The organism is Enterococcus sp. DIV0682, assembly GCF_051712685.1.
GTDB classification, from domain to species: domain Bacteria; phylum Bacillota; class Bacilli; order Lactobacillales; family Enterococcaceae; genus Enterococcus; species Enterococcus faecalis.
Genome location: NZ_JBIOPK010000001.1, coordinates 2668358 through 2783700 on the forward strand (window position 1 = coordinate 2668358; position 115343 = coordinate 2783700).

Annotated in this window: 101 protein-coding genes, 8 tRNA genes, 3 rRNA genes, 4 pseudogenes, 1 riboswitch and 1 other annotated feature (2 of these 118 running past the window's edge); of the genes and pseudogenes, 31 read left to right on the top strand and 85 right to left on the bottom strand. The window is 38.2% G+C overall.

The annotated features are described in order from the left end of the window. A protein-coding gene (locus tag IGK96_RS12910; protein ID WP_010823297.1) for an OsmC family protein crosses the window boundary here: on the bottom strand, positions 1-188 show its 5' end (the start). It extends 211 nt beyond the left edge of the window; the window shows 188 of its 399 coding nt (coding positions 1-188); its start codon is at positions 186-188; its stop codon lies beyond the left edge, outside the window. 200 nt (positions 189-388) lie between these two features. Between IGK96_RS12910 and rpsN the strand changes: the two genes are divergently transcribed. The 5 genes from rpsN (at position 389) to IGK96_RS12935 (ending at position 3620) form a co-directional block, all read left to right on the top strand. Next, positions 389-658 (top strand): 30S ribosomal protein S14, encoded by a 270-nt coding sequence (rpsN, locus tag IGK96_RS12915; protein WP_002354822.1) that lies wholly within the window; start codon positions 389-391, stop codon positions 656-658. A 110-nt stretch (positions 659-768) separates the two neighbouring features. Beyond that, on the top strand, positions 769-918 hold the full coding sequence (gene rpmG / locus IGK96_RS12920) for a 50S ribosomal protein L33 (RefSeq protein WP_002354818.1): 150 nt from the start codon (positions 769-771) through the stop codon (positions 916-918). Positions 919-933: 15 nt separating this feature from the next. Continuing rightward, positions 934-1908 carry a CobW family GTP-binding protein gene (locus tag IGK96_RS12925; protein WP_002367488.1) on the top strand — a complete coding sequence of 325 codons (975 nt, stop codon included), beginning with the start codon at positions 934-936 and terminating at the stop codon, positions 1906-1908. A gap of 33 nt (positions 1909-1941) precedes the next feature. Further along, positions 1942-2064 (top strand): putative metal homeostasis protein, encoded by a 123-nt coding sequence (locus tag IGK96_RS12930; RefSeq protein WP_002383181.1) that lies wholly within the window; start codon positions 1942-1944, stop codon positions 2062-2064. Between the two features lie 20 nt (positions 2065-2084). Continuing rightward, positions 2085-3620 (top strand): zinc ABC transporter substrate-binding protein AdcA, encoded by a 1536-nt coding sequence (locus IGK96_RS12935; RefSeq protein ID WP_025186887.1) that lies wholly within the window; start codon positions 2085-2087, stop codon positions 3618-3620. Positions 3621-3677: 57 nt separating this feature from the next. Here the strand turns inward: IGK96_RS12935 and IGK96_RS12940 are convergent, their stop codons facing one another. The 3 genes from IGK96_RS12940 to IGK96_RS12950 form a co-directional block, all read right to left on the bottom strand. Then, a complete protein-coding gene (locus IGK96_RS12940; protein WP_002413934.1) occupies positions 3678-4652 on the bottom strand; it encodes a tRNA dihydrouridine synthase in 975 nt (324 codons plus the stop codon). Between the two features lie 187 nt (positions 4653-4839). After that, positions 4840-5610, bottom strand: a complete 771-nt coding sequence (locus IGK96_RS12945; protein ID WP_002354811.1) for an ABC transporter permease — start codon at positions 5608-5610, stop codon at positions 4840-4842. After that, entirely contained in the window at positions 5603-6538 is a 936-nt protein-coding gene (locus tag IGK96_RS12950; RefSeq protein ID WP_002354809.1) for an ABC transporter ATP-binding protein, read from the bottom strand. Before IGK96_RS12950 ends, IGK96_RS12945 begins: the two co-directional genes overlap by 8 nt. Before the next feature lie 257 nt (positions 6539-6795). On the opposite strand from IGK96_RS12950, the gene IGK96_RS12955 reads away from it, so the two are divergent. The 5 genes from IGK96_RS12955 to IGK96_RS12975 all read left to right on the top strand — a co-directional run bounded on the left by IGK96_RS12955 (position 6796) and on the right by IGK96_RS12975 (position 12042). Then, entirely contained in the window at positions 6796-7215 is a 420-nt protein-coding gene (locus IGK96_RS12955; RefSeq protein ID WP_002372713.1) for a PTS sugar transporter subunit IIA, read from the top strand. A gap of 12 nt (positions 7216-7227) precedes the next feature. Then, the gene (locus IGK96_RS12960) at positions 7228-7719 is read left to right on the top strand and encodes a PTS system mannose/fructose/N-acetylgalactosamine-transporter subunit IIB (RefSeq protein WP_002354800.1); all 492 of its coding nucleotides are present in this window, start codon (positions 7228-7230) and stop codon (positions 7717-7719) included. Between the two features lie 16 nt (positions 7720-7735). Beyond that, the gene (locus IGK96_RS12965; protein ID WP_002365419.1) at positions 7736-8551 is read left to right on the top strand and encodes a PTS mannose/fructose/sorbose/N-acetylgalactosamine transporter subunit IIC; all 816 of its coding nucleotides are present in this window, start codon (positions 7736-7738) and stop codon (positions 8549-8551) included. Continuing rightward, a complete protein-coding gene (locus tag IGK96_RS12970) occupies positions 8548-9375 on the top strand; it encodes a PTS system mannose/fructose/sorbose family transporter subunit IID (RefSeq protein ID WP_002360964.1) in 828 nt (275 codons plus the stop codon). Before IGK96_RS12965 ends, IGK96_RS12970 begins: the two co-directional genes overlap by 4 nt. Before the next feature lie 147 nt (positions 9376-9522). Continuing rightward, positions 9523-12042 carry a sigma 54-interacting transcriptional regulator gene (locus IGK96_RS12975; protein ID WP_033625202.1) on the top strand — a complete coding sequence of 840 codons (2520 nt, stop codon included), beginning with the start codon at positions 9523-9525 and terminating at the stop codon, positions 12040-12042. 42 nt (positions 12043-12084) lie between these two features. Here the strand turns inward: IGK96_RS12975 and IGK96_RS12980 are convergent, their stop codons facing one another. From IGK96_RS12980 to IGK96_RS13025, 10 genes and pseudogenes are all read right to left on the bottom strand, one after another. Then, on the bottom strand, positions 12085-14961 hold the full coding sequence (locus IGK96_RS12980) for a DUF3427 domain-containing protein (protein ID WP_010713690.1): 2877 nt from the start codon (positions 14959-14961) through the stop codon (positions 12085-12087). Beyond that, positions 14954-15370, bottom strand: a complete 417-nt coding sequence (locus IGK96_RS12985) for a (deoxy)nucleoside triphosphate pyrophosphohydrolase (RefSeq protein WP_002381045.1) — start codon at positions 15368-15370, stop codon at positions 14954-14956. Before IGK96_RS12985 ends, IGK96_RS12980 begins: the two co-directional genes overlap by 8 nt. An 870-nt stretch (positions 15371-16240) precedes the next feature. Next, complete coding sequence (locus tag IGK96_RS12990) at positions 16241-17764, bottom strand: hypothetical protein (protein ID WP_002408387.1); 1524 nt, start codon at positions 17762-17764, stop codon at positions 16241-16243. Position 17765: 1 nt separating this feature from the next. Then, positions 17766-18623: a DNA adenine methylase gene (locus IGK96_RS12995; protein ID WP_002408388.1), complete on the bottom strand. Its 858-nt coding sequence runs from the start codon at positions 18621-18623 to the stop codon at positions 17766-17768. Between the two features lie 265 nt (positions 18624-18888). Next, positions 18889-19074: pseudogene (locus IGK96_RS13000) on the bottom strand (IS200/IS605 family transposase); the annotation flags it as partial. A 470-nt stretch (positions 19075-19544) separates the two neighbouring features. Continuing rightward, on the bottom strand, positions 19545-19958 hold the full coding sequence (locus IGK96_RS13005; protein ID WP_010713689.1) for a hypothetical protein: 414 nt from the start codon (positions 19956-19958) through the stop codon (positions 19545-19547). Positions 19959-20080: 122 nt separating this feature from the next. Then, complete coding sequence (locus IGK96_RS13010) at positions 20081-20722, bottom strand: hypothetical protein (RefSeq protein ID WP_010713688.1); 642 nt, start codon at positions 20720-20722, stop codon at positions 20081-20083. A 2-nt stretch (positions 20723-20724) separates the two neighbouring features. Continuing rightward, positions 20725-21144, bottom strand: coding sequence for a hypothetical protein (locus IGK96_RS13015; RefSeq protein ID WP_010713687.1), 420 nt, complete (start codon positions 21142-21144; stop codon positions 20725-20727). After that, the gene (locus IGK96_RS13020) at positions 21137-22042 is read right to left on the bottom strand and encodes a ParA family protein (protein WP_010713686.1); all 906 of its coding nucleotides are present in this window, start codon (positions 22040-22042) and stop codon (positions 21137-21139) included. The genes IGK96_RS13015 and IGK96_RS13020 overlap by 8 nt, the downstream gene beginning before the upstream one ends. 37 nt (positions 22043-22079) lie before the next feature. Beyond that, positions 22080-22289 carry a helix-turn-helix domain-containing protein gene (locus IGK96_RS13025; protein WP_373408812.1) on the bottom strand — a complete coding sequence of 70 codons (210 nt, stop codon included), beginning with the start codon at positions 22287-22289 and terminating at the stop codon, positions 22080-22082. A gap of 172 nt (positions 22290-22461) precedes the next feature. Here IGK96_RS13025 and IGK96_RS13030 point away from each other — a divergent pair, with 172 nt between their 5' ends. After that, positions 22462-22809 (top strand): hypothetical protein, encoded by a 348-nt coding sequence (locus IGK96_RS13030; protein ID WP_025192090.1) that lies wholly within the window; start codon positions 22462-22464, stop codon positions 22807-22809. Positions 22810-22929: 120 nt separating this feature from the next. On the opposite strand, the gene IGK96_RS13035 is transcribed toward IGK96_RS13030, so the two are convergent. Beyond that, positions 22930-23760: a helix-turn-helix domain-containing protein gene (locus IGK96_RS13035; protein ID WP_010713684.1), complete on the bottom strand. Its 831-nt coding sequence runs from the start codon at positions 23758-23760 to the stop codon at positions 22930-22932. A gap of 185 nt (positions 23761-23945) precedes the next feature. Between IGK96_RS13035 and IGK96_RS13040 the strand changes: the two genes are divergently transcribed. The 5 genes from IGK96_RS13040 (at position 23946) to IGK96_RS13060 (ending at position 27346) form a co-directional block, all read left to right on the top strand. Beyond that, positions 23946-24275 (top strand): hypothetical protein, encoded by a 330-nt coding sequence (locus IGK96_RS13040; RefSeq protein WP_010713683.1) that lies wholly within the window; start codon positions 23946-23948, stop codon positions 24273-24275. A 188-nt stretch (positions 24276-24463) separates the two neighbouring features. Then, a complete protein-coding gene (locus tag IGK96_RS13045) occupies positions 24464-24775 on the top strand; it encodes a hypothetical protein (protein ID WP_010713682.1) in 312 nt (103 codons plus the stop codon). A gap of 203 nt (positions 24776-24978) precedes the next feature. Then, positions 24979-25809, top strand: a complete 831-nt coding sequence (locus IGK96_RS13050; RefSeq protein ID WP_010713681.1) for a rolling circle replication-associated protein — start codon at positions 24979-24981, stop codon at positions 25807-25809. Further along, positions 25806-26087, top strand: coding sequence for a helix-turn-helix domain-containing protein (locus IGK96_RS13055; protein WP_010713680.1), 282 nt, complete (start codon positions 25806-25808; stop codon positions 26085-26087). The genes IGK96_RS13050 and IGK96_RS13055 overlap by 4 nt, the downstream gene beginning before the upstream one ends. A 65-nt stretch (positions 26088-26152) precedes the next feature. Next, positions 26153-27346, top strand: a complete 1194-nt coding sequence (locus tag IGK96_RS13060) for a tyrosine-type recombinase/integrase (protein WP_010713679.1) — start codon at positions 26153-26155, stop codon at positions 27344-27346. Between the two features lie 106 nt (positions 27347-27452). Here the strand turns inward: IGK96_RS13060 and rpsI are convergent, their stop codons facing one another. The 5 genes from rpsI to IGK96_RS13085 form a co-directional block, all read right to left on the bottom strand. Beyond that, a complete protein-coding gene (gene rpsI, locus IGK96_RS13065) occupies positions 27453-27845 on the bottom strand; it encodes a 30S ribosomal protein S9 (protein WP_002354786.1) in 393 nt (130 codons plus the stop codon). A 13-nt stretch (positions 27846-27858) separates the two neighbouring features. Further along, positions 27859-28287: a 50S ribosomal protein L13 gene (rplM, locus tag IGK96_RS13070; protein WP_048670019.1), complete on the bottom strand. Its 429-nt coding sequence runs from the start codon at positions 28285-28287 to the stop codon at positions 27859-27861. 236 nt (positions 28288-28523) lie between these two features. After that, positions 28524-28991: a Dps family protein gene (locus tag IGK96_RS13075; RefSeq protein WP_002354782.1), complete on the bottom strand. Its 468-nt coding sequence runs from the start codon at positions 28989-28991 to the stop codon at positions 28524-28526. A gap of 127 nt (positions 28992-29118) precedes the next feature. Further along, positions 29119-29838 carry a DUF5105 domain-containing protein gene (locus tag IGK96_RS13080; RefSeq protein ID WP_010706963.1) on the bottom strand — a complete coding sequence of 240 codons (720 nt, stop codon included), beginning with the start codon at positions 29836-29838 and terminating at the stop codon, positions 29119-29121. 83 nt (positions 29839-29921) lie between these two features. After that, positions 29922-31442: a gluconokinase gene (locus tag IGK96_RS13085; protein ID WP_033625216.1), complete on the bottom strand. Its 1521-nt coding sequence runs from the start codon at positions 31440-31442 to the stop codon at positions 29922-29924. Between the two features lie 108 nt (positions 31443-31550). Here IGK96_RS13085 and IGK96_RS13090 point away from each other — a divergent pair, with 108 nt between their 5' ends. Then, positions 31551-32243, top strand: a complete 693-nt coding sequence (locus IGK96_RS13090; protein WP_025193391.1) for a prepilin peptidase — start codon at positions 31551-31553, stop codon at positions 32241-32243. 48 nt (positions 32244-32291) lie between these two features. Here the strand turns inward: IGK96_RS13090 and rpoC are convergent, their stop codons facing one another. From rpoC to IGK96_RS13115, 5 genes are all read right to left on the bottom strand, one after another. Continuing rightward, positions 32292-35945 (bottom strand): DNA-directed RNA polymerase subunit beta', encoded by a 3654-nt coding sequence (gene rpoC, locus IGK96_RS13095; RefSeq protein ID WP_002354777.1) that lies wholly within the window; start codon positions 35943-35945, stop codon positions 32292-32294. Positions 35946-36111: 166 nt separating this feature from the next. Beyond that, positions 36112-39726 carry a DNA-directed RNA polymerase subunit beta gene (rpoB, locus tag IGK96_RS13100; RefSeq protein WP_002389470.1) on the bottom strand — a complete coding sequence of 1205 codons (3615 nt, stop codon included), beginning with the start codon at positions 39724-39726 and terminating at the stop codon, positions 36112-36114. Positions 39727-40351: 625 nt separating this feature from the next. Next, on the bottom strand, positions 40352-40693 hold the full coding sequence (locus IGK96_RS13105; protein WP_002360937.1) for a type II toxin-antitoxin system PemK/MazF family toxin: 342 nt from the start codon (positions 40691-40693) through the stop codon (positions 40352-40354). Further along, on the bottom strand, positions 40693-40923 hold the full coding sequence (mazE, locus tag IGK96_RS13110; RefSeq protein WP_002367500.1) for a type II toxin-antitoxin system PemI/MazE family antitoxin: 231 nt from the start codon (positions 40921-40923) through the stop codon (positions 40693-40695). The genes IGK96_RS13105 and mazE overlap by 1 nt, the downstream gene beginning before the upstream one ends. A gap of 413 nt (positions 40924-41336) precedes the next feature. Next, positions 41337-41552 (bottom strand): zinc ribbon domain-containing protein, encoded by a 216-nt coding sequence (locus tag IGK96_RS13115; protein ID WP_002354768.1) that lies wholly within the window; start codon positions 41550-41552, stop codon positions 41337-41339. 138 nt (positions 41553-41690) lie between these two features. Here IGK96_RS13115 and IGK96_RS13120 point away from each other — a divergent pair, with 138 nt between their 5' ends. Next, entirely contained in the window at positions 41691-42683 is a 993-nt protein-coding gene (locus IGK96_RS13120) for a biotin--[acetyl-CoA-carboxylase] ligase (protein ID WP_010776203.1), read from the top strand. A 66-nt stretch (positions 42684-42749) separates the two neighbouring features. Here IGK96_RS13120 and IGK96_RS13125 read toward each other — a convergent pair whose 3' ends face one another. Genes IGK96_RS13125 through IGK96_RS13135 form a run of 3 tightly spaced genes read right to left on the bottom strand, consistent with a single transcriptional unit; the run spans position 42750 to position 44670 of the window. Next, positions 42750-43136, bottom strand: coding sequence for an RloB domain-containing protein (locus IGK96_RS13125; RefSeq protein WP_238701993.1), 387 nt, complete (start codon positions 43134-43136; stop codon positions 42750-42752). After that, complete coding sequence (locus IGK96_RS13130) at positions 43088-43366, bottom strand: RloB domain-containing protein (protein WP_373419699.1); 279 nt, start codon at positions 43364-43366, stop codon at positions 43088-43090. Before IGK96_RS13130 ends, IGK96_RS13125 begins: the two co-directional genes overlap by 49 nt. Positions 43367-43374: 8 nt before the next feature. Beyond that, positions 43375-44670 (bottom strand): AAA family ATPase, encoded by a 1296-nt coding sequence (locus IGK96_RS13135; RefSeq protein WP_010824051.1) that lies wholly within the window; start codon positions 44668-44670, stop codon positions 43375-43377. A 203-nt stretch (positions 44671-44873) separates the two neighbouring features. Next, a riboswitch (M-box (ykoK) riboswitch) is annotated at positions 44874-45040 on the top strand. Positions 45041-45131: 91 nt separating this feature from the next. On the opposite strand from IGK96_RS13135, the gene IGK96_RS13140 reads away from it, so the two are divergent. Continuing rightward, positions 45132-46748, top strand: coding sequence for a phosphatase PAP2/LCP family protein (locus IGK96_RS13140; protein WP_002372620.1), 1617 nt, complete (start codon positions 45132-45134; stop codon positions 46746-46748). Positions 46749-47103: 355 nt separating this feature from the next. Further along, positions 47104-47226 carry a putative holin-like toxin gene (locus IGK96_RS13145; protein ID WP_002404776.1) on the top strand — a complete coding sequence of 41 codons (123 nt, stop codon included), beginning with the start codon at positions 47104-47106 and terminating at the stop codon, positions 47224-47226. Between the two features lie 197 nt (positions 47227-47423). On the opposite strand, the gene IGK96_RS13150 is transcribed toward IGK96_RS13145, so the two are convergent. The 5 genes from IGK96_RS13150 to pplA form a co-directional block, all read right to left on the bottom strand. Then, the gene (locus tag IGK96_RS13150) at positions 47424-51326 is read right to left on the bottom strand and encodes a WxL domain-containing protein (protein WP_113821080.1); all 3903 of its coding nucleotides are present in this window, start codon (positions 51324-51326) and stop codon (positions 47424-47426) included. Beyond that, the gene (locus IGK96_RS13155) at positions 51313-51675 is read right to left on the bottom strand and encodes an LPXTG cell wall anchor domain-containing protein (RefSeq protein WP_010776206.1); all 363 of its coding nucleotides are present in this window, start codon (positions 51673-51675) and stop codon (positions 51313-51315) included. The genes IGK96_RS13150 and IGK96_RS13155 overlap by 14 nt, the downstream gene beginning before the upstream one ends. Before the next feature lie 386 nt (positions 51676-52061). Continuing rightward, positions 52062-53009: a 1,4-dihydroxy-2-naphthoate polyprenyltransferase gene (gene menA, locus IGK96_RS13160; RefSeq protein ID WP_002358958.1), complete on the bottom strand. Its 948-nt coding sequence runs from the start codon at positions 53007-53009 to the stop codon at positions 52062-52064. Between the two features lie 13 nt (positions 53010-53022). Next, positions 53023-54090: an FAD:protein FMN transferase gene (locus IGK96_RS13165; protein ID WP_002354751.1), complete on the bottom strand. Its 1068-nt coding sequence runs from the start codon at positions 54088-54090 to the stop codon at positions 53023-53025. A gap of 254 nt (positions 54091-54344) precedes the next feature. Next, entirely contained in the window at positions 54345-55274 is a 930-nt protein-coding gene (gene pplA, locus IGK96_RS13170; RefSeq protein ID WP_002367507.1) for an extracellular electron transfer flavoprotein PplA, read from the bottom strand. Between the two features lie 277 nt (positions 55275-55551). Between pplA and IGK96_RS13175 the strand changes: the two genes are divergently transcribed. From IGK96_RS13175 to IGK96_RS13190, 4 genes are all read left to right on the top strand, one after another. Further along, on the top strand, positions 55552-57498 hold the full coding sequence (locus IGK96_RS13175; RefSeq protein ID WP_002354747.1) for an NAD(P)/FAD-dependent oxidoreductase: 1947 nt from the start codon (positions 55552-55554) through the stop codon (positions 57496-57498). Between the two features lie 217 nt (positions 57499-57715). Beyond that, positions 57716-58138: a NusG domain II-containing protein gene (locus tag IGK96_RS13180; protein WP_438756238.1), complete on the top strand. Its 423-nt coding sequence runs from the start codon at positions 57716-57718 to the stop codon at positions 58136-58138. An 11-nt stretch (positions 58139-58149) separates the two neighbouring features. Then, on the top strand, positions 58150-58707 hold the full coding sequence (locus IGK96_RS13185; RefSeq protein WP_113851326.1) for a Gx transporter family protein: 558 nt from the start codon (positions 58150-58152) through the stop codon (positions 58705-58707). A 37-nt stretch (positions 58708-58744) separates the two neighbouring features. After that, the gene (locus IGK96_RS13190; RefSeq protein WP_010713672.1) at positions 58745-59731 is read left to right on the top strand and encodes a polyprenyl synthetase family protein; all 987 of its coding nucleotides are present in this window, start codon (positions 58745-58747) and stop codon (positions 59729-59731) included. A gap of 910 nt (positions 59732-60641) precedes the next feature. On the opposite strand, the pseudogene IGK96_RS13195 reads toward IGK96_RS13190, so the two are convergent. From IGK96_RS13195 to IGK96_RS13250, 12 genes and pseudogenes are all read right to left on the bottom strand, one after another. Next, positions 60642-60998, bottom strand: a pseudogene (locus IGK96_RS13195) (dihydropteroate synthase); the annotation flags it as partial. A gap of 172 nt (positions 60999-61170) precedes the next feature. Continuing rightward, positions 61171-62100 carry an IS30 family transposase gene (locus IGK96_RS13200; RefSeq protein WP_202570896.1) on the bottom strand — a complete coding sequence of 310 codons (930 nt, stop codon included), beginning with the start codon at positions 62098-62100 and terminating at the stop codon, positions 61171-61173. Between the two features lie 69 nt (positions 62101-62169). Continuing rightward, positions 62170-62586 (bottom strand): hypothetical protein, encoded by a 417-nt coding sequence (locus IGK96_RS13205; RefSeq protein WP_438756241.1) that lies wholly within the window; start codon positions 62584-62586, stop codon positions 62170-62172. Between the two features lie 95 nt (positions 62587-62681). After that, positions 62682-63248: a hypothetical protein gene (locus tag IGK96_RS13210; protein WP_438756243.1), complete on the bottom strand. Its 567-nt coding sequence runs from the start codon at positions 63246-63248 to the stop codon at positions 62682-62684. A 1-nt stretch (position 63249) separates the two neighbouring features. Continuing rightward, entirely contained in the window at positions 63250-64164 is a 915-nt protein-coding gene (locus IGK96_RS13215; protein WP_438756245.1) for a conjugal transfer protein, read from the bottom strand. Between the two features lie 23 nt (positions 64165-64187). Next, a complete protein-coding gene (locus IGK96_RS13220; RefSeq protein ID WP_438756247.1) occupies positions 64188-65222 on the bottom strand; it encodes a lysozyme family protein in 1035 nt (344 codons plus the stop codon). A 3-nt stretch (positions 65223-65225) separates the two neighbouring features. Then, positions 65226-67421 carry a CD3337/EF1877 family mobilome membrane protein gene (locus tag IGK96_RS13225; RefSeq protein WP_438756249.1) on the bottom strand — a complete coding sequence of 732 codons (2196 nt, stop codon included), beginning with the start codon at positions 67419-67421 and terminating at the stop codon, positions 65226-65228. Positions 67422-67424: 3 nt separating this feature from the next. Further along, positions 67425-69902: an ATP-binding protein gene (locus tag IGK96_RS13230; protein ID WP_289867068.1), complete on the bottom strand. Its 2478-nt coding sequence runs from the start codon at positions 69900-69902 to the stop codon at positions 67425-67427. Further along, entirely contained in the window at positions 69889-70284 is a 396-nt protein-coding gene (locus IGK96_RS13235; protein ID WP_033594091.1) for a conjugal transfer protein, read from the bottom strand. Before IGK96_RS13235 ends, IGK96_RS13230 begins: the two co-directional genes overlap by 14 nt. A gap of 1 nt (position 70285) precedes the next feature. Then, positions 70286-70504, bottom strand: a complete 219-nt coding sequence (locus IGK96_RS13240; protein ID WP_033594089.1) for a hypothetical protein — start codon at positions 70502-70504, stop codon at positions 70286-70288. A 42-nt stretch (positions 70505-70546) separates the two neighbouring features. Next, positions 70547-70996, bottom strand: a complete 450-nt coding sequence (locus IGK96_RS13245) for a hypothetical protein (protein ID WP_438756253.1) — start codon at positions 70994-70996, stop codon at positions 70547-70549. Positions 70997-71000: 4 nt separating this feature from the next. Then, positions 71001-71270 carry a hypothetical protein gene (locus IGK96_RS13250; protein ID WP_202570913.1) on the bottom strand — a complete coding sequence of 90 codons (270 nt, stop codon included), beginning with the start codon at positions 71268-71270 and terminating at the stop codon, positions 71001-71003. Between the two features lie 778 nt (positions 71271-72048). On the opposite strand from IGK96_RS13250, the gene IGK96_RS13255 reads away from it, so the two are divergent. Both IGK96_RS13255 and IGK96_RS13260 read left to right on the top strand, forming a co-directional pair. Further along, positions 72049-72312: a hypothetical protein gene (locus tag IGK96_RS13255; RefSeq protein ID WP_170965507.1), complete on the top strand. Its 264-nt coding sequence runs from the start codon at positions 72049-72051 to the stop codon at positions 72310-72312. Between the two features lie 150 nt (positions 72313-72462). Then, complete coding sequence (locus IGK96_RS13260) at positions 72463-72999, top strand: hypothetical protein (RefSeq protein ID WP_137273914.1); 537 nt, start codon at positions 72463-72465, stop codon at positions 72997-72999. A 295-nt stretch (positions 73000-73294) separates the two neighbouring features. On the opposite strand, the gene IGK96_RS13265 is transcribed toward IGK96_RS13260, so the two are convergent. The 3 genes from IGK96_RS13265 to IGK96_RS13275 are packed head-to-tail and all read right to left on the bottom strand — an operon-like array spanning position 73295 to position 76171. After that, positions 73295-74395, bottom strand: coding sequence for a replication initiation factor domain-containing protein (locus tag IGK96_RS13265; protein WP_438756256.1), 1101 nt, complete (start codon positions 74393-74395; stop codon positions 73295-73297). Beyond that, entirely contained in the window at positions 74379-75848 is a 1470-nt protein-coding gene (locus tag IGK96_RS13270) for an FtsK/SpoIIIE domain-containing protein (protein ID WP_438756258.1), read from the bottom strand. Before IGK96_RS13270 ends, IGK96_RS13265 begins: the two co-directional genes overlap by 17 nt. Continuing rightward, positions 75845-76171 carry a hypothetical protein gene (locus IGK96_RS13275; RefSeq protein WP_438756260.1) on the bottom strand — a complete coding sequence of 109 codons (327 nt, stop codon included), beginning with the start codon at positions 76169-76171 and terminating at the stop codon, positions 75845-75847. The genes IGK96_RS13270 and IGK96_RS13275 overlap by 4 nt, the downstream gene beginning before the upstream one ends. 14 nt (positions 76172-76185) lie before the next feature. Between IGK96_RS13275 and IGK96_RS13280 the strand changes: the two genes are divergently transcribed. Further along, positions 76186-76719, top strand: a complete 534-nt coding sequence (locus IGK96_RS13280; protein ID WP_438756262.1) for a hypothetical protein — start codon at positions 76186-76188, stop codon at positions 76717-76719. A gap of 336 nt (positions 76720-77055) precedes the next feature. On the opposite strand, the gene IGK96_RS13285 is transcribed toward IGK96_RS13280, so the two are convergent. From IGK96_RS13285 to IGK96_RS13405, 25 genes and pseudogenes are all read right to left on the bottom strand, one after another. Continuing rightward, positions 77056-77490 (bottom strand): hypothetical protein, encoded by a 435-nt coding sequence (locus IGK96_RS13285; protein WP_438756264.1) that lies wholly within the window; start codon positions 77488-77490, stop codon positions 77056-77058. Between the two features lie 168 nt (positions 77491-77658). Beyond that, on the bottom strand, positions 77659-81495 hold the full coding sequence (locus tag IGK96_RS13290; RefSeq protein WP_438756266.1) for a SpaA isopeptide-forming pilin-related protein: 3837 nt from the start codon (positions 81493-81495) through the stop codon (positions 77659-77661). 160 nt (positions 81496-81655) lie between these two features. Then, positions 81656-82552, bottom strand: a complete 897-nt coding sequence (locus IGK96_RS13295) for a hypothetical protein (RefSeq protein ID WP_438756268.1) — start codon at positions 82550-82552, stop codon at positions 81656-81658. 96 nt (positions 82553-82648) lie between these two features. Continuing rightward, positions 82649-82786 (bottom strand): zinc finger domain-containing protein, encoded by a 138-nt coding sequence (locus tag IGK96_RS13300; RefSeq protein ID WP_137273907.1) that lies wholly within the window; start codon positions 82784-82786, stop codon positions 82649-82651. A 102-nt stretch (positions 82787-82888) separates the two neighbouring features. Beyond that, positions 82889-83359, bottom strand: coding sequence for a hypothetical protein (locus IGK96_RS13305; protein ID WP_289867076.1), 471 nt, complete (start codon positions 83357-83359; stop codon positions 82889-82891). 33 nt (positions 83360-83392) lie between these two features. Then, positions 83393-83653: a hypothetical protein gene (locus IGK96_RS13310; protein ID WP_438756270.1), complete on the bottom strand. Its 261-nt coding sequence runs from the start codon at positions 83651-83653 to the stop codon at positions 83393-83395. A gap of 587 nt (positions 83654-84240) precedes the next feature. Further along, entirely contained in the window at positions 84241-84720 is a 480-nt protein-coding gene (locus IGK96_RS13315) for a hypothetical protein (protein WP_202570933.1), read from the bottom strand. 85 nt (positions 84721-84805) lie between these two features. Then, a pseudogene (folP, locus tag IGK96_RS13320) lies at positions 84806-85243 on the bottom strand (dihydropteroate synthase); the annotation flags it as partial. Further along, on the bottom strand, positions 85236-85829 hold the full coding sequence (locus IGK96_RS13325; RefSeq protein ID WP_002354736.1) for a non-canonical purine NTP pyrophosphatase: 594 nt from the start codon (positions 85827-85829) through the stop codon (positions 85236-85238). The gene IGK96_RS13325 and the pseudogene folP, both read right to left, overlap by 8 nt. 3 nt (positions 85830-85832) lie before the next feature. After that, positions 85833-86402 (bottom strand): GTP cyclohydrolase I FolE, encoded by a 570-nt coding sequence (folE, locus tag IGK96_RS13330; RefSeq protein WP_002381007.1) that lies wholly within the window; start codon positions 86400-86402, stop codon positions 85833-85835. Continuing rightward, positions 86396-86881, bottom strand: a complete 486-nt coding sequence (folK, locus tag IGK96_RS13335) for a 2-amino-4-hydroxy-6-hydroxymethyldihydropteridine diphosphokinase (RefSeq protein ID WP_002365443.1) — start codon at positions 86879-86881, stop codon at positions 86396-86398. Before folK ends, folE begins: the two co-directional genes overlap by 7 nt. Next, positions 86882-87244, bottom strand: a complete 363-nt coding sequence (gene folB / locus IGK96_RS13340; protein WP_002354733.1) for a dihydroneopterin aldolase — start codon at positions 87242-87244, stop codon at positions 86882-86884. 197 nt (positions 87245-87441) lie between these two features. Further along, positions 87442-88791 (bottom strand): glutathione-disulfide reductase, encoded by a 1350-nt coding sequence (gor, locus tag IGK96_RS13345; protein WP_002354732.1) that lies wholly within the window; start codon positions 88789-88791, stop codon positions 87442-87444. Positions 88792-88877: 86 nt separating this feature from the next. After that, positions 88878-89274: pseudogene (locus IGK96_RS13350) on the bottom strand (hypothetical protein). 74 nt (positions 89275-89348) lie between these two features. After that, entirely contained in the window at positions 89349-90902 is a 1554-nt protein-coding gene (locus IGK96_RS13355; protein ID WP_002365445.1) for a hydantoinase/oxoprolinase N-terminal domain-containing protein, read from the bottom strand. Beyond that, positions 90903-91997 carry a DUF917 domain-containing protein gene (locus IGK96_RS13360; protein WP_010820367.1) on the bottom strand — a complete coding sequence of 365 codons (1095 nt, stop codon included), beginning with the start codon at positions 91995-91997 and terminating at the stop codon, positions 90903-90905. It lies immediately after the preceding gene. 19 nt (positions 91998-92016) lie between these two features. Next, entirely contained in the window at positions 92017-93291 is a 1275-nt protein-coding gene (locus IGK96_RS13365) for a cytosine permease (RefSeq protein WP_002358943.1), read from the bottom strand. 137 nt (positions 93292-93428) lie between these two features. Continuing rightward, a complete protein-coding gene (locus tag IGK96_RS13370) occupies positions 93429-94991 on the bottom strand; it encodes a PucR family transcriptional regulator (protein ID WP_016617993.1) in 1563 nt (520 codons plus the stop codon). Between the two features lie 23 nt (positions 94992-95014). Further along, a complete protein-coding gene (locus tag IGK96_RS13375; RefSeq protein ID WP_085443255.1) occupies positions 95015-96262 on the bottom strand; it encodes a peptidase U32 family protein in 1248 nt (415 codons plus the stop codon). A gap of 27 nt (positions 96263-96289) precedes the next feature. Then, positions 96290-97210 (bottom strand): peptidase U32 family protein, encoded by a 921-nt coding sequence (locus IGK96_RS13380; protein ID WP_002354722.1) that lies wholly within the window; start codon positions 97208-97210, stop codon positions 96290-96292. 180 nt (positions 97211-97390) lie between these two features. Continuing rightward, positions 97391-98425: an FUSC family protein gene (locus IGK96_RS13385; protein WP_002354721.1), complete on the bottom strand. Its 1035-nt coding sequence runs from the start codon at positions 98423-98425 to the stop codon at positions 97391-97393. A gap of 133 nt (positions 98426-98558) precedes the next feature. After that, positions 98559-101054, bottom strand: coding sequence for an ATP-dependent Clp protease ATP-binding subunit (locus tag IGK96_RS13390; protein ID WP_002378875.1), 2496 nt, complete (start codon positions 101052-101054; stop codon positions 98559-98561). A 2-nt stretch (positions 101055-101056) separates the two neighbouring features. Continuing rightward, complete coding sequence (locus IGK96_RS13395; RefSeq protein ID WP_002354715.1) at positions 101057-101524, bottom strand: CtsR family transcriptional regulator; 468 nt, start codon at positions 101522-101524, stop codon at positions 101057-101059. Positions 101525-101727: 203 nt separating this feature from the next. After that, a complete protein-coding gene (locus IGK96_RS13400; protein ID WP_025188756.1) occupies positions 101728-102957 on the bottom strand; it encodes an aminotransferase class I/II-fold pyridoxal phosphate-dependent enzyme in 1230 nt (409 codons plus the stop codon). After that, entirely contained in the window at positions 102935-104242 is a 1308-nt protein-coding gene (locus IGK96_RS13405; protein WP_010825591.1) for a PTS sugar transporter subunit IIC, read from the bottom strand. Before IGK96_RS13405 ends, IGK96_RS13400 begins: the two co-directional genes overlap by 23 nt. A 145-nt stretch (positions 104243-104387) precedes the next feature. On the opposite strand from IGK96_RS13405, the gene IGK96_RS13410 reads away from it, so the two are divergent. Continuing rightward, on the top strand, positions 104388-105245 hold the full coding sequence (locus IGK96_RS13410) for a MurR/RpiR family transcriptional regulator (RefSeq protein WP_002354705.1): 858 nt from the start codon (positions 104388-104390) through the stop codon (positions 105243-105245). A 41-nt stretch (positions 105246-105286) separates the two neighbouring features. Here IGK96_RS13410 and IGK96_RS13415 read toward each other — a convergent pair. The 11 genes from IGK96_RS13415 to IGK96_RS13465 all read right to left on the bottom strand — a co-directional run bounded on the left by IGK96_RS13415 (position 105287) and on the right by IGK96_RS13465 (position 110972). After that, positions 105287-105360 (bottom strand) — tRNA-Pro (locus IGK96_RS13415). 89 nt (positions 105361-105449) lie between these two features. Continuing rightward, a tRNA-Arg gene (locus IGK96_RS13420) sits at positions 105450-105523 on the bottom strand. 14 nt (positions 105524-105537) lie between these two features. After that, positions 105538-105623, bottom strand: a tRNA-Leu gene (locus IGK96_RS13425). A gap of 15 nt (positions 105624-105638) precedes the next feature. Next, positions 105639-105710: transfer RNA gene (locus IGK96_RS13430), tRNA-Gly, on the bottom strand. A 4-nt stretch (positions 105711-105714) separates the two neighbouring features. Continuing rightward, positions 105715-105790, bottom strand: a tRNA-Thr gene (locus IGK96_RS13435). Between the two features lie 6 nt (positions 105791-105796). Next, positions 105797-105878 (bottom strand) — tRNA-Leu (locus IGK96_RS13440). A gap of 16 nt (positions 105879-105894) precedes the next feature. Continuing rightward, a tRNA-Lys gene (locus tag IGK96_RS13445) sits at positions 105895-105967 on the bottom strand. Positions 105968-105973: 6 nt separating this feature from the next. Then, positions 105974-106046, bottom strand: a tRNA-Val gene (locus tag IGK96_RS13450). Between the two features lie 14 nt (positions 106047-106060). Beyond that, a 5S ribosomal RNA gene (rrf, locus tag IGK96_RS13455) occupies positions 106061-106176 on the bottom strand. A gap of 96 nt (positions 106177-106272) precedes the next feature. Further along, positions 106273-109185: ribosomal RNA gene (locus IGK96_RS13460) — 23S ribosomal RNA — on the bottom strand. 226 nt (positions 109186-109411) lie between these two features. Further along, positions 109412-110972, bottom strand: a 16S ribosomal RNA gene (locus IGK96_RS13465). The 16S, 23S and 5S rRNA genes sit together here with 8 tRNA genes alongside, the layout of an rRNA operon. A gap of 666 nt (positions 110973-111638) precedes the next feature. Here IGK96_RS13465 and IGK96_RS13470 point away from each other — a divergent pair. The 3 genes from IGK96_RS13470 (at position 111639) to serS (ending at position 115105) form a co-directional block, all read left to right on the top strand. Continuing rightward, a complete protein-coding gene (locus IGK96_RS13470) occupies positions 111639-112328 on the top strand; it encodes a response regulator transcription factor (RefSeq protein ID WP_002355963.1) in 690 nt (229 codons plus the stop codon). After that, positions 112318-113499, top strand: a complete 1182-nt coding sequence (locus IGK96_RS13475; RefSeq protein WP_002363566.1) for a sensor histidine kinase — start codon at positions 112318-112320, stop codon at positions 113497-113499. Before IGK96_RS13470 ends, IGK96_RS13475 begins: the two co-directional genes overlap by 11 nt. A 40-nt stretch (positions 113500-113539) precedes the next feature. Then, positions 113540-113746: a binding site (T-box leader), on the top strand. 87 nt (positions 113747-113833) lie between these two features. Beyond that, positions 113834-115105: a serine--tRNA ligase gene (serS, locus tag IGK96_RS13480; RefSeq protein WP_002355965.1), complete on the top strand. Its 1272-nt coding sequence runs from the start codon at positions 113834-113836 to the stop codon at positions 115103-115105. 211 nt (positions 115106-115316) lie between these two features. Here serS and guaB read toward each other — a convergent pair whose 3' ends face one another. Next, positions 115317-115343, bottom strand: the 3' portion of a protein-coding gene (guaB, locus tag IGK96_RS13485; protein WP_438756276.1) for an IMP dehydrogenase. The gene runs 1455 nt beyond the window's last position; the window shows 27 of its 1482 coding nt (coding positions 1456-1482); its start codon lies off the right edge, out of view — the gene reads right to left on this strand; the stop codon is at positions 115317-115319.

Genomic DNA, 115343 nt, shown 5'->3' on the forward strand with positions numbered 1-115343 from the left:
TCAAAGGGAATGTGCGAATTTTCCAAAACGGATTGATACACGTACCCCCCACAAGCGCCAATTGCCGAAACGAGCATTTGAACTGGCGAATATCCCTCTTCTTTTGCTAACACCCAGCGCGCTGTTTTCGTTTGTAATTCAAATTTTTCCACACCACGAATAATCGTCAAACGTTCTACCATTGCCATCTTCACTCCTTTTTACTCTTTCTTAAAAGATACTACAAAACAGCGCTAAAACAAACATTTCTAACTTCTCAACTTAGCAAGTCCTAAAAAAAACGAAATTCTAACTTGACAAACAACGCAACACCTGATAATATACTTCCGTTCAAATCGTAACCATTACGATTTAGATTTTATAAATCCAAAAAGAAAGGAAGTGCCTTATGGCTAAAAAATCAAAAATTGCTAAAGCAAAAAAACAACAAGCAATGATTGCAAAATATGCGCCTATTCGCCAAGCCTTAAAAGAAGCTGGCGATTATGAAGGTCTTAGCAAATTGCCAAAAGATGCTCATCCAAGTCGCTTAAAACTCCGCGATCAAACAGATGGGCGCCCACGTGGCTACATGCGTAAATTTGGCATGTCTCGGATTCGTTTCCGTGAATTGGCTCACCAAGGCTTGATTCCTGGCGTCAAAAAAGCAAGCTGGTAACTCATTATTTCGATAAAGACAACTAGCGAGGACGGTCGCATTTGGGCTGACCTCGCAGCCCCTTTTATCTTTTATACGCAATTAAAAAAATCAAATTGGAGGACGGTACTATGCGCCAAACCATTACGTTAGCTTGCGCTGAAACTGGCGAGCGCCTTTACTTAACAAGTAAAAACAAACGAAATACACCAGAAAAATTACAGCTGAAAAAATATTCACCAAAATTACGGCGCCGCGCACTTTTCACTGAAGTCAAATAACAGGAGGAAAACTTGATGGGCATTCCAATCACCATTGTTTCTGGCTTTTTAGGCGCAGGAAAAACAACCTTAATTAACCATGCGCTTGCGCAGTCACCGTTTCCTAAAGAAGAAATTATTATTATTGAAAATGAATTTGGTCAAACAGGCGTTGACCACGCATTACTTTTACAAACCACGGAACGAATTATTCAATTAAATAACGGTTGCATGTGCTGCAGCTTACGAGGAGATCTTCTTGCCTCTTTATCAGCAATCTTAGAAGTGTACCAAGAAGAACAACAACCCATTGCCCAAGTCATTTTAGAAACAACGGGCATTGCTGATCCGCAACCAATCATTCAAACAATTTTAACGACCCCGCACATCAAAAATCATTTCTATATAGACAGTCTCTTAACGGTCGTTGATGGGCATCATTGGCAACAACAGCTTCAAGAAGCCGAAGCCATCAAACAACTGGCCTTAGCAGATCGCCTCTTTTTTTCTGTCAAGGAACCAGCAGACAGCACTCAGCTACCAACGTTCCAAGAAACCCTTCGTACCATTAATCCTTTTGCTGATATTTTATCCTTTCAAGCCAACGAGCCTCTTTTGGCTAGTGACTTTTTTCAATTAAATAAGTTTACGGCGACACTTACAGAACACGAAATGACTCATTCCCCGCATGAGCACGCCCACGAGCATCATCACCATACCTTTCACTCCCTTACGTTAACGGCGTCCTCAGCCCTCAACGAACCTCTTTTCACTCGTTGGCTTGATTGGTTAATGTATACACATCAGGAAAAGTTATACCGTTTCAAAGGGATTCTCGCCTTACAGGAGCATGACTTGGCCATTGCCATGCAAGGCGTCAACCAGCAAGTGGCCTTTCAAATGACGAATCAACCCCCTCAAGAAACGACAATTGTTCTGATTGGCAAAGAATTAGAGACAAAAAAAATTCAAGAAACCTTTCAAACCCTCAACAAAATAGCTACTCCGTAAATTATTTTTTACGAAATGGAGGTCCTATATATAATGGAAAAAACTGACTTATCTAGCGCTTATCGTCGACTGAAAAGTCCCAACATCAAAACACGAAAACGCGCACTTAAAATCATTAAAGAACATAAGCGCAATAAACAAAAGAAAATTGCGTAATTCACTAAAGGAGCACACCTATGAAAAAATTTACTCTTCCCCTGTTAGCCGCCTTAGCGCTAATCCTTTTCGGCGCTTGCGGCAAAACAAACACCTCTGATAAAACCGCTGACGGTAAAGAAAAACTATCCATTGTCACGACTTTTTATCCTATGTACGATTTCACTAAAAATATTGTAGGCGATGAAGGAGACGTCAAATTGTTAATCCCTGCTGGTTCTGAACCTCACGATTATGAACCATCCGCCAAAGATATGGCTACCATCCATGATGCGGATGTTTTCGTTTACCACAATGAAAATATGGAATCTTGGGTACCAAAAGCTGCTAAAGGCTGGAAAAAAGGAGCCCCGAACGTCATTAAAGGTACCGAAAACATGGTCTTACTTCCTGGCAGTGACGAAGACGGACACGACCATGACCACGAACATGGCGAAGAAGGCCACCACCATGAATTAGATCCGCATACTTGGGTTTCGCCCCATCGTGCCATCCAAGAAGTTACAAACATCAAAGAACAATTAGTCAAACTTTACCCTAAAAAAGCCAAAACATTTGAAACAAACGCAGAAAAATACTTAACAAAATTAACAGCCTTAGACAAAGAGTTCCAAACAGCTTTGAAAGACGCTAAGCAAAAAAGTTTTGTTACCCAACATGCTGCATTTGGTTATCTTGCCTTAGATTACGGCTTAAAACAAGTGCCAATAGCTGGTTTAACACCTGAACAAGAGCCAACAGCAGGGCGCTTGGCAGAGTTGAAAAAATATGTCACAGACAACCAAATTCGCTATATTTATTTTGAAAAAAATGCCAACGATAAAATTGCTAAAACGTTAGCTGACGAAGCGAATGTTCAATTGGAAGTCCTAAACCCGCTAGAAAGTTTGACACAAAAACAAATGGACAATGGCGAAGATTATCTTTCTGTAATGAAAGAAAACTTAACTGCTTTGAAAAAAACAACAGATACAGCTGGGAAAGAGGTTCAGCCAGAAACCTCTGAAAAAACAGAAAAAACCGTGGCTAACGGCTATTTCAAAGACAGTGAGGTGGCTGAGAGAACACTGACAGATTACGCTGGAAATTGGCAATCCGTCTATCCTTTATTAAAAGATGGCACATTAGACCAAGTCTTCGATTACAAAGCGAAACTGAAAAAAGATAAAACACCAACCGAATACAAAACCTACTATGATGCCGGCTATCAAACCGATGTCGACCACATCAACATCACTGATTCCACCATTGAATTTCTGGTCAATGGCAAACCACAAAAATTCACCTATAAAGCAGCCGGTTATAAAATTTTAAACTATGCAAAAGGCAACCGTGGCGTCCGTTTCCTTTTTGAAACAGACGATGCCAATGCTGGGCGGTTTAAATACGTCCAATTTAGCGACCACAACATCGCACCAACGAAAGCCGCTCATTTCCACATCTTCTTCGGCGGCGATAGCCAAGAAAGTCTGTTCAATGAAATGGACAACTGGCCAACGTATTATCCAAACGACTTAAGCAAACAAGAAATTGCCCAAGAAATGATTGCGCATTAAGCATTCAAAAGAGAGGAGGTAGCATTAGCTAAAATGCTACCTCCTCTCTTTTTTTATTTAGTCAAGCACACCATGTTCTGCTTCAAACGTCGCTAACAACTGGCGCACTTCATCCGTTGATTTTGTATTCATTAATTGTGCTCTTAAATCACTGGCACCTGGAAAGCCTTTGACATAAATTTTGAAGAAGCGATGCAGCCCAACGATGGAGCGAGGCACCAATTCTGCATACTTGTCTTGCAAATCCAATTGTAAACGTAACAAGCCCAGTAATTCTTGTGGCGTATGTGTTTTGGGTTCTTTTTCAAAGGCATAAGGATTTTTAAAAATCCCCCGACCAATCATGATGCCATCTACACCATATTGTTCTGCTAATTCTAGGCCCTTTTGACGATCGGGAATATCCCCATTAATCGTAATTGTCGTTTGCGGTGCGACACGGTCCCGAATAGCCATAATTTGCGGAATGACCTCCCAATGGGCATCCACTTTGCTCATCTCTTTTCGTGTTCGCAAATGAATGGATAGATTCGCAATGTCTTGCTCTAATAAATGCGTGATCCACGCCTCCATTTCCGCCATTTCAGTAAACCCAATGCGTGTTTTGACACTAACAGGTAAGCCACCTGCTTTGGCGGCGTCAATCAATTCAGCCGCAACTTCTGGGCGCAAAATCAGCCCGCTGCCTTTTCCACGCTCAGCCACGTTAGGCACAGGACAGCCCATATTTATATCTAATCCTTGAAAGCCCATCTCCGCTACACCGATACTCATTTCACGGAAAAATTCCGGTTTATCCCCCCAAATATGTGCCACCATTGGCTGTTCATCTTCTGTAAAAACGAGGCGCCCGCGCACACTGTCTTTTCCTTCAGGATGACAATAACTATCTGAATTAGTAAACTCTGTAAAAAACACATCTGGCGCCCCAGCTTCTTTCACGACATGACGAAAGACCACATCAGTGACATCTTCCATTGGTGCTAAAACAAAAAAGGGCTTTGGCAATGTTGCCCAAAAATTCTTGCTCATCTTCATATACTCCGTTTCTGATTTTTTCTTTATTTTCAACGACAACTTGTCGACATATTCTGGTGCGAAACATTGCTATTATACAGGGAAATGCACGAAGAATCAAAAAAGCATACTTAGAAACAAGAAAACTGTCTGAATCTGCTCGCTAGAATGAGTGATTCAGACAGTTTAATCTTTTTACGGCTTAACTACGTAAACCACGCCCTGTTTCTACAAGGTACCAACAAATGCCATATAAAACGACAATAAATAAGATTAAAATGGTCATAGAAATACCAATTGGCACATCTTGAACCCCTAGGAAACCGTAGCGGAACCCAGAAATCATGTAAACAATCGGATTAACTTTTGAGACAGCTTGCCAAAATGGCGGCAACATGGAAATGGCATAGAAAACCCCACCCAAATAGGTTAAAGGCTGTAACACAAAGGTCGGCACAATCGATACATCATCATAGGATTGCGCAAAAATACCATTTAACAAACCAGCTAAAGAAAAAAGAATCGCTGTCATCAATAAAGTCATGATGACCATCAGCCAAGAAACAACGTGCAATGGGACAAAAAATAGAGAAATGATGGTGACTAACGCACCGACCAAAATACTACGACCAACGCCACCAATCACAAATCCCCAAATAATCACATGAGTTGGAACTGGCGCCACGAGAATTTCTTCGATATTTTTCTGGAATTTTTGTGAGAAAAAGGAAGACGAAACATTGGCGTACGAGCTTGTAATGGCTGACATCATAATTAAACCTGGCACGATAAATTCCATATAAGAAAAACCGCCCATGTCGCCAATTCGCCCGCCAATCATTTTCCCAAAAATCACAAAATATAAGGACGTCGTAATCACTGGCGGTACCAGTGTTTGGACCCAAATCCGTAAATAACGGTTGGTTTCCTTCACAGCTAAACTTTTTAAAGCAGTAAAATACAGACTAAACATGTTGATCCTCCCTTTGGTACGTATCCTCGGTAATCTTCAAGAAGAGCTCTTCCAAACGGTTGGACTTATTCCGCATTGACAATACTTTGATTCCTTGTTGACTTAGCTGTTCAAACAAGTGATTGACTCCTTGGTTTCGTTCCACTTCCACCGCTAACGTTAACTCGTCCTCAAATACGCTTTGATAGCCTTCAATAACTGGCGCCTGCGTATAAGGTGCTAAATCAAAAATAAACGTTTCAAATTGTAATTTTGCTAACAAGTGCTTCATGCTGGTGTTTTCAATCAATTCACCAGACTGAATAATCCCAATGTTGCGACACAACATCTCAGCTTCTTCTAAGTAATGGGTCGTCAAAATAATCGTGGTTCCCTGCGCATTTAACTCTTGTAAAAAGGCCCACATTTCACGACGCAATTCAATATCGACACCTGCAGTCGGTTCATCTAAAATCAATAACTTCGGCTCATGCATCAGCGCGCGAGCAATCATCAAGCGACGTTTCATTCCGCCAGAAAGCATCCGAGCCCGTTCGTTCCGTTTTTCCCATAAGTTGGATTGTTTTAAATACTTTTCACTCCGTTTCATGGCTTCTTTACGAGACACCCCATAATAGCCCGCTTGATTGACCACAATCTGCTGGACCGTTTCAAACGGATTGAAGTTAAACTCCTGCGGCACTAACCCAATCTGTTGCTTCGCCCGCACCATCTCCGTATCTAAATCATACCCAAAAATTTTGACTTTCCCCGAAGTCTTATTAACTAACGAGGTCACAATCCCAATCGTCGTTGATTTTCCTGCGCCATTCGGTCCCAAAAGAGCATAAAAATCGCCTTCTTCGACTGTTAAATCAATCCCCCGCAACGCTTCAACACCTGAAGCGTACACTTTGCGTAAATCTTGTATCACAAGAGCATCAGTCATTCGTAACTCTCCTTAATGTATAAATATTCATGAATATTATTGTAACACTTCTCGATAAAAACGGGGGTTATTTTGATTAAATTTCACAGTTTTGCTTAGCTATTTTTCAACAACAAACTAGCCAACGATTAACGTGTTTATTTTGATTCAAAACTGTTTAAACAGTTCCGAGAGCGTTAAAACCCTTTCAAATCAAGGATTTAGAGTTCTCTTTTTTTGGCACAGAACTTGCTTTATATAAAAGTGAGGTGAAAAGAATGAAAAGAAAATTTTTAATTGCTAGTCACGGAAACTTAGCGAAAGGCTTCCAAAGTTCCTTGGATATTCTCGCAGACAAAGGAAAAGAGCTGGCGGTCATCAATGCCTATGTGACTCCTGAGGACTACACGCCAATTATTCAAACGTTTCTTCAGTCCCTTGGCGCAGAAGAACAAGCTATTATTTTAACAGATTTATATGGTGGTAGTGTCAATCAAAAAATTGTTCAAGAAGTCATGACGACAAAACCAGACAATGTTTTTATCATTTCCAATGCCAACTTAGCCATTGCCTTGTCGCTGATTTTCTTAAAAGAAGGCGCAAAGCTAACCAAAGAAGATATTCAAGCAGCAATTGCTGAAGCACAAATTCAATTCGTTGAATTAAACCCATCAAATGAAGAAGAAAACTTTTTTTAGGAGGAAATTAAAATGATTACACAAGTACGAGTAGACGACAGATTAATTCACGGCCAAGTAGCCGTAGTTTGGACCAAAGAATTGAATGCCCCCTTATTAGTTGTAGCGAATGATGAAGCAGCCAAAAACGAAGTAATGCAAATGACGTTAAAAATGGCTGTCCCTAATGGCATGAAACTATTAATTCGCTCAGTCGATGATGCGATTGATGTCTTTAATGATCCTCGTGGTAAAGACAAACGAATTTTTGTAATTGTGAACAGTGTAGCGGATGCTACTAAAATTGCGAAAAACGTGACAGATATTGAAAGTGTGAATGTTGCCAACGCTGGCCGCTTTGATAAATCAGATCCAGCCACCAAAACAATGGTTTTCCCAAGTGTCCAATTAAACCCTGAAGAGTTAGAAGCTGCCAAAGAATTAGCCAGTTTGACTCATGTGGAAAGCTATAACCAAGTCCTACCAACCAACTCAAAATTAAGTCTAAAACAAGCCGTCAATTAAAAGGAGGAAATGAACAATGCTTATGCATGCAACAATGGCAGCCTTAGCTGTATTTATCTGTTTTGCTGGGAATTATTTAACTGGTCAAAGTATGATGGAACGTCCCTTAGTCGTTGGATTAGTCACAGGAATTTTAATGGGCGACATGAAAACAGGGGTTCTAATGGGAGCCTCTCTGGAAGCAATTTTCTTAGGAAATGTTAATATCGGTGGTGTTATCGCAGCGGAACCTGTAACTGCGACTACTTTAGCCACAACGTTTGCAATTATTTCAAATGTCGAACAAAAAGCCGCCATGACGTTAGCCGTACCAATTGGGATGTTAGCCGCTTTCGTGGTGATGTTTTTAAAAAATGTCTTTATGAATATCTTTGCTCCTTCTCTTGACAAAGCAGCACGTGAAGGCAACCAAAAAATGGTTGTAACACTGCATTACGGAACGTGGATCATTTATTATTTAATCATCGCTTCGATTTCATTTATCGGAATTTTAGCAGGAAGCGGGCCAGTAAATCTGTTTGTTGAAAGTATTCCACAAAATTTGATGAACGGCTTAAGCGCAGCTGGCGGACTTTTACCTGCCGTTGGGTTTGCCATGTTAATGAAACTGTTATGGGATAATAAATTAGCCGTCTTTTACATTTTAGGCTTTGTTTTAACCGCGTACCTACAATTACCAGCCGTTGCGGTAGCGGTCATCGGGACAGTAATTTGTGTCGTGAGTGCCCAACGGGATGTAGAATTTCGTGACATTCTAAAAAGAAAACCTGCGGCGTCTTCTGCGGTTGAAGGCAGCGCGAAAGAAATCGAAGAGGAGGACTTTTTCGCATGAAGTTAAAAGAGAATTTATCTAAAGAAGAGAAAAAAATGATGCGCTCTGTTTTCTGGCGTTCTTGGACGATGAACGCTAGCCGGACAGGAGCTACACAATACCACGCAGTGGGTGTCATGTACACTTTACTCCCAGTTATCAATCGTTTTTATAAAACCAAGGAAGAACGGGCCGAGGCATTGGTGCGTCACACCACTTGGTTCAATGCAACCATGCATATCAATAACTTCATCATGGGGCTCGTTGCTTCGATGGAAAAACAAAACAGTGAAGACGAAAATTTTGATGCTAGCTCTATTACAGCGGTTAAAGCCTCACTAATGGGGCCACTTTCAGGCATCGGTGATTCCTTCTTCTGGGGCATCTTGCGTGTCATTGCTGCCGGTATTGGGATTTCATTAGCCAGCACTGGTTCGCCATTAGGGGCGATTGTCTTCTTACTTTTATACAACGTCCCTGCGTTCTTAATTCACTATTATGCGTTGTATAGCGGCTACTCAATCGGTGAAAGTTTTATCCAAAAAATGTACGAATCAGGCGGAATGAAGATACTCACAAAAGTATCGAGTATGCTAGGCTTAATGATGATGGGCAGTATGACTGCTTCAAATGTAAAATTCAAAACGATTCTTGAAGTTTCCGTTAAAGGAAGCGAAGACGTAGTTAAAATCCAAGACTATTTGGATCAACTATTCGTCGGTATCGTACCATTAGCCGTGACATTACTTGCTTTCTGGCTATTACGCAAAAAAGTCAATGTTAACGTAGTGATGTTTGGCATCATGTTCTTAGGCATCTTGCTAGGATTACTAGGCATCTGTTAAAATTGAAACAATAAACATTTAATTATTAAACACTTAGAGCCTGAGACAAAAATCCAAAGTGATTTTTATCTCAGGCTTAAAAGCTGATAAACGGCGGGAACAGAAGCACCCCCTGTCCCGACCTCTCTTTTGGAAGGACGATGAATCATGCGCTTGGAGACCTACCAACACTTAGTTGATATTTTAGAAACCAGCAACACCCCGATGAGCACACAAGAAATTGCCACAAAAATTCAATTAAGCCGCTCGGTAACCAGCTTATACTTAAATAAATTATTGGAAAAAGGTGAAGTCCAACAAACGGGAAAAAAACCCGTTTATTGGCAATTAACCCGTGCAACAACCCCTACGACCGATGTGTTTCGACAATACATCGGTAGCCAAGGCAGCGCCAAAAAAGCCATCGAACAATGCAAAGCCGCTATGTTGTATCCCCCATTGGGTATGCCTTTATTAATCCATGGAGCCAGTGGCGTCGGCAAAAGCTTTTTGGCAAAACTGATTTATGAGTATCTGAAAAATGAACAAATCATTGGCCTGGAAAAATTCTACACCTTTAACTGTGCCGATTACGCCAACAATCCCGAATTGCTATCATCCATTCTCTTCGGCCATACCAAAGGCGCATTCACTGGGGCTGAATCAGAAAAACAAGGACTCTTGGCCCAAGCTAATAATTCCGTACTCTTTTTAGATGAAGTACATCGATTATCCAACGAAAACCAAGAAAAACTCTTTCAGTTTATGGATACAGGAACCTTCCGCCCCATTGGTGAAGAAGGAAAAATGGTGCATTCCAAGGTCCGGCTACTATTTGCGACCACCGAAAACCCGAAAAAAGTCTTATTACCAACCTTTTATCGCCGAATTTCCGTAATCGTCTCACTTCCGAACTTCAAAGAGCGCCCCATTCGAGAACGGATTGCGATTTTGAAAAACTTATTTCACCGAGAAGCGAAACGAATGACCAAAGACATCAACGTGGACGAAGAAATCTTTACGGCATTATTAGCAAATGACGAACCTGGCAACGTGGGAAGTTTATCCAACAAAGTGCAGCTCCTTTGCGCGTCGCAATTACGAAAAACTTTGCCCAATCAACCCGTCGTCATTGGCGATGCGACTCAACCAATGATTACGATTCCTTTAGACAAAGAAGTGTTAGAAGAAAACACACTTTCTTCCGATATTTTCGCAACATTTGAAGCCTTATTTACAAAAGAAAAAACACTGGCCCACTTAAAAACTGAACTGACACAATTCATTAAATATTGTTTAGACGATGAAATAACCTTGGAAAATGATTATTTTTTACAAAACCTAGTCACGGAAGTCCAAACCAAAAACAAACTAATTATTAACCAACCTGAGCAAACTGAAAAACCAATGAAAGATGTTGCTAAATTGCTGAAAATTTTACCGCCAACATTTAACGAAACAGTGCTCCTTCCAGTCCAAACACAGTTAAAAGAACACTATCCGCGAACGGTTTCCCTCGTGAAAAACTTAGTCAGTCCGCTGCCAGAAGAATACCGTTTCTTGACAGAGGTACTCTTATCTGTATTACTCAGCGGAGAAATTTCTGAAACGATTCCTTACCAAGCGCTCCTCGTGGCGCATGGTGAATCGACTGCCACAAGTATTCAAGCCGTTGCCAACAAATTATGTGGTACCTATATTTTCGATGCGATTAACATGCCCTTAACCTCCTCCGTCCGAGATATCGTCGCCGAAGTTAAAGACTGGCTTTCTCAGCGGGACACATCACAAGGCGTCATTATGCTCGTCGATATGGGTTCCCTGACACAACTTTATAAAAGTTTGAAACCGCAAATTCTTGGAGAACTCTTGGTGATCAACAACCTGACCACTGCCTATGCGTTGGAAATTGGTCATCAATTAATGAACGAACAACTTTTCTATGGTATTGCTAAAACCGCTGAAAAAAAATTTAAAACCGATGTACAGTACTTTGAAGGCTTTTCAGTGGAAAAAAATATCATTGTCTCTAGTATTTCAGGTCTGGATATTGCCAAGCAAATCAAACAAATCTGTCAAAAATACCTGTATACTGACATTAAAGTCATTACTCTAAAATACAAAGATTTGGTGAACACGTTAGACATTGCCAACGCCGAAGAAAATTATTTAAAAGAAACCTCGCTCATTTTGACGACGTCCTACTTAGATAATCATACGAATGTTGCTAGCGTGAATCTCTTAGACATGTTAGACGAAGATGCAGGAACCCAGTTGATGGAACCTTTCCAAAACTTGATGCATCCCAATAACATTGATAGCATGATTAACGAGTTTGTTCACTTCTTCTCGAAAGAAGGCTTGTCAGAAAAACTAGAATTTCTAAATCCTGACGTCATTATTAAACAAGTCGAAAACGTTACAAAAAACATTGAAAAACGCTTCGACCTCACACTCAGCGGCAAAATGAAATTTAACTTAATGATGCACAACGCGCTCATGGTAGAGCGGACAATGCTCGGCGTTGAAGACTATGAAATCCCTGCTAACCTCGAGGAACTAACCATTAACCAAAAACCATTTTTCCAAAATGCTAAGAACATTTTCTATACCCTAGAACAGTTTTATCGAATAGAGATTTCCAACTGGGAACTCTATGTGATTTATGAAATTTTGTCTTCTCGGTGAGAGGGGATGGGAAAAGCCACTTTCCAGAGGAAAGTGGCTTTTTTAGTTTGTGTTCTGCGTTAAAAATTCATACATATTAGGTTCTACAGGTGTTTCTAAGGTAAAGTCTAGTTTAACGACGCTTTTTTTCTTACCCTCTTTGTCTTGTTTTTCGACTTGTTGGATAGTTTCTTGAAGAGGGGCTACTTCGCCTAGATAATAGAAATCTGTTTCGTTCTCTTTTTGATTATATTTCCGTTTCACAAATAAATGAAATTTATATTCCCCAGGATTCCGCAAAAGTTGAACTTCTGGCGAGCGTAGATTTCTAGGCGCTTTTGTATACCAATGGAATGTTCGTTCATCAATAAATTCATCCTCATAAGCAATACGTGCAGCTTTAAAATCTTTGCCTTTATCCAAAGTTACAAAAATAGCAAAATGATTATTACTGTTTGTATATCCACCAATACTTTGTTCATTTTGATTAAAGTTCATATTTAATAATCGTAAAACATCTTTACGACGATATTTTTTGTATAAATTTAACGGTTGGGATAAATCATACTCCATAGATTTGTTAATCCCTGTATGGATTACATCTAACATCAAATTGATGAAATAAGAATTCTTTTTAAACTCTCTGAATTTTTCTGTTATTTGTAAACAATTTTCTTTCATCTTAAACATTTGTGATAACAAATAACGTTTTCTAATTGTTGATTCGTAAAAAGATAAATCTAAGACTTTAACAACAGATGCTAGAGTATCTGTCGTATACGTCAGGTTAAACGTATCAAACAGCGCTGTGATTTCCTCTAAAGATAACTGTTCTTTATCTGTCATTAAAAATTCTTCAATAACATAAAGTTCATGCGGGCGAATTCCTGATAGCAATTCTACAGAAACAAATTTTAGTGCACCGTTTTCTTCTTCACTTAATTTAGCTTCTGTTTCCCCAATTCTCTCCAAGAAATTATAGTATGTTTTTTCTTTACCTATAATCAACAATGGATCCACGCCATCTAACACTTGAAAATCATTCAGGTAAGGAACCCTATTCAACCGATTTTTCAACTTAAAATAACTAGCTTTTAGTTCTGACATCGCATCTAATTTAGCTTGATCAATTGATTTAAAGATACGTTCACGAGCAACTTTTTCAAAATTAATTGAAGATAAACCACTGATATACGTCACATCAATTGTATCGCGACGTAAACTATTCTTAGTTTGAGAACTATCTCCAGATAAAGCCATAGGAATCATATAGTTATTTTTATAATTACCAATAAAATCAATTACCGTAACAAATTCTTTTGATGGGTCTTTTCTTAGCCCCCGACCTAATTGCTGAATAAAAATAATACTAGATTGCGTATTTCGCAGCATAATTACTTGATTTACTTTAGGGATATCAATGCCTTCATTAAAAATATCAACCGTGAAGATATAATGAATCTCTCCAGTATCTAAACGCTTAATTTCCTTTTCTCTTTTATCAAAATTATGGTCACCAGATAAATAAACACTCGGAATTCCACGATCGTTAAACATCTCTGCTAACTGCCTTGCTTCGTCTTTACGACTACAAAACACCAAGCCTCGAGGACTATCTCCCGAATAACCATAATAGTTAATTTTTTTTATTAAAAAATCAACTCGTTCTTCCTGTAGCAAACGTTTTAAATCGGTTGTTTCATCAATGATTTCACCATCTTTTTCATAATCAGTTACGCCAAAATAATAAAATGGACAAAGCAGTTCTGCTTCTAAAGCGGCTTGCAAACGTATTTCATACGCTACATTATAATCAAATAGCTCAAAGATATTAAAATTATCTGTTCTTTCAGGTGTAGCCGTCATTCCCAATAAAAACTTGGGATTGAAAAATTCAATGGCTTTAATATAAGATTTCGCTCCAGCTTTATGGACTTCATCAATCAAAATATAGTCAAACGCTTCTTTTCCTAAACGCTCTTGATATTCACTTTTAGATACTGTTTGAATTGTTCCAAATAGATATTTTGCATCAAAATTCTTAGAATTCCCTGATAAAACACCATAATCATCATCTTTTCCACCTAAAATCAATTTGAATGATTCTAATGCTTTCATTAAAATTAGCTCACTATGAACAATAAATAATACACGTTTAGGATTGAATTGCTGCACATCAAATGCTGCTAGATACGTTTTCCCTGTACCAGTCGCCGAAACAATCATTCCCTTGGTTGCGCCCGTTTCTCTAAGCGCTTTTAAACTTCTAAGCGCTTCTTTCTGCATAGAGTTCGGCAAAATATATTGCGTATCTAAACACTCGTTTTCAGAAACATCTTGCACTAACATCTTTCTATTAACAATAGGATGATAATTTTTTTCAAATGCATCGACCCATTCTAGGGTTAGCGACTGTGCCTCATGCCATTCTTGAATGAGATGCTTTTGAATAGAAGAAACCATCTCGCCATTCTCTCTTGAAGTTAATCTAACATTCCACTCATAGTTAAGTTTCAAAGCAGACATTGTTAGGTTCGAACTACCAATAACAAAGCTTTGATAATCCTCCATCTCAAACAAATATCCTTTTGAATGAAAACCTTCTTTTTTAGAAACTCGTACTTCTACATTTGGAATATTCAACAATGCTCGAAATACGTGTGGATCATTAAAATTTAAGTATGTTGATGTTAAAATTTTTCCAGAGATTCCACGCAAAGCCAGATCAGCCAGTTGTGTTTTTATTGCATTTAAGCCACTAGGTGTTATAAATGCAACGGCTATAAAAAAAGTCTTACAGCTTTTCAAATCTTTACTCAATGTATTCAATAAATAATCATGTTTTTTGGGATTGTTAACAATAAATTTAGGTGTAAGTTCGTCACCTAGAGCTTCCTTATTAATAAATGCCTTTTGTAACGCCAATTCTAAATTATCCATTTTGTTCAGTTCCCACACCTTTTTCTACTAATTTTTCCACAGTAGGAATATCAGCAGGCGCCCACTCAAGTTGGTTTAATTCATTTGGTGTTAGCCATTTAATTTGTAGATGTTCTGTCAACTGAGGTTCACCTGATTCTAAATAACAGATAAATGTAGTTAAATTAACGAAACCAAAATCATACTCATATCGACAAAAAGCATACTCTTCCTTGACGATCGTTACTTCTATTTTTAATTCTTCTTGCAATTCACGTTCAAGCGCTTGAACTTTCGTCTCACCATTCTCGATTTTTCCACCAGGAAATTCCCAAAGATTTGCTAATGCACGTTCAGGTCCTCTTTGACAACACAAAACTTTCCCGTTCTCCACTATGATTGCTCCTACTACGTGAATTTCTTTTTTCATATATTTTAACCCTCTAATCTAATTGATTTTGTTAGTTTTATTATATTTAGGATCGCATAAATAAGCTATGGTTGCAATATTAGTGGCGTAAATTTCATTTATTATATTTGTTTTTTGATTTACTATACTTTAATTATTTAATAACTCTTCAGTTTAAACATACTAATCTCTCAAAAAACCGCAACTTACTCCCTCCAAAACGCAAGAGAGAAAAAGTTAATAAAGAAATATCTCCCAAAAACGTATGATGAATTCAAAGAAAAAAGAAATAGCGGCGATCAAAATGAGGAAATCAACTAAAAAGAAATGTATCATCTGCGTAAGTGCGTTATTCGTAATGAGTATACTTGCTGAAATCGGAATCAATTATTCTTTTGGTAAGAAAGATAAACATATTGTCAGTATGTGAATTTTTATATACTGGTTTATGACAGAACACACACTGTCGCTACCATAAAAAAAGACACCTTCCAAAAAATGGAAAGTGTCTTGAAACATTGTAATTGATTCGTAAGCGAACACGTTCGCAACGACTCCAAATAATTAACGTTTTGAGAATTGTGAAGCTTTACGGGCTTTCTTAAGACCTGGTTCGATTGCTCAGATTTTGAATAAAGTTTAGAATCCTTTAATAGCAACGGATACAGAATGATTAATACTTCAAAGTTTCATTGGATTGCAATAAATTTAAAATCAATGGTGTCAACTTTTCAATAAAAAACATGCGAGCCGGAACAGATTACTAATATATGTCTCTCTAACTTGTTCAGATTTTTCAATCACCTCTCGCTAAAATTTGTCTAATAAAATTGGTATAAATATTTTAAATTTTTATTTAATACATGAGACTAAATTTCTAAATAAATACGCCTATTTACTCTGCTTAACTTCATACAATATGAAATCAATTGCTTCGACAATGGATTTAACTTTACACCAAGCTTCTACTAATTCTATACTGTCAGGTATATGGTTTTGAGAATGTATCATAAAATTTAGAATTCGCATTAAAGAGCTATTGTTATTTTTAGATAATGACACTTCAATTAATTCTGCTTGTTCTGCATATATAGGATAATTTTCTTTTATATGTTTACTAATAAAATCTGCATAAATTTGATTCACTGTTTGATTTCTTTTTATACGTTCTTTTGCTATAGACTTCATCTTTCTAGAATCCGTGTAGTCTATGTTTGCAAAATAATCAACATATTCATGTCCGTACACTTCCATAAGAGACCTCAATAAATATTGAGTAGCCAAACGGAAATCTTTATATCTGATCTTATTAATTTCAATTATTAAAGTATTAATTCGAAGGTTATTTTGATAGATATTTGTAAATGGAACCGTATCAATAAGGAGACTTCCACTTCCTATTTTAGAAGGTAACTCTGGTTTTAGAAGAACACTATCTTTTTCTTCATCTGTGCCTTCATTTTCAAGACTCAAGTCGGAATCCTCCTCTACACCTAAAATTGGTATAAGCGGAACACTATCACTTTCTTTTTTCGGACTTTCGGGATATGGAAAAACGATAGGCTGATTTTCTTGTACACTACTGTCAATATATTTTCCCTTTTCTTCTAAACATTTCGTTTTCAAATTTTCTATAATTGGTAATAATATTTGCTCAATTACTTTACGTTTGTTAAATTTACGAGAAATTGAAAACTTCTCAGTTTTAGCCATATAATTCACTTCGTCAATAACGTCACGAATTAGTTTCATTCTTTCTATCGTAAAAGATTCTATTTTGTCTTTTTCTATCCCAATAGCTTCTCTAACTTCTAAGTTATTAAAGAGTCTTTGGATATTAGTATATGCCATCTTTGCTTGAATATCTTCACCAAAAAATTCCTCATATTTATCACTAATAATGTTTGCAATAGAAATACTTACTTTTGGACTAGTCCTAATTAGAAAAGTCTCCTGTTCTCTAGGATTCCATGCTTTTGGCCCCTTACCTTTATCTTCTCCTGAGTGTAAACGTTGCATGATAAAAAAAGCATCTTCTTCATCAGTCACCAAACACTCGACTTGAGACAAATCTATTTTCGAAGGAGCATCTTTTTTCATTTTATTAATACGATCAACTTGATTTTTAGCCAAAAAACTAAATTTTTCAGGATTTAAAATTAACTTTATACAAGCTATACGTCGATTACCTTCATAAACTGTATATTTATCAGTCTTATCTTGTTTCACAACCGTGATAAGACTTGCATTAACCAATCCGTTAGTATAAATATCTTGAGCTAAGTTAATCATGTTCTGATAACCAGCAACATTAAATAATTTTTTTAGAGTATCTAGTTCATTTATACCAATATCATGTCTTGGATTTTCAAAATAATTTTCAATTTTATCAACCTCAATTCTTTCTACTCCCATTTTATACCTCCAGAAAATGTAAATACTCACTATCTTCTATTCTTTCAATCTTTCCTGAAAAGAATAGAAACTCAGCACCTCTTTTTTTCTCTTGCAATGTATAAGATAGAGTAAAACTAATGCTATCAACTTTATTATACATTTTACCAATTTCAGGCGCCAGATCATAAGTGACAATCCATTTTTTATTTTTTAACTCATTTACTATCTTTTGAGATAAAGTATGATGATCTCCAGTACTATAAAAATTAGTATATAACCCCTGCCCCTTTTGATAATACGGAGGATCAAAAAAAGTGAAACTATTTTTTTCATTTTTAATTACATCATCAATAAAATCCAATGCTTCTAAATTATAAATTTCAATTTTATCTCTCATGTCTGCGATTTTCAGTATTTTTTCTTTCAATTTTTCCTTATTAAATCGGCAATCCATAAGATAGTTCCCTGTTTGCTTATATCCACCAATTGGTCCTGCCTTATCAATTATTCCTGATCTATTAGTTCGATTGAGAAACAATGTTGAGAAACCAACTTCAACAATAGAATACTCATAGATATCTTCTCTAATATGTTTTTGTTTATACCATTCCTCTATAGTAATATCCGTCAAATTAATTTTATCAATTAAATCATCGGTGTAGTCAAGTACACTTTTCCAAAAGCAATATATGCTATAATCATAATCATTTATAATTATTCTTTTTACATCCTTATTTAATAGAAGTTCTAGAGCAAGTCCTGAGCCCCCACAAAAAGGCTCAATATAAGTATCAACATTATTAACAGATACTAGTTGTTTTATATATTTATACATTTTATGTTTTCCACCTGGATACCTTAGGGGAGAGGGATTCATTTTATTTTCCTCCAATAAAATATTTTCTCTAAAAAATGATTTTCATGCCAATTATAGCATACACTCTGCCCTACTTTAAACATTTAAAAAAAAATTATTTGATTCTACAATATATTCCAATGTCCAATCAAAACCTCCAGTGTGAACTGGAGGTTTGTTCTGCGGCTGTAAGCCTCTATTACCGGTCAGAGCCTGAAAGGCTCACTGAAGAAAAGGTCTCCCACCTGCACCACATTTACTTACGACTCCTTAAAGGAGCTCTTTTCTACTTCTTCCGATTTTCTTTTCCTGTAAACGGATCAACCTCTTCAAATAAGGTTAGTTGATCTGCTACTAAATCCTCTTGAAGTTGATTACGAATATATTCTTCTATCTGCTTCTTATTTCTTCCTACCGTATCCACATAGTAGGTGCGGCACCAAAACTTTCGATTGTCGTAGCGATACCACAATTACAAAAACTTATGTAAACACACCAAACGTCATAAAAATGCCCGTTGGTGAAATTACTTATCATAAACTAGCTCAAAATAGCACTGTCCTAAATGGCGTCAATAGTGGTGTCAACAATGAAAAAAGACGTTTCACAAATTAAATTGTGAAACGCCTTGAACGTTGATATATAAGTAATATTAACGTTTTGAGAACTATGAAGCTTTACGAGCTTTCTTAAGACCTGGTTGGCTGTTCCTGAATTTTGTAGAGTTGAAAAACACTGCATTATCGGGATTTTCAGCAAACTTTTAAGGAAAATAGTTTCACTAAATTTCATTAAATTTTAGATACTCGTTACCAATATTCGTAACCAAAATAAATTAATTGCACATCAGAGAACACTATTCAAACTTATATTGTATAGTCCATCTTCAAAACACTCTTTAAAGTCTCAAAAATATTCTTATGGATAATGCTCTAAAGCAAATTAATCAGATTTTTTCATAAATAGTTCTAGTTGCTTTGTTAATATTAGAACCTGATTTTCCAAAATAGTAATTCTACTCAGCGCCTTGTCTAACTCAATTTTCAAATTGGAAGGATGCTCTAATTCAAGAATTTCAGATGTTCTTTTTCCCGAATATAGCTTAGGTAAACCTGATTGTTCGTATAGCTTAATTAAAATAGGGATTTTCATGGTATCCATTGTCACCTGAGTATTTACATAGAATTCCCCATTCTCATCTACCCTTTTTGTCTCTAAAATCTCCATTCCTTCCAATGCGTTTGCTCCAACAACATAACCACGATTTGTTTTTTCAATCATATCATTTTCTCTTAGCCAGCCATAAAAAGTATTTTGGTTCAGCTCATATTCTTTTTTTATTTCATGTAGCTTCATTTTATGTCTTCCATATTTAATAATGAAACACAGGAGTTACAACTTTTAGATTCAATATACTTTTAAACACCATTTTTTTCTTACTTGTTCTATTTATATATTTGAAAAATTTAACATTTCGTTCATTCTATTTCTAATATGCCATTGAATCTAGCCAAGGATGAAGTTGATTTATCGAAATTTATTTGTTTCGAAAAACAAGAAATAATTCCTTCATTTAATTTTTTATGAATTTTGATCAATTCTGAAACAAATTTAGAATCCTCTGTATTAATCAACTGATATAAATAAGAATTATCATATGCTATTGAAATATTCCTACCATGTACATCTGTTGAATACTCTCCAAAAAATGATGTTATAGTTTCATAAAAATCTTTATATCTAGCATTGACACCTTTTTTTTGAAGTTCTTCCTTAATTTGTTTCATATTCATTTTTTTAATATCATTCACTTCACTAAAATACGTAAGGGTTATTTTAGCTGTACATTCAGCCAATGTTCTTGTTAAAATCCTATTAACATATATATCCTTCAAAGGCAGATGATACAGTATTCTTAAAATAATGTTCATAAAATCATTATAGAATTGTTTTCGCTCATCAGTTATTTCTAAATCATACTGACTTGCAAAATCAATCAATAACATATCCTGATAGAGAAACTTATGAACTTTTTCAAGCCCTTGTTCGTGCAATATACTAGACTTAGGAAAAGAATCTGAAATGAATTTTTTATACTTTATAAATTCTTGTTCGTACAAATTTATTCACCTCGCTCAAATTGATTAAAAAGTTCATCCGTATAGTTTTTACGCTTCTTTATAGAAGAATGATCCTTTTTAATAGAATCTAGACGACTATTTTCAATTATTTCATTCTCTATCAATTTTTTTATTTCTAAAATCATGTTGTATATTAAAAATTTTTCTGCCTTAATTAGACTTCGTATTATCTTAGAAAGCAATATTGTTCTACTTGCAAAAAGATAATCTTTATATTCTGAAAAAGAATCGTCACATTTAATTAAGAACTCTCTTATGTTGGAGTTTCTCTTGAACAGCTTCGTATCTAAAATCACATAAGGTAATATAGAAAATAGCTCTGAACGCATATATTCTTCGCTCTTATTCTTTTTAATTGCGCCTAATTTTTCAAGTACAATTTGTTCTTGTACATCATTCATTTTCACCAACTCCCTCCAATGTTCTCAAGCTTTCACATTTATCAGTAATTTCATTAACTATCTCTCTCAAATTTTCGTAAGATATACTGCTGTTAGAATCCACAATAAAATAATCTATTTGTTTAGGCATCTGAGTATTCTTAATAAAATAATTATTAAAAAAAGAAACATTTTTAGCAGCTAATTTTTTACTTTGCTTGATGTCTTCCATTTGATTAGCCATACCTGTAGATAAACTTCCTTCTCTAGGTATATTAGTAAATACCACTCCTAGATGATAAATCTCTCTCAATTTAAATCTATCTCTATGAATTTTTTTTAATCTATCAACAACTTGATGCAACAAATCGATTCCCAAGATAGAGTACGAATCAGGATGGATTGGGGATATATAAAAATCGCTTGCCAATAATGCACTTGTAGTATAGAACGAATATGTTGGTGGACAATCCATCAAAATATAGTCGTATTTATCACATAAATTAAAATCTTCGATAAAATTTTTTAGCGCATTTTCACTCTCAGAACCTCCACCACTGCGTTCAAGAAACACTGTATTAAGATCACCAGGAATAATAGAAAGATTTCCCTCTTGATCTAGGTCTAATACTACCTCCTCAATCTTTGTTTCTTCAACTACTGTTTTTTTAGGTTGAAATACATTGCTAATTGTCGCTTCACAAACACTATATTGTTTATTTTCTTCCATGAGACTTTCATATGAATGCCTTATCTTATATTTTTTGAACAACGATTGCGTAAGATTAGCTTGAGGGTCTACGTCAACTAACAGTACCTTTTTTTTATTTACCTTTGACAGAAAATATCCAACCTCTTTGCATAAAGTAGTTTTACCAACCCCACCTTTCATGTTTAAAAAAGAAATAACCTCGCCCATCTCTATTACCTCCTAGCCCAATATTATTTTCTATAACTTATCTAACCTTCGTCCTATCAAGCAAATAATCAACACTAACATCAAAATAATCAGCTATCTTAATCAATGTACTAGCCGTCCACTCAATCTTCCCAGTTTCATATTGAGAATAAGTATTCTGAGAAACATTTAATAGCTCAGCCATTTGCTGTTGTGTTACGTCATTATCTTCTCTTATGGAACGAATATTCCTATATTTCATCTTCATCACCTATACTTATTATAGATATCTGTAATAAAGATATTGCTTTTTATCTTTAATACAGATAAAATTAAAGTGTTCCACAATTAGAAAGGAGAGATGAACATGGAAAAAACCGCACAAAGAAATCCTATTTACCAAAAATAAGCAACCCATTAAGGAAATTACGTACCAAGACATGTATCTGTTAAACGATACCCTCGACCAAATTCAATCATGGGTAGAGATGCTATCTGTATTGAATAATTTTTTCAGCATTAGAAAACTTCCACTAAACAAGAAGAAGATTGTTCGGGAATATCATGCCAGCTCGTATGTGTTCAATGCTTTCTATCAAGATTTTTTAACAAGCACAACCACGTTGGAACAACAAATTGAGGAATTGAAAAACAGACCCAAAGTTACACGTCAAAAACCCGTTGCTATTTTGCTAGATTCAGAGGGGCACGAGCAGTATTTTGTAGCAACCGATTCAATTGCTACAGCAAACGGTGGGCATGTTACGATAAATCTCTCCGAGAACTAGAAAAGATTGCTATTTTGTGAGTTCCTCGGGGCACAGACAAAACCACATGCCCAACAAAAGAAGTCAACAGCGCTTTTTTGCTGTTGACTTCTTTTATAGTGTTTTACGGATAGAACAACACTATTTTTTTAGATTTTGTATTTCCTTCTGCACTTCTTCATTGAATATTTCTAAACTATCTTCTTGTGTCGCTTCAATCTGATAGAGATCATTTGCTTTATTGTATCTGTAAGTTTGAATAACTTCTACTAGCTTCTCTTCATCAATTCCGTAGTAAATAATTGTTGAATTTTCTAACGTTAGCCCGATGGTGCCAAAATTAGCCGTAAATACAGGATGTTCTCCTTTTTTTCCCAAGAACTCCGGAAAAGAGAAATACAATTTTTTATTTTTTTCGTTTGGGGCAAATGGTGTAATGTGCATTGTATTTTTTTCTACATCTGCATACACATAGTACATAATTTCCAATTGACTAAAGTTGTCACTTTGCTCGATAAAGTCATTTTTATAACTTCCTGCATAGAGATTAGGCATCCCTAGCATAGAGGTATAAACAAATTCACCAACTGCTTTCCCATATGTGCCATTTTCTATAAAGTATTTTGCTACGCCCAACCACATAAGATCATCATAGGAACGCTTTTCCTCTGGTATAGATTCAAAAATTTCATACAAAATACTGTCGCTTAGTTTTACACCTAGATTCATCTCAATCAAATCATATAAATATTCATCTGCTCTGCCGTATAATACTTGGTCGGGCATCATATTTCCTAACAGAGCAATTTTTTCTAACTTATCTTTCTTAGGTAAGCTAACCCCTTTTTCCCAATTATTGACAGAACTTCTAGGCGAATCACCTAACAACTTACCAAACTCATCCATACTATATCCTAAATTTGTCCTAATTTCTCGAATACGTTCGCCAACTTTTTTCTTATTTGGTTTCATATTTCTTTATCTCCCCAATGTTTTTCGGCTTATTCTCTTCAAAATCATCATATCAGATAATCAATCTAATGTAAAATAGATTCGTACTATTTTTTGCACTAAAACACTTGACAAGGATTTTTCATTCGGTTATACTACATCTGTACTAAAATACGTACTAAAAAAACAGGAAGCAGGAACTCAACATGGCAGTAAAAATTAACGATTTAACCTTACCAAAAGAAAAGCTAGAAACAGAGTATCAAGTAGTTCAAGTCTCACGGTGGCAAAAAGATGGTGAAGTATTAGGATGGACATATGAATGCGTCCTTCCAAAGCTCCGATTTGAAAAAGTCAGCGTCAAAGTGAAAAGCGAAACTCCTGTAATCACTAAAGAAACACTGGATGAACAAGGAATGGCAATCATTCGATTTGACAACCTCGTGATTACACCATGGGGGCGTGTGAATGGGCAATTTGTTAGCTATGGATTAGCTGCTGTTGCCAACAAAGCTACCCTTGTTCCAAACAAATGACCGAATATTTCACCGCTCATGACGTGCTAGAAAAAGTAGAGGGATTAAATTCCCTCTCTACTTTAAACAAGTAGGCAAACTTTATCCAAAAAGAATGCAACTACCAATTTCACTATGATTACATTCAGCTTTCTAGTCACACAAGAACAAAAAGAACAATTAATCACCGTAAAACTAGAATGTTCACCATGGAAGAAATTCAAAAGTTTCAAGACGTAATTAAGTTAATTCCAACACTTGGTAGAGACACTTCTTTACGGAAACAATTTGATAATCACTATTATTTAGATACCTTGAAACATAGTGAATTAATGACTGAAATCATCAATCAAATTGAAATTAACTTAGCAAATAGAGATGAACTGTTCCAAGCATTAACGAAGAAGTATCAGCATCTACAAAGAAATTACCAAACATTGGAACAACGCTTCACTCAACTTGAAGAAACACTCACCACACAAGAGCGGACTTCCAGCGGGTGGTTTCGACGGAAGCGGTAGAGCCATCAAAGCTCACACCGCTTTCCGCTCGAAAATCAAGCACACGATGGATGATGGCTCTGGAAGAAAGGCGCAGACTTTCTTCCTACTTAACTTGATTTATAGAACACTATCTGGCGAAAAGTCAGAAACTTTTGAATCTGTTCCTTGACAACTGAATAATCAGTAAAAACACTCAATTTCTGTAGTAGGGGTGATGAAGATTGTCCTATGGATACAATCAAAAAATCATTGAAACTCCTACGTACATTGAAATTTGGGAATATGAACAACCAATACTACTAAAAAGAAAATACGATAATGAAAAGAAAGAAAAACCTGATTGGCTAAAAAATACAAAACAGACATTTGATAATTTAACCGCACGAGGGCAATATGACAGCTTAAAACGAAAACAAACACATTATAAAAATCAGCGCTTTGTCGTTGCTCGACTAATTGATACGAATTTTGATAACCAGACGAAATTTTTAACTTTAACCTTTAAAGAAAACATAACAGATATAGCTTATACAAATAGTGAGTTCAAAAAATTTATAAAACGACTAAACTACCATTTATATAATACGAAAAAATCCCAAATTAAATACCTCGCTACGTGGGAGAAACAAAAGTGTGGCGCTATTCATTACCACATTGTCTTATTCGGTTTGCCTTACTTACCCCATTCAGAGCTTACCGAAATTTGGGGTCATGGATTAATCAAAATTAACCGAATTGATGTAGATAGCGCTGAAAACAGAGGTCGCTACGTCAGCAAGTATTTCGATAAGGATTTAGAACTAAAGGAGCATAAGAAAAAAGCTTTCTTTAAATCTCAAAATCTAAAGCAACCAATCGAAATAAAAAGACTGACCAATCAGCCTTATGAGATAAAAGACCAAGAAGTCTTATTTACCAACAATTATGTAAGTAAACAACCTATCTTCTTTCAATCATGGGATGAGCAAGGTATTCCAAACAAGGAAATAGGCTTTGAAGAACAAAATATTCGTTACACAAAAATCAAAAAAAATGGAGGAAATCATAAATGAACGAACTCACTATTTTACTGTCCGACGCTCAAAAACAAGGGTTACAGGAAACCATACACCAGTTATTAAAGACTGAAATTACACACTTTGAAGATGAGTTAGGATTAAACAAGCGTTACATCAAAAAGTGTCAATTGTGCCAATATCTTAATCTGTCCAACAATACCATTGATAAATTAATTACAGAAGGACTACCCAAAATTAACATTAGCGGTGTGGTCCTTTACGATAAATTAGAAATTGATAGCTGGTTAAAAAATTATGTTCAACCAGCTTAAACCATGCTACACTCAAAAAATAGTGTTCTCATATTCTGATGTGCAAAAGAAAGTGAGAAGATAACATGGCTATACAGGAAATGGATAATGGAAAATACAAAGTTAATGTCTACATGGGAGCAGGCTTTTCAAGGTTTGTTTCCTATGCAGATACTAAAAATGAAGCTTTAATTATGGAACAGGAAGCAAAACTTCAAAAACTAAAAGGAGAAGTGAAAAAGAAAAAAGGTGATTACACTTTTGAAGAAGTTTATAAAATTTGGTGGCAGAAAAAATATATCGTAACTAAGCACCATGAACAAAGTACACTCGATCGGACAGAAAGCATTTTCCGTCTTCACATCCTTCCATATCTAGGAACTAAAAAAATAAAAGCTGTTTCTTTCGATATCCTAGAAAGCATTCAAATCCTATGGGCTTTTGGTGATAAAGAGAAAAAAATTAAGCCTTATACTAATTTCAAATTTTGTGTCTCTTACACAAAGCAAGTAATGAAATATGCGTTACTAAAAGGATATATTTCTAGCAATCCTTACGATCTACTTGAAATGCCTGTAAATGAAGCTCTTAAACGGAAAAAGGAAAATAAAAGACAACAAAAATATTATTCTGTTGAAACTGTTCAACAATCACTAGAACTAATGAAAAAGGAACATGGCTTCCAAAATTACGTTCTGTTAGCCTTGACCTACTATCTCGGTGCAACAAAAGGAGAAATTTATCCTCTTGTGTGGGCTGACATCGACTTCAAGAAACAGCTAATCTCTTTATCTCACAAGTTAGTAAAGAATCCAGAAACTAAGCGATATGAGCGTGTGAGAGGCATGAAAAATGGCTATCGTTTTCGTGACGTTCCGATTAATGAAACCATCGTAAATTTATTGAGGGAATGGAAACAAAAACAGGCTGTTGAGTTAAAACAATTGAATATCAAACAAACGCAACAGCAATTTTTATTCACTTATGTAAATCAAAAGGGTGACGTTAATCAACCGCTTCACACAGATTGGTTAAACAACAAATTGAATCAGTTAGAGAAAAAATATAGCCTTCCGCATATCATTCCTCATGGTTTAAGACATACTTTTGTATCAGATTTACTAAATCAAGGAATCGATGGCTTAATTATCAAATCTCTCGTGGGTCATGCAGAAACTTCAAATATGATTCGAGACGTTTACGGACACACGAACGACCAGACAAAAATAGACACGCTTAAACTCTTAGAAGAATACAGAAATGCCAATCAAAATGAATAGCTGGTTACGAGGTACGAAAAAAGTCGTCACCAAACTCGTTACCAAACAAAAAAAGACACTCTCCAAATGAATGGAAAGTGCCCTGAAATCCTTGATATAAAAAGGATTAACGTTTTGAGAACTGTGAAGCTTTACGAGCTTTCTTAAGACCTGGTTTTTTACGTTCAACCATACGTGCGTCACGAGTAAGTAACCCAGCGCGTTTTAAAGCAGAACGGAAGTCAGGATCTACTTGTAACAATGCACGAGCGATTCCGTGACGGATAGCTCCTGATTGTCCAGCATAGCCACCACCGTTTACGTTTACGATTACATCGTAAGCGCCTTTTGTTTCAGTTACGCCAAATGGTTGGTTGATAACTTCACGCAAGTCAGCATGTGGAATATATTCTTCTACGTCTTTTTTGTTTACAGTAATTTTACCAGTACCTGGTACTAAGCGTACGCGGGCAACTGCATTTTTACGACGGCCTGTGCCGCTATATTGTACTTGTGCCAATGAATTTCCCTCCTTAAATTAAGTTCGTGATATCTAATACTTCTGGTTGTTGTGCAGCATGTGGATGCTCAGCTCCACCGTATACGTTCAATTTAGTAAATTGTTTACGTCCTAAAGTGTTTTTAGGTAGCATACCTTTTACAGAAGTTTCGATAAGACGGCGAGAGTTTTTGTCGCGTAATTCACCAGCAGTCACTGATTTTAATCCTCCAGGATACATTGAGTGACGGTAGTAAATTTTGTCTGTAGCTTTTTTACCTGTTAATTTTACTTTATCAGCGTTAATTACGATTACGAAATCTCCAGTATCCACATGTGGTGTGAATGTTGGTTTATTTTTACCACGTAGTACAGAAGCAACAACTGCTGATAGACGTCCTAAAGGAACATCTGTTGCATCTACTACGTACCATTTACGTTCTACTTCGCCAGCTTTGGCCATATATGTTGTACGCACGTTTCTTTCCTCCAATTTTGTTTTCGATGTTTGACATACACTTGAGTTTCCGGGGCTCATTGTGGGGCAAACAATACCATTTAATATTTTACCTTCAATCACTGATAAAGTCAATGTTTTTCTGCGCTTTCAGAAAATAGATTTTCACTTATTTTTTCGTGCCTTTTAAACAGAAAAAAACCGCCAACGTCAACGTCAGCGGCTTTGGGAGTTGTTTTAAATTATGCGTCAATACCAGGCGCTTTGCCAAGTTTGGCTTGTAACATCCAAATATTTTTTTCGATGTCTGTTTTGTTTGCGATGAAAATGTCTTGTGTGCAGTCGTCGCCTTCTTCACCAGAAACTTCGATTCCTTTTGCGTAAAGGTCTGCTAAATAACGGTAGCCTGCTACTAATTTTTCCATACGTTCTGGAATGGTGCGGTCCCAGTTACCAATTTCATCTTCAATTTTTGTATTTTCTGCGAATTCACGCAATGTTGAGAATGGAGAGCCGTCCAATGTGATTAAACGTTCTGAAACAACATCTAATTGCTCATTGATTTGATCCATGTATTCATCCATTTGTGGGTGAAGTGTTAAAAATTCAGGTCCACGCATATACCAATGTGTTTGATGAATTACCACGGAAAATTGGCTTAAATCTGCAACGAGTTGGTTCAAAATTTCTTTTGTTTTTTCAAATTTCATTCTTTGTCATCCTCCTAAATATTATTTCTACACTCTTAGTGTAATATGAATTGTGAAAAAAGTACACTGAAAACCTTTCTTTTTTAAAATTATTATCAAATTATAATAATTACAATTAAGAATCTAATTAATTTCCTGAAATCGCTGTTCTTTCATCCGCAGTGACGACTTTTTGTTCCGCTTGAGTGAGGATTGTGTCGAGTGCCTCTGTCAACTGGTCAGTATCTTCTTTTCCTGTGACGAAAGCTAAAAAAAACTGATTCAGTCTCAGCTGCTCCGCTGCCGGCAAGTACCATTGTCCTTCTACTTGCTTAACCGTTAATGGCAGTTCAACTGGCTCATAGCTGACATTGATTTGTTGGATTTCTTTTTTTAAAACGGCTAACGTGTGCTGCATGTCTAGCGCTTGTGTCGCCTGTTGCGTTTGCTGAAGAAGAGCAGTGGTTGTATCTTCAATCGCCGTCACAAAATCTAAGCCCTTAATCTGAAAAGTGATTGTCGCTTGCCCATTCAATTCTTTTGTGGCTACTAGTTGATATGACGCTTTTTTCTTCACTTGAGCCAGTAATTCTGCGCTAAGCTTCTGGGCTTCAGTTTCGGTGACTTCAGCGTTCATTTCTTTTAAGCTATTGAAAAATTGTTTCTGGAACTGTTGACGGCTCGTCTGCAAATGCTCCACCAAGACTTTCGGTTCACGAAAAGTTTGAGAGAATGTCGCTGGCTTTTCTTGATAAATAAAGTAATCTACCAACTGTTGCGCTGCTTTTTCGCCGGAACGAGACGGTGCACTGCAGCTTGCTAACGCCCCAATGAATAACAGAAATAGTGGTAGTAGCTGTTTCTTCATTCCTCATCCTCATTTCCTCAAGTCTTCGTCTCTCTTCTAGTTAAGCAACTTCTCAGCCATTTGTCAAAGCTATTTACTATCAATTATTTGCGGAATTCTGCTAATTTTTGATAACTTTGTGCTAAAACTTGTTGGGTTTCTTGAAAAACAGGATACAGTTCTTGATAAACTAGCAATTGATCCGCCCGTGGCGTGACCGTTTCATGAATCAGCACCTGTTGCGCCGCTGCTTGTAAATTTGGTAACTGCCCTAAGCCTTGCCAACCTAGCAAAACAGCGCCTAATGCCGAAGCTTCGGTGCTATCAGTGAACGATAACGTTTCTCCCAGCACATCAGCCATGATTTGACGGAACACAGGGGAATCAGCAAAGCCGCCTGTCGCTCGAATCTCCTGAACGGGTCCACCGAGTTGTTTCAAATCTTCTAAAATGGTTTTTAAATTGAAACAGATGCCTTCCACCACCGCTCGAGCTAAATGTCCGGCATGGTGATTTTTGCGCAAGCCAATAAAACTTGCGCTCGCCTCTGCATTCCACAGCGGTGCTCGTTCACCTAGCAAATAAGGATGAAACAGTAAGCCATTTGCCCCGGCTGGCACAGTTGCAATTTTGGCCATAATTGGGTCATAGAGATCGGTCCCGTTTTGGATAGCTTGCTGACGTTCTTCTGCAAAAATCGTTTGGCTCGCCCAATCTAACGCAACTGCACCATTACTACTTGCGCCACCAATCACCCAGTGCTGTTCATCTAGAGCAAAACAAAACGTTTCACCTTGCGGATGCAAAAAAGGTTCCTCGACAATATACCGAAGTGCGCCGCTCGTACCAACGGTCAAAGTCGCTACACCCATTCCTAGCGCTCCCAAACCTAAATTAGACAATGGACCATCCGCGCCACCAAGAACTAAAACCGTTTCCTCCTCAACACCAAGCATCTCTTGCCAAGAAGGCGCTAACGCTGGAAAAATGAACGTTGACGGGGCAACTTTTGGCAACTGTTCCTCCTCAATAGATAAATACGCTAAAATCGACGATTCCCATTGCCGTGTGTGAATATTAAATAAACCCATTCCTGAAGCACTACTATAATCTGTCCAGTATTCGCCAAAGAAACGGTAAAAAATGTAATCCTTAATCCCAATAAACTTGGCCGCGCTCTGCGCAACGGCTGGCTGATTTTCCTGCAGCCAGCGAATCTTGTACAAAGGCGCCATTGGATGAACTGGCATGCCTGTCAATTGATAAAACAATTGGGCCGCTGGCGTTTCTTTTAACGCTTCCGCATAATCAGATGCTCGTGTATCAGCCCAAGTAATCACTTGGGTCAATGGGCGTCCTTGCGCATCCATGGCAATTAAGCCATGCATCGCTGAAGCAAAAGAAATGAGCCCAATTGGTTGATTCTTCACTTGCTGTGTGACGGTTCGAATACAGTTCACCACAGCTTGGAACAGCGTTTCTGGGTCTTGCTCCGCCATTCCTTCAGTCTCTTGAATTAATGGATAACGCACATAGCTAGAAGCTACGACTGTGCCATTTGCTTGAAAAGCCACTGCTTTGGCTTGCGTAGTGCCAACGTCGACACCAATCGCTAATTTTTCCATTTGATTCCCTCATTTCTTGTTTCTTTTATTATTCCTAACAAAAAAAGATTTGTCTAGTCAAACGAAAAAGTTTAAAAAAAGCGTAGTTTATTTTTAAGGAGGTAACCTATGTTTTTCTTGAGTCTCTTTTTGATTGGTGCCTGTTTCGGTTCTTTTTTATGCTTAGTGGCGGAGCGCTTACCAGTAGGGCGTTCTTTGTGGTGGCCCCCTTCCCACTGTCAAGGTTGCCACCAGCCTCTACAACTCTATGAATTAATTCCAGTTGTTTCGATTTTGCTGCAGCGCTTTCGTTGTCGAAAGTGTCAACAGCCAGTAGCTAAGAGTTATCTTTTAGCAGAACTTGTCATGGGCGGGTTAACCGCAAGCTGTTTTTCAGCTGGCCTGACGATTGATGCTTTGATTCTCTGGTGGTGGCTGACGAGTGCTTTCACATTATCCTTGATTGATTACTGGTATTTAGTGGTTGAACCGAAGATTCTTTATCCTAGTTTTTTTGTGCTTTGCTTACTGAAAGTGGCGGGTCAGCATTCGTTTTACTTACTGACTGGTCTTTTTTGTTTTTGTTTTTTCCAAGCCGTCTTACATTATTTTCCGGAAGCCATGGGGCGAGGGGATCTTTTGTTACTGGGTTTGTGGGGCTGTTTTTTACAGGTACCTCAGTTGCTGATGCTACTATTTTTTGCCAGTAGTTATGGCCTAATCTATGGCTACAGCTGTAAATTTTTGGGGTATCCAGTTGAACAGACACTTCCTTTTGTCCCCTTTTTAAGTTTGGGCTTACTCACAATCAGTTGGTTATAGCAAATAAAAAAAGCCGCAAGGAGCATGCTCCTTACGGCTTTTTAGGGTTTATTTATTGATGTTTTTCATCGCATCTTCAGCAGCCATTTGTGCTTCGATGTCTGAAATACTATAAACGTTTTCGCTAGCTACGCCAACTTCTTTTGGTTCCATGTTACGGTAACGAGCCATACCAGTACCAGCTGGGATGATTTTACCAATGATAACATTTTCTTTCAATCCAAGTAATGGATCTTTTTTGCCACGGATAGCAGCATCTGTTAACACGCGTGTTGTTTCTTGGAAGGATGCAGCAGATAAGAAGCTGTTTGTTTCCAATGACGCTTTGGTAATACCAAGTAAAACTGGACGACTAGTAGCAGGGACGCCACCAGCAACTAATGTGTCGTAGTTACGGTCTTTAAATTCTGCGATGTCCATTAATGTTCCTGGAAGGATTTCAGTGTCACCTGGATCCATTACGCGGATTTTACGTAACATTTGACGAACCATTACTTCGATATGTTTATCGCCGATTTCTACCCCTTGCATACGGTAAACACGTTGTACTTCACGTAATAGATAGTTTTCAACAGATAAAACATCACGAACTTGTAATAATTGTTTTGGATCAATTGAACCTTCTGTCAACGGTGCACCACGGTGGATGATGTCGCCTTCAGCAACTTTCATACGTGCAGTGTAAGGGACAGTATAGGTACGTGTATCTGTTTTTCCTTTGATGGTTACTTCTTTTTGACGTGTGGCAGGATCTTCAGAAATATCGATAACTTCACCGGTTACTTCTGTAATCACTGCTTGCCCTTTCGGATTACGTGCTTCAAAGATTTCTTGGATACGAGGTAAACCTTGAGTGATATCGTCACCGGCAACCCCACCGGTATGGAACGTACGCATGGTTAACTGTGTACCAGGTTCCCCGATTGATTGAGCGGCGATTGTACCAACTGCTTCTCCGACTTCAACGTCAGAACCAGTTGCCAAGTTACGTCCGTAACAGTGCTTACATACACCATGTTTTGTGTTACATGTAAAGACAGAACGGATGGTTACTTTTTCAATACCAGCGTCCACGATTTCTCTGGCAAGATCTTCAGTGATTAATTGATCCGCACCAATGATGATTGCACCAGTTTCTGGATGAACAACTGATTTACGTGTATAACGACCTAATAGACGTTCGTCTAATGGTTCGATAATTTCATTACCTTCACGAATTGCTTCGATTTCAAGACCACGGTCAGTGCCACAGTCGTCTTCACGAATGATTACGTCTTGGGCAACGTCAACTAAACGACGTGTTAAGTAACCTGAATCGGCTGTCTTCAAGGCAGTATCGGTCATCCCTTTACGAGCCCCGTGAGTTGAGATAAACATTTCTAAGACAGAAAGTCCTTCACGGAAGTTTGAGATGATTGGTAATTCCATGATTCGTCCATTCGGAGCGGCCATCAAACCACGCATACCAGCTAACTGTGTAAAGTTGGAGATGTTACCACGGGCTCCAGAGTCAGACATCATGAAGATTGGGTTACGAGCTTCCATACTTTCGATCAGTTTTTGTTGGATTTCGTCTTTGGCACCGTTCCAAACGCCGATTACACGTTCATAACGTTCGTCATCAGTAATTAAACCACGACGGAATTGTTTAGTAATTGTTTCAACTTGTTTGTGGGCAGCATCAATGATTGCTTGTTTTTCATGAAGAACCATGATATCGGCAATCCCTACCGTCATCCCAGCATAAGTTGAGTGTTTGTAACCTAAGTCTTTCATGCGGTCAAGCATTTTAGAGGTTTCCGTAATGTGGAATCTCTTGAAGACTTCAGCAATGATATTTCCAAGATTTTTCTTCTTGAATGGTAAAACTAATTCTTGCTCTTTAATGTGTGCAGGAATGTCTGTACCAGCTTCTACGAAGTATTTATCTGGTGTTTGAACAGTTAAGTTATAGTCTGTTGGTTCGTTCAAGTAAGGGAACTCAACAGGCATGATTTCGTTAAAGATGATCTTACCAACTGTGGTGATTAAGATTCGTTCTTTTTGCCAATCAGTAAATGGTTTGTCACCTAAAAGTGTTGTTTGAACCCCAATCCGTGAGTGTAAATGCACGTAACCATTTTGCCATGCTAAAACAGCTTCGTTCATGTCGCGGAAGATCATGCCTTCCCCTTCACGGCCTTCTTCTTCCATTGTTAGGTAGTAGTTACCTAAGACCATATCTTGAGATGGTGTAACAACTGGTTTACCATCTTTCGGGTTCAAGATATTTTGGGCAGCAAGCATTAACATACGAGCTTCTGCTTGTGCTTCTTCGTTTAGAGGCACGTGAACCGCCATTTGGTCTCCATCGAAATCGGCATTGTAGGCTTCACACACTAATGGGTGAAGACGGATCGCACGACCTTCAACAAGAACAGGTTCGAAAGCTTGGATCCCTAATCTATGCAACGTAGGTGCCCGGTTAAGTAAAACTGGGTGTTCTTGGATAACTTCTTCTAAGATATCCCAAACTTCATCTTCGCCACGTTCGATTTTACGTTTCGCATTTTTAATGTTTGTCGCAATTTCACGTTGTACTAATTCACGCATTACGAATGGTTTGAATAATTCAATCGCCATTTCTTTTGGTAAACCACATTGGTACATTTTTAAGAACGGACCAACGACGATTACGGAACGACCAGAATAGTCAACACGTTTACCTAGTAAGTTTTGACGGAAACGACCTTGTTTCCCTTTCAACATGTGAGAAAGAGATTTCAATGGACGGTTACCTGGTCCAGTAACTGGACGGCCACGACGACCATTATCGATTAAAGCATCGACCGCTTCTTGTAACATCCGTTTTTCGTTTTGAACAATGATGCTTGGCGCATTTAAGTCTAATAAACGTTTTAGACGGTTGTTACGGTTGATAACACGGCGGTATAAGTCGTTTAAGTCACTTGTTGCAAAACGACCACCTTCCAATTGAACCATCGGACGTAAATCTGGTGGAATAACTGGGATAACATCCATTACCATCCAGCTTGGTTGGTTACCAGAGGCACGGAAGGCTTCTAAGATGTCTAAACGACGGATGGCACGTGTCCGTTTTTGACCAGAAGCTGTTTTCAATTCTTCTTTTAATTGCGCAACTTCGCCATCTAAATCGACGTTATCTAATAATTGTTTCACGGCTTCGGCACCCATAGCAGCTTTGAAGGCTTGGCCATATTGTTCACGTTTTTCACGATATTCGCGTTCCGTTAACAATTGTTTTTTCTCTAATGTTGTGTCACCTGGTTCGATGACAACGTATGAAGCAAAATAAATGACTTCTTCCAATGCACGAGGGCTCATGTCTAAAACAAGACCCATCCGAGATGGAATTCCTTTAAAATACCAGATATGTGAAACTGGTGCGGCTAATTCAATATGTCCCATACGTTCACGACGTACTTTTGAACGAGTGACTTCAACGCCACAACGGTCACAGACAATACCTTTATAACGGATACGTTTATATTTACCACAAGCACATTCCCAGTCTTTGGTTGGACCAAAAATGCGTTCACAGAATAACCCTTCACGTTCGGGTTTTAATGTACGGTAGTTAATTGTTTCGGGTTTTTTAACTTCCCCATAAGACCAGCTTCTGATCTTTTCTGGTGAAGCAAGCCCTATTTGCATACTTTCGAATTTATTTACATCGATCAAAAGGAATTCCCTCCATTTCCTTATTTAGAGAAGCTGAGTCAGCAACTTGTTAGCAAATGGCAAGCATCACTTGAAAGAAGGTCTGACGACACTTGGAACAAGTAATGGCTTGCGCAGTTGCAACAAAGTCGCAGTTGAATCAACTCATCAGAGTGGTAGCGACAAATTAGTCTCTGTCTTCGGCTGTTTCAATTTCTTGAACAACGTCTTGTGCTTCTTCTTTCACGACTGATTCTGCTTCTTTTTCCAGCTGTTTCGCTGATTGTTGTTCCGCAAATTTGGTTAGTGCGTCAACGGTGATTAAATCATCATCGTCATCGTCCATATCGCGTAACTCAATCTCAGCTTCCTCAATGTCCAAGACACGCATGTCTAAACCAAGTGATTGTAATTCTTTCACTAATACTCGGAATGATTCAGGCACACCTGGTTTTGGAATTGGTTCACCTTTAACGATGGCTTCGTATGTTTTCACACGTCCGACAACGTCATCAGATTTGTAAGTTAAGATTTCTTGTAATGTGTAAGCAGCACCGTAAGCTTCCAGTGCCCAAACTTCCATTTCCCCGAAACGTTGTCCACCGAATTGAGCTTTACCACCCAACGGTTGTTGCGTAACAAGAGAGTAAGGTCCAATTGAACGAGCATGCAATTTGTCATCAACCATGTGGGCTAATTTAATCATATACATGACACCAACGGAAATACGGTTATCAAATGGTTCACCTGTACGTCCATCGTAAAGAACTGTTTTAGCATCGCTAGCCATACCAGCTTCACGAACAGTTTCCCAAACGTCTTCATCGGTTGCCCCATCGAAAACAGGTGTTGCGACGTGAATACCTAATTGGCGAGCAGCCATACCTAAGTGTAATTCAAGTACTTGTCCGATATTCATACGAGAAGGTACCCCTAATGGGTTCAACATGATATCAACAGGTGTTCCGTCAGGTAAGAATGGCATATCTTCTTCCGGCATAATACGGGAAACAACCCCTTTATTTCCGTGACGTCCCGCCATTTTATCTCCTTCGTGAATTTTACGTTTTTGAACGATATAGACACGAACTAACATGTTGACACCTGGTGATAATTCATCGCCAGCTTCACGAGTAAAGATTTTCACATCATGAACGATACCGCCGCCACCGTGAGGTACACGGAGAGACGTATCACGAACTTCGCGGGCTTTTTCCCCGAAGATTGCGTGTAATAAACGTTCTTCTGCAGATAATTCTGTAACCCCTTTAGGTGTGACTTTCCCAACTAGTAAGTCGCCATCTTGAACTTCAGCACCAATGCGGATAATCCCCATTTCGTCTAAGTCTTTCAATGCGTCTTCCCCAACGTTTGGAATTTCACGGGTAATTTCTTCAGGTCCTAATTTTGTATCACGTGCTTCTGATTCATATTCTTCAATATGCACAGAAGTGTAGACATCGTCTTTAACTAAACGACGGCTCATGATAATGGCATCCTCGTAGTTGTAACCTTCCCATGTCATGAAGGCAACTAAGACGTTTTGCCCTAAAGCCATTTCGCCTTCTTCCATAGAAGGTCCATCCGCTAAAGTATCGCCTTTTTCAACTTTTTCACCTAAGTGAACAATTGGGCGTTGGTTGTAGCTTGTTCCTGAGTTAGAACGACGGAATTTTGTAACCATATATTTGTCTAATGCGCCATTGTCGCGACGAACGCGAATTTCTTTTGCATCGACGAATTCTACGACACCGTCATGTTTACATAGTAAAGCAGCACCTGAGTCATGGGCTGATTTATATTCCATACCTGTACCTACCCACGGAGAGCGTGGTTGAATTAATGGCACCGCTTGACGCTGCATGTTGGCACCCATCAAGGCACGGTTGGAGTCATCGTTTTCTAAGAAAGGAATACATGCTGTTGCGACTGCGACTACTTGTTTTGGTGAAACGTCCATGTAGTCAACTTTGTCTACGGCAACTTCTAAGTTTTCACTTTGTAGACGCGCCATAACAACATCATTGGCAAATGTGCCATCTTCATTTAAAAGTGAGTTCGCTTGCGCTACGATATAATGGTCTTCGATGTCTGCTGTTAAGTAATCTACTTGATCAGTAACACGGCCTGTCGCACGATCAACACGGCGATAAGGCGTTTCGATGAAACCAAATTTATTCACTTTCGCATAACTAGATAAACTATTGATCAACCCGATATTCGGTCCCTCAGGCGTTTCAATTGGACACATACGACCATAGTGAGAGTAGTGAACGTCACGAACTTCATAACCGGCACGGTCACGAGTCAAACCACCAGGCCCTAAGGCTGATAGACGACGTTTATGGGTTAACTCACCTAATGGGTTTGTTTGGTCCATGAACTGTGATAACTGTGAAGAACCAAAGAATTCTTTGATACTTGCTACCACTGGACGGATGTTGATTAATTGTTGTGGTGTCAATGTTTCTGTGTCTTGAATAGACATTCTTTCACGAACCACACGTTCCATACGGGCTAAACCAATACGGAATTGGTTTTGTAATAATTCGCCTACTGAACGGATACGACGATTACCTAAGTGGTCGATGTCATCGACATTGCCGATATCTTCCATTAAGTTGAAGAAGTAGCTCATTGAAGCAACGATATCTGCTGGACGAACTGTTTTTACGCTGTCGTCTGGATAGCCGTTACCAATCACATTTACGATACGTTCAGGATCTTTTGGTGAAAGAACTTGAATCACTTGGATTGTCATTGGTTCAGTTACTACCGCATCTTCACTTGGATAGTAAGTTACGCTGTTTAAGCCGTTGTCGATATATTCGCCTAATGTTTCCATGATTTGGTGTGTTAAAACCGTGCCTTTTTCGACAATGATTTCACCAGTTTCTGGATCAACTAGCGTTTCAGCTAAGGTTAAGTTTAATAGACGTGTTTTTAAGTCTAATTTTTTGTTAACTTTGTAGCGACCAACGTTTGCCAAATCATAACGTTTTGGATCAAAGAAACGTGCAGTTAACAAGCTACGTGAGCTATCTGCTGTTTTTGGTTCGCCTGGGCGAAGACGTTCATAAATGTCTTTCAAGCCTTCTTCTGTACGAGAATCACTTGCGTTTTTGTGTAAATCTTTTTCAATTGTGTTGCGTAAGCTTTCGCTGTCGCCGAAAATTTCGAAGATGGTATCATCTGAACCGAAACCTAAAGCACGAACTAACACAGTTAAAGGAATTTTACGTGTGCGGTCAATCCGAACATAAGAAATGTCTTTCGCATCTGTTTCCATTTCTAACCATGCACCACGGTTAGGAATGACTGTTGAGCCAAAACCTTCTTTGCCGTTTTTGTCCACTTTTCCATGGAAGTAAACACCTGGAGAACGAACTAATTGGGAAACGATAACACGTTCTGCCCCGTTGATGATGAAGGTACCCATTTCTGTCATTAATGGGAAATCGCCGAAGAAGACTTCTTGGGATTTAATTTCACCAGTTTCACGGTTGGTTAAACGTAATGTTACATGTAATGGCGCAGAATAGTTGGCATCATGTGCGCGGGCTTCTTCTACTGTGTACTTTGGTTCTTTTAATTCATAGTCAACAAATTCTAAGGATAAGTTTCCTTGGAAATCATCAATTGGTAAAATGTCTTCAAACATTTCACGAAGTCCCTCATCTAAAAACCATTGATAAGAGTCTGTTTGGATTTCAATTAAATTTGGTAATTCCAATACTTCACTGATACGTGCGAAACTTCTACGTTCGCGATGCTTTCCGTATTTTACTACGTGTCCAGCCAAGCTCTTCACCCCTCTAGTTATAAGTCTATCAAAACACCGATCCGAAAAATTACATTTACGTTACATATATTAAATATATGTAACAAAAAGCATTTTTTGCAGTTTTTAAGCAAAAAAAAACCAAAAATAGAACATGCTTCCGAAAAATTTTCTGGCGTTTCTACTTTTGTTTTCCTATAAAAAACCGGAACGGACAATATTTCGCTCCTGCTTCGTCACTTTCAGATAGTTTTTGCTCTATAGATTCTACTACCTTTGTCTAGAAAAGTCAAGGGTTTCTTTAAGGTTTTCTTTTTCATAAAAAGGAGTTTTTTTGTAAAGGGTTTTAATGAAAAAAGGAGCCTGGGACAAAAATCACTTTGGATTTTTGTCCCAGGCTTAAAATCTTATAAACGGCGGGAACAGAACCAACTCCTTCGGAAATAAGCCGAAATTCTCCAAAAATTAAAGAGCACCGAGTAGGTATCATGCAACATCAACTCTTTCCTCGTTGTGTTTTATGACAATTTTCGGAAATTCCTTCTTATTGCTGAGAAACACTATTTGCAAAGCAAATAGATGTTGAACAGTACCTACTTGGTTCTCGGAGCTAAACGTTTCTGTCCCGACCTCATTTTTTCAACAACTAGAAAATATATTCAATTATTTGGTCAATTTTCGCCATATCTTTTAATGGCAAATGCTCAATTTGACTTAATTTTCTTTCAGTGAAGTCCAAAGATTTCAGTTGTGAGATCACTACTTGTCCATGAGTTTCTATGTCATCGGGCAACGTATATCGCGTGGGAATATTTTTAATGGTGGAAGTAATCGGGCAAATCACAGCAAACATGGTTTTCCGATTAAATTCATATCTTGACACGACTAAACCAGGCCGTCTCTTCTGAATCTCTTTGCCTGCAGCAGGATCAAAATCAATCCATACAATATCTCCTTTTTTGGGAATGTACTTCTTTTCAACATTCATTAAAAAAGTTCTCTCCCCTCAGGTGCAAGATCATGCCACTCATCTTTTTCATAATACTCACCTTCTGGACCTTCACTAAATGGATCCTGAATTTTAGGGACTAATGTAATTGTACCGTCGTCAGAATACATCACAATATATTCTTGGTCGACTTTTGGTTTTTTACCATTATCAGTGGGTAAAGTTAAAACGACCGAGTTTCCTTGTCTTCTTGATTTAGTTGTTAGCATGAAATCACTCCCTTCGCTTCATTATACTATGCCTTTGCAATGATGGAAAGAATTTTAAATCACACTTAATGTGACTGAGTTTACTATATAATTCGATAATGCGCGTGGGACAAAAATCACTTTGGATTTTTGCTCCACGCTCAAAAACTGATAAACGGCGGGAACAGAAGCAACACTACGCGTTGCTCCGATCTCAACAACTTCTAAGGTGTTTTCTCGACATGCGTCTCGTCACAGTACAGCCTTCAAAAGAGCTACAGCTCTAAGAGTTGCGATGTTTCACTGTGAAGCATGAACAGATGAAATCATCGTACCTACTTATTTCTCGGAGTTAAACGCTTCTGGCCCGACCTCCTTTTCCCCTATCTTCTATTCACACAAAAAAACGAATGCAAAGATGCATTCGTTTTTGACTAACCGCCACCTAATAAAAAGTCTAGGACATTCATGCCGCCGCTTGTTTGGCTGCGGTAAAGTTCGGTGTAGCCGCATTGGGTACAGCTAATTGTAATAAATTTTTTATTTTGAACATCAAAAATTTTCGCAAAGTTCCCACCTGTTGCTTGAAATTGGTCCGACACATAGTGCATGTTGCCACATTTCTCACAAACATATTGTTGCTTTTCCATTCCCCTCACTCCTTCTCAATAAAATAAGTATAGCAAACGCCTGCTTCATTTTCCTCCATCCTAAGATGGATTTTTTCACTAGTTGACCAAGCCTTTTCCTTTCCGCTACAATAAGCATAACGAATCGGAGGAAAAAATATGTCGACAAAAAGCCAAGTCCTAACTTTATTGATGAAACAAACGCCCGCATTCCTTTCGGGCGAAGAGATGGCACAACGTCTGTCCTTATCTCGCACAGCTATTTGGAAAGCAATTAATGAATTGAAAAAAGATGGCTATCAAATTACTAGCGTGCAAAATAAGGGGTATCGCCTTGAGAAATCAGATGTCCTTTCTGCAGAAGGCATTCAGTTGGCATTATGGCCCCAAACGCCGCCTTTAACAATTACCGTCCTAGAAACATCTGAATCTACCATGACCGATGCTAAGCGGGCGATTTTAGACCAGACGCCCGACAATACATTGATTGTTGCTGACATGCAAGAAATGCCGCGGGGCAGGTTCGGCCGACCATTTTTCGCTACGCCAGGTAAAGGGATTTACATGAGCATGGTGCTTCAACCGAACCAAAATTTTGAAGAAATCGCCCAATATACTGTGATTATGGCCGTAGCGGTCGCTCGAGCAATGGATGCTCTGGCAGGCGTTCACACAGAAATTAAATGGGTCAATGATCTTTATTTAAATGGCAAAAAAGTTTGCGGGATTTTGTCGGAAGCCATGAGCAATGTGGAAACAGGGCAGATTTCCAATGTCATCATCGGCATGGGGATTAATTTTTCAATTACAGAAACCGAATTTCCTGAGGACATTCGGCAGAAAGTGACTTCCCTTTTCCCAGATGGTGAACCGACGGCGACGCGAAATGAATTAGTCGCCAACATTTGGAATCATTTTTACCAAATTTTAGACGAACGTTCAACGAAAGACTTTTTAGAAGAATACCGACAACGCTCCTTTGTGATTGGCAAAGACGTCGCTTTTACCCAAAACGGGCAAGACTTCCGCGGCGTTGCGACAACCATTAATGGAAACGGGGAATTGATTGTCCAGTTGCCTGATGGTACGTCCAAAACGTTGTCTTCTGGGGAAATTAGTTTGGACCAGATTGGTGAATGGCGTCGAGGATAAGTGGGGAAATTTAGAAAAAGAGCAAGAAAGCATCTGTCTAAATTTAAACAGATGCTTTCTTGCTCTTTAAAAATCAACTTCTTTTTGTGCTAACATTTCGCACAATTCTTTGGGGAAATTCGTATAGGGATTTTCATTGATTTTCATTTCTTCTAAAGGAGACAACCAGTTTTTATTCGTATTCTGAAAAGCAATAGCTACTTTTTCTTCAAGATACTTACATACTTCTGCGCCTTTAAAATTTCGATAACTGTCTTTTAAATGCAGAACTTTCTCTAATCTCCCATATAAATTTTCTCTAGTCATGTATCGATTGACTTCCTCAAAGTGAAGTAATAACCAGAGTTCAAAGCATTCATTTGAAAAAATCGTCTTGATTTCAGGACGATGTCGTTGTGCACATCTTACCGCGTTTTCAATCGATTCTGTGGTTTGTTCGTCCTTGTCATACATAAATTGTCTCGCTCCGCTTTTCCCATACTCCGAATACAGGAAACGGCGTATTCGACCAACGCCTCTCCTTGACGTCTACATGTTTTTACTTTGAGTTTACTTTTAATATTGACTGCAGAATATTTTCGTTTAATCAATCTAAGGTAAGCTTCTTCTGTTTCTCCTTCGCAAAAAATCATGACATTTGGTTTTAATTTCTTTCCTTTTTTTACCCTTTTTATTTTTGGCATACCAACTTCTACTCCTTTACCTTCACTGCCTGAACGATTTCACTTCGATCAATATGAGGAACACCACCAAACAGACCATTTAAATAACGGCGATAATATGTGATATCTCCGCGACCTTTTTTAGGGTCTGCTTCAAAGTCATACAAAGCGTATAATTCGCTGGCGCCACGATAATTCTTATCTGTGAAGTAAATTTGATCCTTTCTCAATTGATTATCCATCAAATGAAGTTCATGGGAGGTCAAGATAAATTGTGTATTCGTCTCCATGGCATTGAACGCTTCTAACAATGTTCCTGACAACTCTTGATGAAACGCATCATCAAATTCATCAAAAACAAAAACTTTTTCTTCTGGATTAAATAAAGTATTTAGCGCTAAGCCAATTAATTTTTTCGTCCCAGAAGATTCCAAATCATAATGAATACGTTCTTGTCCGACTACTCGATTCATTTCGTCATATTGGTTATAAACAGAGTACAGCGAATACAGACTTTTCTTGACTCGACCAATTTCAATGGTCGGGTCTTTTTCTTGGATAATTCGTTCTAAAACAGCGGCTAATTTTTCTTGTTTCGAGTAATCTTCCTCTTTGTCTTTCACAGGAACCAGGTCAACCATGTTCATATCCGCAAGTTTCAAAAAGTTCAAGACTTTCTCTTTGTCTTTTTCATTGTTCAACCGTTCAATATTCCGTAAAGATCCATCAAAAATAACTAACTGATTGGCAAACCAACGAACGACATTCGTAGCGTGCTGATCATTTTTTGATTCCAACGTATGGATAACTAACGAATTAGACTTAATTTGTGTTTGGTATTCTTGATATTTTTCTGGAAAAACGGAAGATTCCGCACCGTCTCTTTTAAAATAATAAACAAAATCATCCTGCGTTTTGTCATAAATCTCTAAAGATTCCTTAACTACTTCGCGCGCTGTGTTAGCTAACGAATAGCGATACAAGACACTGTCATTAATAAATTCAATGGTCATAACAGATGGACTTTGTTTAGTGAGAGGGTCTAACGCAAAAGGTTCATATAATAAAGCATCATTAATCGAAGCTTGTTCTCTTAAAACCAAAGTTTTTAACGCATTTAACCCACTCACTAAATTTGATTTTCCTGAACCATTTCCCCCAAAAACAATGGCACTCTTCAGTAACCTTAGTTTTTCTGGATAATTTTTAGGCTTCACTTCGAAACGATTATTGACATACTTTCGTAAATACGCGCCTGTTTGTAGGGAAAGTGTTTGTTCCTCTTTAAAAGATAGAAGATTTTTGACTGTAAAATTAACTAGCATGCTGTTCACCTCCTCGTTTTTTCATCTATTCTTTTATTATATCGTTAAAAGCAGATACTGTAAAACGTTTTTCCGTTTTTAAAATAAATTTCCCGAAATAACGCTTTTCTCCCACACCTTTAAATTTATTTAAAAAACAATAAATTTTCTTAAACTTCATTGTGAGAACCGCTGCATAAATTCTATACTTCTAGCGTTAGATAAAATAACCTTGTTAGGTGAGGCTCCTATCCAAACATAGGCTATTGCGCAGAAATGTCGAAAGACACCAATGTGTAAAACAGGAATGGTCGAATTAAGGCTCTTCTAAAAATAGCTAAGAGAAATCTTTACGTTGGATAGTGCTAAAGCTCAGACGATGAGAACCGATTGGCTTGCTGTGTCCTGTTTAGTCGCAAGCGCTTATTTACGATCGATGCTGGCTTAGTCTACTCTTTCAAGGGAAAAAGAAAGGGATTCTCATGCAAACATCGAATAAAAAATTTCCACTTTATGCCCTAACAACGCTTGGTTTTACTTTCCTCACTTTGTTAGTGGCGGCTAGTCCAAATTGGTTTCAACAAATGGACGAAGCTATCTATCACATCAAATGGCAATTAAATGCCCCACTTTTAACAGCGGTCAATCTGTTAGCAAAAACAGCCACAATTGGACCAATGCTGCTATTCTTCTTATTATTGATGGTGTACCTTTTACGCAAAAAAGAAAAAATTCTAGCCTTTTGGGCTGTCAGTAACCTATTAGCTGTCGGCTTTTTAGGGAGCGTTTTTAAACATGTGGTGGGTCGGGCTCGACCAAACCTAGGCGCTTTAGCTGATCGAAGCTCTGCTAGCTTTCCCAGCGGACATTCATTATTAGCAATGGCGCTAGTCTGTACGATTTTGATCATTTTGGCCTATCTTCATGTCGAAAAAACCAAAGGAATCAAAATTTTCTTACTCACTTATTTAGTTTTGATTGTGTTAGGTCGCTTAATCTTACGCGTTCATTATCCTAGTGATGTCATCGCTGGGATGCTCCTAAGTTATAGCTGGATCAACTTTTCATTTCAAATTGTTCAACGTTATTTGCCGGCACCTGAACCAGAGGAAGCAGAAGTACCGACACAACGCCGGCGCCGCCATTCTCGTAAAAGAAAAAGTTTATTCGTGGTCTTTAGTTTAACCCTTTTATTTTTAGGCACACTTTCTGTTTCCGCTTACGGCGTCAGCATGTATCGTAATTTGCAAAAAACGGCGAACACCATGTATAAACCAAGAAAATCTTCCACGAAGAGTCCCGATTTAGCCAAAGGGGAGCCGGTTAGTTTCTTAATTATGGGAATTGCGAATGACTCAAAACGCAAAACCGATTACCGCTCCAACGCCTTAATGGTGGTTACAGTGAATAATCAATTACAAAAAACTACCATCACCAGCATCCCGCGTGACTACTATGTGGAAATGGCTGGCACCAATGGCGAATACAATAAAATCAATGCGGCCCACGTTTTCGGTGGTGCCGATATGCAAATTAAAACGGTTGAAAATGTCTTGCACATCCCAATCAATCATTACTTTTCAATTGATATGGATGCTATGAAGGACCTTGGCGATGCGGTGGGCGGCGTCACTGTTGACAATGCCTTTGCTTTTGACGCTGAAGGGATTCATTATCCGAAAGGCAAACAGCATTTAGGGGGCTGGGAAGCTTTACAATACGCGCGCATGCGTTACGAAGACCCCGAAGGCGACTATGGTCGTCAACGCCGCCAACGAGAAGTTTTAATCGAATTAACCAACAAACTACTTTCTTTTAACAGCTTGCTAAAATATCAAGAAATTCTGGACGTAATCGGCGAACATGGCGAAACCGACTTATCCTTTGACCAAATGATGGCAATGCTAAAAAAATACACCCCCGCACTAAAAACGATTGAAACCGATCAATTAAAAGGCTACGATTACACTGGCGATGGCGTGACAGGGATTGAAGGTATTTCTTATCAACTTGTGGAAGAGAGTGAACGCCAACGTGTCGAAAATGCTATTAAAGAACAAATGAACCTCTCTACAAAAGACACTGAACAATCGCAATAACGACTAAAAAGCAGCGCCCCTTAATGAAAGGGGGCGCTGCTTACTTTGGCTAGTTAGACGGTCATTTCAAAAATATTAATTTTTGTCACCGTTAGTAACGGCTCTACATCAGAGAGGTATGTTAGCGCATAGCTCTCTTTTCATTACCATTATAGTACAATTGCCTAAAAAAATATATTGGAAACTAATTATTTTTTTGTTTTACATGGTATAATCTAAGTGTAGATAAGTTAACACGGAGGCAAGCGCACAGGAACATGCGCTTTGCGACGAGAATCGCAACGAAGTGAGAAGCGTAGGAGCAGATGCTTTCCCCTTTCGGTGGTGGTGCTTATGAATGTAAGTACTGAAATCTATGAAAGGAGTAGGCCTTTTGTCAGCATATGAGACAATTCAGACGATCCTAGGGTTTGGTATGTTTACCATTGCTTTGATTGCACTGATTGTGAAATTGCTTAAAGAAGACAAAAAGAAATGACCGCTGTTTAACTTTGCCTAGTTAGACGGTCATTTCAAAATCTTTAAAATTTTGTCACCGTTAGTAACGGCTCTACACTAGAGAGGTATGTTACAGCATATCTCTCTTCTCATTACCATTATAGCACAACGCCCCTAAAAAGACCATCAATAAAAGATGCCCGAGCCTCCTATTTCAAGGCTCGGGCATTTTTATTTTTATGGGCCAGTCACTAAATTCCACGTGACTGCAGCTTGGTATTGTTGACCAGTCATGCCTTGACTAGCTGGTACTTCTAATTTGATATTATCAAATGCGAAGTCTAGTTGATAGACATTACTGCCAGTAAATTGTTGGTTGGCAACGATGTTCGTAGCCGTGTTATTTGCCGTTAAGTTAATGGCAGTCGTGGTGCCAATCGTGTTTTTCAACTCCGTTGGTTGATTGTAATTGGAGAAACTTGAAACAGGAGCCGTGCCTAATAATAGGCGAGTCGCTGTTGGCAAGCTGTCTGTAGCTGATTTTGGTTGGGACAGTTGTGCCGTTAAGCTCCAATTCGGTTGAGTTTTCTTAATTCGCAGATAGGGATTGCGTGTACCGTTGCCGTAGTAATCAGCGGCTTTCTTCAGGCCATGCTGTTGTGTGTTTCCTGCAATCCCTATCTGACCAAAATTGAAAGTTGGGACACTGATGAAGCCTTCAGCCGTTGGTGTAACAATCGCCTGATCATTGTCTTTCACACGAACAGTTGCCGAAGCAGAAATGCCACTGTAATTCCCACTGGTGGTAATCCCTGCACGCAAGACTTGCCCCGCTGTGCCCGTCGCTTTGGTAGTGAACTGAACCGTGGCAGATTTACCCACTGGAATGTTAACCCCTAAGCTAACGCCATTAGTCCAAGTAGTCGCTGTGACTGGGACGGTTTTCGCCGTGCCGCCAACTGGTGTAACGATCATGGCAGTTGGTGCTGCTAAGCCAGTTGTCCAAGCCGTTGATTTCTTGATGGTCGCCGTAGTTAATGGTGCTTGGCTTGTATTGGTAATCGTAGCACGCCATGTGACGTTGCCGCCGCTAGTCACTGTTTCAGCTGTAGTGCGTGTTAAAGTAACACTCGCTTTTGCCACTTCCTCTTTATACACTGCCGTCATGTCGTCATTGCCATCAAAGGTTGTGTTATATGTTGGCGTCGTACTTGTTGTCAATGTGTTTGGTTTGGTTTTACCTTTGTACCAACCTTGGAAAGTATAGGCTTTGCCACCAGCTGAATAACTAGCTGGCAAAGCTCTCGCCGCCGTATACTTGAAGCTGTTGCTTGTCATTGGTGTTTGTTTCCCTTGCGTGAAACCTGTCGGTGGCGTGATTTTAGTACCCGCGGCATCAACAAAGTTTTCGGTGACTTGTTTCCGTGTGACTTTATAGTTTATCGTTTGCTTGTAGTCGCTAGTTCCATCGAAACCAAATAATCTTGGTTGGGAATTTGCACTAGTTAGAAATAATAGACTAGGAAGGACATCTCTTGTTAGTCCTGATTGGCCCCACCTTGCCTTAACAGAAAAAGTATTGTTCGTCTCTCTGTTAAACACTGTTTCAAAACTAGTAAAACTAGTCGTTGCTGAATCCGATAGAAGGTTGGTGCCAATGTCACTAATGGTCTCGTAGTCGTACAACGTAATGGTTTTCGTTGTTGCTTCCACTTTGTCAACATACTTCAATTCATTCGTAATATCAAAGTTGTTCAACGCAAAACCTTTATTTAAAACACCTGTTGGTAGATCAGAAAAAAGTTCATAATCATTAGGAATCAAGACGTTTTGCTTTGTTTCTACTTTATAGCGATTAGCAACGGTTGCCTCTTTACTTCCCACCATTGGGTAAAGCGAACCTGTTGCTTCAAAGGGACTAGTGGCGGTTTTTCTGAAAAATTCTGTATAGTTTCCAGAAAGCGTAAGTGGATTCGTGAACGCTTGACCTTGTTCATCGACAAACTCTGCGTAGAATCCTGGGTGAACAGTGATTTCTTGCACTTCTTCATAGACTGCCGTCATGTCATCCTTGTCATCGTAAGTGACGGCATAACTTGGTGTTTTCGTCGTTTTCATTTTGGTTTGATCAGTGCCTTTGTACCAACCTTTGAACTTGTAGTTTTTGTCCCCTACTGTGTAGGTATCTGGCAAGGCTTTGGCACTGGTGTAGGTGAAATTCTCACTATCAATCACTACTTTGTTGCCTTGGGTAAAGCCTGTTGGTGGTGTAATTTTGGCACCGCTGGCATCGACGAAGTTTTCGGTGACCTTGCGATTGGTTAACTGATAGTAAATCGTCCCTACTGGCGTAACGTAAGAATTAAATAAACGGGATGCACCTGATACATACAATCGATTATACAGATACTCCGATTGTTCTGGAATTGTAGTAGTCGAATCATACTCACTCACTTTAAATTGTGTCGTTGTCATTTTGTTTAGTCCGTAATACAATGGCGCATTACTGGTTGGGTTACCGATTAATGTATTATCTGCAGTTGAATAACGATTCAACGTAGCTTGTGTATAAGCACTTCCTGTATAGACAGAGATATTTTCATAAAATTTTGGAATAGTGATTCTTGTATTGGTTGTTCCATAATTATTCACACCACCTAAAGATACATCTGCTCTAATCGTTTTGGCAGGAATCGTCACTCGTTTGGTATTTCCTGAATTGATCCCAGTAATCGATCCAAGCTTCGTATAAGTGGAATTAATTTCTTGTTGTAAATCGGTTGTAATTGTAAACGGCGTTGGCGATATAATCGTCCCTGCTTCATCGATAAATTGGAAATTCACAGTCTTACTTGGAAAATTGTAATCTTTACCTGTGTCCACTTCATAAACCGCCGTCATGTCGTCTTGGTCATCGTAAGTGACGGCATAACTTGGTGTTTTCGTGGTTTTCAGAGCTGTTTTGTCAGTACCTTTGTACCAGCCTTTGAATTTGTAGGTCTTGCCGCCTGCCTTGTACGTATCTGGCAAGGCTTTGGCACTGGTGTACGTGAAGTCATTGCTCGTAATACTTGTTTGTTGTCCTTGCGTGAAACCAGTTGGTGGTGTGATTTTGGCACCTGTAGCATCCACGAAGTTTTCGGTGACTTTTTTATAATTGATAGCTAATTCTATATTTTTTTCAGCTAAATTAACTGAAAATCTACTATTCCCAAGTATCTCTGAACCATGATCGACTATGGCACCAAATACGGAATAAGCATTATCAAATCCAAATGCTCCTGGATTTGTTATAAGTTGATATGTTTCTTGATTTATCTTTTTAATGTTTAATGTTGATTCCCAGTTGCTAAAATTACCAACACTCACCAGCCTCTTAATCAATTCTTCACCTACCTGAACGGTAGATACGTATTTAGGGATTGATAAAGAAATATCTCTCAGATAATAGTAGTATTGGACTCTTCCATAGGTAGCGTCTGATCTTGCCCACATATCTTTAGAGGGAATATTTATTTGGATACCTTTTGCATATTTAGTACTAGTAATATCTATTGGCGCATACTCAGTCTCTATATATCTTCCAGCACTTGAAAGCCAATAAGACGTATGTTCACCCATTGTAGCATTTAATTCAAAATCATCAATATTGACGGCGGTACCGTCAGAAGATGTTAAGTTAACACCTATTGCTATATTAGGTGTAATTATCTGAGCTTGAGGGCTTTCCCTTTGAAAATTTTTCTGAATTTCTAAAAGCTGCTGATACGCTTCTTCTAAATTTCCACCTGAAACTCCTATTACATTTTTGGGTATAGGTAGTAAATTCGGTTGAACAATTTCTGAGGCCGCTGTTTCCGCTTCTTTTTGCTCCGCTTTCACTGGCGGTGCTTCCTTCTTTTCTACCGCCACTTCTGCTTGTTTCTCTGTTTCCTGTGTTACTTCTTCTCGACTTGTTTCAGTCGTTTTTTCTTGCGTTTCACTACTTGCTTGCGTTTCTTCCTTGACGCTACTTTCAGCGGTCGGACTACTTTCAATCGTAACGGTTTCCGCAACTGCCGTCACGCCAGAAAAGGCATTCACTAGCAAAGAACCACATAAGCCAATAGCTGCAAGACGTTGCCACTTAGTTTGCTTCATGTCGTCCCTTCTTTCTATGTACCATTCCGACAAGGCCAATTAAGACCAAGCCGAGAATGCTAAGATTTGCCTGACTCTTGCTCCCTGTACGAGGGAGCGTTGAGCCAGTTGTGGTGGTCTGTGTCGAACCACCACTTCGTTGATCTCCTTGCGGAGGACCAGCTGGTCCCTTGGGATCAGTAGCTGGCGCATCTGTTTTCGGCGGGGCATCTTTAGGAGCGGGTGTTGTCGGATTTTGGTAAAATTCAATCCCCACCGAACTAGAACCACCATCAGATGCTTCAACATTTATAAAGAAACTAGGAGAAGATAGTAGACACACAATCATTAAATAACGCTTTTTTTTCATTTAAAAACCTCCTTTTAAATCAACAACAGATTTGAGCTTCTGTACAATTACTGCTCAAACAACCTTTTTTTCATACCTCTATGATAACAAAGAAACCCCCTGTAGAAGTTGACGATTTTTACGCACCCTATGCGAAATTTTTGAAACACGTTGATAGAACAACGTTTACAAGCTCGTTATTTAATTATCGATAAACAAAAATGTTGTTCTACGCCTACTTTCCCTCGAAATCACGCGTTCAAAGTTTAAGTCTTTACTCTTTTTAACGAGAAAAGCTCAAAATGTTAGCATTAAAGACTAACATTTTGAGCTTTTCTTAATTATTCCGACGCATTCTTTTTTAAAAAAACAAGATTTTTTTCGCATTCCTCGCACTTTTTTAGGTTCTAACCAAGCAAGGCACTGATTAATAGCCCTAAAGCATAGGTGCCATTGAAAACCATTAAGTTCTTAATGGAATGGCGGAAACTTTTCGGCTGCGGCAATTCTTGTTTAAACGTTTGAATATTTTTCCAAATGACAGGCAGAGTAGCAAATGTAATTAACACTGGCCATTGATAAATGCCACTAATGAAGCCGAATAAAATCACCAGATAGCCAGCTAGCGCTAACACTTGAAACAGCACAATCCCCGCTGGGCGCCCGATATAATAGACTAATGTATAACGGTGGTTCTCAATATCCGTGTCTAAGTCCCGTAAATTGTTGGCGAGCATGATGTTAGCAATCGAACAGACCAAAGGCAAGGACGCCACGACAATCGCAAGCACCGCCCAGAGATTGCCGTCTAAGCGAAAGGCGCCACTGGCGAAATCAACCGTTAAGTAAAAAGGCGGATTGGTGACGACATTCAAGTAAACGGTTAAGACGAAGATGCCTAAGCCCATCGTGAAGCCACTGAAAATTTCTCCTAAGGGCATACGGGATAACGGAATCGGTCCATACGTGTAGAAAATCCCGATGAAGCAGCAAATTCCTCCTAACACAAGGAAGAGCCAACCGGTTTGAACCGTCAAGTACGCACCCACAACGGCAGTGAAGGCAATCATGGCGAAAATCATGTTGCGAACTAGTTGTGGTGAAACGCCTGATTGTCCGATAATATTTTCTTCATATTTGTAGACGTCCGATTTGGCTTTTTTGAAGTCCATGTAATTATTAATGGCGGTAGTGGCCATATCAAAGACCACCATGCCAATGAAGAAAACCAGCGTGTTGCCCCACTGGACTTCCCCAAAATAGGTCATTGAAAACAAGACCCCGATAATGAAGGGAAAGAGACTGGCAAGCTTCGTCTGAATTTCCACTACTTTTAAAAACACATTTAAAGACATTTTTAGTCGCTCCTTATTTCAAATCGGCCCGATTCCCCATCGTATAGCCAGAGTCTTTGCCGATTTCAAAGTTGCCTTCGATATCTTTGCTGATGTAGACTTTGTCGTCTTTTGTGACGAAAATGGCATCGGTTCCTTTCAGACTTTCGACATATTCTAGTCCTTTTTTGACGCCCATTGAGAAGACGGCTGTTGAGAGACCATCACCATCGATGGATTTGTCGGTGATAATGGTAACACCTGCGATGTCGTTATCAAACGGATAGCCAGTTTCACGATCGAAGAGATGGTGGTACGTTTTGCCATCGACTTTTAAGTAGCGTTCATAAATTCCTGATGTTACTAAGGTTTTGTTGCTTTCTTTGACTTGACCTAAGACTGTGTTGCGGGCTTTATTCGGATCTTGAATCCCAACTGTCCAGTCCATGTCTTTGCCACGTGGGCTGTGTCCTAAGACGTAAACATTCCCGCCTAAATCGACGATAGCGGTGGTGACGCCGTTGTCTTTGAGGACTTTCACGACTTCGTCGGTGATGAAGCCTTTGGCAATTGCGCCTAAATCCAATTGCATGCCTTTTTCTTCAAGGTAAACGGTTTGCTCTTTGTCGTTGAATTTGACTTTCGTGTAATCGACAAGTTTCAAGGCTTGATCAATTTCGGCTTGGCTTGGTTTGCGGGCATCATCGAAGCCAATGTGCCACATAGAGGTGATTGGACCAATTGCCATGTCGAAGCCGCCGCGGGAGTCTTTGCTGTATTCATAGGCTTTTTTCAACAAAGGATACAGGTCATCTGAGACTTTGACTGGTTTCACGCCTGCTTCTTGGTTGATTTCATCAATTTCTGAACCTGGTTGGTTGACGGTGATTTTATCGCCTAGTTCTTTGACACGGGCAAAAGCTTTCGGTAAGACGTCTTCTTTGCCATCATCGTAGATGCGAATTTGAACGTAGGTACCAAGCATTGTTTGACGGTCAGAGTATGGTTCTGTATTAATTTTCGCTTCTGGTTTTGAGGAACAAGCAGCTGCCACAAACAGCACTGCTAGAACACTCACCATGAGCAGAAGTTTCTTTTTCATAGGATTCCCTCTTCTTTCCTTCTTTAATTAAAAAATAAGTTCTCTTGCATAGTAGCCTTTTTTGGAAAAAATGAAAAGTCTTTCTCTTGGAAATTCACAAATTTCTGTGAAAAAATTTGTGAAATGATGGACAGAACTAGCGAAGAAAAAGGGGCGGGAAAGTCAGCCAACCGACTTTTTCCCAACCCCTCAATGGTGTCAAGTAATTGCTGAAAAGCGTTTCAGGAACTACTTCACGATTCATTTATTATTACTTATTTTGTTACGATGTTGTCAACAACGATTTCAGTTGTGTCGCCTTTTTCAGCAGCGTTCACTAATTGTTGTGCGTAGTTGATGAATGAATGTGTGCTGTGTGTTGCACCAGTTACCACTTCAACACCTGCAGGTGAGCCGTCTTCTTCGCCCATTGCTTTAACAAATTCTTTGTTTAATGTTTCGATATATTCTTTTGGTCCAACGCCAGTAACGTCTTTCATTTTGCTTTCGTATTCAGTGTCATCTTTTTTAGATTTACCGTCAGCGTTCACGTTATCGTAGTTAGATTCAGTCACTTTACCATCTTTCACAGTCATTGAGAATGTTGTGTGGTAGCCGTTTGAGTCATTTTTTTCTTTCAATGAGTACGTACCATCTTTCAATGTTGCCCCATTGTCGATTTCGATTGTGTCTGTGTTACCAGCTTGTGCTGCTTGGATTAATTGTTGTGCGTAGTTTTGGAATGATTCAGATGAATGAGTCGCACCAGTTACTACTTCCACACCGCTTGCGCTTTGTGCTTTAACAAAAGAATCGTTTAATTGTTTGATGTATTCTTTTGGTCCAACACCAGATTTTGCTTTCATGCTTTCTTCATACTTAGTGTCTTCTGTTTTAGATTTGCCGTCAGCATTGATGTTGTCATATTTAGATTCAGTGATTTTGCCGTCTTTTACAGTCATTTCAAAGACTGCACGGTAACCATTTTTTTCATTTTTTTCTTCTAATTTATACGTACCATCTTTTAAATCGCCACCGGCAACTTTTTTCGCTGGTGCTGATGATTCAGTTGATTTTTTCGTTTCTGAAGATGCTGCGCTAGAAGAGTTCGTTGTGTTGTCTTTCTTGTCTGCGCCACAGCCTGCTAATACTAAACTAAATAATGCAATTGCCGCAAAACCTTTAACAAATTTATTCACTTTCATTGATAGTCACCTTTTCTTTCATGATTTTCACAAACATTAAAAGTTTGTGATACATTACACATTATAATGGTTTTAAAAACGTTGTCAAGACCATCCCCTAAAAATATTTACATTTCGGTCTTTTTTTCATCAAAAACTCATCGTTGGAGTAAATTTGTTGACAATTAAAATTTATATTAGACAAATTCGTGAAATACTTATATAATGTTAGTCGATTGTGTACTTATTAATCATTATCACTATTTTACTACTTACAATATTAAGGAGCGGATTGTCAATGACAAAGCAAAATATTGTCGTTGTAGGTGCTGGGTATGCTGGCGTTTCAGCTACTAAATTTCTAGCAAAGAAATTTAAAAAAGATACGGACGTAACAATCACATTGATTGATCGCCATTCTTACCACACTATGATGACCGAATTGCATGAAGTAGCAGGCGGACGTGTTGAACCAGAAGCAATTCAATACGACTTACAACGTTTGTTCTCACGCAAGAAAAACGTAAAATTGGTAACAGATACTGTTACTGGGATCGACAAAGAAAACAAAGTTGTGAAAACTTTAGCAGGTTCTTATCCATTTGACCAGTTAATTCTGGGTATGGGTGGCGAACCAAACGACTTTGGAACACCAGGCGTGAAAGAAAATGGTTTCACCTTATGGTCATTTGATGATGCAGTGAAAATTCGTCATCACATTGAAGCAACCGTTGCTAAAGCAGCCATCGAACCAGATGCTGAAGTACGCAAAGCAATGTTAACATTCGTTGTCTGTGGTTCTGGTTTTACTGGGATCGAAATGGTCGGCGAATTAATCGACTGGAAAGATCGTTTAGCGAAAGATGCCAAAATTGATCCAGACGAAATTACATTAATGGTTGTTGAAGCAATGCCAACCATCTTAAACATGTTATCTCGTAACGATGCTGCCAAAGCAGAACGTTATCTAGAAAAGAAAAATGTTCAATTATTATTGAACTCACCAATCGTTGAAGTTGCAGCAGATCACATTAAATTAAAAGATGGTTCTGAAGTACCAACGCATACGTTAATCTGGACAGCTGGTGTGAAAGCAACTTCTGATGCCGCTGACTTTGGTTTAGAAGCAGCACGTGGTAGTCGTTTAGTTGCGAATGAATACATGCAAGCAAAAGGTTACGAAGACAAAAACATTTATATCATTGGTGACTTGGTTTATTACGAAGAAACACCAAACACACCAACTCCTCAAATCGTTCAAGCAGCTGAACAAACAGGTCATACTGCGGCTGCCAACATCGTTGCAGATATTAAAGGCGGCGAAAAACATGCCTTTAAAGGAAACTACCAAGGATTCATGGTTTCCATCGGCGCGAAATGGGGCGTTGCCAACTTATTCGATAAAATTCATTTGAGTGGTTTCTTAGCCATCATTATGAAACATATCGTTAACTTGAAATACTTCTTTGATATTCGTTCTGGTTACTACATGTTCCAATACATTATGCACGAAATCTTCCATATTAAAGATGATCGTTCTGTTGCTCGCGGACATACGTCTCGTTACGGCAATGTCTTGTGGAGTGTTCCGCTACGTGTCTTCTATGGTATGGTTTGGTTAGTCGAATCAATGAAGAAAATTGTCGGCAACGGCGATTACTTGAAACCAAGCACTTGGTTTGGTGATGGTTCTTGGTTCACAGATAAAGTCGTTTTCCCATTCCCTTGGTTACAAGAACAAGTAACAACAGGTGCTTCTCAAGCAACTGAAACAGCAACAACTGCTGCAAGTGGTGCGGCGGATGCGGCGGCAAGCGGTGGTGCCGATGCGGCAACACAAGCAGCGCACTTTGGTTTAAGCTACGCTTACGGCGAAACACCAATGCAAGTGTTTGATCACATGCCTAAATGGTTCGAAAGCGTAATGAAATTTATGATGCCAAACCAAGAAGTTGCTTTGTTCATGCAAAAATTCATGACAATCGTTGAAGTATGTATTGCTTTAGCATTGATTGCTGGTTTATTCACTTGGTTATCAAGTGCTGCTACAATTGGTTTAACAATTGCCTTCTGTTTATCTGGCATGTTCTATTGGGTAAATATCTGGTTTATCTTTGTCGCTTTTGCTTTGATGAACGGTTCAGGCCGTGCTGTCGGTTTAGACCGCTGGGTAATTCCATGGATTCAACGCAAACTTGGTAAAGCGTGGTATGGTACCCCGAAAGCTAGATACGGCGGTAAGTAAGCAATCGATAATCGATTGACAACTACGAGCAAAAGCTGAGACACATGTCTCCAGCTGACTATCATAGGATTTAGTATGTGGGACAGCAGTCAAGCATGACTTTTGTCCCACATATTTTCTTTTATATAATATGGTGGCTCAACTGGAAAAGAATACTTCTTTTCCGTTCATTATGTTATGATAGACAAGAAAAAAACACCAAAGGAGAGAGAAGAAAATGACGATCAAAGAATTCATTAAGAAAAGTCGCTTGAAAACATGGGACGTTATTATTATTGCTGTTTTAGTTCTTGGTTCTTTTCTGCCCCTTGTTGTTTTTGCCATGCAAAACCGTGGTCAAGAAGCGGCTACGTATCAAGTAGTCTTGAAAGTAGACAACAAAGTAATCAAAGTCTTTGACTTAAAAAAGGACGGCCCGCATTATACATATAAATACGAAGCAAAAGACGGTGATTACAACCTGATTGAAGTAGATGGTGATCGTATCCGCGTGAAGGAAGCCAACTGTGCTGACTTAGTGGATGTTCGGCGAGGCTGGATTTCCAAACCTGGTGAAACCCCGATTGCCTGTCTACCCCACAATTTGTTTATCACCGTGGAAGCTTCTGATGGGAGTGAAGACGGTAGCTTAATTTATTAAGCACGACAACTATGAGCAAATTACACAAGAATATTTATATTGCTATGCTCGTTGCCCAAGGGGTCATTATTGGTTTAATCGAAAATATGATTCCTTACCCTTTCGCATTTGCTCCTGGGGCAAAGCTCGGTCTAGCAAATTTAATTACTATTATTGCGATTTTCACCATGCGTAAGCGTGATAGTTTTTTCCTAGTCTGTTTACGTTTGATTTTAACGACATTACTGGGCGGTACACTTTCGACCTTTTTCTATAGTGCCAGTGGTGCCTTATTAAGTTATTTCGGCATGTTGCTTGTCAAGCAGCTGGGGCCAAAACGGGTCAGCATTATCGGGATTAGTGCCGTTGGTGGTTTCTTACACAACGTTGGTCAGTTGCTAACGACCTCTTTCTTTGCTCATTCGTGGGCGCCGATGCTGTACTTACCATTTTTATCTCTGTTTGGGTTACTCTCAGGGATTGCCATTGGGATTGCCGCTAATTATTTACTACAACATATCCAGACGTTACGAAAATTCCAACTGAATTATGAACAAACAACGAAACATAAGTGGAGTCAATTTTTCTAATTGAAAACCTGTCCGCCACAATTAAAGGAGTCATCTTATGAATATACATCCTATGTGGAATACCTATCCTACGTTATCAAAAGAATTAACAACTACTCTTCGCTTGATGGAACAAGCGGTTCAAATCGATAATCAAGAGATTCAAGCTGCTGTCCATGATATGATTCATTCTGGCGGCAAATTGCTACGTCCAGCCTACCAACTGTTGTTCTCTTATTTTGGTGAACAGCGGGACCCTAAAAAGGCGACAGCGTTAGCGGCTTCCATTGAATTACTGCATACCGCCACGTTAGTTCACGACGATATTGTCGACGAAGCCGATACGCGTCGTGGCTTGCCAACATTGCGTTCGCGCTTTGGGAATAGCACAGCCGTGTATACAGGCGATTATCTTTTTGTTTGCTGTTTCAAGCTCTTATCTGATTATTCTTCTTCATTAAAAAGCATTCAATTAAATTCGCGCAGTATGGAAAAAGTCCTGACTGGTGAGCTTGGTCAAATGGACAATCGCTATAATTTCGAGGTAACGATTGACCAATATTTAAAAAATATTTCCGGGAAAACTGCGGAACTGTTTGCGCTAAGTTGTTTTGTCGGTGCCTATGAAAGTGGCACCTCCCAACGTTTTGCCAAACGTTGTGGTGAAATCGGCGAAAACATCGGACTGGCTTTTCAAATTATTGATGATATTTTGGACTATACGCAAACTGCCGATGCTATCGGCAAACCCGTCTTAGAAGACGTACGTCAAGGCGTGTATTCTTTGCCCTTGATTTATGCACTTGAAGCCAATCCTGAAGTTTTGTTGCCACTTTTAATGAAAAAAGAAGCCTTGACCGATGAAGAAACACAGGAAATTTATCGTCTTGTCCATGAACTAGGTGGCGTAGAAAAGGCCCAACAATTAGCCACTCATTACACAGAAAAAGCGCTGAAAGAAATCAGCAAACTTCCTGAAACAAAGGCCCAAGCGAAAGAACAATTGTATGAAATTACACAAACGATTTTGACAAGAGAAAATTAAAAAAGCCGCTGGATCCTATTGAGGATTTAGCGGCTAGCTTTTTAGGTGATACCTTGGTATAATAAAAACGAAGAGAGCGTACTAGACATACGCTCTCTGGTAGACCGTTTAAGACGGTAGCTGAATTAATTAGGAAATAAACCCGTTAATCCTGGCTAAAGATTATGACGGGTTTATTTTTTGTCGTTTTTATTACTGATTTTGACAATTAATGTTGCGAAAGCGATCGCAAGCATCAATGCTTCAAAGACAGTCACTACTATTCCTTTCTAGGGAAAGAGCAAACAAGCAAAAACATTGGCAGTCCCCCTTTTTTTGAGAAATTGCCACCGTCATAAACTTCCTACTTGTGTAGTATAACACATTTATGCCTTCCTAGAATACGCTTACTTTTTTATTTACTATTCGACTTTTCCGTTTCAACTTGCTATAATAAACACGAAGAGAGCGTACTAGACATACGCTCTCGGGTAGACCGTTTAAGACGGTAGCTTTAATTGTGGATAAATAAACCCGTCAATCTTCGCTAAAAGTTATGACGGGTTTATTTTTTGTCGTTTTTATTACTGATTTTGACAATTAATGTTGCGAAAGCAATCGCAAGCATCAATGCTTCAAAGACAGTCACTACTATTCCTTTCTAGGGAAAGAGCAAACAAGCAAAAACATTGGCAATCCCCCTTTTTTGAGAAATTGCCACCGTCATAAACTTTCTACTTGTGTAGTATAACACATTTGTACCTTCCTAGAATACGCTTACTTTCCTGATTATTCAACAGCCGCTTTCTTTTGTAATAAAAATCGCGCACCGTTTACTGGGATAAAACGATTCAGCCAACTAAAATTTTTTAGACTAAACAGACCGACCATCTTTTTTGATGGTCGGTCTGTTTAGTCTATTGCTCCGCCCTTACTCCTTCTCCGACAATGCTCGCCAGACATCAAATGTTTGTTTTAAGCCTTGGACATTATGAACACGTAAAATTTCTACGCCTTGTTGTGCTGCATACAAGGAAGCAGCGGCTGAGCCAAAATCACGGTTGGCTGGTTCTGGTTCGTTCGTTAAAGCGCCGATGGTTCGTTTGCGAGAAACGCCGTATAGTAACGGATAATCTTGGTAGCGAAAGGCGTTAGGATCTTTTAACAGTTGAAGGTTTTCTGCGACAGTTTTATGAAAGCCAATCCCTGGATCGAAACAAATTTTTTCTAAGGAAAGCCCATATTTTTGGCATTGTTCAATTTTTTCTGTATAAAATTGGTGCAACTCTGGCAAATTGTCAATAAAAAAACAGAAAAAAATTTAAAAAAAATTTTCCTTGTAAAAAAGAACAAAAAACAGCAGTAAATCAACATTTTTACTATTTTTGACAACACTTAAACAGAGGTTGGCGTTTTTAAAATTTTTTTCAACCTCTCAAAAAAATATTCAGTTACAATTTTTAACATAAGTAAACTTCTTTTGCTGTTTTATATCCTAAAACTTTCCTAGGTCGTGTATTAATTTTATAAACAAATTCTTGAATTTGACTTTCTGTAAATTCGCCTATGTCTGTTCCTTTTGGCACATATTCTCTTAATAATCCATTCGTATTTTCATTCGTTCCTCTTTGCCAAGAAGCGTAAGGGTCTGCGAAAAATACATCTATATTTAATTTCTCTTCTACATATTGATAATCCGAAAATTCTTTTCCATTATCAGCTGTTAACGTATGTACCACTTTATTTTTCAATAACGAACAAATCGCCTTAGATACTCTTTTTGCTGTTCTATCTGGTAATAATTTTGCTAACAAATAACGACTTTTTCTATCTACAATTGTTAACAAGCAACTTTTTGTACCCTTTTTCCCAACAACTGTATCTAATTCCCAGTCGCCAACACGACAACGTTCGTCCGCTTCTTTTGGTCTATCATGTATACTTTTCCCGCCTTTCATACGATTAACGTCTGTTCGCCGTTTATACTTTTTTCCTTTTTTACGTAAACAAGAAAGATCACCATTAAATAATTCACCTGACCGTATTTTTCGATAAATGGTTTTATGACATACCATTTCTTCCCCTTTATCTCTATAATGCCCAACAATCTGTTCAGGTGACCATTCTTTCAGTAACCCTTTTTCTACTTTTTCTCTTATTTCAGATGTAAATCTAATATGATTTTTTCGTGCGCTTTGCCTACTTTCCGCTTTTACTTGCGCAAGTGACGGGTCGTAAACACCTTCTTCATTTGAATTTCTTTGTATTTCTCGGTACACAGAGGAAGAATTTCTGCCTAACATTTCCGCTATTTTATTTTTAGATAATCCCTCCGATAAATAAAAAGCTATACATGCTCGTTCTTCTATTGAAAAATGTGAATAATTCAATAAAAAAATACTCCTTTCCGTATATTTAAAGTAAAGTTACTTAAATAGTACGCAAGGGAGTATTTTAATTTATTGCATATCATAATCATCTGATACTAATTCTACATTTTTTTCTTCAAAAACAGGTTTTTCGTTATCTTCTAAAAATCCCATAATTTTAGCTCGACTTTTCGGCGAAGAATCCCATCTATTACTATTTTTACTAATCTTGTAGCCATCACCTTCAACCGATTCTCCATAAACATCATCAGAAAAATTTTGTCGCATATAAACATAATAATTATTCTTATCTTCCCAAACCATTACATTACTTTTATCTCTTTCAAAAAAATGTTTTGCTCCTTGATAATTAGACTCTTCATTCAACTGTTTATTTGCTTCAAAAGCTCTATCTACTGCTTCCGAATATTTTTTATTTGACGAACAACCAGAAACAAACGTTACAATTAATATCAACATTAAATAGATTACTTTTCTTTTCTTCATTATTTCCCTTGCTCCTTGTAACTTTTTTTATATTTTACCAAAAAACAAGATTATGTACAATGTCCTTAAAATATTTTTCAAGGACATATTTTCACTTATGCTAAATTAGTTAATGTTTGTGAATCTATTTGATAATTACCAGAAGAATCTTTTAACGCCACACATTCAACTAACTGTTCATAACGATTTGGCGCATAATCTCCAACTTTTGTTTCAATTTGAATCCTTCCCACAATGTTCACTTCATTATCATTTACTTGTTCTACTTGATATAATTTAGAAAATTTTACTGTATTGGTAACTTTAAAGCTTGAATCTTTCTCACCTGCTTTATCCACCAATATTGTATAAAGTTTTGCAGTAGTTAGCTCTTTTAATTTTCCTTCATCACGTGCAAATTCTGCTTTAATAAAAGAATGAAATAGATTTTCAAACACTTCATTTTCAGCTTCTGGAGAAACAGTTTCTTCTGTAGAAGTAGCAGGTTCAATCTTCTTTTCTTTTTCATTCTTCAACAACATTTCCAATTCTTTCTTTTCATGTTTTAATGTTTCAATTTGTCTTTCTTGCTTCTTAATCGTTGCTTCCTCTTTAGTAGAATTTGCACAACCACTTAATGCTACAAGAGAAACAAGCGACAATAAAATTATTTTTTTCATCATTTTAGCGTATCTCCTTAATTGCAAATTTTTCGTTTGAAACTTTTTCTAATGTTAGTTTATACGGCATTTCCAACAATAATTTTGTATCATTATCTCGATACGTTACGATACAACGGACATAAATACCATTTTTATCTTCTGAAATTTGACTATTCGTAATTTCTAAAAATGTCAAGTTGCTTTCTACAGGAGTTAAGTTTTTACCATAATAAATCAATTCTTTTTCATCTGCTTTTGGATACACACTGAAAAAAGTATCTAAAAAGCCTTCTACTGCTTCACGAGTGGTAGCGTCAATTGAATTTCCTTGCTCGACTGGTGTTTCTTCTATCACTGCTTTACTAGGCAATGTCGCTAAAGTTGGTAATTTCACTACCGCAAACAAATTATCTTTCACATAAATATCTACCGAATATGCACGAGTTACTGATTTTTTCCCCATTGTAAGACCAACTTTCAATAACACACTATAGATATTTTTTTCATTTTTTACAGGTTTTACTTCCCAAACTTCAACACTATCTACTGTTACTTTTTCTTTTACCTCTTTATAAAGAGCAGTAGAAACAGCCACATTTTCAGCTAAATAACTATCTAATGCTTCACGTCTTTTCTGCTGATCATTACTCGTTGGCGAAACAGTAAAATAAAGCTTTGCAAAATTTTTCGCATAACTTTGTAACCCAGTTGTATCTTTTAACTGTTCCTTTACGACTTCTCTTTCGTGTACCGTATGCGTTGAAACAGCTGTGACATTATTATATACACCGAATCCTATACTAAATAATAGAACACTCCAACCACTATAAACAATCCCACGAGAAACTCTTGAAACTCTAGTAACTTTTTTCTTCTTCCCAACTTTTTTTACTTCTTCTTGATTTTTCGATTGTGCTTTTTTTCGCTTTAACTTCATAAAAATATGCTCCTTTTCATTTCTTATTTACGTACAATACTTGTAGTTATTGGAAAGTCTTTTTTCCATTGTCGAATATATTTTGCTACAATTTGTCCTTTTTCTGCATTTTGTTCGTAATTGGTATACTTACCATTTCCATCAACACTAGCAATAACGCCCGTATGACCATAAATACTAGTAGCAACGCCACCTTGACCATAATTGATAACATCGCCTGCTTTTAAATCCTCATATTTAGGATTGAGTATAACTTTCCAACCATAACTTGCCCAATCATAATCCGTTCCAATGTCACTAGCATTCATAAAACCTGAACCCATCATCTGTGGACCACCTAATTTATCTACATAATATGCCGTCATGCCATAACACTGTCCATTGTACACAGATTGTCCCAAAGCATTCTCTAAAACAGCAATTGAGCCACCAGAACTACCTAAATACTGTTTCACTAAATCAACATAGAAAAAATTACCTCCATTCAAATAGAGGTAATTTCCGTGATTATTTGCAATCGCATTTCCATAATAATATTTTTGACCCGTTGTATTTCCTAAGCTTGGTGCTACAACATCACGTGAGAATTTTTCCGCAACTGCTAATGAATGCTTTTTTCCATTCTTTGCTACATAATCAATATAGCCACCGCCAAAATTATATGCACCAATTGCGACATCATCATCACAGCCTTTAGCTTTTGCCGAACTTAACAGAGAAGCAAAATATTTTACTCCTTGCTTAATACTTTCAACTGGTTGTAAAGAATTAGGCGGTAATCCTAAACTTTCGCTTGATTGCATAACATCATTTCCTTTACCGCCTGTTTCTACCGCCATAATAGCTAATAACACTTTTACTTTATCAGGAATTTTATTTTTTTCGGCTTCCGCTTTTACAATTGACTCATACTGTAATACCTCTTTTGGCAGTCCAACTGTTACAATTTCTTCTGAAACCTGATTAGCTTTCTGTTTGTTCGTTCCACCAAGAATAACCGTAAATAATAATCCTAATCCAAATAAAAAAGCCAACAGAAAATAAAAATACTTCTTCATTCTCTATCGCCCCCTTCTTTTAGGTGAATGATTCAATTTTGTCTGTGTTTGCTTATAGGTTTTATTTACTGTTCTTGTTTTATCGCTTGAAACAATTTGCTTTTTCTTAAGCAATGGTTCTTCAGATTTAAAATTATCCACTTGCTTAACTACACGTTTTTGTTTCCCGTCTTTCGCCAATTTATCATCAAAGGATACCGTCGCTTGTTTTGCATTTACTTTTATATCTGATACCTTTGATTCTGCATTTTCTGAATGTTTCGCTAACAATTTCTCATTAGGAACAACCTTTGTATCATTAAACGAAGCTTTTGCTTGAGGAACAGTTACCCGACGTTTGCCATCTGCTTGACTAGTTGTCGCACGCAATACACTTTGCTCTTTCGGTAATTTAGACTTATCAAAATGCTGTGGCGTAGTGGCTGCTAAATCAGCACGTACACGTTCTTTCTTTTGCGCCTCCGCATGTCTTAATGCGTCAATTTTCCGTTGATGTTCTAAAGCCCGAGCTTCTGCACGTTTTGAACGTTCTGTACTGTTTTTCAATTCTGTTCCTAAACGTCCATCTTCATAATTTTTACGCATTTCGTGCGCTTTATATTTTGCATTCGTTGGTGCATTTTTAACAGAATCTTTTACTGTATCGACTTTTTCCGCAAAATTTCTCGGTATATTTTGAACCGTTGAAATTTTCTCTCCTAAACGTTTTGAAACAGGTTGTCGTTTCGGGTAAATATTCGTATTCGTTCCAGAAGTCCCTTTTGTATCTACTGTTTTTTGTTCTTTGCCTTTCGGTAATGAACGTTTTAATACATTTCCAGCTACTCCTGCAACCATTAAATTTCTAGCCATTCGACCAAAACGAGCCCCTTGACTTGTTTCTGCTCCGCCTAAGTGCATAAAGGATAATAATTCATTGACTTTATTTGTCGCAGTTAACCAAACGGCTATTTGTAAAAACATAATCCAAATGAACCCTTTGTCTTTTGACAACGTGTAAAAAGAATGACTTAAAGAAAAAACAACTGCCAAAATAAGTGTAATGCCCATTTTGGTCATTAATGCTGAGGCGACTTTTTGTAAGGCTTTAAACAATACGCGTTGCGTATTTGGGAATAACGCAAAAACCATCGCTACAGGAAGAAATGCCATATACAGCAAGAACATAATTTGAGAAGTAATCATCGTAATAGTTAAAACAATTACAGAAAAACTAATCACTAAATTTCCTGCTATTGTTAATAATGTCATGCCGAAACGAGTAAATACACCTTGAGCCGACATATTCATATTTTTTAATTTATTTACTTCTTTTTCAACTTTTTCTTGTCTTCCATTATCTTCAAGTGCTGGTAATGAAAGAATATTCTCTACTCTATCCTTACCAATTTCATCTAAACTATCATCGCCAAATTGTAAAACACGCCATGGTGTCGCAATTTGTAATTCAAATAAATTTTCTCGAATCGCATTCGTTGCACTATGCGTTTTCTGTTCGTCCACGCTAGGAACTCCCGGGGCGTCTACAATCGAACCACTAGAAGCATTCGGTATAATCGTTTTTGCAATCTGCAACATTTCATTATTCATATCTTTTTGTGCATTATTTACATCTGTTAAATACGTGTTCACATTCATTAAAAAGACACCTGTAATTGTAAATGTCGCAAATAAAATAACCGCTTGTCGAATTGCTTTTGTTACTTGATGTTTAATTCCTGCTAAATAAGCAATATAACAACCTATAAATAAAATTGCCCATTTACCTAACATCGGAAACAAACCAGTAGCTCTTAAACCACTAGAATCAATCCCTGCAATAGCTTGAATATTCGTCGCCATGCTAGAAACTAAATCAGTAATAAAATCTAAATCAAACGCTTCTTGAACGACATAACCTAGGAAATAACAAACATATACATTCAATAACCAAAAACCATTTGTTATTGCGTAAATGGCATAAATTACTGCATCACCGATACCCTCGCCCCATTTCCAAGGCAACCAATTCCAAGAAGTATCGATATAAAAATCCAATGAATAATTTTCAAGTGGATATTTTTGAAAATTAAACAATGTTTCGCCTTTTCCTATTGTTTCACCTACCCAACCAGTCGCATGAGCAACCGAAGGCGCACAAGCAAAACAAAGAAAAAAGAGCAGTACAAATAGACTGCCCCATCGTATTTTATTTTTCATATTTTACTCCTCGCTTTCTTCCATTGGTGGGCGAGTATCAAATGCACGGAACAAATCTTCAAACCAATAATAAACATAAACCACACCAAAATTTCCGTTTATGTCTACCATCAAACACTCACCATTTTGTAAACCTCTTACTCGATTCACATTATCTTCCGTGACTTCTAGCCCACAAAATGTTAAAGCTTTTTCTATTTCCACGCGATCATTTGAACGAAAAATAAATTTTAAACCGATATTGTTTTTCATTTTTTCGTCGCCTAAATCATCTGTATTCTGCGTTGAAAAATCAATCCCTGCATTCATTTGACGACCTGCACGAACAAGTTTTTTACCTAAAATTTTTCCTTGAGAAACACTTAACCATGCCCAACTTTCGTCTAATCCTAATGTTTTATAAACAGAACGATTCATCTTAATAAAATCAAGAGAATACGTCGCTAAAACCATCATAATCGCCACGCTTAACATTTCACTAGGGTTGTAATCTTTCATTTCTACGTCTTTTTCAGGTAAATTTAAATCTTGTACTAAAGCAATATTTAAAGGTGACCGCATATCTAAACCTTTTTCACGCTCACCATCACCAAATAGCAAACCTGCAATAGATAATTTTTTAAAACTATTAATATGATTTGCCAAACTTAAAGAAACTTCATCATTTTTATTTTCTAATTCTTCAATAACGTGTATTAACCCTTTTTTCTCACGTTTAGAAACTGTTTCTACGGCATTTTGTAATTGAGGGAAACGCTCGCCATCATGAGCATTCACACCAGTAATAAACGTTAAAATATCTAAGGCTAACGCTTCTTGGTCTTTCACATCATCCATTACAGAAAACGGGTCAAGTAATCCAATATTCTTTTCATCATTCGTAATATTTACCGTGTTCATATATTCTTTAAAATAAGGTAAATCTTCTTCCCAATTATTTCTTTCACCTTTTGGGTCAATGAGAAAAGAATAGGCACCAAATAACACCGACCAAAACGTCATGACATTTTCAGTCAATGATTTTCCACCACCTAAAGAACCAATTAATGCTTTAGCTAAAGCATTTGTATTGGTTCCTTCTTTCCCTTGCGCCGCTTCCCAAGGTCGAATATAAACAGGTTTTCCAGTATCTACGTTAAAGCCTAATGGAATCCCACTATTTTCCCCTAACTGCTGTGTCGCACCGAATCCTAAACTTGCGAGAAAATCAACTTCTACATACTGTACATAGTCATCAATTGTTCGTTTTCCTGACGGGAACATTTCATAATGTAAAAACAACTGGTCATTATTCGTTTTTTCTAATGTCATTTTGTAATCATCAAAGAAATTACAAACTTCATTTTCACGTTTAAACAATTCTTCCTGACTAGAAGCAGATACACGAACAACCAAAGAAATTTTATACATACTTTCTTTAGTATCTTCCAAACGAGCCTCTAATTCACTTGCCATTTGTCTAGCTTCTAAAACATTATTAGCTACATCATGTCCACTTTCTAGCCCACTTTCATCAATATCTTTTAAGTCTAGTTTTTTAGCTCGAATTTTTGATAAAGAAGACTTATTATCTAGCACTTCCACATCTAAACTTACGTCTACTGGATAATTAAATTCAGATTGTGCATAATAAAAAAATTCAGAACCAAAAGGAAATTGTAAATCACCCGTCATATGAGATAAACCTAAATACGATACGTATTCTTTTTCTTCACCATGTGACATTACGATATGTTGCGTATATTCATCTAATCTTACAGAGTTTAATTTCACCGTGTCATAAGCGAATATAAACGTATCTTCTTCTGTTTTCACTGATTGAGAATAATAACTTGTTTCTTCTATAGACTGGTTTCTTTTACCGTTCAAATGCTCTACAATATACGCAATATCCTGAGGTGTTGTTTGTCTTAAACGAAAATGACGTGTAATTCGATTGTATAATAAACGTTCCAATCGTTTATAACGTTCAATTTCTTTATTTGATATTTTTTCAAAATCATCAAATAATACAGCATTTGAGCGATTAAAGAAACTTTCTATCCCTACAACTACATCATCTAAAAAACGACCTTTACCAATTTTTTCTTCATCAAGCAATAATTCAAAGCCAATAAAAAAACGAGTAGAAGTTTCATACTCGCCGTTCATTTGTTCGAGAATGTCACCTACACTGTCTAAATGTTCAAATGCCAACTCTTTTAATTTACCCGTAGAGCGAACATCTTTTTTAGACCGTTCAATTGCATTTCTGACTTTTTCTTCCGCAGAACAAAAATATAAACGGAACCGACCACGTTTATACTGTTTAAACAAACGCAATAAATTATTTTTAATTTGGTACGCTTTATCTTCTCCAGCAAAACCATAAGAATAAGGCAAAAATTCGTAATAGGCATAAACTGTTTCATCGTAATTAATGACTAAATTATCTTCTAAATACTTAATTGGAAATTTTGGTTGTAAATTAACAATCCCCATTTTTTATTCTCCTTTCACCAATCAAAATAGTTAAATCCATTTCTTGATTTTTAGTTTTCGGTATCCTTTTCCCTCTACGTGTACTTTTTGGGCGAAAAAGATATAAGAATAAGCTAAATAAGTAATTATACGGTCTTTTTCCTTGAAACGTTCGCTTACTCATAAAAAAGGCAATCCCAAAGGGAATGCCTATATGATTAACTGTTGGACTTGAAAAGACAAACGGAAAAATACCTTTCATCTTTAAAGACAAAATAAAGCCAATCCCAAACCAAACTAATGAGGTTTGACTGATTGGTCGAGGTAACGAAATTTCATTACTAATTTTGTAAAAAATTCGTTCTATTTTCCAAATTTTAGACCAATTTTTTATCGGTTCCATATTATCTACCCCAATTTTTCATGTTATTCAATAGCCAATCAAATACGCCTGCCGTATCACCGACAAACCAAACCGCTACCGCCACAGCCAAAATAATTGGAATAACCTTACTTACTTTACGTTCTAAAGCAAAATACCCCGCTGCAATCAACATACAAATCATAACAAAATATTTTGCTTCTCCTACAACACTTTCAAATAAATTTTGAAAAAAATTCATTTCCTTTTCTTCCTTTCAACATTTTTTATTTTCTTACAGCTTTTACTTATTTTTATTATTTTGGTCAATCAGTTCCATCACTAATACTTCTGTTTCAAATTTTTTTATATCTCTTACAACAAAACATAGACCGACAAAACAAATAGAACCAAGCATAAATAATATAGAAACCCATAAATTAACTACCACATTAAAGACTTCTATATCTTTACTATTCATCATTAAATGTAATTCATTTTTCAATAAAATAGACATACCATAGAAATAAACGGCTATCATCAAAAAGAAAAACAGCAACGTAAAAAACAAATATACACCACGCAAAAAAAGTTTTTTAGTAAGCTTTGTTTTATTATTTACATACAAAAAACTAAATTCTTCTGGATACAAATACAAAACTTCAAATTTGGTACATAAATTTTTGAACCTTACTTTTTCTCTTACACGAAACGAGGTACACCAATTATTTATTTCTTCCGTACTCATTTTCATAAAACTAATTAATCCTTTCTAGTTCTTTGCAATAAACAATGTTTGTCTGATTCATAGAAAACTTCACACGATATTCTCTATTTTCAAAAACTACAATATAATAACCATCTTCATCTTCTAAAAAATAAGAAAAATCTTTTCTATTGCAGTTAAATTTCTTACAAATTGCTTTTTGTCTAAACCTATCATTTACACTTGAATAGACAAAAACAAATCGTTCTACATACACGCCTAAACAAAAACCAATAGCGATAGAAATAATTAAATACAGCATTCTTTTTTACCCTCCTTTTCTTCTATCAACTTTTTCATAAAAGATACATGTTTAGATACACTACGATACATGACACAGACAGAAACACCCGAACAATAGATTTTATAACTATGCGTTTCCCCTGTGCGCTTATCAAACTTCATAGAATAAAAATCATATCGATATGTCCCTTTTTCTAAAAATCCTTCAACAACTAATGAAGTTCTAGGGTGGAATATCAACCATATACAATTGATAAGCTCCTAAAGACATTGCAACAAACCCTAATTCTTTTAAACGATCACCAACTGTTAAAAACATGAATAAATCCCTCTTTTCAATTAAGCTTAAAAATCAATATTCCTTTTTAAGACCTTGCCCTTTGAAAAGGGCAAACCCCAAACTTTCATTAAAACCCCGAGAATTTCAGAGCGATTTTTGTCGTTCTTGCACATGATGAGAATTTAGGTTCATTTCTGCTTCGACCCGCTGTTATCATCGGCGAACAGTGCTTATACACTTACCACGCCAGAAAAAAAGGGGCGTAAAAAATTTTGTGGGCAACTTTCAGTACAAATTTTTTTACTACAGCACTCCCTTTTTTTCTGGCGAGGAAAGTGTTTTTCATAAGCACGCCGACGATAACAGCCGAAGCAGAAATGAACCATAACTAAATATCTCATAAGGCAAAATCTAAGAACGAAAAAATTGAAATTCTTTTCTTTTTTCCGCCTCAGAAAAACGCCTCAGAGAAATGGTTTGTCAAAAACAAAAAAATCAAAGAAAGTAGGAACGAATCATGACAAAAAAAGAACAACTAAAAGAACAAGCGAGAAAAGAATTACAACAAAAGGGACTAATTATTGAAGGAAGTTTTGAGGGCGATTTTGAAACGTATATCGGCTGTTATGCTAGACCGATAAACAAACCTACAGCATTAGACCCAACAAACGAACAAGAAGCACTAGAGCAAGAAAAACATGCAATAAATGGTTTCCCTCAAAACTTTACAGAATGGTACGAGTGGGAAATTAAAAATGGAAAACTAACAAATTTCTTATAATTCTTCAAATAAAAAAAGAGTGCAAAAGCACTCTTTTTCTTTGCATACAAAAATTAATGGACATAATTAATCATCATCTAATATAATAAAAATAATTAACAATATTTTTTCCTGAATTTTTATTTTAATAGCACAAAAGGAGTTATTCGTATGAACGAAACATTCTTTCTCATCAATCTTATTTGGACAATTATAAATACAAACAAATCCAGAAAATTTGAAGCATTACAAAAACATGCACCATTATTAATTGAAGAAATTTTTAAACCTCATTATGAAAATATTGAATGCCATTTATTCATCTCTTTAACAGAAAAAAATAAAGAAGCAATTTTCAATAATTTATCCAATTTATATTCACAATTAAAAGAAAAAAATTTATTATTTTATATATCTGATGATTTATTAACTTCCTTAGAAGGATTTATTAAAAACTACAAAGAAGAACCTGATAATTTAAAAAAGCTTAATTATTCTTATCAACTTTTTTCTAGAACCTATTTCTATGAATTAAATAAATTTAGACACATAGTTGGATTAAAACGTAGAAGCTTCACTTTTAGAATCCATCACAAATTATATAGATACCCTCTACAGTGGTTAATAATAAAATATATTTACCTAAGTCCTATTCTAGTAATACTAATCTATCAATTAATTCAATATTTATTTGAATTAAGTAAATAAAAATAAAATAAAAAACTTATTATGCTAATAAACACTCCAAAAAAATCTCTTAAATATAAAAAATGAATAAATAAAAATTCTGACAATACTAGAGAGATAATTAAAGAACTTTTTTTCATAAAAATGCCCCCCTTCATAATAAAAAGAGTACACTTAGGTACTCTTTTTATTATTCATCAAAATCACATATTTATGACAAGCACAATCAGGACAGCACTTCTTCCCTTCGGGAAGGTTTAAACATTTTTCAACTTTATAACCACAATCCTTGCAATAATTCACAGTTGCTTTTCCATCATTCATAATCTTCTAACAGCTCCCTTTCTTCTAAACGATACTTATGAATTTTTAACCTTTCCATTTGTTTTAAATAATTTTCTAGCATTTTTTTATGTTTTTCTGTAACATTCGCATTATCTATTAGTCGATTTAATTGGCGAGTACCGCACATTCTATCTAATTCCCTAACCACCCACAGACTAGGCGCCACAGAAAGCGATAACCAACCATACAACTGTTCTAATGATTTTTCTTTAGGTTCTACAGATAATTTCAATTGACTTACATCTTTTAAGAACCATTCCCAAGGTTGCCACACTGGCCAACGGTGTTTATCTTTATCACTTCCATTTTTAGGAGGAACAACAAATCGGACTTGCTGTTTCAAAATAGACAATGCTATTTCATCAACCCTTCGGGTTTGCACCAATTCTTGCGCAACTGCTATTGCTTTTTTCTTCTTAAACCTTAATTCATATCTGTTCCATTTATCTAAAGGTTCTTCAAGATGAAATTTATTCGCTTGTTCGTAATTCTTTTCATAGAAAACCATAAAAAAATCACTAGAACGAGAACCAATATTTAATGTTTCACCTTTCCTTTCACCATCACTCATTGCAAAAGAATCATTACCTGCGCCAATTTTAGAACGTCCTACCGTATATCCTTTTTTTGCCATACGTTTTAAAGTAGCAATTTTGAAATATGTTTTAAAATCGTCAATCGCTATATCCAAACGAGGAATATTCGAACCGAATTTTAACGCACGCTCTAAAAAATCAAACCACGTTTCATTATTCGCTTCTAAAAACACTTCATAATTGCGACAACCACTACCAGACATCAGCAACTGAATACCGTTATCCGCATTTTTCCCACTGCTTTCTAAAATGCGGATATCATCGTAACAATACGAAGCATGATAGCCTTTAATACCGTTGCGCTCATCGTCACGCATTAATTCAAATGGAATATTCAAAAGTTCAACACAAATTTCCTCTACAGTCATTTCCTTAATCGTTACTTGGCACCAATCAATCAAAAAACGCAATGGTTTTTCTTCATTTGCTAAGGTAGCCCCCCTATTAGTAAGTGGGGGCTTATTCGCTACGCTCATAATGAGAAACCTCCTCATAAATCACTTCTCTTTTTTTATAATCGTCGCCTGTCGGCTCCTCTGGTTGTTCAATTGTTTCAAGCGAATTGAGCGGCGGAGCCGTAAATTCGCTTGAAACATTGCCAACCAAATCAACCAGTTCCTCAATAAAATCGTGATTTTCAGGCACTAATGGACTATATAATTCTCGAACCATAAAATCACCTAGCAAATTCAAATAACCATGTCCTTTTATTGGTTTAGACTGAAACGCTTGTTCTGTCTGTCCGAAAGTCATTCGGTAACCATCTGAACTCATTTCACCTAAAGCAACCCGTAATCCTAATTGATCACGAATATCACCTACTAAAAACTGTGCGTCTGGTCTTTGTGTCGCAAAAAAGCCTAAAACACCCACTTGACGCCCCTTCAAAACAATTTGACGTAAATCATTCATAATTATATCTCTATCTTTTTTAGCAGGAATACTAGTTAACCACGCGACATATTCATCAATCACTAAAATTAATGGTTTTAATCCATAGTAAGTAAAATCTTTTCCTGAACGATAATCAGGTCGTTTTTTTAATTCTGCATAACGTTGATTCATTTCTATTACCGCAACATGAACCATTTGTCGAATATCTTCGGGTTCAGTATAAACATGAGGAAATACCCTTCCAGTATCTGCCAAATCACTATTTTTAGGGTCACCAATACGAATATCTGCCCCCATCAATGCAAAAGCACGAATCAAAACAAATAAAAAGAAGGTTTTACCACTACCTGTACCACCAACAATTAAGCCATGAGGTATTTTCGCAATATCCCAACGAATATTTTTCATCAACTGAATAACATAACCATTCGGCACAACTTCATCAATTGTCAAACGATTTTCCAAATTATCTTTTTCAAATTCATAAATCAAAAATCTTTTTCGTTGTAAAACACCTACTAAATCTATCCCTAAACTTTCTTCAAAAATACTTGATAATTCTTTAATTTGTTCTGATTGATGAAATTTACTTCCATCTAATCGAACCGTAATTTGAATTTTTTCTTTTTTCATTTTCACATAGAAAGTAGGAAAATATAATAATGTTCGTTTTAAATTTCTAGCATCATTTTTCAACATATTTGGCGATTCAAAGTCATTTACTTTATAAAAATCCGAAGAAAAAATCATTGTACAAATACGTTGCAATAATAAAAAACGTCTAAACAAAGGTAAAAAAGCAAAAAAGACTATCCCTACTACGAATAGTCCCACAGTTATACTAAATAAGCTTAACCATATAATTTTATCCCATGGTATTTCAGCTAATAATGCGAAATAGCTATTTTTCCAAGAATAATAAACAAAACTACTCATAAATGCACTTAGAAATACAACAGATAAAACACGCCAAATCAACGTTCTATGCCATTTGCGAACTCTTAAACCTTTATAATGCCAGTCAATAAAATTCATTTTTTTGTATTCCTTTCTATAAATGATTCACAATAATATAATTCACTTAACGAACATAGTATTTTTCTTCTACCTTTTTCTTTCAATACATAAGCATTTAAGCGTTGGTTCCACAAATAGTCCATTAAATAGTCTACAGTGTAATTTCCAAAATCACTATAAAAATAAATTACTTGTTCAATTCCATTTTTTTGTATAATAATAAGTGTGTACTTAAATTTTTTATTTTCAGCATTTAATGACAAATCATATTTATTTACCAATTTTCTTAACAAATACAAGAAAATTCCAACAAATAACAAAACAAAAATATAGTTAACCATAGGAGGGTCCTTTCTTGAAAAAAATTAAAGATTTTTACGATACACTAAGTGAACACTCTTTCTTCATTCTCACAATACTATTCTTACTTAACTTATTTACATTCTTTGCAAAAGCCGAATTAAAAAATGCAGTTAGTATTTTTAATCAAGTACTACCAAACATTCTTCAAAACTATTTAAACGATGTAGAAATAAATCCCGAAACTATCTTCGGAATATACAATATATTTTTACTGTTCCAAATTTCAGCATTGTTATATTTATGGTTAAGTGATTGGGCTATTTTCTATTTTCCTTATGAAAGGGAATTTAAAAAAATGTTTGAAGATTCTATATTCATTGCAGTTGTAACCATATTAACAAGTAATTTATTTGCGAAAACTGATATACTTCAAATAGGAATCCAAGACTATTTCAATTACACATTAAATAATGTAACCTTTTTAAAAACACTATGCCTAGCAATGTATGGTATTAATTGTATGTTTCTGCTTTTACTTGCTAGTGGTTACTTTTTTAATGACCAACGCAACAATACTAAATTATGAATATAAGTTTCATCACATTTTATTTGTCACTTCCTATTTGTTAAAACAACTGTTATAAGTCAATAGGGGTAGTATTTTTTCTTCAAAAAAATCTCCACCCTTTTCTATTGACTTATAACACTTTTTCCCTTACGTATGCTGTCGCCGAGCGACATACCAAGTTAGAAACTAATATATGCTCACTCGGACTAGCCAGTATAAGGGAAAAAGTCCGTTGTCGTTAAGAATTAAGATTAAGTTTCCTTACAATTTTTTTCTTTATTTGGGGTTTGACACCCCAAGCCCCGTCACCTTCGCTTCCGCCCAAGTTAGGGGACTTTCTCGAGCAAGTACTAATTATTTTTCAAGTTTTTCCGTTTTCTTAGAATCTACTGCTTTATCACTTAAAATCTGCCCGTTTTCATCAGCTTTTCTGTCTGCTGGTGTCATTGGCTCAATTCGTACCGCAGTAAAACGATCATTAATGCTACCATAAGAGCGCATTTGTCCAGATTGATTTTCATAAGAGTTTGCACTTGCTGTAGGAGCATAAACCAACCCTGCAACACGTACTTTACCCCAGTTTTTCACATTGGGTACTTCTTTTTCTTCTAAACTAACAGAGATACTATTTTCTAATTTTGAACAAGCTAAATTAACGGTCACACTATCAATAACCGTTTCATCATACGTTCGAGTTTCATTGTTATACGGGTGTCTTACATTTACTCCTAGTAACATTACGTCTCCTAAATTTTCTTTTACACATGTTTCATTCATAATAATTTTCATTGTTTGTTCCTTCTTTCATCATTTTTTTGTTTTATATAAATAATCATTGACATTTTATAACCAAAATAGGTGACCCACGAATATTTTTCATTTCCGCACCTCTATCTTTTTTATTAAAACAATCTACACTTTTAAAGAGTATATAACTTAGAGTAGAACATTCCGCTCCTAGTTTTTATCTTGTGTTTCTTCGGCTTTTTTATTTTTGAAATACCACATCCCACCTACAATAGAAAGAATGCCTGCGCCAATAATAGAAAATACTTTTCCTACTCGTTCACCAGTACTTGGTAATTCTCCTTTTAGCGTTTCTTTCGGTGTGTCTTTTGGTGTTTCTTTCGGTTGTGCTGGTGCTTTTTCATCTACTGGGTTCACACGTGTTTCTGTCGTCAACTCTGTTTTTGAACCTTCTGAATCTACCATTTCCTGATTTGCGACATTTACAATGTCTGTTTTATCTTTGACATCTTCTTTCACTTTCACAGGAAACTCAATCTTGTAGACTTGACCGAATGGAATTTTTTCCGTATCTACTACGTTTACTTCTTTTCCTTGACTATCCGTTGCTTTTACAAAAGCATTGGCACGAACAATTAATTTACCGTCTTTCACTTCTGATTGGAAATACTTGGTTACTTCTTCGCCTTTGGCGTTATAGACTTTTACTTGTTTCACATCAGGTTCTACTGTTTTTTCATCGTAATCGTCTACCATTTGTAACACAGACAATTCAGAAGTTTCATCAAATGAGGTCGTATCTAACCACAATTGATAACGAATCGTATCTCCTTTTTTCACTGCTTTTGTATTAAAATTGAACGTTTCATTGTTCTTCACTTCGTCTTTGTAAGGGTCAGTTTTAGTGTCTTTGTAACGGTCTTTCATTTCATCGTCATCATCTAGTAGTTTGTCACCTTTCAAATCTACTTTTTCCCCTACCACATTGAATTTATGTGGTTCTGGTTTTGGTGTTTTCGTATCTACTTCATTTGATTTCATTTTTTCCCCGTTGATTGTTTCAACGAATGAATTGTAGACAACGTCCGCACTTGTATGACGGAAGAAACTTGCACGAATTTCTACTTGAATAGCTTTGTCTTTGTTCGCATTCACGACATCTAAAAAGTCTTTCGTTGCGACAAAATTTACTTTCCCGTCCTTATCTTCTGCGGTAAAGTACTTCTTATCTAGCACATCGCCTTTTTTAATGTCTCCAAAATCCGTCATTGCGACCACTTCAAAGCGGTTATTATATCGGTCGTAACGCTCATCGTAATTATCTAAAATCGACCATTCTGTTAAATCGTCTGTCCGTTGATTGCTCAAACGACTTGATTTTAACGCATAAACAAATTCACTTGATAACGCCACATCACCGTGATTAATCGATTCTCCGCCTTCCGTTTTCGTTACATCTTTTTCAGGCTCTAACTCAGGCACAAGCGGTGGTAGTGGGTCTTTGTTCGTAAACGTCAACTTCGATAAACTAATGATTGGTTTATCTGTCGATACATTTCCGACACTTTCTTCTCCATTTGGATTTTCCGTTGTTTGATTATCTGATAAGCTAAATGTTCGCTTGCTAAATGGTTTTGAGAAATCCGCATGGTTACTTGCAGAAATCGTCAATAAGTCTTTTTCTTCGTCTGTTTCCATATGAATATAGACATCACGAATTTTGTCGTAACCTTCAACACCCTTTGTTTCTTTCATCACGTAATCGCCGTAAACCAATTTTGCTCGAGCAAAACCATCTTCGTTTGTTTCTTGGTTTACACCTGTTTTCACTACGACTGGTTCGCCTTTTGTGCTTTCTAATGGCGTAAAGGTAAATTCTACCCCATTATAGCCACTTTCATTGCTTTCCCCTTGCGTTTCAACCAATTTTTGAATAGTTACTTCCGCTTCAATTACTTTTTCTTTTGATGTAATCGTTGGAAATACAATATTTTGTGTTTTGTCGTCTTTTTTCGTTAATTCAAAACGATGTTCAGTTTTGTCTAACACGTACCCCTCTGGGGCGTTAATTTCACGCCAAACATATTTTCCTAGCGCTAAATTTCCAACGGCTACATTTAATTTTTCATCGTCCACATTGATAACAACGTTGTCGCCATGGTCTACTTCTTTTCCGTTAATAACAGAAGAAGTGACCTTCTCTCCAGCAAGTAATTTTGCCTTCGGAATATCCGACCACTTCACTGGGTCACCTTTTTTATGTGGATTTTTCCCTGTTCGGTCTTCGTCATAGAATAACTGATACTCGGCATTTTTCATGTCCGCTTTTCCTTGCGATTCTTTACCTGTTTCCGTATCTTCTTTCTCTAACGTATTTTCCCCTTTAATTTCAGGGTTTGTTCCTGAGGTTTCACCAAATACAACCTCGGTATGTTGGTCTTTATACGTGAATTTTACTTTTTTCGGTTTAAAGCCATTTACGAAACCATTAGAAGCTTTTACCTCTTCCACTTCATATTCGCCAAGTGGTAACTCTTTGACAGTCGCTTCCCCTTTTTCATTCGTTACCGCTTTGTACACTTTACCATCTGTTAAAGAAGTCACAGTAAATTCATTACCAGCCAATGTATAGTGCTGATTCCACATGTCTGTACCTGACTCTAACCCTTTTTTCTTAATGGTTAAACTTGCCGTTACAGCGGTATTTTGTGGTTTCACTGTTACTGTTTTTCCAGCTTCTACTTTTACTGTCATATTCGGACGAACCGTTTGTCCACTTGCAGACCAATTACTTGAACGCTCAACTACATCATATTCTCCCGCAGGTAAATAACTAGATTTTCCGTTTCCTTTTTTATCTAAACGAATCGTATCTACTACTTTCCCTTTTTTATCAATCACATCAAAAGCTAATGTGTCAAAAGAATAATTCTTATTCCAAGGGTCTTTACCAAATTGGAAGGTTGATTTGTCAATAGAAATATAGCCACCCATCAATTCATTAATCTTAAAAGGCATACGTCCAAAATGAGCTGTTACAATGTCCACATGATTATTTAAATCATCTTCGTAGTTATATTGTACTAAATTACTATTATATTTTTTTAATACCACATAACTGTTTTCTGTCAGATGAACAGAATCTTCATTGATTGCCCCACTAGAAGTAGAACGGAAACCATTTCCTTGTTGAACAAGTGCTGTATTTGGCGAAACAATGTAGCCAATCGCTCCTTCTCCACCCATTTCTGCTAATTGATTCGCATCAATGTCTGAATTTTTAATCGGCATTAAAGTGTCATTTGATAATGCTTGACCTGTATTCGTATTAATAAACGTTAAAGTATATGAAATCTTATCAATATACTGCATTAATGTTCCATCAGAACTTGACCCACCAATACCTCCACCTTCGGTAGAACCACCAGTGTTTTCTCCACCACGAATCAGTGACCCCCACGCAAGCGTAATTACACTACTTTGTGATTTTGCCCCCATCACTACTTTATCTAATGGTGTACCATCAGGTTGTGTTGCGCCATTTACAGTTATCCCTAAAGAAAGAGGAATTGTTGAGCCATCAGCCGTATTAATCGCCGTACCTACATTACGAATAAGCGCTCTTCCGCCTACAGGAATTTCAATTCCAAGGTCACTTGGTAAAAACCCATCACGTCCAAAAATTTGAGCCGCTGCTTCACCAATACTTGACAATGGTTTACCATTTACTAATGTTGTATCGTTGCCCCAATAGGCTTCGTTAATAATATATGGTGGGTATCCTGTTTCCCCTAGTAAACTTGAAACAATATCTTGAAAAGCTTGGCTCCCCATATTATTTGTCGTTGATTTTACTACAGGTACACCGTTAATTGTTCCTACTTGCGTTACACCACTTGGTAAACTAATCGCTTGTGCCGTAATCGATGGATTATTCGCTTGAATCATTTCTGCCCCTACGACACCACCTGCTAAAACCCCTAAAACAAGTGAACTATATAACCATTTTTTTCGCTTTAAAAAATGAGTATGTGACTGTTTTTTCACTATTTTTTCACCTCAAATTATATTTTTATTCTATCTATTAAAATTTCTCATTCATTAAGTGAACGTATAAAACACATATTTCCAGTTCCTTTCCACAAAAAAAGACAACCAGAATAATTTCTAGTTGTCTTTTCTCTAATATTTGTAACTATTATTTTCTCTATTTAAAAAATTCAGACCAATCAGCATTAGAAGCTTCTTGTTCTAATTTATTCATCGCATCTTGCGTTAATGAACCATCAGGACGATAATAACTATCCGGATATGGTCTTGATGGTGTTTGCGTTGGCGCTTGTGGTTGCGATTGTGCTTGAACTGGTGCTTGTTCAACTGCTTGTTGCGTTGCAGGTGCTTGATATTGAGCTTGTGGAGCTTCCGCCACTTGTGTTGGTGCTTGCGCTACTTCTGGTACACTTGCTTGTGCTTGCGGTGTTTCCACTTGTGGCACTGCTGTTTCTTGCGCTTGCATATCAGCTTGTTGGCTTTCTGCTTGTTGCGCTTGCGTTTGAGCTACTGCTTCTTGTTTTGCTTGCTCTTCTTGTGCTTCTTTTTCTTTTGCTTCTTTTTCTTTTTTCGCTTTTTCGTCCGCAATTTCTTTTTTCAATTTATCTAAACGAGTTTGATGAGCTTTCTTATCTTTTGATAAATACTCGTCTTTTTCTTCATTAATGCTCTTTTGTGCATTTTGAATATCTACGTCTGCTTTTGTTTTTTCCGCTTTCGTTAACAAATCATTTGTTTTTTTCACTTGCGCTAAAAAGCCTTTTAATTTATCAAGAACGCCTTTTTGATATTCTTTATCTTTGTCTTTTAATTTTTGAATCATGTTCTCCGCTGAGGTTATATCTTCCTCATGACGTGTGTCATACGCTTTTTGAATCGCCCTGTTCACATCTAACTTTAATTCGTCATATTCGACTTTTTCTTTTTGTTCTAAGGCGATTTGTTGCGCTTGAACTTGTTTATTATGAACAAAAAATCCAGCACCACCTGCTAATGCTAACGTTGCGACAATTGATAACCCGACAATTTGATTTTTCTTTAATTTTAAGTTCATTCTTTTTTTCCTCCATACTAATTACTTATGAATAATTCCATTATATCAATCTCTAAAAATTGCTTCAATATTTTTCAAATTAATTCATTCTCCTTTTTATTCTTCATCATCTGAATAAGGATAATTACACGTATCACATGAAAAACCATACTCATTATCTACACCCAGCTCTATAATTAAACCGCCACAGCGCGGACAATCATAATTAACAGTTTTTTCTTGTTCTTTTTCCATATGGAAACCTCCTATTTCTCTACCTATTTTGACAAAAAAAAATAGGCGAGCCACGAATACCAATCATTTCTCCACCTCCACATTTTATTAGACTTCTATTTCCTATTTGTTTAATTTAGCTTTATTTTTTTCTATTTCTTTGTCTATTCTTTGAACTTCATCATAAATTCCTTTCAACGAAAAACCTAAAGCAGGTTTCAATTCATAAAATTTTTCAAAAATAGTAACTATTATTCCTACAAATAAAAAACCAAAAATTATCAACAGAACAAACCAACCCATATTATCTACATCAAAAACATCTAGAACAGAAGATATATTTATTGTTCTCACAAATGATAAAAAAGAATAATTAAGATAACCAAAAAACAGTAAAGAAATTCCCCGATAATAAATTATCCGACGATACTTACAACTTTTTTTTAGCAAAAGTAAATAAAAACATAAGCCTCTAATTCGATAATTTACACAAGCAAACAAACACTCTTTTCTTACTTCCAATTCTTCGCATTCTCGACGTATCTCTAATTGACGTTCTTGTTCTATTTTTTCTTTTAATTCTTCTATTTTCATTTTTCAACCTTCCTAAAAATTAATTAACTATTTTTAACTACTAATAATTTCTTCCACCAGTATCCATAGATATTTTTGTGCTAAAAATATAACTTGCAGTTCTATATCTGATAACTTATTTTCTAAATCCATGTAAATGGTCTTTAAAACATGAGGATAACAACTTACATCATAACAAATTCGCTGTTCAAAAATATCTACTGCAATCTCTTCGCCGTTACTACAAAAAAGCACTTCACATTTAAATACACTTTCCATTTCTCTCTTTATCCTCATAAATTCATTTTTATTCATATACTATTCCTCCTATTTTCTAACAGTGCGAGGTAGAATCGAACTACCACAATGTAACCATACGCACTAAAAAAAGAGCCTATTTAAAGGCTCTTTCTAAAAAATATCGAAAAAATTCATTGTCCTATATTTTCTTTAATATAATAATTTTTTTCAAGGAAACAAAAAAATAAAGAACAGAAAAATAAATTAACATTAGAGGTTTTTCGATACTAAATAAATCACTAACTAAATTAAAAAAATGAGATAGTCTTATACATTTAAAATACAAGCATTCAATACATTTTTATCCTAAACATCAAAAGACTTTCTTCCCCCCACCTTTTAATTATAGAAATCAATACCTTACCCATTTTAAATGGCTAATCATTGAATTTAAATTATCTATTAAAAATACTCTTTAACAAATAATTTTTTTTGAGCCTGTCGTTTACCATGCGGTCACACTACCTCTTGCAAGTAGCTTGGTTCCCACCTAAGCTAAAACGCCAGTTATAAGCTTTGATAAAGGGTATACTACCTTAAAGCTTGGTTATCGAATCCAGCAGTATTGGCTCAACCCTACACATATTTAAAATATGTCTTTTCTATCCAATTTTAGGTAAAGAGCAAGAATGAACACTTTTTAGAAACTGATTAAATTCACAACGAGGAATCTTATAACGTCTTCGAATCTGTTCATCAGTCAAAAATTTTCGCAAATGAAAATAGCCTTGTATTGTTAGTGGCTTTGTATTTCCGTTATAATATTCTTCATATTCTCTCAATTTCCAGAAAGGAATGTTTAAAATGTTTGAAATAGCCTTTCGTGGTCTATTGCTTTCTTTCAGTCTTACAAAACGTTGATATTTACTCAATCTATAAGATTTTTTTAATTCAATCCAACAAATATTTATTCGCTCGTAGTCCTGTTTATCCTTTTTCAATTCTTCTTTCGTTTTCAATTTTGCAATGTCAAACACTACTTTTTTTGAATTAGAAATTGTTTCAATTGTAAAAGAATATCCACAATACGAATAATCAGACTTACAAACAATAGTTTCAACTAACCATTCACAAACTATCATTAAACACCCTCCAAATAAAAAAACTGTAAATCACAAAAGATAATTAAATAATTATCACCTTTTGCAATTTACAGTATAATCTGCCCTCTTCTTTTAAAGAAAGCGATTGGCGTTTTCTAGAATGCATAATCACAACTTGGACTTCAGGATATTGTGCGAGGACTTCTGCCATCCCCGGAGTGTCTAATCCTTTGATGTCATTAATCATTGTGGCGCCAGCTTGGATCGCGGCTTCTGCTACTTCGGGATAGTAGGTATCCACAGAAATCTGCGCTAGAGAAGTCTCACGTATTTTTTTAATTAACGGTAATACTCGTTCTGCCTCAACTTGTGGAGAAACTTCTTCGTAGCCAGGACGTGTGGATTGGCCGCCAATGTCTAAAATATCGGCCCCCGCTTCTAGTAAATGAAGCGCATGTTGATAGGCCACGTCGACCGTTGTGTAGCTACCGCCATCAGAAAAAGAGTCGGGGGTCGTGTTGACAATCCCCATAATTTGGTAATTCTTTTTTAAATCAATCATTGTCACATTGCTCCTTTATCTGCTGAATCATCTTTCGTAAAGCCCGCATTCTAGGACTTATCTTCATTCGTTCACTCGTGGACAACTCCGCTAAGGTTTTGCCTCGATCTGGTAAATAAATAATCGGATCAAAGCCATAACCACCTGTACCGCGCGGTTCAACTAATTCACCAGTCAAAGTGGCTTCCGTTTGCAACAGTTTGTCGTCGTCGAGTACATAGACCAACGTGGCTGATAAGGTTAACTCTCGGGTCGACTGTTGCCCTTCAAATAAGTGCAACAGTTCGCGGTTCTGTTCTTCCGGATTGGCTGAATGGAAAAAGCGGCTTGTATGAATACCTAATAAATCAGGAAAAGCAGTTAACGTTAAGCCGCCATCATCACCTAACACTGGGCGGCCAATTAATTGTTGGAAAAAGCGAGCTTTTAGATAAGCATTTTCAGCATACGTAGTGCCAGTTTCTGCAGGTTGTTCTTGACTGGTTGTATACTTTCGATAAGAGACAAGTTGAATAGCGGGGTCCTTAAGTCCTGATTGCATTTCTTTTAACTTACCTTGGTTATTCGTGCCAACAATGATTTCCATTTTCTAACGTATCTCCATTAAAAATTGATTTTTCCACTCTTGTTCTTTAAATAGTCCGGTAAATTGAAATGTTTTGGTGCTACTTTGTGGTGTTTTCACGCCGCGCATCGTCATACACATATGTTCCGCTTCAATGGCTACTGCAATGCCTTTAACGGGAATATTTTCTTGAAGTTTGCGGGCAATTGTCACTGTTAAATCTTCTTGAACTGTGGGACGTTTGGCACAATGTTCTACTAATCTTGGTAACTTGCTTAGTCCCAATACTTTGCCACCTTCTGGCAGATAAGCGACATGTACTTTTCCATAAAATGGCAATAAATGGTGTTCACACATTGAATAAAAGGCAATATCTTTTACTAAAACCATTTCGCCTTCATTTAAGCTATCAAATAATTTATAATCGTCAAATTCAGGTTCGGTTAATCCACTAAAAACTTCTGCATACATTTTAGCTACACGTTTGGGTGTATCAATGAGTCCTGACCGTTGAGTATCTTCCCCCACTGCTTCTAAGATTGTGGTAACTGCCTGCTCAATTTGCGCTTGTTTTTCCTGCTCCATCTCTACCATTCCTTTTCGCTTACTCGCACTTCTTCTTGATTGCCACTGCGCTGAATCCATGTAGCTATTGGCGCGCCCAATAGTTGTTCCTCTGCGTAAACATCACTTAAGGGAATCAAAACAAATGACCGTTTTGTTAATTCTTGATGAGGAACTTGTAAGTGGGGCAATGTGACTGACTGCTCCCCTAATAATAAAATATCAATATCAATAATCCGCGGACCCCAGTGAATTAATTTTTTACGTTTCATTGCTTGCTCAATCCCTTGGGTAACAGCCAATAACTCTTCAGCGGTATAGCTAGTATCAATTTTCAATACGGCGTTCAAAAAATCATCTTGGTCTGTATAGCCGTAAGGATCCGTTTCATAAAGTTTTGAAGAAGCCACGACCTGAATCTGCGGGTCTTCGTTTAAATAATTGCGGGCTTTCACTAAATTTGCGTACGGATCGCCGACGTTACTACCTAATGCTACATAGCCAATCATCTATACTTCTCGCTCCATTTCAATTTCAATATTGTCAAAAAGGCCGGGCATCGGCACACTATATTTTCTAATTTTAATGATAATTTTGTTCAATTGTTCTTGATAATCTGCAGAAATATCATCTAAAATAGCACTCGCTAAACCTTCGATTAAATCGTACGAGTGATTGTTTACTCGTTGGGCAATCAATTCATTCACTTCGGCATAATTGACAGTTTGAGTGACATCATCTGTTCGCCCTGCCTCGGCTAACGACAACTGCATTTCAAGGTCGATTTCTACTTGCTGTCCTAGACGTTTTTCTTCTGCCAAAACACCATTTTTTGTGAAAAATTTCAAGTTGTTGATTCTAATTTTATCCATCCTCTAACTCCCTACCCTCTGTTTTGCTGATTTTTTTAATCATAGCATATTTCTTGGAAAAGTCAGTAGTTAAAAGATGGAAAAGTGGTTATTGGCATGATATAAAAAATTACTTTTTACGAATCAAATAGTATAACTCGTGTATTCAAAAAAGAGCGTTGCTGATGCAACGCTCTTTTTCGGGGTTTATTCTCCTTTTATCGCATTGTTACAAATTCTTCTGAGCCTGTTGGATGAATCGCAACAGTATTATCAAAATCTGCTTTGGTCGCGCCCATTTTAATAGCGACTGCAAAGCCTTGTAGCATTTCGTCAACACCGATGCCGATGCCATGCAAACCGACAATTTTTTCTTCTTTGCCGACACAAATTAATTTCATGTCGCATTTTTGACGGTATTCTCCTAAAGCAAAATACATTGGTGTAAAGCTAGAGCGATAGATTTTCACTTGGTCTTCACCATATTCTTCAAGCGCTGCTTTTTCCGTCAAGCCAATTGTCGCAACTGGTGGATGGGTAAAGACCACCGTTGGTACCAAGTTATAATCCAAATATAAATCGGTTTGTCCGTTAAATAAGCGTTCAGACAGGCGCCGACCAGCGGCAATTGCGACTGGCGTTAAGTCGATTTTCCCAATGACATCGCCGACTGCGTAGATGCCATTTTGCGTGGTATTTTGGAATTTATCTACTTTGACGTAGCCTTTTTCATCAAGGGCTACTTTCGTATTTTCTAAGCCTAATTGATCCGTGTTCGGCTGACGGCCTGTCCCGAAAATCACGGCATCTGTCGTGATTGATTCACCATTTTCAAATGTAATAACGTACTCATTCTGCGCCGTTTTTTCAATTTTAGCTGGTGTTGCATTCGGATGAATTTGCATGCCCATTTCTTGATAGCGTTCTACGACTTTTTCAGAAAGCATGTCATCAAAGCTTCGTAATGGTCGTTCATGACGGAAGGCCCAATGTGTTTCTGCACCTAAGCCATGTAAGGTTCCTGCTAATTCGGCTGCGATGTACCCTGCACCCACAAAGACCACACGTTTTGGCATTTCTTCTAACGCAAAGAAGCCGTTTGAATCTAAGGCATATTCTTCTCCTGGAATACCTAGTTTTTTCGGACGACCACCTGTCGCGATTAAAATGTGTGGCGCCGTATATTCTGTTCCATTGACTTCAATTGTTTGCTCCCCAGTAAACGTAGCGTAACCATGGATACGTTCAATGTTGTTACTGTCTAAACCACGATTATACGCACCATGTAAGAAGTCAATATATTTTTCACGATTTTCAACTAATTGTTTAAAGCTAAAATTTTTGATTTCAACATCAAACCCGTAGCCTGCTGTGTCTCTTTCCATCATTTCCATCATGCTGCTGGCTTGCCACATGACTTTTTTAGGCACACAACCAACGTTGACACAGGTCCCACCAATTTCGTTGCCCTCAATTAAAAGGACGTTGGCTCCGTGCATTCCTGCGCGGTTAGCAGAAGCAATCCCGCCACTACCGCCACCAATAACAATATAATCATAGGTTTTCATTTATTCTGGCTCCCTTTCAATTTGAACTTTCTCCCTTATTATCGCAAAAAATAGCAAAAAAAGACAGTCGTATTACTTACTTTTGTTTAGTTTTCTGCTGCTTCTGTTTTATTGATTCGTTCCGTAAAAGCACTGGGGGAAAGGAATTCAATCGTAGCATTGTCGAAGGGAATTCCTAAATCTTCTTTCGTTACGTTTGGATTCATTGTAATGACGTAAAGTTTTTTGCCTAAGGAAAGTGCAATCCCAATTTCTAAATAACTTAGTCGGTCAAAGTCACCATTAATAAAAACGTAGGTTGCTTCGTGAAGATACCGTTTTATCACTTCAATATCTGTAAACATTCCGGTTTGAACACAATCTGCTAAACCGAAGCCCACCCCCCCCACAGCCATGCTCATCTTCAAACAGCTGAGGATCTACCAAAAGGTCCGTTTGAATATGAGGGTTTTGACCAATTTGGTAGGCGAATAATTTAGCCATAGTTATTCCTCCTTCTTTTTCTTTTACTATAGCACAAAAAGGAAACCCTCATATGCCAGAGGATTTCCTTTCTTTTAATACATGTTCCCAACCACTTTTACTCGTAAGCGGGTTGCATTTTCTGGATGATAGGCGAGTGGTGTTTCTTCCACCTCGACTAACTCGATTGTGCCAGGGACTGCACCCGCAAGTTCAGCTTGTTGGACGGCTTTTTCTTGGGCATCGGCCAACGCCGCGTCTCGTTGGATTTTTGAATAGACATAAATTTGTTCGTATTGTCCGCTAATCTGAGCGATAGAGGCACCGATGGCATTCGCCACTGCCCCGTTTTCGTTGCGAATTAGCGCTTTAACGCCTGTCAATTCTTCGGGGATGATAATACTCCCACCACCAACTAAAACGACCGTCACGTCTGCGGAACTGGTTTTCATGCGATCAATCGCTTCACTGACCAATTCGCCAATTTTTTGGTACACTTTTTCCGCAAACGCTTGGTCTAAATGAGCCACTTTACTAGGATCACCAACTTGGGCATGGCCTAAGCGAACCGCAATATCAGTGGTCGTTAATTGTGTGCCGCCAAAAACAAGGGCCTCTTGTGTAATACGGTAGCCGACACTATCGGGGCCAACTGTCACAGAACCATCTGGTTGTTCACGCACTAGACTGCCGCCGCCGACACCGATTGACACGATATCTGGCATTCTAAAATTGGTCCGTACTCCGCCAACATCAACGGCCAGTGAAGATTCTCTTGGAAAGCCATCCACTAACACGCCAATGTCTGACGTTGTGCCACCAACATCTAAAACAACCGCATCTTTCAAGCCGGCTAAGTAAGAAGCCCCACGAATACTATTGGTTGGTCCACAAGCAATGGTTAAAATAGGAAACTGTTTGGCATACGTTAACGACATTAACGTACCATCATTTTGACATAAGTACACTTGGGCGTGATGAATTTTTTCTTGTTCTAAGGCTTGTTCAAAGCCCTCGCTGGTCACTTTAATTACTTTGTGCAACGCAGCATTCAAAATTGTCGCATTTTCCCGTTCAATTAAACCGACAGACCCAATCATTGAGGAGCAAGATACAGGAACATCTGCCCCTAACACTTCCTTCGCAAGTGCTTGAACAAACAATTCTTGGTCATTTTTTAAAGAAGAAAAAACGCCAATTACTGCGATTGCCTCTACTTCTCCTCGCCAAGAGGCCAAAATCCCACGTAATTCTTCTTCGTCCAGTGCAGTCAATGGTTGTCCATCATATTCGTAGCCGCCATGTGCTAAAGCATACGTTTCTGAAAGAGTGGCCACTAAATCCTTGGGCCAAGCTGTGTAAGGCAAGACCGAAGCGGTTGCTGGATAGCCCAAACGAAGGACCCCAACTTTTGCTAATTTTTTTCGCTCAACAATGGCATTCGTACATTGGGTCGTGCCCAACATTGCATGTGTGACTTTGGTTGGGTCCACTGCTGATTCTGCCAAGACTTTATTTAAGGCACCGGCAATCCCTGTTTGAATATCATCGGTTGTTGGAACTTTCACTGAATGAATCAAGTTTAATTGATGATCTAAAATAACAGCATCTGTATTTGTGCCGCCGACATCGATACCGATTTTATACATTTATTTTTCCTCCTTCGCTACTAAGTTTTCTAGTGGTTGATAATCCATTTCGTAGCCGAAATACCGAGGACCCACTGTTTCGATACCTTTTTTCGTTCGCCAAGCGGCATTCGCTTTCAAGCCCATTACTTGGACACGTTTGCCGTATTTCAAGCTTTCTGTTGTCACAGGCGTTAAAGTTTCTAAATCTACCATACAAATCAAATCAGGCGTCATCGCAATCACCTGACCATCTTTCTCGGCAATTAAATTTTCATTTTGAAAATGGACGACTGCTTCTGAACCAGCATCACTGTTTAAGCCACTCAATTTGACACGTCCCAAATTGAAGCCACCTTTTACTTCTCGTTCCACATCTAGAATTTTTCCTTGGAACAATTCAAAGCCATCCGTAACTTCTACTAATGCTTGGCGTTTTTCTTGTTCATCTGCATAGGTACCTCGAATCACTTTGCCAATTTCTTCTGATAATGTCACGATGTTGTGAATACCATAGTCTTGTAATTGTTTGCCTGTCGCGGGATAAATACTCACTAAAGCACTGGCGCCCATTTCAACTGTTTGAACACGAGCAAGACGTTCTGTCCAAGTATTATCAATCGTTTCCATAATGCCAATATTTCCTTTTTCATCGGTAATTGCCATAGGGGTCGCTGACATCCCATTCAAATGGAACGTTACCATAGGCAATTCTGGAAAGGCCCGACCCATACCATCACAATCCACCAAGGGAATGCCTAGCTTCGCTGCAACAACAATTGGAATCATTGAATTGACGCCCCCAGCTTCCATTGGAAAGGTCCCCGCAATCGTTTCTTGGTCTAAATATTTTCCTAACTTCTCAAAGACACGGACGAATTCGTCGCCTTTGGGAAATTTTTCAATTGCGACAGATGGGGCACCCATCATTGCGGCAGGTAGGAAAAAATCCTCCGCAGCTATCTCTTCTGGAGAAACCAGTTTGACAGGTCCGTTTTCTTCGATGGCGGACAAAGCCATCATTTTACCAATATAGGGATCACCGCCACCTCCTGTCCCTAAAAAAGCTGCTCCTGTGGCTATATTCTCAATTGCTTCTGCATCTAAATAACGCATTCTCCGACACTCCTCTTCTTCATTCCATTTCTAATGATTCGGTGTTCGTCTGTTGACGTTTTGCACCGAAATAATAAATAACAAACGATAAAACAATGCCAATTAGCGGTTGGTTAGGCAATTGAGGGGCATTGGGAAAGAAACTCATAATCACCGGAATGCCCCCCACTGCAGCACCAATTAGCCATGAAAAAACACCTAATTTATTCACGCCAGGCGTTGGCTGCCATTTGGTTCGATCGCCTTTGTTAATCAACCAATAGGCAGCAATCATTACACCAGCCACTGGTGGCACCATCGCAGAAAGGACAGACATAATCGGCGTAAAGTAATTTAAGATCCCCACAACTGCTAATAAGGTTCCAATAGCGCCGGCCGCACCGACAGCGACTTTTTCTTTTTCTTTTGGAATATCAAAGACATTAATCAAGGCCAGTCCGCCAGAAAAAGCATTCACGGCATTCGTGGTCCAAGTTGCTAAAATTAGCGCAATAATTCCTAAAACTGGAAAACCGAGATTCATAAAAACTTCCGTGATATCTGCGGTGTTCGAAGCAATGGTCAAGACCGCACCAACGCCAATCATCAACAAGCCTGTCGGTAAAATCCCTAAGGTGGCCGCTTTAACCACATCTTTACGAGAAGAAACATACTGAGAGTAATCTCCAGCAATTACTGCGCCTAATGCAAAAGAACCGACAGTCATTGAAAGACCTGACATAAAGCTTCCTGCTGTTTGAGGTGTATATTGACTAACAGCTTCCCAACCGTTGTTTCTTAACGAAGCCACCAAGCCATAAAGACAAACCAGAACTAACACAGGAACCGCAAAATAATTCAGAATTTTCAATATTTTTATGCCATAAAGAGCCGAAATAAGCATGATAACTCCCCAGATTAAGGAAGAAAGCGACACAGGTAAATCAATGCCGTAAATTTTTAAAAAGTTCGTGAAAGCGCCGCCGCTGACATTGGCTTGCAAACCAAACCAACCTAAGCAAGCAATCGCTAGAATAATGGAAATAATCTTTTGCGAACCTTGAATGCCAAACACTTGAGAAGCGACTTTGACAGAAGGTTCTTGTAAGTCGGAACTTTGAATTCCTTGTAAAATCATTAAAATAACAATAATACCGTAACCAATAAATCCTGTTAACAAAGCTTCCCATAAAGGCATGCCTGCAACTAACGTTCCTCCAATAATTAATCCTGGCACGCTAATCATTGCGCCCGCCCAAACAAATGCTAAGCTAAGCCACGATTGTTGTTGCTCGTTTTTTAATTTCATTCTCATTCCTCCTTAATTATTTTTTCAATTATAACGAAAAATCAGTCATAGGTCTTTTTCAAATTGAAAAAAATATCAAGGAAGTTTTGGCTTAAAATAAAAAAGCAGACAATCGGCTACTGCCGATTGTCTGCTTTTTTCATTCATTCATTCGTGACCAAGCGATATAAGATCATCGCCAAATAGACTTCATAGGCTTCGGCGGCGTTGGTCATATCATAGCCGAGCGCTTCATTAATTTTACTGATACGATATTTGACCGTATTTTTATGAACAAATAGGCGTTCTCCGCATTCTTTAAAATCACTACTTGCATCTAGTAAAAACGTCCCTAATGTCATTAACTGTTCTGATTCTTTTAAGAGAGGTTGGATAACTGCTAAGCGTTGTTGGATTGCTTCTTCTCCTGCTTGGAGATACGTCATCATTTGTTGAACTGTACGAATTTCTGCGATTGATAACACTTTTCTTTGTGGATAGACACGCTTTAAAAACGGCGCGACTTGATTAGCAGTTTGGTAGCTGACACGCACTTCAGTCGTGTTACGAACTTTCGGACAAAGGATGATTTCACCTAAATAGTCCTGATAGTCTGTGGCTTGCAAGTATTCTTTACTAATCGTGGCTTCAGGCTGTTTGTGTAAATAATTACCTAAGAGAACAATCAGGTAATTTTCTGTTTGCTGGACAATCGTTGTTTGGTAATAGTAACGTAGGAAATCTTTCAAATCTTGCTGAATAGCGTGGATTTCTTGTCCTTGTTGCCAAATAGGCAAAAGCCACATCGTTTCGACAGAAGAAATATCAATCATTAATTTTTTGGCTAATTGGTACATCTTATCACTTTCATCGTTAATGATTGCTTGGACTAAGGCATACTCACTGACTTCGTCATAGTTTTTCCCCCATAAATTCAGAGCCATCTGAACGACTTCCACCGCTTGATTCATCTCAAAAGAGGTTAACTGCTCTTCTTCTCGAATGAAGTAAAGCTTCAATGTTTGTCCATCTTTCTGAGGAAGTTTTTGCGAGGTAATGAAGTAGGTCGTTTCTCCTAGCGCTACTTTCTCTTGTGATTGATAAAGTAACTTGGTTAAGGGTAATTTCGTGCTTCGCGGCCAATTGATGGTGCTGATGATTTCATTGGTATAGGTGGTTAACGCAATGTTGACTTTTAAAAAATCGGATAGGATTTTCAAGGTCATTTCCACACTGCGGTTTTGTTCAGGCAAAAGGGAAACTTTTTCCAAGAGGTCCGTTGCAAAAGAAGCCATTTTATTTTTATTGACTAACAATTTCATGACTTCATAAATGACTTCGTTGTAGCGTAATGTGGGATCATTTTTAGGCATTTGGATTAAAATAAAACCTAAAGAATCCGCTAATTGAATCACTTCCTCTGCAACTTTCGGTACGATAATCCCAACGTAGTACAAGATTAGGCCTACTTCGCCTAATTCATGGAGATGCCGAATCGTTTCACATTGCTTCACCACATCATGACGAATGGCACAAAATGAACCAATCAAAATTTCGCCAGCATGGTATTCATTTGTTTTGTGAAGTTTTTCCGAAAACAAAGACATATCAGAGACTTCTAAAAAAGAAAGAGAAGCAACAGATGTGTCCAATTGGTTTTTACCAGAAAGTACCGTTGCTTCTCGCAAAGACGGTAATTTTAATAAATCATTCACGCGGACACTCATAATTACTCCTCCTTTTGGCTGGTTTATTTTTTCTTACGAATCATATCGCCGACTGCAACAGGTTGCGTCACTTCCATTGTTAATAACATCATGGGATTAGGTGCCCGATCGATCGCTTCACCGTCTTCATTATACATCTCTTTAACGGTTTGGTGGAAATGGGTAAACCCGGGACCATAAAATTCAATTTCATCGCCGACACTGAAAAGGTTCCGTTGACGAATTGTCGCGACTTGCGTCTTTTCGTTGTACGCAATCACTTCGCCAACAAATTTATATTGTGGAATTTTACGACGTTCGCCGAATAATTGTTCATTTTCACTTGGTGTATTGTAATAAAAACCAGTTGCTAATTCACGTTGTGCTACTTTCCATAATTCATCAATCCACTCTTGTTGGCAGACATAGTTTTCAGGATCTTCCATGTAAGAATCGACGGCTTTTTTATACACATTAGCGACTGTCGAAACATAGTGAATGGATTTCATGCGGCCTTCAATTTTAAAACTATCGACACCATTTTCAATTAATTCTGGAATATGTTCAATCATAGACATATCTACGGCGCTCATTGAAAACTCTTCTTCAACTTCCCCTTCACTGGTTTTGCTCCGACGTTCTGTCCCAAAAGGCATATCAAATAACTCGTATTTCCAACGACAAGATTGAGAGCAACCGCCACGATTGGCATCCCGCATCGACATATGGTTGGATAAAGTACAACGACCTGAATAAGAAATACACATTGCTCCATGAATAAAGGCTTCAATTTCAATGTCCGTATTTTCACGAATCGCTGCAACTTCCTCCATTGAAACTTCGCGCGCTAAAACCACACGTTCTAAGCCTTCATTTTTCCAAAATTCTAATGTTTCATAATTAGTTGCTGAAGCTTGTGTCGATAAATGGATAGGTAAACCTGGTGCTTCTGTCGCACAAATTTCGATTAAAGCTGGATCGGAAACAATCACAGCTGAAATTCCGATGTCTCGCAATTCTCTGAAAAACGCTCCTGCCCCTTCCTGGTTTCCTTCATGAGTGATCATATTGGCAGCGACATAAACTTTCGCATTATGTTCGCGGGCAAAGGCTACGCCTTCCGCCATTTCTTCTGGCGTGAAATTTCCTGCGCGGCTACGCAGACCGTAGGCATTCCCTCCGATATAAACGGCATCGGCACCGTAACGAATTGCGACTTTTAGTTTTTCTAGCGTCCCGGCTGGAGCCAACACCTCGGGACGCTTCAATGTTCGTTCTGTCATTACTTTCATGTTCTTCTTCCCCTTAAATGAATCAATTTATTTTATTGCATCGGCACTTAAATCAAAGAAACCATTGTCTAAGCCACGACCTGTTGGATGTAATTTTTCAATTTCAGCTGTTGCATGAGCTGCTTGATCTTCTGACCAAGTTCCCGCTTCAAGTGCTGCTTTCGCTTCAGCAAATAAGCGAGCAATCGCGACAAAATTTTCACCTGGCGTGTAAAGGCCATCGAGCTTCCATGTACGATAGTGATGGTCATACAAGTTTGTTAACTCATTCATCAAGTTCACATCGTTATTGGCAAAAATATGCGTACCATGACTATCTTCATAAATGGAATAGTGGGTTTCTGGTTTTTTGGGTTCAGAAATAAACAGCCCTTCGTCTTTCGTAACCCCTTTGTCGTTCTTTGTGTAATTGTAGTAATTTTGAATTAATGGGCGTTTCGATTGATGAATACAGGTCGCCCCATAGACAAGAATTTCAGCTGGAACTGCTAAGTTTTCTTCCATTGCGACCATTTCTTCAAAAGGTACTTCCCGAGCTAGGACAGCTCCGATGGCTCCTCGTTTACTCCAAAAATTGATTTGACGTGAGCTCGTTACTAAGGTTTCGCCATCATAAACGTAAGGAATTTCTAATCCATCTCGTTGCATAATAAACACAATCCCTGGATCACCCAAAGTAATTTTATCGACGTTGATTTCTTTTAAAAATGTCAGATACTCTGGGACTAATTTCATTTTTTCAGGGTGCATAATGCCATTTACTGCAACTAGCACTTGTTTGCCCATTTCATGTGCACGTTTCACAATCTCGCGTTGTTCATCTCGTGTAAAAGATACGGGCAAACGCAACCCGAATGTTTCTTCTCCAATATATAATGTATCCACACCTGTTGCGAGTAATTCTACAGCCTGCTCAACAGATTCTGCAGTTGCAATCAGTTCAATCATAAATATAGCCTCCTTCTTTATGACCGTTTAATAGTATCATACGTTCACAAACTTTAAAAGAGCCTATCTGTATTAAACGTACATTTTTCACAATGTTTCCGAAAAAAATTTTGGTAGAAAAGCGCCAACCGCTTACCTACCAAATGCTCTTTTTTTAATTACTGGTCATCTGTTCTTTGGTCACTCGTTCAAGTGGTATTTTCGTTCATAAAACGTTACTACAACGGTGAATAGCCACGCTGCCGCTAAGCCTAACAAGCTGCCTAAAACAATCCCCAAAAAGCGGAATTGAATCAACGTTATCACGTACTGCTGACGAACGAGCAATGAAAGCATCAGAGCCATAGGCGTTGTGAAAAATTGCGCCAATCCATAATTACGACGAATAAAATACTCAACGGTCACAAATAAGATTGTAATCACGACAATCGATTCAAAAGTTGTCAAAGCTAAATTAAGCAGAAAAGCGGAAATAACCAATCCAATCGTTGTGCCAAAAATTCGCTGAATATTTCGCTGCTTAATCGCACGTAAATTGTCTCCTTGTAAAATGGATGCACAGGAAACGACTAACCAATACGGATTCTGTAAATGTAAACTTTCGCTGATATATACAGCAAAAAATAAGACAAAGCTATAATATATGCTATCTAATGGCGCTTCTGGATGCCGATAAATTCGTTCCCGTAATGATCGCTTAGCTAGCGGGGCACTGATTTCCTTCTCTGTAAAATGCAACACTAGTGCAAACAAAATGGAAAAGCCAATGCCTAATAACATACAGCCACTCATGAACGGAATTTTTGCTAACGGAATACTCGTACTGGCACCCATCGCTGTCACCATCACACCAAAGAAGGCCCCTGGTTTTGAAATATCGTAGACTTCAAAGAAAAAGCGGCCACCAAAACCGACCAGTGCAACAACAATGGGAATGAGCCATGCAATATGGGTCGATAACATGCCTAACAAATTTCCTAAAAAAAGGTAACTACCGACCACAGATAAACGAGTCATTAACTGTTTTAATGGTAACGGCTGATAATATAAAAAAGTAAAAATACCTAACGAGCCAAAGCTTGAAATCAATAATTGATGATTGATATAGCCCAAAAAAAGAATGCTGAACATAACCAAGCCAGCAAACACTAGTCGAAAAGGATTATCCTTTGGACGCTGATAATGTAGTAATTCTCGAAAAAAAGATTGTTCCATTCCATCACCCCTCCTTATTAACGTAGCACAGAAAAATCAATCTGGCAATTCTCAAAAAGAAATCGCCACTGGAAAATAGAAAAGCCTGGCATAAAAACCCTAAATGGTTTTTGTACCAGACTTCGCATCTCATCTATACAGTTTGTAATTCTTTCGCTTCTGTCTTTGGTGCTTTTGGTGCCCGCACATTTAACGTGATTTTGCCTTTGCTAGCGCCTAAAGTTACTTTATCCCCTAACTGAATTTGACCAGAAAGAAGGGCTTCACTTAAACGATCTTCCACTTCTTTTTGCAAGGCCCGACGAATTGGACGTGCGCCATATTCTGGATCAAACCCGACTTTACCAATAACTTCAATTGCAGCTGGTGTGATTTTCACTTTAACCTCTTGTTCGGCCATCCGTTTCACGACAGATTGACTCATAATTTTTACGATTTCATGAATTTCCTCTTGTTTCAAGGAATGGAATACAACCGTTTCATCAATTCGGTTTAAGAATTCTGGACGGAAGGCTTTTTTCAATTCTTCCATGATTCGTTTTTGCATTAATTCATGATTTTTAGAAATGTCTTTCACATTGAAGCCGACATGTTTTTCTTCACGAATCGCTGTTGCCCCTAAATTGGAGGTCATGATTAAAATCGTGTTACGGAAATCGACTTTTCGTCCTTTGGCATCCGTTAAATGGCCATCATCTAAGACTTGTAATAAAATATTAAAGACATCTGGATGGGCTTTTTCTACTTCATCTAGCAAAATAACGGAATAAGGACGTTGACGAATTTTTTCAGTTAGTTGGCCGCCTTCTTCGTAGCCGACATAACCTGGAGGAGAACCGATTAAACGGCTAGTACTGTATTTTTCCATAAACTCAGACATGTCCACGCGAATCAACGCTTCTTCGCTGCCAAACATCGCTTCGGCTAAGGCTTTGGCAAGTTCTGTTTTCCCAACCCCTGTTGGTCCTAAGAACATGAAGGAACCAATCGGTCTTGCTGGGTCTTTCAAGCCACTACGCGCACGACGGATAGCGCGTGAAACAGCTTCAACTGCTTCATTTTGGCCAACGACCCGTTGATGTAAAATGGTTTCTAATTCCATCAATCGTTCGCTTTCTTTCTTCTCTAGCTGCTGCAAAGGAACGCCTGTCCATTGTGAAACAACCCCAGCCACGTCTTCTTCTGTTACTTGTGTACTGTAACCAGACAGACTTTTTTCTTTCACTGCAATCAATTCTTCTAGTTTTTCCATCACTTGTTTTTCTTTTTGACGAATCCGAGCAGCACTTTCAAATGATTGGTTTTGAATGGCCTCTTCTTTTTCCGTAATTAATTGAGAAATTTCGGTACGCAATTCATTAATTTCTGAAGGTTGATCTGCCTTATCTAAACGAACTTTTGCTGCAGATTCGTCCATTAAATCAATTGCTTTATCTGGTAATTGGCGGTCATTTAAATAGCGAATCGATAATTGAACCGCTGCATGTAGAGCTTCATCTGTAATTTCTACGCCATGATGTTTTTCATAGCGTGAACGCAAGCCTTTTAGAATTTCTTCTGCTTCTTCTGGCGTTGGTTCTGCTACTTGAATACGGGCAAAACGACGTTCCAAAGCGGCATCTTTTTCAATATATTTTTGGTATTCATCCAGAGTTGTCGCACCAATTGTTTGCAACTCGCCACGTGCTAAAGCAGGTTTTAAAATATTTGAAGCATCAATCGCCCCTTCTGCACCGCCAGCACCGATCAAGGTATGCAATTCGTCGATAAATAAAATGACTTGTCCATCTTGATAGATTTCATCGACAACTTTTTTCAAGCGATCTTCGAACTCACCTCGATATTTGGTTCCAGCAACCAAGGCACCCATGTCTAGCATCATTAAACGTTTGCCTTGCATATCTTCAGGGACTTCCCGGTTGACAATTTTCTGGGCTAACCCTTCTGCTATCGCTGTTTTCCCAACACCTGGTTCACCGACTAAGACAGGATTGTTTTTGGTACGGCGACTCAAAATTTGGATCAAACGACGGACTTCGGTCCCGCGACCAACTACTGGATCCAAGCTTTGTTCTCGTGCTAACTTGGTTAAATCTCTTGCTAAAGAATCCAATGTTGGCGTCCCTTGTGGCGCATTTTTATTTTGACCATTCCGACGACGTTGTGCGCCATTGGGTTCGGAAACGCCCATTTTTTTCAATAATAATTGACGCATTTTGGATAAGCTTAATCCTAAATTCACTAAAATTCTAGACGCTAAAATTTCTTCGTCTCTTAACAAGCCTAATAATAAATGCTCAGTACCAATCTTTTGAGCCCCTAAGCGCTTCGCTTCATCTCCAGCATAGGCAAAGATTTGTTTGGCTCTTGGTGAATAAGGTAAGTATAAGTTGTTATTCCCCATTGGACTTTGCATGGTGCCATAGCCACTTAAATGCTCAATTTCTTCACGGATGTCTTCTGTGTCAGTATTCAATTGTCGTAATGTTTTTCCGGCAATCCCATTCGGTTCTAAAACGAGTGCTAATAATAAATGCTCAGAACCGACGGATTGGTGACGAAAATACTTCGCTTCTTCTTGGGCAATCGCCAGTACGGCTTTCGCACTTTCTGTAAATAGTTCATCCATAGTTATTCCTCCTCATAGCTCAAACGCTCTAAAAATGAACGCATTATTTGAGCTCTTAGAAAATCTTCGTGATTCCCCAGACCATTTAATGTACTTTTACTTAAAGCAGCTAGCATTAAATTGCCTTCCTTTTTCGTAATCACTTCTTCTTCATACAATGTTTGAATAAATGTTAGCGCATCTTTTTCTGTTAAGGTTGCGCCAATCAATTGATCCATTTGTTTTAGTAATTGATCGTTATCTGAAATTTGTACTTTGACAATGCGAATATAGCCGCCTCCACCACGTTTACTTTCAACTGCGTAGCCTCGTTGGATGGTAAAACGTGTATTAATTACATAGTTAATTTGTGAAGGAACGCAATTAAATAAATTAGCCATTTCCGCCCGACGGATTTCAATTTTATTACTTTCTTCTAAAATCTTTTTTAAATAAGCCTCGATTAAATCTGACGTATTTTGATTACTCATAGTCTTCCATCCTTCTTCTCTCTTGACTAATATTGACCATTATTATATCGAACTTTGCCTATTAAATAAAGAGGAACGCTTTGACTTTAATAAAAAAATGCAAAACAGGAGGAGTAACCTCAGTCAAACTGACTTAAGTTCCCCTCCTAAAAATGAAAATATGTTATTGAATTACAGGCAGACAATGGCTCCGCCTTAATGTCTCACAAAAGCGTTTCTTCGCCGTAGGCTTGATCCAAGGCTTGTTGAATATCTTCGATAATAGATGTTGGCTCTTCCAAACCAACGTACATGCGAATGTGCGCTGGCGACAAGCCTCTTTTCTGAACAGCTGCCAAGTTATTACCTTTGAATACAGGCAAAGCCAAACTTTCAAAGCCACCCCAACTGACCCCAATTGTGACCAGCGTCAATGCGTTCACAAATGTTTTCAAACGTTCAAAATCGGTATCTTTTAAATCAATCGCAAACAATGAGCCATAACCTGTTAAATATTTTTCTGCTAACGCTTGTTGTTGTTGATTTCCTACAAAAGGATGATATAAGCGACTGATTCGCGGATCCTTTTGCAAAGCCGACAGCACCGTTTGGATGGCTTGAGACTGATGCGCCAACCGAACGGGCATGGTACGAATACCTCGTAACGCTAACCAAGAATTGAAGGGACTATTGACTGCGCCTAATGCTTGATGACCATGTTCAAAAATTTGATCTACAAGCGCTGCTTTGCCAATGACAGCCCCTGCTACAATATCCGAATGACCACCAATATATTTGGAACAAGAATGAATCACCAGGTCCACATTATGGCATAAAGGATGCTGAAATAACGGTGACGCCCACGTATTATCAATGACAGTGTATGCGCCGATTTTTTGTGCTAACGCAGTTATTTTTTCTAAATCTAGCAGTTCAAACTTTTGTGAGGACGGACTTTCAAAGTAAATGACTTTGGTGTTTTCCTGAACAAATTGAAAAAGTTCTTCTGTTTCTGCAACGTCTACTCGGGTCAAGGATACGCCAAATTTCTCTAAATATTGCACAAACGAAACAGATTCTCCATAAATTGTATTGACCATTAAAACATGATCACCTTGTTGGAGCAACGTAAACAGCGTTGCCGAAATAGCGCCCATTCCTGAGGCAAAAACTTTACATTTTTCTCCACGTTCCAAACGAGCAATTTTTTTCTCTAAAATTTCTGTTGTGGGGTTGGTGCCACGTGTGTAAACATAATTATTTTTTTCATCTATACTCGCTGCCATAAATTCTTCGTAAGTTGGAAAATAAAAGGAAGAGGTTTGAACCAACTCGGGCACCATCGGATGATACATTTTTTCCATTCCTTTTTCCACTTCACAGCAAATATTTTCATCATTCTCAACATGCATTTCCTTCACTCCTCTTTCTCTACAATGTTTCTGGTACTTCATGGGCTTCTTCTTTTTGATATTGTCGATCTAAGGCTTTTACAAATGGATAATAAATAACGACACTAGCCGCAACAGCTAAAACTTGCGTCACTGCACCTTGCCATTTCCCCACTAAAAAGCCCGAAAACAGAAAGGGCGTAGCCCATGGTGCTTGAATGTTTGTAAACATTGGCATGAACCCAATTTTCATTGACAGAAAGGCAATCAAGACAGATACAATCGGCGCGACCGCAATCGGAATCAATAATAAAGGGTTAAAAATAACTGGGAGTCCAAAAATCAAGGGTTCATTAATATTGAAAAATGCTGGAACAAACGAAATTTTCGACATAGCTTTCATTCTAGACGAATGTCCGACGATGGCCATTGCAATAGCCAAGCCAATCGTACAACCAGCGCCTCCAATTGTGGCAAATTGATCGAGCATTTGGACCGTGCCAAAGTTGCCATTTTGAGCAGTTAATTGCCCTAATTCCGCTAAGCTTTGGTTTTTGTCTGCATTCGCATATAAAATAGGATATAGCATGGAATTGATGACAGTTGGATGAATCCCAAACCACCAGAACAGTCCATTTAAGCCAGCCACAATAATAATTGCAAAAGGGGTTCCGATTAAACCTTGCAGTGGCGCTTGAATCACCGCATAAATTAATTGCGGGAAGGAATCCGCAAACGAAAGCCCAATCCCATTAATCAATAAAGCCACCGCTACCACAAAAATCCCAGGAATCAATGCACTAAAAGCTTGGCTTACCATAGCAGGCACGCTGTCAGGCATTTTGATGACTAATTTTTTCTTAATACAGAAACGAGTCAACTCAACCGAAAGAATTGACATAATAATGGCCGTAATCACCCCTTGCGTTCCTAACCAATCAAACGATAAAACTTTCGTCACAACTTCGCCTGATTCAGTGGTCACCGTTTTCGGTAAAACGACTACGTAAGCAACAATTCCTAAAATTAATGAAGTTAAACGATCCATTTCGTAACTTTCCGCCAATTTATAGGACATCGTCCCGGCAAAAATAATTCCCATCATGTTGAAAGTTGCTCGATAAGCTGGTGAAATCATATCCGCCCAACCTGCACCGAAAATTCCAGCCATAAAATCGCCATACCCTGCTACTGGAAAATCTGTAATCAACATAAAAATCGACCCAATAATTGTTAACGGCATAATTGCAAAAAAACCATTTCTTAAGGCTTGAAAATAACGTAAACTTGTAATCCTTGAAACTTTAGGCACTACGGCTTGCTCCACCCAGTTTGTTAACTTATCCATTTCACTTCTCTCCTTAATCCTTTGTGATATCCTCATCATAAAGAAACCGCTTTCTGATGTAAATACGACTAACTGATTCTGTAACTATGTTTCATAATTCATACGCTTAAGGTATACTGAAAGCGAAACAAAGTACCACAGAGAGGTGAACCCATTGAACCTAATCGAATGTTTAGAACAAAAAGAACGCTATACATATAACGAAGGGCTAATTATTGATTTTATTTTATCTCATACTGAACGAGTCCTGCATATGTCGATTTATGAACTAGCAGAAGCCACCAACTCTTCAACTTCCACGATTGTTCGTTTGTGTAAAAAAACAGAAACTAGCGGTTTCAAAGAATTTAAAATCCGCTTGTCCCGCGACTTAGAAATTCACTACCAAGCAATCCGGAATGTTGATGCGAATATGCCTTTTTTAGCGCAAGATTCTGATTTACTAATTGCCAAGAAAATTGCGCAGTTAACGACTGAAACTGTTCAATCCACCCAACAGTTATTAACCGAGGCCATGTTAAATAAAAGCATTGATTTACTTTTAACCGCTGAAAATATTTTAGCAGTGGGTGTCAGTAACTCCTACATTCGCTTAACGGATTTTCAAACAAAGTTATTACGCATTCAGCTATTTATCCATTTAATCCCTTATCAAGCTGAACAATTTTATTTAGCCATCAATGCCACCAAAAATGACGTAGCCATCCTCGTCTCTTACAGTGGTAACACTGCAGAAATCGTAAATGAAGCACGGATTTTTGCAGAAGGAGGCACTCCGATTATTGCCATTACTTCAGACTTGAACAGCCAATTAGCTAAATACGCCACAGTGATTTTACCCATTCCTAACGTTGAACATGCAGATTTCAAAGTCTCGACCTTTTCCTCTCAACTAGCCATCGAATATATTCTCAATGTCCTTTATTCCTGTATTTTTAGTCGCAATTTCGATAAGAATTACACATCACAAAAAAATACACCTACTTCGATACTTAAATTTTAAACAAAAAAAACAGTACTGATCATCAGTACTGTTTTTCACAATCGGGAAGACAGGATTCGAACCTGCGACCCCTTGGTCCCAAACCAAGTGCTCTACCAAGCTGAGCTACTTCCCGGGCTATGAAGTTAAAGTAATAAAAAAAGACTATCGAATTAAAAAGAAACTCACGTGCACCTTTTTAAAACTTAGTCAATCACTCAACTATGCACCCAAAGGGAGTCGAACCCCTAACCTTTTGATTCGTAGTCAAACACTCTATCCAGTTGAGCTATGGGTGCTAAATATAAAACAATGCCGAGGACCGGAATCGAACCGGTACGGTGATCACTCACCGCAGGATTTTAAGTCCTGTGCGTCTGCCAGTTCCGCCACCCCGGCGTAATGAATTGGCTAAGCGGAAAACGGGGTTCGAACCCGCGACCCCCACCTTGGCAAGGTGGTGCTCTACCACTGAGCTATTTCCGCAAAATGGTGCCGGCTAAAGGACTTGAACCCTCGACCCTCTGATTACAAATCAGATGCTCTACCAACTGAGCTAAGCCGGCTAAATATGCGGGTGAAGGGACTTGAACCCCCACGCCTTGCGGCGCTAGATCCTAAATCTAGTGCGTCTGCCAATTCCGCCACACCCGCAAATGAAATATGAATATGAGCCGTACAGGGCTCGAACCTGTGACCCTCTGATTAAAAGTCAGATGCTCTACCAACTGAGCTAACGGCTCAAAAAATGGAGGTTAACGGGATCGAACCGCTGACCCCCTGCTTGTAAGGCAGGTGCTCTCCCAGCTGAGCTAAACCTCCAAAAACAACAATTCGCGTGGCGACGTCCTACTCTCACAAAGGGAAACCCTTCACTACAATCGGCGCTAAGAAGCTTAACTTCTGTGTTCGGCATGGGAACAGGTGTATCCTTCTCGCTATCGCCACCACACTGGGTGTTGTTTCTTATTGAGTTGAATCTTCATTCACTCAAAACTGGATTGAAGTTTGAATCAAAATAACCAAGTTGCTTTTACTTATCCATTCTTTGGTTAAGTCCTCGACCGATTAGTATTGGTCCGCTCCAACTATCACTAGCCTTCCACTTCCAACCTATCTACCTGATCATCTCTCAGGGGTCTTACTTTCTTAAAGAAATGGGAAATCTCATCTTGAGGTGGGCTTCACACTTAGATGCTTTCAGCGTTTATCCCTTCCCTACATAGCTACCCAGCAATGCCCTTGGCAGAACAACTGGTACACCAGCGGTAAGTCCATCCCGGTCCTCTCGTACTAAGGACAGCTCCTCTCAAATTTCCAACGCCCGCGACGGATAGGGACCGAACTGTCTCACGACGTTCTGAACCCAGCTCGCGTGCCGCTTTAATGGGCGAACAGCCCAACCCTTGGGACCGACTACAGCCCCAGGATGCGACGAGCCGACATCGAGGTGCCAAACCTCCCCGTCGATGTGGACTCTTGGGGGAGATAAGCCTGTTATCCCCAGGGTAGCTTTTATCCGTTGAGCGATGGCCCTTCCATGCGGAACCACCGGATCACTAAGCCCGACTTTCGTCCCTGCTCGACTTGTAGGTCTCGCAGTCAAGCTCCCTTCTGCCTTTACACTCTTCGAATGATTTCCAACCATTCTGAGGGAACCTTTGGGCGCCTCCGTTACCTTTTAGGAGGCGACCGCCCCAGTCAAACTGCCCATCTGACACTGTCTCCCACCACGATTAGTGGTGCGGGTTAGAGGGTTCATAACACAAGGGTAGTATCCCACCAGCGCCTCCTCCGAAACTAGCGTTCCGGTCTCATCGGCTCCTACCTATCCTGTACATGTGGTACAAACACTCAATATCAAACTACAGTAAAGCTCCATGGGGTCTTTCCGTCCTGTCGCGGGTAACCTGCATCTTCACAGGTACTAAAATTTCACCGAGTCTCTCGTTGAGACAGTGCCCAAATCGTTACGCCTTTCGTGCGGGTCGGAACTTACCCGACAAGGAATTTCGCTACCTTAGGACCGTTATAGTTACGGCCGCCGTTTACTGGGGCTTCAATTCTGAGCTTCGCCGAAGCTAACCCATCCTCTTAACCTTCCAGCACCGGGCAGGCGTCAGCCCCTATACTTCATCTTACGATTTTGCAGAGACCTGTGTTTTTGATAAACAGTCGCTTGGGCCTATTCACTGCGGCTGACGGTCGTCAGCACCCCTTCTCCCGAAGTTACGGGGTCATTTTGCCGAGTTCCTTAACGAGAGTTCGCTCGCTCACCTTAGGATACTCTCCTCGACTACCTGTGTCGGTTTACGGTACGGGCAGTTGTTTTCTCACTAGAAGCTTTTCTTGGCAGTGTGACATCAGGAACTTCGCTACTATTATTTCGCTCCCCGTCACAACTTGTCCTTAGAGAGTAAAGCATTTAACTCTACTCAAGACTCATTGCTTGGACATGCACTTCCAATCGCATGCATTCCTTAGCCTACTGCGTCCCTCCATTGCTCAAACAAAAACAACTGGTACAGGAATATCAACCTGTTGTCCATCGCCTACGCCTATCGGCCTCGGCTTAGGTCCCGACTAACCCTGGGCGGACGAGCCTTCCCCAGGAAACCTTAGTCATACGGTGGACAGGATTCTCACCTGTCTTTCGCTACTCATACCGGCATTCTCACTTCTAAGCGCTCCAGCCGTCCTCACGATCGACCTTCAACGCCCTTAGAACGCTCTCCTACCACTACACCTAATGGTGTAGTCCACAGCTTCGGTAATATGTTTAGCCCCGGTACATTTTCGGCGCAGGGTCACTCGACTAGTGAGCTATTACGCACTCTTTAAATGGTGGCTGCTTCTAAGCCAACATCCTAGTTGTCTGTGCAACCCCACATCCTTTTCCACTTAACATATATTTTGGGACCTTAGCTGGTGGTCTGGGCTGTTTCCCTTTCGACTACGGATCTTATCACTCGCAGTCTGACTCCCGGATATAAATGAATGGCATTCGGAGTTTATCTGAATTCGGTAACCCGAGATGGGCCCCTAGTCCAAACAGTGCTCTACCTCCATCATTCTCAATTCCGAGGCTAGCCCTAAAGCTATTTCGGAGAGAACCAGCTATCTCCAAGTTCGTTTGGAATTTCTCCGCTACCCACACCTCATCCCCGCACTTTTCAACGTACGTGGGTTCGGTCCTCCAGTGCGTTTTACCGCACCTTCAACCTGGACATGGGTAGATCACATGGTTTCGGGTCTACGACTACATACTCATTCGCCCTATTCAGACTCGCTTTCGCTGCGGCTCCGTCTCTTCAACTTAACCTCGCATGCAATCGTAACTCGCCGGTTCATTCTACAAAAGGCACGCCATCACTCATTAACGAGCTTTGACTTGTTGTAGGCACACGGTTTCAGGATCTATTTCACTCCCCTTCCGGGGTGCTTTTCACCTTTCCCTCACGGTACTGGTTCACTATCGGTCACTAGGGAGTATTTAGCCTTGCGGGATGGTCCCCGCGGATTCCGACGGAATTTCTCGTGTTCCGCCGTACTCAGGATCCTCCTAGGCGTTGTTAGCATTTCGTCTACGGGGCTTTCACCCTCTTTAGCGGAATTTTCCAAATCCTTCAACTATACTAACAGACTACCATATTGGAGTCCTACAACCCCAACAAGCAAGCTTGTTGGTTTGGGCTCTTCCCGTTTCGCTCGCCGCTACTCAGGGAATCGAATTTTCTTTCTCTTCCTGCAGGTACTAAGATGTTTCAGTTCTCTGCGTCTACCTCTAATCAGCTATGTATTCACTGAAAAGTAATATCCTATAAAAGATATTGGGTTCCCCCATTCGGAAATCTCTGGATCATAGCTTACTTACAGCTCCCCAAAGCATATCGGTGTTAGTCCCGTCCTTCATCGGCTCCTAGTGCCAAGGCATCCACCGTGCGCCCTTATTCACTTAACCTTATCAACCTTACGGTTGGGTCTTGATCACTTCTTCTAGCGATAGAAGGTTAATCAATAAATAAGCAATTGAACTTATTAAAAAACTCATTCAACGCGGTGTTCTCGGTTTGTTTTGATTCTTTTTACTTCAATATCCAGTTTTCAATGAACGAATGTTTTGAGAGTAGACCTCTCAAAACTGAACAAAGTAAAGACGAAATGTGTATTTCCGTAATATTCCTTAGAAAGGAGGTGATCCAGCCGCACCTTCCGATACGGCTACCTTGTTACGACTTCACCCCAATCATCTATCCCACCTTAGGCGGCTGGCTCCAAAAAGGTTACCTCACCGACTTCGGGTGTTACAAACTCTCGTGGTGTGACGGGCGGTGTGTACAAGGCCCGGGAACGTATTCACCGCGGCGTGCTGATCCGCGATTACTAGCGATTCCGGCTTCATGCAGGCGAGTTGCAGCCTGCAATCCGAACTGAGAGAAGCTTTAAGAGATTTGCATGACCTCGCGGTCTAGCGACTCGTTGTACTTCCCATTGTAGCACGTGTGTAGCCCAGGTCATAAGGGGCATGATGATTTGACGTCATCCCCACCTTCCTCCGGTTTGTCACCGGCAGTCTCGCTAGAGTGCCCAACTAAATGATGGCAACTAACAATAAGGGTTGCGCTCGTTGCGGGACTTAACCCAACATCTCACGACACGAGCTGACGACAACCATGCACCACCTGTCACTTTGTCCCCGAAGGGAAAGCTCTATCTCTAGAGTGGTCAAAGGATGTCAAGACCTGGTAAGGTTCTTCGCGTTGCTTCGAATTAAACCACATGCTCCACCGCTTGTGCGGGCCCCCGTCAATTCCTTTGAGTTTCAACCTTGCGGTCGTACTCCCCAGGCGGAGTGCTTAATGCGTTTGCTGCAGCACTGAAGGGCGGAAACCCTCCAACACTTAGCACTCATCGTTTACGGCGTGGACTACCAGGGTATCTAATCCTGTTTGCTCCCCACGCTTTCGAGCCTCAGCGTCAGTTACAGACCAGAGAGCCGCCTTCGCCACTGGTGTTCCTCCATATATCTACGCATTTCACCGCTACACATGGAATTCCACTCTCCTCTTCTGCACTCAAGTCTCCCAGTTTCCAATGACCCTCCCCGGTTGAGCCGGGGGCTTTCACATCAGACTTAAGAAACCGCCTGCGCTCGCTTTACGCCCAATAAATCCGGACAACGCTTGCCACCTACGTATTACCGCGGCTGCTGGCACGTAGTTAGCCGTGGCTTTCTGGTTAGATACCGTCAGGGGACGTTCAGTTACTAACGTCCTTGTTCTTCTCTAACAACAGAGTTTTACGATCCGAAAACCTTCTTCACTCACGCGGCGTTGCTCGGTCAGACTTTCGTCCATTGCCGAAGATTCCCTACTGCTGCCTCCCGTAGGAGTCTGGGCCGTGTCTCAGTCCCAGTGTGGCCGATCACCCTCTCAGGTCGGCTATGCATCGTGGCCTTGGTGAGCCGTTACCTCACCAACTAGCTAATGCACCGCGGGTCCATCCATCAGCGACACCCGAAAGCGCCTTTCACTCTTATGCCATGCGGCATAAACTGTTATGCGGTATTAGCACCTGTTTCCAAGTGTTATCCCCCTCTGATGGGTAGGTTACCCACGTGTTACTCACCCGTCCGCCACTCCTCTTTCCAATTGAGTGCAAGCACTCGGGAGGAAAGAAGCGTTCGACTTGCATGTATTAGGCACGCCGCCAGCGTTCGTCCTGAGCCAGGATCAAACTCTCATAATAAAAGTTAGAACAATCTTGCGATTGTTAAGCTCAATTTGTTTGCTAGCATATTGCTTGCTTGTTAAAAATGTTTGTTGTCTTGAATTGAATCAAGACGCCCTACACATTTGGTTCGTCTATTCTTTGTTCAGTTTTCAAAGGTCTACGTTACCTCGCAGCAACTTTTACATCATAACAAACTTTCGTTTGAATGTCAAGAACTTTTTTGAAAAAGTTTTTTAAGTTGTTTCGCTCGGTTGTTGTCGTCTGTTGTGACAACTTCTATATCTTATCATCTCGCTTGTTATTTGTCAACAACTTTTTTGTTGTTTTTTCAAACTTTTTTCGAGAGATTTGAAATCAAGAATTGTTATTTAATTATTGATTTCTGAATCGCTCAGCTGTGTGACTCGCCTTGCGACATGTAATAATATACCAAGATTTCAAGCATTGGTCAATCATTATTTTCACTTTTTTTAAACTTTTTTTCAATACCGATTATTATGATTGGTATAGGTATTTTCGTTCGCTTTTTACCCCCTTTCATCCTTTTTTGGCTATAGTTTATTAACTTTTAGCAAAATCTTCTAAATTTATCGTAATATATCAAGGATTTTGTCCTTTTTAGCAATTATTTGTTAAAATATGGAAAAGAGATTTTTTTATATATGGAGGAAATGAACGCTTATGAAAATTTTAGTTGCAGATGATGATAAAGAAATTGTAGAACTATTGAGTATTTATATTCATAATGAAGGATACGAAGTCGTGAAAGCTTATGATGGAAAAGAAGCATTATCCAAATTGCACACAACACCAGATATCGATTTATTAATCTTGGACATTATGATGCCAATCATGGATGGAATGGAAGTAGTGAAAGAACTTCGAAAAGAATCGCAAATTCCAATTATTATGTTAACAGCAAAAACAACCGATATGGATAAAATCAAAGGCTTAGTTGCTGGTGCAGACGATTATGTCACCAAGCCTTTTAATCCTTTAGAAGTAATGGCTCGGGTGAAGTCTATTTTACGTAGAAGCCAAATGCAATTAACCAAAGAAGAACCCGATGAATTAGAAGTCGGCCCATTAATGATTAATAAGGACTCTCACGAAGTCAAAACAATAGAAGGAAAAGAAATTCAATTAACCGCTCTTGAGTTTGGTATCCTCTATCTATTAGCTAGTCATCCAAATCGTGTGTTTAGTGCGGATGAAATTTTTGAGCGTGTGTGGCAACAAGAAAGTATTGTTTCTGCTAAAACCGTGATGGTTCACGTCAGTCATTTAAGAGATAAGATTGAAGAAGCAACTGGTGGAGAAAAAGTCATTCAAACAGTGTGGGGAGTTGGATATAAGATCGATGCTCGTTAAACCTAAAAAGATTGAAAAACAAAAACGAATTACCTTAACTTCTAAAGAAATCAGCGAGTTATTAGCAGAAGCAATTGTGACAATTGTTTTATTACTACTATTAAATGTCTCAATTATGTTCCTCTTAGGACAACTACTTAGTGAAAACTCGCCCTTAGCTGGTGTCATCTGGGCCACTAAGGATGCGGTCGCTAAAGAATTAAATACTGATTTGTTTTGGAGCTGGAATAAATTTGTCTTACCCATTTTCTTTTTAGTAGATGCAGCTGTTCTCTATTGGCGCTTAATTCGTCGCTACCATCAAATGCAATTGCGTCATATTATCAGTGAGTTACATTACATCGCTGATGGTAATTACAATCACCGCATTCCGTTTGAATTAAGTGGTGATTTAGCAAAAGTCGTGACGAGTATTAACGGTCTAGTGGATAGTACTGTCGCAGCCATTGAAGATGAACGGCGAATTGAAAAATCAAAAGATGAATTAATTACGAATGTCAGTCATGATATTCGAACACCGTTAACTTCTATTATTGGTTATCTGGGATTGATTGAAGATCGTCAATTTCATAGCCAAGAAGATTTACTGAAATATACGCATACCGCTTACGTCAAAGCGAAACAAATGAAATTATTAGTTGATGATCTTTTTGAATATACAAAAGTCCGTCAACCAAGTGTACCGATTCATACGACGACTTTTGATATGGCACAATTAATTGAACAGCTTGCTGCCGATTTTGAATTGGAAGCGAAAAAGATTAATATGCAAATCCAAGTAAAAGCCAATCCAGCTTCTTTAATGATGGAAGGCGATACGGAAAAACTAGTCCGAGTCTTTAACAACCTTCTTTCAAACGCTTTGAAATATGGCAAAGGTGGCCATCATATTGTGATGGAAGTAGACAAAGTCGGCACCGAAGCAATTATCGCTGTTCGCAATGATGGACCAGCTATTCCTAAACATTCTTTAGATCAGTTATTTGATCGCTTCTATCGTGTCGAAGAATCCCGATCACAAGAAACGGGGGGTACTGGTTTAGGTCTGGCTATTGCACAAAGTATTGTTGCTTTACATGGTGGATATATTTATGCGAAGTCTGATCAAAAGTGGACTTCCTTTATTATTCATCTACCCTTACAGCGTACCAACAAGAAATCAGAGAGTTAATTGACATCCCTGAACTTTTTCGGTATTCTATAGAAAAGAGAAAACTAAGAGAAAAAGTATTTATGGCACTGAATTCCAGAGAGTTTGCGGGGGTGCGAGCAAACATTCATCTATAAAGAAGTCCGTCTCTTCCAGGTGTCCAGCGAAATAAGTTGGAACGGTCTGCAGCCGTTATCTGCAAATCAAGGGCAGTAACATTACTGAACTTGGGTGGTACCGCGAGATTTCCAGTCATTTCGTCCCAAGAATATTTATTTTTGGGGTGAGATGGCTTTTTTGTTGTTTTCTACAACAGTTATTATTGATTATGTACTAATTTTAAGGAGGAAAAAATATGTTAGATGTAAAAATGATGCGTCAAAATTTTGACGAAGTAAAAGCAAAGCTACAAACCCGTGGCGTGAAAGAAGAAATCTTAGTGGAATTTCTGCGTTTAGATGAAAGTCGCCGTGATTTATTAGTCAAAGTCGAAGAAATGAAAAAATACCGGAATGATGTGTCTGCTGAAATTGCTCAATTAAAACGAAACAAAGAAGATGCAACGGCCAAAATCGCGGAAATGAAAGAAGTCGGCGGCAACATTAAAGCGTTAGATGCAGAAATTAATGCTATTGACGAAGAGCTACGTGGGATCACAACTACTTTACCGAACTTGCCAGATGATTCTGTGCCTGTTGGTGCTGGTGAAGAAGAAAATGTAGAAGTACGTCGTTGGAGTGAACCAAGAACTTTTGCTTTTGAACCAAAACCACACTGGGAAGTCGCTGAAAACTTAGGCATTCTAGATTTTGAACGTGGTGCCAAAGTAGCTGGTAGCCGTTTTGTTTATTACAAAGGCTTAGGTGCTCGCTTAGAACGTGCGTTATACAACTTCATGTTAGATTTACATGTTTATGAACATGGCTATACAGAAATGATTACGCCTTATATCGTTAATGACACCGCCATGTTCGGAACTGGCCAATTTCCTAAGTTTAAAGAAGATGTCTTCCAATTACAAGATACGGATTTAACGTTAATTCCAACTGCGGAAGTCCCTTTAACCAATTACTACAACAATGAAATTCTAGATGGCAAGGATTTACCGATTTACTTTACGGCCTTGAGCCCTTCTTTCCGTTCTGAAGCTGGTAGCGCTGGTCGTGACACACGTGGGTTAATTCGTTTACACCAATTTAATAAAGTCGAAATGGTTAAATTTAGTGATGCAGAGCATTCTTATGAGGAATTAGAAAAAATGACGAATAATGCCGAAGAAATTCTGCAAAAACTGGGATTACCTTACCGTGTCATGGCTCTTTCAACAGGTGACATGGGCTTCTCAGCTGCGAAAACTTATGACTTGGAAGTTTGGATTCCTGCTCAAGAAACGTACCGTGAAATCAGTTCATGCTCAAACTGTGAAGATTTCCAAGCGCGCCGTGCGATGATTCGTTACCGTGATGAAAATGATAAAGTCCAATATGCGCATACACTCAACGGTTCTGGTTTAGCCGTAGGACGGACAGTCGCTGCTATTTTAGAAAACTACCAAAACGAAGATGGCTCTGTGACTGTACCAGAAGTCCTAGTTCCTTACATGGGTAACCTAACAGTTATTAAATAAAGGGAAGATGAAGGTCGTTGTCTGATATCAGATAACGGCTTTTATTCTATAGGAAAAGGAGCCTGTAACAAAAATCCAAAGTGATTTTTGTTACAGGCTTAAAAATTGATAAACGGCGGAAACAGAAGCAACTCCTTCATTCTACAGAAAAAGAGGCAGACGTCGAAATGATGTCTGCCTCTTTTAAATTTCAAAAAAATCAGCTTTTATTTTATTGAACAGAATAGTTTGGTGCTTC

Coding starts and splice junctions, on each gene's coding strand:
- IGK96_RS13220 (WP_438756247.1), bottom strand. CDS start 65,222: ATGAAGAAGTATTTTTATTTTCTGTTGGCTTTTTTATTTGGATTAGGA.
- IGK96_RS13165 (WP_002354751.1), bottom strand. CDS start 54,090: ATGAAAAAGAAACTTCTGCTCATGGTGAGTGTTCTAGCAGTGCTGTTT.
- IGK96_RS13080 (WP_010706963.1), bottom strand. CDS start 29,838: ATGAAGAAACAGCTACTACCACTATTTCTGTTATTCATTGGGGCGTTA.
- IGK96_RS13140 (WP_002372620.1), top strand. CDS start 45,132: ATGCAAACATCGAATAAAAAATTTCCACTTTATGCCCTAACAACGCTT.
- IGK96_RS13145 (WP_002404776.1), top strand. CDS start 47,104: ATGAAAGGAGTAGGCCTTTTGTCAGCATATGAGACAATTCAGACGATC.
- IGK96_RS13210 (WP_438756243.1), bottom strand. CDS start 63,248: ATGATGAAAAAAATAATTTTATTGTCGCTTGTTTCTCTTGTAGCATTA.
- IGK96_RS13180 (WP_438756238.1), top strand. CDS start 57,716: ATGACGATCAAAGAATTCATTAAGAAAAGTCGCTTGAAAACATGGGAC.
- IGK96_RS13135 (WP_010824051.1), bottom strand. CDS start 44,670: ATGCTAGTTAATTTTACAGTCAAAAATCTTCTATCTTTTAAAGAGGAA.
- IGK96_RS12960 (WP_002354800.1), top strand. CDS start 7,228: ATGATTACACAAGTACGAGTAGACGACAGATTAATTCACGGCCAAGTA.
- IGK96_RS13390 (WP_002378875.1), bottom strand. CDS start 101,054: ATGGATGAACTATTTACAGAAAGTGCGAAAGCCGTACTGGCGATTGCC.
- IGK96_RS13035 (WP_010713684.1), bottom strand. CDS start 23,760: ATGAAACCAAATAAGAAAAAAGTTGGCGAACGTATTCGAGAAATTAGG.
- IGK96_RS12945 (WP_002354811.1), bottom strand. CDS start 5,610: ATGTTTAGTCTGTATTTTACTGCTTTAAAAAGTTTAGCTGTGAAGGAA.
- IGK96_RS12995 (WP_002408388.1), bottom strand. CDS start 18,623: ATGAATCCCTCTCCCCTAAGGTATCCAGGTGGAAAACATAAAATGTAT.
- menA (WP_002358958.1), bottom strand. CDS start 53,009: ATGTCTTTAAATGTGTTTTTAAAAGTAGTGGAAATTCAGACGAAGCTT.
- IGK96_RS13060 (WP_010713679.1), top strand. CDS start 26,153: ATGGCTATACAGGAAATGGATAATGGAAAATACAAAGTTAATGTCTAC.
- IGK96_RS13005 (WP_010713689.1), bottom strand. CDS start 19,958: ATGAAGCTACATGAAATAAAAAAAGAATATGAGCTGAACCAAAATACT.
- IGK96_RS13475 (WP_002363566.1), top strand. CDS start 112,318: ATGCTCGTTAAACCTAAAAAGATTGAAAAACAAAAACGAATTACCTTA.
- rpsN (WP_002354822.1), top strand. CDS start 389: ATGGCTAAAAAATCAAAAATTGCTAAAGCAAAAAAACAACAAGCAATG.
- pplA (WP_002367507.1), bottom strand. CDS start 55,274: ATGAAAGTGAATAAATTTGTTAAAGGTTTTGCGGCAATTGCATTATTT.
- IGK96_RS13090 (WP_025193391.1), top strand. CDS start 31,551: ATGTTTTTCTTGAGTCTCTTTTTGATTGGTGCCTGTTTCGGTTCTTTT.
- IGK96_RS13405 (WP_010825591.1), bottom strand. CDS start 104,242: ATGGATAAGTTAACAAACTGGGTGGAGCAAGCCGTAGTGCCTAAAGTT.
- IGK96_RS13205 (WP_438756241.1), bottom strand. CDS start 62,586: ATGAAGAAAAGAAAAGTAATCTATTTAATGTTGATATTAATTGTAACG.
- IGK96_RS13295 (WP_438756268.1), bottom strand. CDS start 82,552: ATGAACTTAAAATTAAAGAAAAATCAAATTGTCGGGTTATCAATTGTC.
- IGK96_RS13030 (WP_025192090.1), top strand. CDS start 22,462: ATGTATCTGTTAAACGATACCCTCGACCAAATTCAATCATGGGTAGAG.
- IGK96_RS13260 (WP_137273914.1), top strand. CDS start 72,463: ATGAACGAAACATTCTTTCTCATCAATCTTATTTGGACAATTATAAAT.
- IGK96_RS13125 (WP_238701993.1), bottom strand. CDS start 43,136: ATGTATGACAAGGACGAACAAACCACAGAATCGATTGAAAACGCGGTA.
- IGK96_RS12940 (WP_002413934.1), bottom strand. CDS start 4,652: ATGAGCAAGAATTTTTGGGCAACATTGCCAAAGCCCTTTTTTGTTTTA.
- IGK96_RS13215 (WP_438756245.1), bottom strand. CDS start 64,164: ATGAAGTTAAAGCGAAAAAAAGCACAATCGAAAAATCAAGAAGAAGTA.
- IGK96_RS13385 (WP_002354721.1), bottom strand. CDS start 98,425: ATGGAACAATCTTTTTTTCGAGAATTACTACATTATCAGCGTCCAAAG.
- IGK96_RS13015 (WP_010713687.1), bottom strand. CDS start 21,144: ATGAATGATGTACAAGAACAAATTGTACTTGAAAAATTAGGCGCAATT.
- IGK96_RS12970 (WP_002360964.1), top strand. CDS start 8,548: ATGAAGTTAAAAGAGAATTTATCTAAAGAAGAGAAAAAAATGATGCGC.
- IGK96_RS13020 (WP_010713686.1), bottom strand. CDS start 22,042: ATGGGCGAGGTTATTTCTTTTTTAAACATGAAAGGTGGGGTTGGTAAA.
- IGK96_RS13300 (WP_137273907.1), bottom strand. CDS start 82,786: ATGGAAAAAGAACAAGAAAAAACTGTTAATTATGATTGTCCGCGCTGT.
- folE (WP_002381007.1), bottom strand. CDS start 86,402: ATGGTAGAGATGGAGCAGGAAAAACAAGCGCAAATTGAGCAGGCAGTT.
- IGK96_RS12950 (WP_002354809.1), bottom strand. CDS start 6,538: ATGACTGATGCTCTTGTGATACAAGATTTACGCAAAGTGTACGCTTCA.
- IGK96_RS13380 (WP_002354722.1), bottom strand. CDS start 97,210: ATGATTGAACTGATTGCAACTGCAGAATCTGTTGAGCAGGCTGTAGAA.
- IGK96_RS13155 (WP_010776206.1), bottom strand. CDS start 51,675: ATGAAAAAAAAGCGTTATTTAATGATTGTGTGTCTACTATCTTCTCCT.
- IGK96_RS12980 (WP_010713690.1), bottom strand. CDS start 14,961: ATGGATAATTTAGAATTGGCGTTACAAAAGGCATTTATTAATAAGGAA.
- IGK96_RS13315 (WP_202570933.1), bottom strand. CDS start 84,720: ATGATAGTTTGTGAATGGTTAGTTGAAACTATTGTTTGTAAGTCTGAT.
- IGK96_RS13400 (WP_025188756.1), bottom strand. CDS start 102,957: ATGAAGTACCAGAAACATTGTAGAGAAAGAGGAGTGAAGGAAATGCAT.
- IGK96_RS13310 (WP_438756270.1), bottom strand. CDS start 83,653: ATGAATAAAAATGAATTTATGAGGATAAAGAGAGAAATGGAAAGTGTA.
- IGK96_RS13075 (WP_002354782.1), bottom strand. CDS start 28,991: ATGAAATTTGAAAAAACAAAAGAAATTTTGAACCAACTCGTTGCAGAT.
- IGK96_RS13190 (WP_010713672.1), top strand. CDS start 58,745: ATGAATATACATCCTATGTGGAATACCTATCCTACGTTATCAAAAGAA.
- IGK96_RS13230 (WP_289867068.1), bottom strand. CDS start 69,902: ATGGGGATTGTTAATTTACAACCAAAATTTCCAATTAAGTATTTAGAA.
- IGK96_RS13270 (WP_438756258.1), bottom strand. CDS start 75,848: ATGAATTTTATTGACTGGCATTATAAAGGTTTAAGAGTTCGCAAATGG.
- IGK96_RS13055 (WP_010713680.1), top strand. CDS start 25,806: ATGAACGAACTCACTATTTTACTGTCCGACGCTCAAAAACAAGGGTTA.
- IGK96_RS13245 (WP_438756253.1), bottom strand. CDS start 70,996: ATGAAAATGAGTACGGAAGAAATAAATAATTGGTGTACCTCGTTTCGT.
- IGK96_RS13275 (WP_438756260.1), bottom strand. CDS start 76,171: ATGGTTAACTATATTTTTGTTTTGTTATTTGTTGGAATTTTCTTGTAT.
- IGK96_RS12975 (WP_033625202.1), top strand. CDS start 9,523: ATGCGCTTGGAGACCTACCAACACTTAGTTGATATTTTAGAAACCAGC.
- IGK96_RS13045 (WP_010713682.1), top strand. CDS start 24,464: ATGGAAGAAATTCAAAAGTTTCAAGACGTAATTAAGTTAATTCCAACA.
- IGK96_RS13250 (WP_202570913.1), bottom strand. CDS start 71,270: ATGCTGTATTTAATTATTTCTATCGCTATTGGTTTTTGTTTAGGCGTG.
- folK (WP_002365443.1), bottom strand. CDS start 86,881: ATGATTGGCTATGTAGCATTAGGTAGTAACGTCGGCGATCCGTACGCA.
- IGK96_RS13470 (WP_002355963.1), top strand. CDS start 111,639: ATGAAAATTTTAGTTGCAGATGATGATAAAGAAATTGTAGAACTATTG.
- IGK96_RS13375 (WP_085443255.1), bottom strand. CDS start 96,262: ATGAAAGTAATGACAGAACGAACATTGAAGCGTCCCGAGGTGTTGGCT.
- IGK96_RS12990 (WP_002408387.1), bottom strand. CDS start 17,764: ATGGGAGTAGAAAGAATTGAGGTTGATAAAATTGAAAATTATTTTGAA.
- IGK96_RS13225 (WP_438756249.1), bottom strand. CDS start 67,421: ATGAAAAATAAAATACGATGGGGCAGTCTATTTGTACTGCTCTTTTTT.
- gor (WP_002354732.1), bottom strand. CDS start 88,791: ATGAAAACCTATGATTATATTGTTATTGGTGGCGGTAGTGGCGGGATT.
- rplM (WP_048670019.1), bottom strand. CDS start 28,287: ATGGCCAAAGCTGGCGAAGTAGAACGTAAATGGTACGTAGTAGATGCA.
- IGK96_RS13365 (WP_002358943.1), bottom strand. CDS start 93,291: ATGAGAATGAAATTAAAAAACGAGCAACAACAATCGTGGCTTAGCTTA.
- IGK96_RS13185 (WP_113851326.1), top strand. CDS start 58,150: ATGAGCAAATTACACAAGAATATTTATATTGCTATGCTCGTTGCCCAA.
- IGK96_RS13325 (WP_002354736.1), bottom strand. CDS start 85,829: ATGGAAATCATTGTTGGCACGAATAACCAAGGTAAGTTAAAAGAAATG.
- IGK96_RS13150 (WP_113821080.1), bottom strand. CDS start 51,326: ATGAAGCAAACTAAGTGGCAACGTCTTGCAGCTATTGGCTTATGTGGT.
- IGK96_RS12925 (WP_002367488.1), top strand. CDS start 934: ATGGGCATTCCAATCACCATTGTTTCTGGCTTTTTAGGCGCAGGAAAA.
- rpmG (WP_002354818.1), top strand. CDS start 769: ATGCGCCAAACCATTACGTTAGCTTGCGCTGAAACTGGCGAGCGCCTT.
- IGK96_RS13370 (WP_016617993.1), bottom strand. CDS start 94,991: ATGAGTGTCCGCGTGAATGATTTATTAAAATTACCGTCTTTGCGAGAA.
- IGK96_RS12955 (WP_002372713.1), top strand. CDS start 6,796: ATGAAAAGAAAATTTTTAATTGCTAGTCACGGAAACTTAGCGAAAGGC.
- IGK96_RS13360 (WP_010820367.1), bottom strand. CDS start 91,997: ATGCGTTATTTAGATGCAGAAGCAATTGAGAATATAGCCACAGGAGCA.
- IGK96_RS13085 (WP_033625216.1), bottom strand. CDS start 31,442: ATGGAAAAATTAGCGATTGGTGTCGACGTTGGCACTACGCAAGCCAAA.
- IGK96_RS12985 (WP_002381045.1), bottom strand. CDS start 15,370: ATGAAAAAAGAAATTCACGTAGTAGGAGCAATCATAGTGGAGAACGGG.
- mazE (WP_002367500.1), bottom strand. CDS start 40,923: ATGCTAACAACTAAATCAAGAAGACAAGGAAACTCGGTCGTTTTAACT.
- IGK96_RS13120 (WP_010776203.1), top strand. CDS start 41,691: ATGTCGACAAAAAGCCAAGTCCTAACTTTATTGATGAAACAAACGCCC.
- IGK96_RS13255 (WP_170965507.1), top strand. CDS start 72,049: ATGACAAAAAAAGAACAACTAAAAGAACAAGCGAGAAAAGAATTACAA.
- IGK96_RS13285 (WP_438756264.1), bottom strand. CDS start 77,490: ATGAAAATTATTATGAATGAAACATGTGTAAAAGAAAATTTAGGAGAC.
- IGK96_RS13235 (WP_033594091.1), bottom strand. CDS start 70,284: ATGGAACCGATAAAAAATTGGTCTAAAATTTGGAAAATAGAACGAATT.
- IGK96_RS13130 (WP_373419699.1), bottom strand. CDS start 43,366: ATGCCAAAAATAAAAAGGGTAAAAAAAGGAAAGAAATTAAAACCAAAT.
- folB (WP_002354733.1), bottom strand. CDS start 87,244: ATGGATAAAATTAGAATCAACAACTTGAAATTTTTCACAAAAAATGGT.
- IGK96_RS13105 (WP_002360937.1), bottom strand. CDS start 40,693: ATGAATGTTGAAAAGAAGTACATTCCCAAAAAAGGAGATATTGTATGG.
- IGK96_RS12935 (WP_025186887.1), top strand. CDS start 2,085: ATGAAAAAATTTACTCTTCCCCTGTTAGCCGCCTTAGCGCTAATCCTT.
- IGK96_RS13265 (WP_438756256.1), bottom strand. CDS start 74,395: ATGAGCGTAGCGAATAAGCCCCCACTTACTAATAGGGGGGCTACCTTA.
- IGK96_RS13355 (WP_002365445.1), bottom strand. CDS start 90,902: ATGTATAAAATCGGTATCGATGTCGGCGGCACAAATACAGATGCTGTT.
- IGK96_RS13395 (WP_002354715.1), bottom strand. CDS start 101,524: ATGAGTAATCAAAATACGTCAGATTTAATCGAGGCTTATTTAAAAAAG.
- IGK96_RS13115 (WP_002354768.1), bottom strand. CDS start 41,552: ATGGAAAAGCAACAATATGTTTGTGAGAAATGTGGCAACATGCACTAT.
- IGK96_RS13175 (WP_002354747.1), top strand. CDS start 55,552: ATGACAAAGCAAAATATTGTCGTTGTAGGTGCTGGGTATGCTGGCGTT.
- IGK96_RS12965 (WP_002365419.1), top strand. CDS start 7,736: ATGCTTATGCATGCAACAATGGCAGCCTTAGCTGTATTTATCTGTTTT.
- IGK96_RS12930 (WP_002383181.1), top strand. CDS start 1,942: ATGGAAAAAACTGACTTATCTAGCGCTTATCGTCGACTGAAAAGTCCC.
- IGK96_RS13240 (WP_033594089.1), bottom strand. CDS start 70,504: ATGAATTTTTTTCAAAATTTATTTGAAAGTGTTGTAGGAGAAGCAAAA.
- IGK96_RS13040 (WP_010713683.1), top strand. CDS start 23,946: ATGGCAGTAAAAATTAACGATTTAACCTTACCAAAAGAAAAGCTAGAA.
- IGK96_RS13025 (WP_373408812.1), bottom strand. CDS start 22,289: ATGAAGATGAAATATAGGAATATTCGTTCCATAAGAGAAGATAATGAC.
- IGK96_RS13305 (WP_289867076.1), bottom strand. CDS start 83,359: ATGAAAATAGAAGAATTAAAAGAAAAAATAGAACAAGAACGTCAATTA.
- serS (WP_002355965.1), top strand. CDS start 113,834: ATGTTAGATGTAAAAATGATGCGTCAAAATTTTGACGAAGTAAAAGCA.